This is a genomic window from Hymenobacter sp. M1-2, assembly GCF_057808495.1.
Genome location: NZ_JBTYZO010000011.1, coordinates 115,344 through 197,319, shown reverse-complemented (window position 1 = coordinate 197,319; position 81,976 = coordinate 115,344). Strand labels below are relative to the sequence as shown.

Annotated in this window: 66 protein-coding genes (1 of these 66 running past the window's edge); 28 read left to right on the top strand and 38 right to left on the bottom strand. The window is 57.5% G+C overall.

Going from position 1 to position 81,976, the window contains the following annotated elements:
* Positions 1 to 77: 77 nt before the first annotated feature.
* From mraY to ACYSMN_RS12680, 7 genes are all read right to left on the bottom strand, one after another.
* Entirely contained in the window at positions 78 to 1,298 is a 1,221-nt protein-coding gene (gene mraY / locus ACYSMN_RS12710) for a phospho-N-acetylmuramoyl-pentapeptide-transferase (RefSeq protein ID WP_488924259.1), read from the bottom strand.
* 299 nt (positions 1,299 to 1,597) lie between these two features.
* Positions 1,598 to 3,085, bottom strand: a complete 1,488-nt coding sequence (locus ACYSMN_RS12705) for a UDP-N-acetylmuramoyl-L-alanyl-D-glutamate--2,6-diaminopimelate ligase (protein WP_488924258.1) — start codon at positions 3,083 to 3,085, stop codon at positions 1,598 to 1,600.
* A gap of 128 nt (positions 3,086 to 3,213) precedes the next feature.
* Positions 3,214 to 5,604, bottom strand: a complete 2,391-nt coding sequence (locus ACYSMN_RS12700; protein WP_488924257.1) for a penicillin-binding protein — start codon at positions 5,602 to 5,604, stop codon at positions 3,214 to 3,216.
* Positions 5,588 to 6,331: an FtsL-like putative cell division protein gene (locus ACYSMN_RS12695; protein ID WP_488924256.1), complete on the bottom strand. Its 744-nt coding sequence runs from the start codon at positions 6,329 to 6,331 to the stop codon at positions 5,588 to 5,590. Before ACYSMN_RS12695 ends, ACYSMN_RS12700 begins: the two co-directional genes overlap by 17 nt.
* A 161-nt stretch (positions 6,332 to 6,492) precedes the next feature.
* The gene (gene rsmH, locus ACYSMN_RS12690; protein ID WP_488924255.1) at positions 6,493 to 7,428 is read right to left on the bottom strand and encodes a 16S rRNA (cytosine(1402)-N(4))-methyltransferase RsmH; all 936 of its coding nucleotides are present in this window, start codon (positions 7,426 to 7,428) and stop codon (positions 6,493 to 6,495) included.
* On the bottom strand, positions 7,425 to 7,898 hold the full coding sequence (gene mraZ / locus ACYSMN_RS12685; RefSeq protein ID WP_488924254.1) for a division/cell wall cluster transcriptional repressor MraZ: 474 nt from the start codon (positions 7,896 to 7,898) through the stop codon (positions 7,425 to 7,427). Before mraZ ends, rsmH begins: the two co-directional genes overlap by 4 nt.
* 421 nt (positions 7,899 to 8,319) lie before the next feature.
* Positions 8,320 to 8,718, bottom strand: a complete 399-nt coding sequence (locus tag ACYSMN_RS12680) for a winged helix-turn-helix transcriptional regulator (protein ID WP_488924253.1) — start codon at positions 8,716 to 8,718, stop codon at positions 8,320 to 8,322.
* Positions 8,719 to 8,962: 244 nt separating this feature from the next.
* Here ACYSMN_RS12680 and ACYSMN_RS12675 point away from each other — a divergent pair, with 244 nt between their 5' ends.
* The 6 genes from ACYSMN_RS12675 to ACYSMN_RS12650 all read left to right on the top strand — a co-directional run bounded on the left by ACYSMN_RS12675 (position 8,963) and on the right by ACYSMN_RS12650 (position 15,516).
* The gene (locus ACYSMN_RS12675) at positions 8,963 to 9,538 is read left to right on the top strand and encodes a hypothetical protein (protein ID WP_488924252.1); all 576 of its coding nucleotides are present in this window, start codon (positions 8,963 to 8,965) and stop codon (positions 9,536 to 9,538) included.
* A 70-nt stretch (positions 9,539 to 9,608) separates the two neighbouring features.
* Positions 9,609 to 10,481: a substrate-binding periplasmic protein gene (locus ACYSMN_RS12670; protein ID WP_488924251.1), complete on the top strand. Its 873-nt coding sequence runs from the start codon at positions 9,609 to 9,611 to the stop codon at positions 10,479 to 10,481.
* 512 nt (positions 10,482 to 10,993) lie between these two features.
* Positions 10,994 to 11,443, top strand: coding sequence for an HYC_CC_PP family protein (locus ACYSMN_RS12665; protein ID WP_488924250.1), 450 nt, complete (start codon positions 10,994 to 10,996; stop codon positions 11,441 to 11,443).
* A gap of 98 nt (positions 11,444 to 11,541) precedes the next feature.
* Positions 11,542 to 13,893 (top strand): TonB-dependent receptor, encoded by a 2,352-nt coding sequence (locus ACYSMN_RS12660; protein ID WP_488924249.1) that lies wholly within the window; start codon positions 11,542 to 11,544, stop codon positions 13,891 to 13,893.
* Positions 13,894 to 14,007: 114 nt separating this feature from the next.
* The gene (locus ACYSMN_RS12655) at positions 14,008 to 14,382 is read left to right on the top strand and encodes a heavy-metal-associated domain-containing protein (RefSeq protein ID WP_488924248.1); all 375 of its coding nucleotides are present in this window, start codon (positions 14,008 to 14,010) and stop codon (positions 14,380 to 14,382) included.
* Positions 14,383 to 14,775: 393 nt separating this feature from the next.
* Positions 14,776 to 15,516 (top strand): LytR/AlgR family response regulator transcription factor, encoded by a 741-nt coding sequence (locus tag ACYSMN_RS12650; RefSeq protein ID WP_488924247.1) that lies wholly within the window; start codon positions 14,776 to 14,778, stop codon positions 15,514 to 15,516.
* Here the strand turns inward: ACYSMN_RS12650 and ACYSMN_RS12645 are convergent.
* The 11 genes from ACYSMN_RS12645 to ACYSMN_RS12595 all read right to left on the bottom strand — a co-directional run bounded on the left by ACYSMN_RS12645 (position 15,494) and on the right by ACYSMN_RS12595 (position 27,483).
* Positions 15,494 to 17,590, bottom strand: a complete 2,097-nt coding sequence (locus tag ACYSMN_RS12645) for a sensor histidine kinase (protein ID WP_488924246.1) — start codon at positions 17,588 to 17,590, stop codon at positions 15,494 to 15,496. The genes ACYSMN_RS12650 and ACYSMN_RS12645 overlap by 23 nt on opposite strands.
* A gap of 285 nt (positions 17,591 to 17,875) precedes the next feature.
* Complete coding sequence (locus ACYSMN_RS12640; RefSeq protein WP_488924263.1) at positions 17,876 to 18,568, bottom strand: fatty acid desaturase; 693 nt, start codon at positions 18,566 to 18,568, stop codon at positions 17,876 to 17,878.
* 187 nt (positions 18,569 to 18,755) lie between these two features.
* Complete coding sequence (locus ACYSMN_RS12635) at positions 18,756 to 19,604, bottom strand: 4-hydroxy-3-methylbut-2-enyl diphosphate reductase (protein ID WP_488924245.1); 849 nt, start codon at positions 19,602 to 19,604, stop codon at positions 18,756 to 18,758.
* A 133-nt stretch (positions 19,605 to 19,737) separates the two neighbouring features.
* Complete coding sequence (locus ACYSMN_RS12630; protein ID WP_488924244.1) at positions 19,738 to 20,937, bottom strand: carboxypeptidase-like regulatory domain-containing protein; 1,200 nt, start codon at positions 20,935 to 20,937, stop codon at positions 19,738 to 19,740.
* Positions 20,938 to 21,037: 100 nt separating this feature from the next.
* Positions 21,038 to 21,514 carry a hypothetical protein gene (locus tag ACYSMN_RS12625; protein ID WP_488924243.1) on the bottom strand — a complete coding sequence of 159 codons (477 nt, stop codon included), beginning with the start codon at positions 21,512 to 21,514 and terminating at the stop codon, positions 21,038 to 21,040.
* 69 nt (positions 21,515 to 21,583) lie between these two features.
* The gene (locus tag ACYSMN_RS12620) at positions 21,584 to 22,426 is read right to left on the bottom strand and encodes a phytoene/squalene synthase family protein (protein WP_488924242.1); all 843 of its coding nucleotides are present in this window, start codon (positions 22,424 to 22,426) and stop codon (positions 21,584 to 21,586) included.
* A 103-nt stretch (positions 22,427 to 22,529) separates the two neighbouring features.
* On the bottom strand, positions 22,530 to 24,011 hold the full coding sequence (locus ACYSMN_RS12615) for a phytoene desaturase family protein (protein ID WP_488924241.1): 1,482 nt from the start codon (positions 24,009 to 24,011) through the stop codon (positions 22,530 to 22,532).
* 251 nt (positions 24,012 to 24,262) lie between these two features.
* Positions 24,263 to 24,778, bottom strand: coding sequence for a sigma-70 family RNA polymerase sigma factor (locus tag ACYSMN_RS12610; protein WP_185887152.1), 516 nt, complete (start codon positions 24,776 to 24,778; stop codon positions 24,263 to 24,265).
* Positions 24,779 to 25,080: 302 nt separating this feature from the next.
* A complete protein-coding gene (locus ACYSMN_RS12605; protein ID WP_488924240.1) occupies positions 25,081 to 25,998 on the bottom strand; it encodes a MerR family transcriptional regulator in 918 nt (305 codons plus the stop codon).
* Between the two features lie 2 nt (positions 25,999 to 26,000).
* Positions 26,001 to 26,489 carry a sterol desaturase family protein gene (locus tag ACYSMN_RS12600; protein WP_488924239.1) on the bottom strand — a complete coding sequence of 163 codons (489 nt, stop codon included), beginning with the start codon at positions 26,487 to 26,489 and terminating at the stop codon, positions 26,001 to 26,003.
* A 181-nt stretch (positions 26,490 to 26,670) separates the two neighbouring features.
* Positions 26,671 to 27,483 (bottom strand): enoyl-CoA hydratase/isomerase family protein, encoded by an 813-nt coding sequence (locus ACYSMN_RS12595; RefSeq protein ID WP_488924238.1) that lies wholly within the window; start codon positions 27,481 to 27,483, stop codon positions 26,671 to 26,673.
* A gap of 589 nt (positions 27,484 to 28,072) precedes the next feature.
* Between ACYSMN_RS12595 and ACYSMN_RS12590 the strand changes: the two genes are divergently transcribed.
* Positions 28,073 to 28,669 carry a DNA-3-methyladenine glycosylase I gene (locus ACYSMN_RS12590; RefSeq protein WP_488924237.1) on the top strand — a complete coding sequence of 199 codons (597 nt, stop codon included), beginning with the start codon at positions 28,073 to 28,075 and terminating at the stop codon, positions 28,667 to 28,669.
* A 143-nt stretch (positions 28,670 to 28,812) separates the two neighbouring features.
* Here the strand turns inward: ACYSMN_RS12590 and aspA are convergent, their stop codons facing one another.
* The 5 genes from aspA to ACYSMN_RS12565 all read right to left on the bottom strand — a co-directional run bounded on the left by aspA (position 28,813) and on the right by ACYSMN_RS12565 (position 34,822).
* The gene (gene aspA / locus ACYSMN_RS12585; protein WP_488924236.1) at positions 28,813 to 30,219 is read right to left on the bottom strand and encodes an aspartate ammonia-lyase; all 1,407 of its coding nucleotides are present in this window, start codon (positions 30,217 to 30,219) and stop codon (positions 28,813 to 28,815) included.
* A gap of 136 nt (positions 30,220 to 30,355) precedes the next feature.
* A complete protein-coding gene (locus ACYSMN_RS12580; protein WP_488924235.1) occupies positions 30,356 to 31,270 on the bottom strand; it encodes a DUF6929 family protein in 915 nt (304 codons plus the stop codon).
* A 107-nt stretch (positions 31,271 to 31,377) separates the two neighbouring features.
* Complete coding sequence (locus ACYSMN_RS12575; RefSeq protein WP_488924234.1) at positions 31,378 to 33,393, bottom strand: RICIN domain-containing protein; 2,016 nt, start codon at positions 33,391 to 33,393, stop codon at positions 31,378 to 31,380.
* Between the two features lie 166 nt (positions 33,394 to 33,559).
* A complete protein-coding gene (locus ACYSMN_RS12570) occupies positions 33,560 to 33,706 on the bottom strand; it encodes a hypothetical protein (RefSeq protein ID WP_488924233.1) in 147 nt (48 codons plus the stop codon).
* Between the two features lie 429 nt (positions 33,707 to 34,135).
* A complete protein-coding gene (locus ACYSMN_RS12565; RefSeq protein WP_488924232.1) occupies positions 34,136 to 34,822 on the bottom strand; it encodes a response regulator in 687 nt (228 codons plus the stop codon).
* A gap of 394 nt (positions 34,823 to 35,216) precedes the next feature.
* Between ACYSMN_RS12565 and ACYSMN_RS12560 the strand changes: the two genes are divergently transcribed.
* Positions 35,217 to 35,423, top strand: a complete 207-nt coding sequence (locus ACYSMN_RS12560) for a hypervirulence associated TUDOR domain-containing protein (RefSeq protein ID WP_488924231.1) — start codon at positions 35,217 to 35,219, stop codon at positions 35,421 to 35,423.
* Between the two features lie 113 nt (positions 35,424 to 35,536).
* Here the strand turns inward: ACYSMN_RS12560 and ACYSMN_RS12555 are convergent, their stop codons facing one another.
* Positions 35,537 to 37,090, bottom strand: a complete 1,554-nt coding sequence (locus ACYSMN_RS12555; protein WP_488924230.1) for an amino acid permease — start codon at positions 37,088 to 37,090, stop codon at positions 35,537 to 35,539.
* Between the two features lie 210 nt (positions 37,091 to 37,300).
* Between ACYSMN_RS12555 and ACYSMN_RS12550 the strand changes: the two genes are divergently transcribed.
* The 8 genes from ACYSMN_RS12550 to ACYSMN_RS12515 all read left to right on the top strand — a co-directional run bounded on the left by ACYSMN_RS12550 (position 37,301) and on the right by ACYSMN_RS12515 (position 49,358).
* On the top strand, positions 37,301 to 37,747 hold the full coding sequence (locus tag ACYSMN_RS12550; RefSeq protein WP_488924229.1) for a DUF4890 domain-containing protein: 447 nt from the start codon (positions 37,301 to 37,303) through the stop codon (positions 37,745 to 37,747).
* 457 nt (positions 37,748 to 38,204) lie between these two features.
* Positions 38,205 to 39,584 carry an MBL fold metallo-hydrolase gene (locus ACYSMN_RS12545; RefSeq protein ID WP_488924228.1) on the top strand — a complete coding sequence of 460 codons (1,380 nt, stop codon included), beginning with the start codon at positions 38,205 to 38,207 and terminating at the stop codon, positions 39,582 to 39,584.
* Between the two features lie 119 nt (positions 39,585 to 39,703).
* Entirely contained in the window at positions 39,704 to 40,933 is a 1,230-nt protein-coding gene (sbcD, locus tag ACYSMN_RS12540; RefSeq protein WP_488924227.1) for an exonuclease subunit SbcD, read from the top strand.
* A 66-nt stretch (positions 40,934 to 40,999) separates the two neighbouring features.
* On the top strand, positions 41,000 to 41,986 hold the full coding sequence (locus ACYSMN_RS12535; RefSeq protein ID WP_488924262.1) for a virulence RhuM family protein/type II toxin-antitoxin system death-on-curing family toxin: 987 nt from the start codon (positions 41,000 to 41,002) through the stop codon (positions 41,984 to 41,986).
* 129 nt (positions 41,987 to 42,115) lie between these two features.
* Positions 42,116 to 45,508 (top strand): DEAD/DEAH box helicase, encoded by a 3,393-nt coding sequence (locus tag ACYSMN_RS12530; protein WP_488924226.1) that lies wholly within the window; start codon positions 42,116 to 42,118, stop codon positions 45,506 to 45,508.
* Between the two features lie 183 nt (positions 45,509 to 45,691).
* The gene (locus ACYSMN_RS12525) at positions 45,692 to 46,420 is read left to right on the top strand and encodes a response regulator transcription factor (RefSeq protein ID WP_488924225.1); all 729 of its coding nucleotides are present in this window, start codon (positions 45,692 to 45,694) and stop codon (positions 46,418 to 46,420) included.
* Entirely contained in the window at positions 46,417 to 47,919 is a 1,503-nt protein-coding gene (locus ACYSMN_RS12520; RefSeq protein ID WP_488924224.1) for a sensor histidine kinase, read from the top strand. The genes ACYSMN_RS12525 and ACYSMN_RS12520 overlap by 4 nt, the downstream gene beginning before the upstream one ends.
* A gap of 152 nt (positions 47,920 to 48,071) precedes the next feature.
* Positions 48,072 to 49,358 carry a CBM35 domain-containing protein gene (locus ACYSMN_RS12515; protein ID WP_488924223.1) on the top strand — a complete coding sequence of 429 codons (1,287 nt, stop codon included), beginning with the start codon at positions 48,072 to 48,074 and terminating at the stop codon, positions 49,356 to 49,358.
* A gap of 168 nt (positions 49,359 to 49,526) precedes the next feature.
* Here the strand turns inward: ACYSMN_RS12515 and ACYSMN_RS12510 are convergent, their stop codons facing one another.
* Together ACYSMN_RS12510 and ACYSMN_RS12505 are read right to left on the bottom strand one after the other, a co-directional pair.
* The gene (locus tag ACYSMN_RS12510) at positions 49,527 to 50,306 is read right to left on the bottom strand and encodes an oxygenase MpaB family protein (protein ID WP_488924222.1); all 780 of its coding nucleotides are present in this window, start codon (positions 50,304 to 50,306) and stop codon (positions 49,527 to 49,529) included.
* Between the two features lie 179 nt (positions 50,307 to 50,485).
* A complete protein-coding gene (locus ACYSMN_RS12505; RefSeq protein ID WP_488924221.1) occupies positions 50,486 to 51,826 on the bottom strand; it encodes a hypothetical protein in 1,341 nt (446 codons plus the stop codon).
* A gap of 734 nt (positions 51,827 to 52,560) precedes the next feature.
* Between ACYSMN_RS12505 and ACYSMN_RS12500 the strand changes: the two genes are divergently transcribed.
* Entirely contained in the window at positions 52,561 to 55,020 is a 2,460-nt protein-coding gene (locus tag ACYSMN_RS12500; RefSeq protein WP_488924220.1) for a TonB-dependent receptor domain-containing protein, read from the top strand.
* Positions 55,021 to 55,078: 58 nt separating this feature from the next.
* Here the strand turns inward: ACYSMN_RS12500 and ACYSMN_RS12495 are convergent, their stop codons facing one another.
* The 4 genes from ACYSMN_RS12495 to ACYSMN_RS12480 all read right to left on the bottom strand — a co-directional run bounded on the left by ACYSMN_RS12495 (position 55,079) and on the right by ACYSMN_RS12480 (position 58,972).
* On the bottom strand, positions 55,079 to 55,519 hold the full coding sequence (locus ACYSMN_RS12495) for a DUF6678 family protein (RefSeq protein WP_488924219.1): 441 nt from the start codon (positions 55,517 to 55,519) through the stop codon (positions 55,079 to 55,081).
* A gap of 22 nt (positions 55,520 to 55,541) precedes the next feature.
* The gene (locus ACYSMN_RS12490) at positions 55,542 to 55,883 is read right to left on the bottom strand and encodes a hypothetical protein (protein ID WP_488924218.1); all 342 of its coding nucleotides are present in this window, start codon (positions 55,881 to 55,883) and stop codon (positions 55,542 to 55,544) included.
* A 41-nt stretch (positions 55,884 to 55,924) separates the two neighbouring features.
* A complete protein-coding gene (locus tag ACYSMN_RS12485) occupies positions 55,925 to 58,291 on the bottom strand; it encodes a GH92 family glycosyl hydrolase (RefSeq protein WP_488924217.1) in 2,367 nt (788 codons plus the stop codon).
* 75 nt (positions 58,292 to 58,366) lie between these two features.
* On the bottom strand, positions 58,367 to 58,972 hold the full coding sequence (locus ACYSMN_RS12480) for an ankyrin repeat domain-containing protein (RefSeq protein WP_488924216.1): 606 nt from the start codon (positions 58,970 to 58,972) through the stop codon (positions 58,367 to 58,369).
* A gap of 373 nt (positions 58,973 to 59,345) precedes the next feature.
* On the opposite strand from ACYSMN_RS12480, the gene ACYSMN_RS12475 reads away from it, so the two are divergent.
* Together ACYSMN_RS12475 and ACYSMN_RS12470 are read left to right on the top strand one after the other, a co-directional pair.
* A complete protein-coding gene (locus ACYSMN_RS12475; RefSeq protein ID WP_488924215.1) occupies positions 59,346 to 60,191 on the top strand; it encodes a phytanoyl-CoA dioxygenase family protein in 846 nt (281 codons plus the stop codon).
* Between the two features lie 484 nt (positions 60,192 to 60,675).
* Positions 60,676 to 61,677 carry a glycoside hydrolase family 43 protein gene (locus tag ACYSMN_RS12470; RefSeq protein ID WP_488924214.1) on the top strand — a complete coding sequence of 334 codons (1,002 nt, stop codon included), beginning with the start codon at positions 60,676 to 60,678 and terminating at the stop codon, positions 61,675 to 61,677.
* A gap of 19 nt (positions 61,678 to 61,696) precedes the next feature.
* On the opposite strand, the gene ACYSMN_RS12465 is transcribed toward ACYSMN_RS12470, so the two are convergent.
* Positions 61,697 to 62,419, bottom strand: coding sequence for an SMI1/KNR4 family protein (locus ACYSMN_RS12465; protein ID WP_488924213.1), 723 nt, complete (start codon positions 62,417 to 62,419; stop codon positions 61,697 to 61,699).
* A 915-nt stretch (positions 62,420 to 63,334) separates the two neighbouring features.
* On the opposite strand from ACYSMN_RS12465, the gene ACYSMN_RS12460 reads away from it, so the two are divergent.
* Positions 63,335 to 66,766 (top strand): AAA family ATPase, encoded by a 3,432-nt coding sequence (locus ACYSMN_RS12460; RefSeq protein ID WP_488924212.1) that lies wholly within the window; start codon positions 63,335 to 63,337, stop codon positions 66,764 to 66,766.
* A 103-nt stretch (positions 66,767 to 66,869) separates the two neighbouring features.
* Here the strand turns inward: ACYSMN_RS12460 and ACYSMN_RS12455 are convergent, their stop codons facing one another.
* The gene (locus ACYSMN_RS12455) at positions 66,870 to 67,925 is read right to left on the bottom strand and encodes a DUF6687 family protein (protein WP_488924211.1); all 1,056 of its coding nucleotides are present in this window, start codon (positions 67,923 to 67,925) and stop codon (positions 66,870 to 66,872) included.
* 191 nt (positions 67,926 to 68,116) lie between these two features.
* On the bottom strand, positions 68,117 to 68,443 hold the full coding sequence (locus ACYSMN_RS12450; RefSeq protein ID WP_488924210.1) for an HNH endonuclease: 327 nt from the start codon (positions 68,441 to 68,443) through the stop codon (positions 68,117 to 68,119).
* A 533-nt stretch (positions 68,444 to 68,976) separates the two neighbouring features.
* On the opposite strand from ACYSMN_RS12450, the gene ACYSMN_RS12445 reads away from it, so the two are divergent.
* From ACYSMN_RS12445 to ACYSMN_RS12430, 4 genes are all read left to right on the top strand, one after another.
* Positions 68,977 to 69,423, top strand: a complete 447-nt coding sequence (locus ACYSMN_RS12445; protein WP_488924209.1) for a hypothetical protein — start codon at positions 68,977 to 68,979, stop codon at positions 69,421 to 69,423.
* 156 nt (positions 69,424 to 69,579) lie between these two features.
* Complete coding sequence (gene trxA, locus ACYSMN_RS12440) at positions 69,580 to 69,888, top strand: thioredoxin (protein ID WP_488924208.1); 309 nt, start codon at positions 69,580 to 69,582, stop codon at positions 69,886 to 69,888.
* 113 nt (positions 69,889 to 70,001) lie between these two features.
* The gene (locus ACYSMN_RS12435; RefSeq protein WP_488924207.1) at positions 70,002 to 72,344 is read left to right on the top strand and encodes a TonB-dependent receptor; all 2,343 of its coding nucleotides are present in this window, start codon (positions 70,002 to 70,004) and stop codon (positions 72,342 to 72,344) included.
* A gap of 148 nt (positions 72,345 to 72,492) precedes the next feature.
* Positions 72,493 to 73,254, top strand: coding sequence for a DUF4249 domain-containing protein (locus ACYSMN_RS12430; RefSeq protein ID WP_488924206.1), 762 nt, complete (start codon positions 72,493 to 72,495; stop codon positions 73,252 to 73,254).
* Positions 73,255 to 73,356: 102 nt separating this feature from the next.
* Here ACYSMN_RS12430 and ACYSMN_RS12425 read toward each other — a convergent pair whose 3' ends face one another.
* From ACYSMN_RS12425 to ACYSMN_RS12410, 4 genes are all read right to left on the bottom strand, one after another.
* Complete coding sequence (locus tag ACYSMN_RS12425) at positions 73,357 to 74,175, bottom strand: purine-nucleoside phosphorylase (RefSeq protein ID WP_488924205.1); 819 nt, start codon at positions 74,173 to 74,175, stop codon at positions 73,357 to 73,359.
* Positions 74,176 to 74,259: 84 nt separating this feature from the next.
* Entirely contained in the window at positions 74,260 to 76,014 is a 1,755-nt protein-coding gene (sppA, locus tag ACYSMN_RS12420; protein ID WP_488924204.1) for a signal peptide peptidase SppA, read from the bottom strand.
* A 282-nt stretch (positions 76,015 to 76,296) separates the two neighbouring features.
* Positions 76,297 to 77,544, bottom strand: a complete 1,248-nt coding sequence (locus ACYSMN_RS12415) for a replication-associated recombination protein A (protein WP_488924261.1) — start codon at positions 77,542 to 77,544, stop codon at positions 76,297 to 76,299.
* 192 nt (positions 77,545 to 77,736) lie between these two features.
* Positions 77,737 to 78,105 carry a hypothetical protein gene (locus ACYSMN_RS12410; protein ID WP_488924203.1) on the bottom strand — a complete coding sequence of 123 codons (369 nt, stop codon included), beginning with the start codon at positions 78,103 to 78,105 and terminating at the stop codon, positions 77,737 to 77,739.
* Between the two features lie 286 nt (positions 78,106 to 78,391).
* Between ACYSMN_RS12410 and ACYSMN_RS12405 the strand changes: the two genes are divergently transcribed.
* The 4 genes from ACYSMN_RS12405 to dinB all read left to right on the top strand — a co-directional run bounded on the left by ACYSMN_RS12405 (position 78,392) and on the right by dinB (position 81,225).
* Entirely contained in the window at positions 78,392 to 79,324 is a 933-nt protein-coding gene (locus ACYSMN_RS12405) for a DMT family transporter (RefSeq protein WP_488924202.1), read from the top strand.
* Positions 79,325 to 79,396: 72 nt separating this feature from the next.
* Positions 79,397 to 79,603: a hypothetical protein gene (locus ACYSMN_RS12400; protein ID WP_488924201.1), complete on the top strand. Its 207-nt coding sequence runs from the start codon at positions 79,397 to 79,399 to the stop codon at positions 79,601 to 79,603.
* Positions 79,584 to 80,000: a PIN domain-containing protein gene (locus ACYSMN_RS12395; RefSeq protein ID WP_488924200.1), complete on the top strand. Its 417-nt coding sequence runs from the start codon at positions 79,584 to 79,586 to the stop codon at positions 79,998 to 80,000. Before ACYSMN_RS12400 ends, ACYSMN_RS12395 begins: the two co-directional genes overlap by 20 nt.
* 145 nt (positions 80,001 to 80,145) lie before the next feature.
* A complete protein-coding gene (gene dinB / locus ACYSMN_RS12390) occupies positions 80,146 to 81,225 on the top strand; it encodes a DNA polymerase IV (RefSeq protein ID WP_488924199.1) in 1,080 nt (359 codons plus the stop codon).
* Positions 81,226 to 81,351: 126 nt separating this feature from the next.
* Here the strand turns inward: dinB and ACYSMN_RS12385 are convergent, their stop codons facing one another.
* Positions 81,352 to 81,976, bottom strand: the 3' portion of a protein-coding gene (locus ACYSMN_RS12385; protein ID WP_488924198.1) for a sce7726 family protein. It continues 14 nt past the right edge of the window; only the last 625 of its 639 coding nucleotides appear in the window; its start codon lies beyond the right edge, outside the window — the gene reads right to left on this strand; its stop codon occupies positions 81,352 to 81,354.

Genomic DNA, 81,976 nt, shown 5'->3' with positions numbered 1-81,976 from the left:
CAGAAGTCGCAGAACGTTCTGCGACTTCTGCGTACTCCTCTGCGCCCTCTGCGGGAACCAACGCTTGTGCCACTCATCTATCTCAATTTCAGCGTTACCAAAGTCAATACTGCCAACATGATGCCCACAATCCAGAAGCGCGACACGATTTTGGATTCGTGGTAGCCAAGCTTTTGGTAGTGGTGGTGCAGCGGCGACATGCGGAGCAGGCGGCGGCCCTCACCGTACTTGCGGCGGGTGTATTTGAAGTAGCTTACCTGCACCATCACCGACAGGTTCTCAATCAGAAAAACCCCGCAGAGCACCGGAATCAGCAGCTCTTTGCGCACGATGAGGGCCAGCACCGCAATGATGCCGCCAATAGCCAACGAGCCGGTGTCGCCCATGAACACCTGCGCCGGGTAGCTATTGTACCACAGAAAACCCACGCAGGCCCCCACGAAAGCAGCACAAAAAATGACCAGTTCACCCGAGTTTGGGATAAACATGATGTCCAGGTAGTCGGCCAGCAGCGCGTTGCCGCTCACGAAAGCGAAGATGGCCAGCGTGGTGCCGATGATGGCCGAAGTCCCCGCCGCCAGCCCGTCGAGACCATCCGTAATGTTGGCGCCGTTGCTAACGGCCGTGATGATGAGGATGACGATGGGAATGTAGAAGAAGGCGTAGTACTCGTTGAAAAAGTCGCCGGCCGTGGCGAACAGGTCGCCGTAGTTCAGCTCGTTGTTTTTCAGGAACGGCACCGTCGTAATCATCAGCTTCACATCCTGGTACACAGTGCTGGCATCCACGGCCGAAGTGAGGCCGTTGTTCAGCAAGTATTGGCGCACCGTCACGTCGTTGGAAAAGAACAGGACCCAGCCCACCGTCAACCCCAGGCCTACCTGGCCCATAATCTTGAAGCGCCCGGCCAGCCCTTCCTTGTCCTTTTTCACCACTTTGATATAGTCGTCGATGAAGCCGATGAGGCCCAGCCACACGGTGCTCAGCAGCATGAGCACGATGTAGATATTATCGAGCTTGGCGAAGAGCAGCACCGGCAGCAGAATGGCCAGCAGAATGATGAGGCCGCCCATCGTAGGAGTACCCTTTTTCTCCATTTGCCCCTGCAAGCCCAGGTCACGGATGGTTTCGCCGATCTGTTGGCGCTGCAACAGCCGGATAAGCGGGGCGCCAAAAAACTGCGCAATGATGAGCGAAGTAACGATGGCCAAAGCCGCCCGAAACGAGCTGTATTGCATCACGCCCGTGCCCGGCACATGGTGTACTTTGTAGAGGTAGTTGAAGAGGTAATACAGCATGGGCGCGAGGTCAGCAGGTTGCGGTCAGGGTTTCAGCAAGCTGCAAAGGTTCGGGTTTTTCGGGGTTCGGCAAGCGTTGTGTTTGTGCGGAATTCTGGTAAAGGCAGGTTCTGGCAAGGAAATTTTAACTGTCATTGCGAGCAGCGCGAAGCAATCCTTCCTCTCTCTGCGCGAAGCCTACTGAAGCGACAAGTCTTTATCATTGGTTACCATACTAATGCCAGAGGTTTGGCTTACAAGTGAGGTTTTCTGCCTAGAGAGGAAGGATTGCCACGGCTGCGCCTCGCAATGACAGAGAATTATTTACCCAATAGCTCAAACATCTCCTGCAATACCTTTTTATCGTCGAAATCGGTGCGGACGCCTTTCACTTCCTGGTAGGTTTCGTGGCCCTTGCCCGCCACCAGCACGATGTCGCCGGGGCCGGCAAGCGTGACGGCGGTTTTGATGGCCTCGCGCCGGTCCGGGATGGTGAGGACTTTGGCCAGGTCCTGCGCTTTCACGCCGGCCTGCATCTGGGCCAGAATATCGTTGGGGTCCTCGAAGCGGGGATTGTCGGAAGTCAGCACTACTCTACTCGAACCTTGGCAGGCCAAGTTTGCCATGATGGGGCGCTTGGCGCCGTCGCGGTTACCGCCGCAGCCCACCACCGTAATCACCTGCTGCGTGGGCTGGCGAATGTCGGCAATGGTTTGGAGCACGTTTTCCAGCGCGTCGGGCGTGTGCGCGTAGTCCACGATGCCCGTTACGCGGGTCTTACCGGACACGATAGGCTCGAAGCGACCCGGCGCCGAGAGCAGGCCCGAGAGCACCGTCAGCACTTCCAGCGGCTCCTCCCCTAGCAGCACCGCCGCCCCGTACACGGCCAGCAGATTGTAGGCATTGAACACCCCGATGAGGCGAAACTGCGCGTCGTGGCCATCTACTTCCAGGTGCAGGCCGTGCACGGCGTTTTCGAGCAGCTTGGCCCGGAACGTGGCGGCTCCGCGCAGGGAATAAGTTTCGCGACGAGCAGCGGTGTTTTGTAGCATCACCAGGCCGCGCTTGTCGTCGGCGTTGGTGAGAGCGAAGGCCGTTTTGGGCAGTTGGTCGAAGAAGCCTTTTTTGGCCTTCAGATAGTTCTCGAAAGTGCCGTGGTAGTCGAGGTGGTCGTGGGTGAGATTGGTGAAAATGCCGCCCGCGAAGCGTAGCCCCGTCACGCGGTGCTGCACGACGGCGTGGCTGCTTACTTCCATGCAGGCGTGCGTGCAGCCGGCGGCCACCATGCGCGCCAGCAACTCGTTCAGCCGGATGGCGTCCGGGGTGGTATGCGTGGCCGGAATTACCTCTTCGTCTATCTGATTCTGCACGGTGCTGAGCAGGCCGGTGTGGTAGCCCAGTTCCCGGAGCATCTTGTGCAGCAGCGTGGCGCAGGTGGTTTTGCCGTTGGTGCCCGTTACGCCTAGCAGTTGCAAGCTCCGCGATGGATGCCCGTAGAAAGCCGCCGCCATGTGCGCCATGGCCTCCGCCGAATCCTTCACCTGCACGTACGCCGTGGCTGAATTAAGCTCCGCGGGCAGCTCCTCGCAAACAATAACGGCCGCCCCCTGCTCCACGGCTTTCGCAATGAACTGATGCCCATCGGTAGCCACGCCGCGCAAGGCGAAAAACACGAAGCCGGGCGCCGCTTGCCGCGAGTCGAGCGTGAGACCCTGCACGGGTACATCAGTAGGGCCGTGCTGCGCCGTCACGTTCACGTCGGCGAGCAAGGAGAAGAGCGGGGGCGTTATTTCTTTCGGGTTCGACAAGGGCTTTGAGCTGGTTTGATTGCCAAATTTGATTGCCAAATTTGATTGCCAAATTTGATTGCCAAATTTGGCTGGCTTCGTTCTGATTGAGGCCCTACTAGAAGGCGCAGAGAGTTTTGCTGAGTTGCCTAGGCTTTCTTGGCTTTGGCCGGCGCGGACTGCTGAGTTACCTGCTTGGCCGGCTTGGCCGCAGGTTTCGACTCTGGTTTCTTCTTGGGTTGATCTGGGACCGAAGCTGCGTTGGTGGCCGTAAGGCGCGCTTTGGCTTTAGCGGCCAGTTCGCGGGCTTTGGCCGTGAGGTCGGTATCGATGGGCGTGAGCAGCTTGTTCTCGGCTAGCTGACTTGGGGCGGGAGCTACCACCGGTGCTGGGCCGGGCCCAGCCGAGCGTTGCCCAATCGGCGCCAGCACTAACGCCACGACGGTGCCGCGCTTCACGGCCGTGCCCGCCACCACCGACTGTGCCTTCACGCGGCCGGTACCCTGGGTGCGCACGCGCAGGCCACGATTTTCGAGCAGAAACAGCGCGTCGCGCAGGGTTAGACCAGTTACGCTGGGCACGCGGCCGGGGCGTACGGGTAGCGGCTGCAACGCCAAAGCATCGGCGTCGCTGTCGGTTTTAGGCTGGATGCGCACCCAGTCCTCTTCGGGCGCAGCGCCTTCGCTCTTCACCCCGATTTGCTCGCACACCAGCCGCAGCTCGTCCTGCATTCCGGCCTGCACGTAGGGCACTTTGGCTTTCTGCATGGCACCGCGCGCCAGCAAGGGGCGCTGGCTGGCGTCGTCGCGGGCCATTACTTTGTCGGCTACTTCGCGGAACACCGGCGCGGCCACATCGGCCCCGTAGATGCGGCCTTTCTTGGGTGAATCGACTACTACGATGCAGCTGTACTTGGGCTTATCGGCGGGGAAATAGCCGCAGAAGCTGGTGGAATACACCTTGGTATACGCGCCGTTCTTGAACTTCCAGGCCGTGCCGGTTTTGCCCGCAATACCAAAATCCTCGGACCGAATACTGCGGGCGGTGCCTTCCGTCACGACGCCTTCCATCATGGCTTTCACCTTCGCCAGCGTCTCGTCGGAGCAGATTTTGGGGTTGAGCACCGTGGGCTCGAAACGCTCCAGCACCTTGTCGGCCTGCTTGATTTCGCGCACTATTATCGGCTGCACCTTCACGCCGTTGTTGGCCACGGCATTATAAAAGGCCAGCGTCTGGAGCGGGGCCAGCTTCAATTCGTAGCCAATGCTCATGGTGGTGAGCGAAGTGCGGCTCCAGGACCGGTCCTGCGGGTCTTTCACGTAGGGTCGTGCCTCGCCCGCCATCTGGAAGCCGAGCGGCTTGTGCAGGCCAAAACGCTTCAGGTGGTCGGCGTACTTCTGCGGGTTCTTGCTGAACTGCCGGTCCACAAGCACCGCCACGCCAATGTTGCTCGACTTCTCGAAAACCTGCTTCACCGTAATTTTGCCGTAGCCGTGCGAGTCGGTTTTCACGGCCCCGCCAATGTACATGCGGCCGTTGCCGGTGTCTACCATATCATCAAGGCTGATGTCGGGGTTTTCCTCGAACAGCGCCATCATGGAAGCCAGCTTGAACGTGGAACCGGGCTCGGTACGGCCCTGGTCGGCAATGGCGTAGTTGTAGTCTTCGCGGTACACACCCTCGGCCACCTTGCCCAGGTTAGCCACGGCTTTGATAGCGCCGGTCTGCACTTCCATCAATATCACGCAGCCGTATTGGGCATTATTATCAACTAGCGACTTGTAAAGCGCATTTTCGGCCACGTCTTGCAGGTTGATGTCGAGCGTGGTTTGCACGTCGTAGCCCGGAATGGGCTTTACTTCAGTGCCGTCGTAGATGGGTTTGTTGCCGCCGGGCAGGCGCTCAAACAGCGCCTCGCCGTCTTTGCCGGCCAGGTGGCGGTTGAAAGTAAATTCCAGTCCCGCTCCGTTTTTGTCTTCATTCACGAAGCCAATGGTGCGCTGCGCCAGCCCGCCAAAAGGCCGAAACCGTTTATCGACCTTCTCGAAGATTACGCCGCCTTTGTTTTTGCCTTCCCGGAAGATAGGCCACTGCGCCAGCTCTTTCTTCTCCTGATAGTTGATCTGCCGCGAGTTCAGCCGGATGTAGCGTACGGAAGGCTTGGCCAGCTTGGCGTTCTTGAGCTTACGCTTATATTCCGATACGCTTCGGTCGCCGAAAAAATGCGCTAGCTGAATGGCGAGCGAATCCACGTCCTTATCAAACACTTCTGTATCGACCACGCTCGGGTCCCAGGCCACCCGGAAGAAGGGCAGCGAGGTAGCCATAATGCTTCGGCCGTCGTCGGCGAGGATGGTGCCGCGGGTGGCAAACACCGGCTGGTACACCACCCGACGCTCTTGTTCCAAAGCCCGCCACTTCTCCCCTTCCTTGAACTGAATACTGGAAATCTTCCAGACCACGGCGCACGAAAACAGGCAGACGCCCAAAAACGCCAGCCGTACGCGCGTAACGATGGATTTTTTAACGCTTCCTTTCATGCTTCACAGGCTTTTTCGCGCGGGGAGCAGCGGGTTCTTGGGTGGCTTCAGCCGGCTCGCCTGTTGCATCCGTCCCGATAGGCACGGGCGGCGCGCCAACTTCAATGTTCATCGAATCGAGCGGACCCACCGGGCCGGCGCGGCGTAGCGAGTCCCGCAGAGCCCGAGCGGCTAGTGAGTCGGCCGTAAGCACGGGCACCAGGTCCAGCGCGGCCTCATCAAGGCGGCCAGCCGGCACCTCGATGCGGAACGGCGGCGAGGAGCTTTCCACCAAGCCGTAGGCAGCTACTTTGCGCGCCACTTCGCTTTGCTTGCTGGCCTCCATGTAGTCCGATTTGAGCGTGGTGTAGTCGGCGCGCAGGTCTTCCGTCTCCAGCTTGAGCCGCTGAATGCTGCGGTTCATGCGGGTGGCGTAGTGCGTGTTGCCGATGTAGACCAGAATCAGAAACATCACGAACAGCACGTGCGGCAGGTAGCGCACCGGCAGCCCTTCTCGAAACAGCCCATCCATGCGCGTGAGCCGCTCCAACAGCGAAAACACGCTCCACGAGCTGCGCGGAGTCGTGCGTTCGGGCCGCGGCGCTTTTGGTGCTTTGGGGGGCTTCGGCGCGGGCTCTGGTTCCGGCTCCACGAGCACCGGCGCAGGTACATACTCCGGCTCCGCCACCGGACGGGGCACGTTGGCGCGGGGCTGGCTAGCGACGGGTTTTATGGTATTAAGAGCCACTTTGTTGAGAATTAATAATTAGCAATTAGTAATTAATAATAAGCAATGAGTGGCCCACCGTACTTGGCCCCAAAGAGCACATGAGCACAGCTTCCATTAAGCATGGTAGCAGCAATTGTGCGCTCAACGACGGAGAATTTTTCATTACTAATTATCAATTACTAATTCTTAACTCCTACCCGCAGCTTCGCGCTCCGAGCCCGACTGTTTAGGGCTACTTCGTCGGCGGAAGCTTCGATTGGCTTGCGGGTCAGGACTTCGAAAGGGGTGTGCGTATGGCCGAAGAGGTCTTTCTCGGCTTCGCCGAAGAATTTTCCTTTGGCCATGAAGTTCTTGACTAGCCGGTCTTCCAGCGAATGGTAGCTCATCACCACCAGCCGCCCACCGAGACGCAGCACCTGCGCCGTTTGCTCCAGCATTTCCTGTAGCGCCTTCATTTCGTCGTTGGCCTCGATGCGCAACGCCTGGAATACCTGCGCCAGGTACTTGTTTTCCTTGCCGCGCGGCGTGCAAGAAGCAATAGCCTTCTTCAGCCCAGCTATGGTATCGATAGAATGCCCCCGCCGTGCCATAGCTACCGTTTGCGCCAGCGTGCGAGCATTGGTCACTTCGCCGTACATCCCAAAAATGCGGTGCAAGTCGGCTTCCGGGTACTCATTGATAATGTCAGCGGCTGTAGGTCCGTCTTCGGCGTTCATACGCATGTCGAGCGGCCCATCGAAGCGAGTAGAGAAGCCCCGCTCCGGCGTATCAAACTGATGCGACGATACGCCCAGATCGGCCAGCAGCCCATCCACCGGCAGCGCGTCGTGGCGCAACAACTCGGCGTGCAAGTCGCGGAAGTTGCTGCGGATGAAGGTGAATTGCGGCCGGGCCAGCTTGGCGGCTTCCTGCTCGGCATCGGCATCCTGGTCGAAGCTGTAGAGGTGGCCCGTCGTGAGGTGCTCCAATATGCGCGCCGAGTGGCCCCCACCCCCAAACGTAACGTCCACGTAGCGGCCATCAGGTCGCAGGTCTAGCGCCTCTAGGCACTCACGCAGCATCACGGGCCGGTGGTAGGCGGTGTCGTTTAGGTAATTGTTGGGTGTGTTGCTCATGCGGCCAGAGAGCCGCTGGGCCCGGTTTCGGTGGTCAGGAATTTCTGGGCCAGCTTGGAGAAGCTTTGCTGGTCTTTGATGAGGAACTCGTCGTAGCGCGCGGTATCCCAGATCTCGCAACGATTGCCAAGACCTACAATGATGGCCTCTTTCTCCAGGCCTGCGTAGCGTCGCATGGAGCCCGGCAGCATGAAGCGCCCAATAGTATCGAGTTCCACCTCGGTCATGCCCCGGAAAAAGTTGCGCTGAAACTGCCGGTATTCCTCATTGAACTCATCCAGCGCCATCACCTTATCGTGAATCACGCGCCACGACTCGCGCGGGTACAGCACGAGGCACGGCTCGAACCCGCGTACCAACACCAGTTGGTTGCCGGAAGCTTCCGGCAGGTTGCCCTTCACCTTGGCCGGCAGCACGAGCCGCCCTTTCGGGTCGAGCTTGCATTCGTATTCGCCGGAGAGCAGGTTCATGGAGTGGACACAGGAGAGGGTTGATAGCAAAAGTACACAATGCCTCAGAAAAGGCAACCACCATTTACCATTTTCTACCACTTCCTGAAACTGCCTTCCTAAGGCTATAGAGGCCATTTTTTGAGATTAGCCACGCTCGCAGGGATTTCTGCAGCAAGTCAGCAGACTTATATTGACAGAATGGCAGTCTCAATAACACGCCGCTGGCGACGGTCTAAGCGGCGCAGCTGCCCAGACCGTCAGCCACCTAACCGAGCCGGTTTCTTAACCGGCGGACGCGCAGCGGCCATGCGGCCCCGTGCCGCCCGGACGAGGTAGCCAACATAGCTCATGGATTTTCCAGCACGCCAGTTTGGGGACTGGCTCGGCTTGGGAGTCTTTTAATCTTCAGTCGAACCGGCGGCGTAATGATGGCGCCTTTTCAGGCAACCGTGGTGCTTGCAGCAGCTTCCTTCAATACTTCCTGCAACTCACAGCCGGCTATGTTCGCAATGCCCTGCTCCGCCATTTGTCGTAGGCCCCAGCTTTCGAGCAGGGCAATGAAGGGCAGCAGCTCCCGGCCGGTGGCGGTGAGCTGGTACTCCACCCGAGGGGGCACTTCCAAGTATACGGTGCGGGTGAGCAGGCCATCGTCTTCCAGCTCACGCAGGGCCTGGGTCAGCATTTTGGGCGTGACGCCGGTAATGACGCGGCGCAACTGTCCGTAGCGCAGCACGTCGGCCTGCAAGTGATACAGGATGCGCCCCTTGTGCTTGCCGCCAATGCGTTGAAAGGCATAGTCAATGGCGCAAACGGCTTCGGGGTGCTTTTTCTGACTCATGACTAAAATTAAATCGTCTGATGATCAGCATTGGTACCTAATCAGTACCTAGTGCACTTAAAAGTGCATACTTGACCGCGGGATACCGGCAAAGGTATCTTTGGTTTACCAAGCAGCCAAACGCGAGGGGCCGGTATGAGAACGGTTGAAATTCTAGCTTTTAGCCTGGAGGAACTTCAATCTAAAAAGCTTTGGTAGTCAGACAATTGACTTTTACACCCTGTTCATTTCACTTAAACTCGTCATGATTAATCGTGCTGATTTTTTCGTCCTGGCTCTCATGGTCGTGCTGTTGCCGGCCGCCGCGCTGGCCCAGCAAGTGCCCCTCACCTTCACGCGCCAGCAGGGCATAGGGCCCGAAAACAGTCTGCTGGCGCAGCGCGTGGGTATCTGGGACGTGGTGGAGACAGTGGGCAGCGACTTGGCGGCAACTCCCACTGTGCTCAAGCTAGTGGCGGAGCGCAAAATGGTAGGCGCGTTTCTACAAGAAACCATCCGGCCTTCTCTCACCTCGACGCAGGTGCTGCGCATCGACTACCTGAGCTTTCACCAAGGCGAGGGGCGCTGGAAATACGTGTCGATGGACATGCGCGCGCCCGTGGGCATTATGTCGGCCGCGAGCTTCGGCACGGGCAAGCCGGGTCGGATTGACCTCACCTTCGAGCCCCTGACTGACCCTAATTCGGGCCAGTTGCTGCAAATGAGCCAGGCGGTGCTGCTGCAAGATGCCAACCACGACCGCAAAGAACAATCCTTCGTGGTTGCTGACGGCAAAGGCACCATTTCCTCGCACACATACGTCTACACGCGCCGCCCCTAGCGGCCCGGCGGTGCCTGGGCCAGACCCGGGTGCTGCGTGAAAACAGTTCCTCTCTGTTGTCAGCTTTCCTATGGCTAACTGTCGTTTTTTCCTGGCCTGGGCCGTCGCGGTGGCCTTGCTGCCGGCCGTAGTGATGAGCCAGCAAGACCCGGCCACGGCCACGCTTCTACAAAAGCCAGGGCCCGATACGGCCGTGCCGGCGCCGGGAGTTAGCCGCCGGATCGATGAAATCAAGCAGCGTGGGGCGCTGCGGGTCGCGGTGCTTGATGAGTATCCTTGGCTGGTGCAGAACCCGGCCGGCGCGGCACGGCCATTTAAGGGGCCAGCGTGGCGGCTGGCCGAGGAATACGCCCGCCGTCTCGGGGTGCGGCTTGAGACGGTGCCGGTCAGCTTCGATAACAAGATGTCTATCCTGGCGAGCGGGCGGGCCGACATCACTATCGCGCCGCTGTTGATGACGCCGGCACGCGCGAAAATTGTGGACCTCATCCCTTACTCCATGTCGGCCCAGGCACTGTTTGGCCGGGCCGACAATCCGAAACTGGCGCGGGCCCAAGACATTAGCGACCTAAACCGGCCCGACATCACCATCGCCTATATCGCCGGCTCGCCGCAGGGCGCTTGGCTGCAAAAGCGGCTGCCCCTGGCCGCCCGCCGTCCCATTGCTGGCACTCTGGCCGAAGTGCCGGTAGCCGAAATCCTGGCCCGACGTGCCGACGTGACGACCATTGATAAATTTTTCTTCGCCGGCCTGGCCAAAAAAAACCCGGGGCTCGTGGCCTTGCCCAAAGACTATCTTAATAGCCAAGAGCTGCCGATTCCCATCGGCTTGGCCATTGATAAGAATCAGCCGGCGTTTCTGGCTTGGCTACGGGCAGTAGCCCGAAGGATAAAGCCGCAGGTCGCGGCCGAAGAAACGCAAGTGAAGAAGGCGGGCAGTTGAGACCATTGCGGTGCGGGCTTGGCAGTATCACTCCAGCAGCCGGGTAAGTTGGGGGGCGAGATGCCATGTAGACCGCCTTGCCCCCATCGAGCGCGACTCGCAGGGTGCACCAACACTATCTGGCGAAGATACCAGCACTTTCCTGAAGCAATTTTGGAGTCGCTGTCTGGTAGGGTGGACTTTCAGTCCGCGAGTTGCCGGGCCTACGCCGCTGGCGACGGTCTAAGCGGCACAGCCGCCCAGACCGTCAGCCACCCAACCGAGCCGGTTTTTTAACCGGCGGACGCGCAGCGGCCATGCGGCCCCGCGCCATCTGAGCGAGGTAGCCAACATAGCTCATAGCTTTTCCAGCACGCCTGAAGACTGGCTCGGCTTGGGAGGCGAACAGTCACGGCGCGGTGCGCCTTAAAACTGCCGCCAGGTACTGCCGCTCGCGGCCAACCGAAATAGTACACCACTCCATCAGTATTCTGCACCTGTATTTCAGCGGCTCGCGTTGTATCTTTGTGGCTGTGAAGCGTCCTCTCTACCACCGGCTATTCAGCGCGCTACTAGCTCTGCTCGTCCTCTCCGCCTCGGTGGGGCTGACGGTGCAGCGGCATACTTGCCGGGAGAGCGGCCGAACGACGGCGGCCATCGTGTTCAGCACGCCCAAGCACCGCTGCCCGGCTCCCAAGCCCACAAAGCCAGTGGAGCATCAGCCCTTCACGCAGAATAAGCTGAAAAGTGCGTGCTGCGACTTTCAAGCCCATTTTCACAAGCTAGATGTGCCCGCGCCGGAGTTGGCCTGGGCCAAGCTGCTGACGCCTCCTTTCGTAGCCGACTGGCTCTCCACTTGGCAGTGGCCTACGTTGCCGCCGGCTCCGGTAGTAGCCCGCGCCGCCACTTGGTACGCCTCCGACAGTTCGCCGCCGCGAGCGGGCCGCGAGTTACTTACTTTCATCAGAGTGCTAGTCGTCTAGCATTCTTTCCGCCTGGCCCTATGGGGCTGGCATCGAGAAGCCATGCGCAACTGCGCAGGTTATTGTTTCTCCGGAATGAATGCTAACTTACTGACTATATGCACCCTGTCTTCGGGCCTCGTATGGCAGCTGCTTTCAGCCTCGCGCTAAGCACCGCCGTCACGGCTATGGCCCAATCCGCTACCGATGTCATTGCGCCCGTGCGCGGCCAGATTACTGATGCCGCCGCTGCTACTCCACTGCCAGGAGCCGTGGTGCGCTGGCTCGGCGCTCCCATCGAAGCCGCTACCACCGACAATACGGGTAGCTTCTCGTTGGCTCGCCCGGCCCGAGCCGAGGCCGGCCGTCTCATTATAAACGCCCTTGGCTACCGCGCCGATACCGTAGCCGTGGCCGCTACTGGTTCGCCCTACGTGCGGGTGGCATTGCGGGCAGGCGCGGAGCTTGGCGAGGTGAAAGTGGAAGGCCGCGCGCCCTCTTACTCTTCGCTCACGCCCACCAACACGCAAGTGATTACCAGCCGCGACCTTACCAAATCGGCGTGCTGCAACCTGGCCGAGAGCTTCGAAACCAACGCGGCCGTGGAAGTTTCGACCACCGATGCCGTGTCGGGAGCCAAGCAAATTCAGTTACTTGGGCTTGATGGTGCCTACTCCCTGCTGACCGTCGACAACCTGCCCGCTCTGCGCGGCTTGGCCACGCCTTATCGGCTAGGCTATCTTTCCGGTACTTGGATCGAAAGCATCGACATCATCAAAGGCATGGGCTCGGTGGTGAATGGCTACGAAAGCATTGCGGGCCAGGTGAACGTGCGCCTCAAGGAACCTGAGAAAGCCGAGCGGCTGCTGTTCAACGCCTACGGCAACGACCTCGGCAAATTCGACCTCAACCTGAACCTGGCCGCACCCGTCAACAAAAAGCTCAGCACCGCCTTCCTGCTCCACTCCGACCATCTCGGCCGCCGCGTCGACCGGAACAAGGACGGGTTTATGGACCTGCCACTAGCCACGCAGTACAACGTGTTCAGTAAGTGGAAATACAAGTCCGGCAACGGTATTGTGAGTGAGGTGGGCTTGGGTGCTCTGCGCGAAACGCGGGAAGGCGGCCAACTGGGTTTTCGGGCTGGGGAAGGTGATGCGTATGAGCGCAACTACGGTTTCACGAGCCGTACGAACCGCTACACGGGCTTCGCCAAAACTTCTTACACTTGGCCGGGCCGCCCCTACCAAAGTCTGGGCCTGCTGCTAAGCGGCACCCACCACGACTTCGCGTCCACCTATTCCTACGGGCTGCCCATAACGCCCGACAGCAGCCGGCGCACCATGCGCTTTTACGATGGGACACAACGTACAGGCTTAGCCACGTTGCTATTCCAAAGCGTGCTGGGCACCACGGCGCACACCTACCGTCTGGGCCTGAGTTATCTCTACGATGACTACCAGGAGTTTTTCGGTACGGGCATCAACTACTCCACCGAGACCCCGGAGCAGCGGTACGCCCGGGAGCACCGCAACCGCCGCGAAAACGTGCCGGGCGCTTTTGCGGAGTACACCTACCAGAACTCGCGCAATCTGACGCTGGTAGGCGGGTTGCGACTAGACCGCCACAACCTCTACGGCTGGCAGCTTACGCCCCGCTTCAACGTGAAGTACGATGCAGCCAAGAATACCGTGTTGCGCTTCGCGGCGGGCACGGGGTTCCGGGTAGCCAATCCCATTGCCGAAAACAGCGGCGTGTTACTCAGTTCGCGGGAGTTCATCATCCTGCCTAATCTGCGGCCCGAAAAGGCGTGGAATGTGGGGGGCAGTTTCACGCAGTATTTCACCTTCGCTGGCCACCCGGCCACATTCATCGCCGATTACTACCACACCAAGTTCCAAAACCAAGTAGTAGCCGATATGTACACGTCTCCCACCTTGCTGGTAATTGGTAATTTGGAACGCGGTGGACGGTCCTTCTCGCGTAGTTTTCAAACCGAGGTGCAGGTAGAGCCCGTGAAAGGACTTACCGCGAAAGCGGCTTACAAGTACCTTGATGTGCGCACCACTTACACCGGGGAGTTGCTGCCCAAACCGCTCACGGCACCGCACCGGCTGTTTTTCAACGTGGGCTACGCCACAGCTTTCGACAAGTGGCGGGCCGACCTGACCGTGCAGGGTTTCGGACGGCGCCCCCTGGCGCACAATCCGGGTTCCGAAGGCCACCAGCACGGAGCTGGCGAGATGGAGTTGCCGTATGCCCCGCGGTTTGCGCTACTTAATATGCAGGTTACGCGGGCTTTCAAACGGTTCGAGGTGTATGCTGGCGTAGAAAATCTAACCAACTATCGCCAATCCGACCCCATTTACAGTGCCAGCCAGCCTTTCAACCAAAGCTTTGATGCGGCGATGGTATGGGGGCCCACCTACGGCCGGCTCACCTACGCCGGCCTGCGTTTCCGCCTCGATTAGGTGTGTGGTCAAACCTGCTTTTAGCCAACAAGTGGCACAGTTTTCGTCATCGTACAACTTCTTTCGTCTTCTTTTTTCGTGCTTGAGCACGTTATTTTCTGCCTCATGAACCGTATGAAAGTTCTTCTGCTTCCGGTGTTTGCCCTACTACTCGCACACACCACTTCCGCCCAGACTGCTGCTAAAGCCAAAGGTCCAGCCACGGAACAAGTGCAGCTCAAAACGTCTGCCGTGTGCGACATGTGCAAGAGCCGCCTCGAAAAGGCTATGGCCTACGAAAAAGGTGTGCAGGCGGCGGTACTCGATGTGCCAACCCAGGTGCTCACGGTTACCTACCGGCCTGATAAGACCACCCCGGCCAACTTACGCGGCGCCGTCCAGCGCACTGGCTACGATGCCGATGCCCAGCCAGCGGAAGCCCGCGCCTACGAACGGCTGCCGGACTGCTGCAAAAAAACCAACGCCGTCCACTCCGGCGACGGCCGCTAGATCAGGAAAGCGTTAGGCCCTCCCACGCAAATCTTGCATGAGAGGGCCTAATCTTTTGGGCGGCTACACTACTTTTGTAGCCGCCTTCTTTGGGTATTCAATATTGGGGCCCGTCAAAAGTCCGGGGTGTAGTACAAGAAAGCTAAGTAGTGCCGAAGATTTCAGTGCTGTCAGTTGAATTACGCTTCTTCTGCGGAATTTGCAGACAACAAATGAAAGTAAACAGAAGCTACTCAATTACGTCGGTTGAGTTTGATAAAGTAGAGCAAAGCGGTTTACAGGTAGATGTACATGGCAATATTTTCGGTTAAGATTGATTTATGCTTTTAGATTGAAGGCAAATTATTTACGATTCTCTTTATATTCACCCGGCTACCCGCAACTTTGCTTTTCATGAAGATAACTTGCTTGCTGCTTGATGATGACCCGCTGGTGTTGGACCTCTTGCAGGCCTACGTGGCAATGACGGATATTTTGGACGTGAAGGCAACTTTCACCGACCCGCTGGAAGCCCACAAATATCTGACTACGAACGATGTGCAGGTGCTGTTTTCTGACGTCACCATGCCGCACCTCAGCGGCCTAGATTTGGTTCGCTCTCTGCGTCAGCCCCCCTTAGTGGTGCTCATGACTGCTCACCCGCAATACGCTATGGAGGGCTTCAATCTAGATGTCATCGACTTTCTGCTCAAGCCTATTTCGCTCGACCGGTTTTTGAAGGCGGTAAACAAAGTAGCTAGTATTCTTCGCACCAACTCGCCCGAAACGGACCCAAAGCAGGATTTGCTGTCGGGCTGGGGTTCTTTTTTCATTCGCACCGATGCGCAGTTTGTGCGCCTACACTACCGGGACGTGCTTTACATAGAAGCCCTCAAGGATTTCACGAAGATTAATACGGCTGATGGGCGCACGCACCTTACGCTCGTGAATCTGAAAAATTTAGAGGAGCAGCTACCAGCGGGCTTGTTTGTACGCACTCATCGGTCCTACCTCGTCAATGCCTCACAGATAGATTCGGTGAGTAACCTAGAGGTGCGTGTGGGGGGCCACGCCTTGCCCCTAGGCCAAACGTACCGGGACCGAGTTACGGAACGGGTGGTTAACCGGACGCTTATCCGGCGGCAGCAACAGTAGCAGTTATCTGGACCGGAGTGTCGGGTAGCAGGGGCAGCGTATCGGGCTCAGCAACGGGCAGCGTGAAGCGAAATGTAGTACCTTGTCCGGGCACGCTGTCGAAGGAGATTTGGCCTCCGTTGCGCTCCACAAACTCTTTGCATAACCGCAAGCCTAGTCCGGTTCCTCTTTCGCGCGCTGTGCCAAGAGTGGTGTACAGCGTCGCGTTGCCGAATATTTTTGCGTAATCCTCTGGCACAATGCCAACACCCGTGTCCACCACGGAAACCTCCCACAACTCGTTGAGTTGCCGCGCCGCTACCGTAATGGTGCCCTCCTGGGGAGTAAACTTGATGGCGTTGCCGATGAGGTTGCGCAGCACTAGCCGCACCATATTAGGGTCGGCGCGCACCAAACAGGGGTCGGGCAGTTCCGTGAGCAACAGTATGCTCTTGCGCTCAGCATCGGCTAGCAGCAACGCCAAGGCTTCCTCAATCATAACGGCCAACTGAATCTTTTCGGGCCGCACCTTGTCGCCCTGCATTTGAGAGGCCGACCAGTTTAGCAGATTATCGAGCAAACGTAGGGTGACGTCGAGTGTGTGGCTGAGGCGTTCCGAATGCGCGGCCATTCGCTCGGGTGGCAGCACGCCCATATTCAGCAACGAGAACATGGAATACAACGAGCTGAGTGGACTGCGCAGATCGTGTGAGATAATGGAGAAGAGTGTGTCCTTCGTGCGGTTGAGGCGCCCGAGTTCTTCCTTTTGCTGATTGATAGCGCGGTTTTTCTGCTGCAGCAACCGATTGACACGTGTTTGCTCCCGCCGCCCCCTGTACAGCGCCGCTACGGCCAACATCAACAGCGTGGCCCCGACTCCGAGCATGTTGCGCATCATCTTCTGCCGGCGCAGGTTGGCATCCTGAATTTGGCGGTCTTTGGTAAGCAACTGGATTTCCCGTTCCTTTTTCTCGGTTTCGTAACGGGTCTGTAGCTCCGCAATCTGCGCAGCGCGGCGTTCCACAAATACGCTGTCCTGCAGAGCCGAATAGCGCCGTTGGGCTTCTAAAGCGGCTGGATAGTTGTTTGTCCGCTGATACAAGTCCGCCAACTTCTGGTACAAGTCGCTCACCTGAATTTCGGAACCGCCGCGCCGGGCTAGCGGCAACGCCTGCCGTAGCGTCTTTATGGCTCCTGCTTGGTCCAGGAGCGAATCTTGCACCACAGCTAAAGACTGAAATGCGGCGGCCCGACGCGCGGGCGGCGTTGTCAGATAAGGCAACTGGCCCAAGGCTCGGGTGTAGAAAACCATTGCCAGTTCGTAATTACCGACATCCTCGTACACCCGACCCGTGCTGGCCAAGGCTTCACCAGTCCGGATGCTGTCGCCTGTCTGCCGGGCATCTTCTAGAGAGCGACGCAGATAGTACAAGGCACGGCTGTAGTTGCGCAATTGATGGTGCGCTAGCCCGATGGCGTTGAGAGCAGCCGTTTTGCCAGAAGGGCTTTCGGCCTGCTGCCATTCCGTGTATGCTCGTTCGTGGCTGGTGAGGGCTCGTTGCCATTTTCCTTGTGCGCCGTACAGCTCGCCCAATTGCTCATACAACTGCGCCATAGCCGTTGGGTTGCGCAAAGATTGAGTGAGCCGCATCGCCTGCATGTAGGTATTATAGGCTTGGCCCGTATCCCCTTCTATGTACTGGGCCCGCCCCAACAGGCGGAGAGCCTGGGCCCGGCCATGCTCGTTGTAGGCTTGTTGGTACAACCGCAGAGCTCGCTTGAAATAGCGCAAAGCTTGGTCGTACTGCTGCTGCGCCTGATACGCCTGCCCGATGGCCAGGTACGCTGCTCCTATATCGGCAGCATACCCGCTCACACTAGCTAGATGCAATGCTTGCTCGCCTTGCAGCAAGGCGGCAGCTGGGTTAAGCGGCAATAATTGCTCGCTACGCCGCAGATACTGCGCCACGGTTGTGAGTTCTGCTTGCGTATTTTTAGCCTGCCCCAGTGCCTGCCCTGCTACCAGCCACAACAGTCCGCCAAGCAGCCATTGCCGGCACCAGTAACGCGGTTTGTATGAGAAGACGAATAGCATTTTTGCAAGAAGAACTAAAAAGCTTCCATTCGTTGGTAGCAGTGTTGCACTACCGCCTTAAGAAAGTTAAGAATATGCTGCATAATCCGTGCCCCATCGCACAACTGATTCCTTAGAAAAGCTATAAGCGAAGAGTATTATTAGCTACGTAAAGCCCCCGCAACAAATCATTATCTTACTATAAATGATTGACTTATAAAAGGAGATGCCGAGTTCGAATAAAAGCAAAATAATGCCAGAATATTTTTTACTCCGGCTGCTTACACCCTACTCTGGAACCGCAAATCATCTGCCTTCCTTGGCTTGCCATAGTCGCCACCACGGCAAGTAAGGTTGGTCGTGGTGTTCGTAATGGTAACCGAAAAAGTAGCAGCTTACGAAGGCCCACAGATGATGTTGAAATTGGCTGCGCGACTTGTGGGCGTTATCGGGAGCGTGGTTACCACGGTGCGGTAAATAGGTGCCGAAAAAGAACAGTTGTAGCGTTGCTAGCACAGCCGGTAGCATCCAAAAGGCAATAACGTTGGCTTGTGGGAAGAAAAGCTTCAGCACATTGTAGGTAGCTGCCATCAGCAGCACTTGCCACCAAGTCACATAATTCCAGGCAAAGCGAGCAAACCAGGCTAAAAAGCTCGCGTGGTATCCATCGTGGAAATCAGGGTCCTGTTCGGTGGCAACGTGGCGGTGGTGAGCGTGGTGTTTGGGCAGCATCCGCGGAAACCAATTGAAGGCGAACAAGCCTGCCGCCAAGGTTCCTAAAGCATTGTTCAAGCGCTTATTAGGACTCACCACTCCGTGCATGGCATCATGAGCCGTGATAAACAGGCCAGTATAAAGGTGAGTTTGCAGCAGCCCCAGCAGGTAGGGCCAAGGCGTCGTCCAGTCGGGGTGATAAAACGCCAGTAAGTACGTCAACAGCGCCACCCAGGTAATTATTACGGCTACAGCAACTAGCACGCCCTTGGCGCCTAACGGCATAGGCTTTACCCTCGGAGGAGCCGCTGAATTACTGAGTTGCTGGGTAGTGAAAGCCATAGGCTACAGACGAAAATGGCCGTGAGAAGGTGCGACAACACGCTGAATTAGTCGGCAACTTGCAAATCTACATCGGCTTGCTTCTACATGGCGCAGACGCCACTTTATCCTACTTACTTGGCGCGCTACTCTACAGTGCCAGCAGTGCGTCGCGTACTTGCTCCATAAGCCACATGGGCGTGCTGGTGGCACCGCAAATACCTACCGATTGGCCTGGCTGGAACCATTCAGAGCATAATTCCTCCACTTTGGAAATGAAGTGGGTACGCGGGTTGGTGTCTTTGCAGACTTGGTAGAGCACTTTGCCGTTGGAGCTTTTCGTGCCCGATACGAACACGATTTGATCGAACTGAGCGGCAAATTTCCGCAAGTCTTTGTCGCGGTTGCTTACCTGCCGGCAGATGGTGTCGTTGGCATTCACCTGGTAGCCGCGCTGCTCTAACTCGCCTTTGATACGGTAGAAGGAATCGGTGCTCTTCGTGGTTTGGCTGTAGAGCGTGATGTTGCTTGGTAGCTCATGGCTGAGCAATTCGTCCAGGCTCTCAAATACGACGGCGTTGCCACTAGTCTGGCCTAGCAGGCCGCGCACTTCAGCGTGGCCGTGCTTGCCGTAGATGAAGATTTGGTCCTGCTTGTCGTAGGAAGTTTTGATACGGTTTTGCAGTTTGAGCACCACCGGGCAGGAGGCATCGACGAGCGTGAGGTTGTTTTGCAGCGCCATTTGGTAGGTGCTCGGCGGTTCACCGTGCGCCCGAATCAGGACGGCTTCGTTGCGAAGTTGCTCTAGTTGCTCGTAGTCGATGATGCGCAGGCCCCGTTGCTCCAGCCGCTGCACTTCTTCATCGTTGTGCACGATATCGCCAAGGCAATACAGATAACCCTGCTCCTTAAGCAGGTCTTCCGCCATTTGAATGGCATAGATGACGCCAAAGCAAAAGCCGGAGTTGGGGTCGATACGGACGCTCAGATGGTACGGCATAGCTGACGAATTAACCACCAAAACGGGAAGAAGGTTATTGTTCCGGGACCTGGGGCTGCAAAAGTTACGTAATTCAACACAACAGTAGATTACCGTTTAGGATGATACTACCACATTTGGATGATTCGGGTTTTTAGAATCTCCCAAATACTTTCCGGCCCTCAAAATCCCGAATTACCTCCTGCTCGATTGGGCTAGCCTTTAGCACCTCATTTTCCTGCCAAAATTGCGCGTTATATGGCTTCTTCATCACCTGCTCCAAATCGCGCGAGTGACGGCCAACATCTTCGTAGGTGTGGCCAGGCTGACGGCCAGTATACTGGTAAAAAAACAAGTAGGCTGACACCTGCGTGCTATCGGAGCGGCCATTAGCGGCTCGGATTACGATGGTGCCCTCCGCCCGCGTGCTGGCCAGCCGCGTCAGGGAATCAGTGAGCGGCGCAAAATCCGATACCAGCCGAAAACTGTCCGTCACGCGCTGATATTCCGGCCCCATCTTGAAGGTGAGCATGTTGCTGAGCGGTAAGAACTGTTCCTGGCGGCGCAGCACGGCGGTTTGCACATCGATGTAAAGCATGCCGGCCGTAGCTGGCTGGCGCACTTCTGGGCGCGGCTCGAATTTTATAACGGCGGTTTCGCGGCCTTGCTCCGTGAGAATGTGGCGTAGCGTGAAATGAAACTTCTTGGCAGCATCCCGCCCGAGCGGCACCAAGAGTTTCTCACGCAAAGCATGCTGGCGGAACACCGGTATGCGGCGAATGAGCGACGAAAAGTTGGTGAAGGTGAAGCCGCCCGGCGTAAAAGCATAACGTGACTCGCCCAAGTCCCAGCCTTCGATGAGGCGGTTGGAAAACTTGACATCGTAGAAAGCATCGAAAAACTCTCGGTACTGCCCGCCCTGACGGGTTTTCTGGCGGTAGAAAGCTTTACCGTATTGCTGGTCCCGGGCATGACGCAACAGTTTGGCACTAGCTCGTTGCACCAGTTCTTCCGCCACTTTCTCAGGGTTGCGCACTGTCACTTCGGGCAAAGCCACTGCACTAGCTTTCAGCGTGATTATCAGCGGAACATCTTTCTCCCGCGCTTCCACTTCGGTTCGGCTGTAGCCCATGCTGAGTACCACCAGCCGCTGTGGCAAGGCCCCGGCGCGTAGGCTGAACTCCCCTATCTCATTGGTTGCTGTGCCATTGGAGCCATCGACGAGCCCCACGCTGGCGTACGGTATGGGCCGCTGCTGCTCGTCCACCACTCGCCCCGTAAGCAGTATGTTTTGCGCCGAAGCCGACAGACTGGCTAAGTTCAGCATTATTAGCACCAGGATTGTAGCGCGCATAATGAAGTTAAATAAAGAAAAACTGCCTTCCTCACAGACACAAAAAAGCGGAGCGCCGTTGGCAGGCGCTCCGCTTTTCATGCTTGGAACATACAAAATGCTACGATGAAATGCGGCCCAGCTTTTGGGCATCTTCTGCCGAAACATGGCCTCGCCCTACCAGAAACTCCCGCACCAAGCCGAACGACTCCGCATCGAGGCCGGAGCGTGGGTGCTGCAACAGCGTTTCGACAAGGAACTGCCGGTCTTCTTCCACGTGCGTGCTAAGTCCTAGGAAACTGGGCAAGTTGCTTTCCACACTCAGGCGCAGAAAACGAATTTCGGCGTTGTTGGTATCCAGCTTCACGGCCTCGTCAAATTGCTTGGCGGCGCTTTGTACGTAAGTTAGTTTGTTGAACATGGACGCGTCGCGGGCCCGGATGGCCTCAGCAGCGGCTTTGTAGGCCAGCACTACCGCGTTGCGCTGGTCGTAGGCAGCCATTAGCTTATGGAACTGCTCGCCGGCTTCTTTGCTGGTGGCGGCTTGCTGGTATTGGCGGCGTAAGTTGGGAAGCGAGTAGGAAGTGGCGTCGGACACGAACGGGAAAAGAGTCAGGAGGAAGGTGAGAACAAACAAAAGCAGCTTCACTGGGCAGCAGATTCGTGGCTAAATGGCCCGCAGGCGGTAGCGAAAGTACGAACCCATCAGCAAAAGCAGCTTGGTATTATCTGGTACGCGCACCCGCTCGCCCAGGATGCGAGCCGCCGGCAACTGGCGAATTTTATGGAACAGCTTGAGGTAGTATACGTAGGCCAAGTACACGCCTAACTTGGCGGAAGTAGGCAGCTGCATAATCCCGATGTAAGCGGCATCGAAATCGGCCCGGATATCAGCCTCGATTTCCTGCTTCACCTGGTCGTTGAACCGCTCGTACTGCACGCCAGGGAAGTAAACGCGCCCGCGCTCTTCGTAATCGGAACGAATATCACGCAGGAAATTCACCTTCTGAAACGCCGAACCGAGCCGCCGAGCGGGCTCGCGCAGACGCGTAAACAAGGCGTCGTCGCCCTCGCAGAAAATGCGCAGACACATCAGCCCTACCACTTCCGCCGAGCCGTAGATGTAGCGCTCATAGAGCGACTGATTGTAGCTGCGGTCGTCGAGGTCCATTTCCATGCTGTACAAAAAGGCGTCGATGAACTCGCGGTCGATGCCATACTCCCGGACTACGTCCTGGAAAGCGTGCAGTACCGGGTTTAAGCTCAGGCCTAGCTCCAAAGCCTCGTGAGTCTGGCGCTTGAAATCTTCGAACAGCGCGGCCTTATCGTGATCATGAAACGTGTCCACTATTTCGTCGGCCCAGCGCACGAAGCCATACACAGCATATACCGGTAAGTGAAACCGTGCGTCGAGCGTGCGAATGCCGAGCGTAAACGAGGTGCTATAGCGCTGAGTAATAAGCTTGCTACAGGCCCGGCTGGTTTCGGTGAAAAGGGCAACGTGGTCCATGTGTTTGAATTAATAATTAGGAATTAGTAATTAAGAATTTGCTTACTGCGGCTTGAATTGCCGAAAGTCGCCTTCCTCTTTACTAATTCTTAATTCTCAATTATTACTTACTAATTCTCTGCTCCTTTTCCACTTCCTGCGCCACTACTTGGCCCGAGATGAGCGAAGGCGGCACGCCGGGACCGGGCACGGTAAGTTGACCCGTAAAATACAGATTACTGACTTTTTTGCTTTTCAGGGCTGGCTTGAGCACGGCTGTCTGGCGCAAGGTGTTGGCCAGGCCGTAGGCATTGCCTTTGAAGCTATGATAGTCCTGCATGAAATCCTGGTGGGCGTAGCTGCGCTTGTACACTACCGCGTCGCGGATGCTGTGGCCGCAGTGGCTCTCCAGCCTATCCATGATGAGGTTATAGTAGTGCTCCCGCGTCTCTTCCGGGTCGGGTAGATCAGGCGCCACCGGAACGAGCAGAAACAGGTTTTCGCAACCCGCTGGCGCTACGCTCGGGTCCGTTTGGCTGGGCGCCGACACGTAGAACAACGGGCGGCTGGGCCATTTCGGTTGCTCATAGATTTCCTCGGCGTGCAACGCGAAGTCCTCATCGAAAAACAGATTGTGGTGGCGCAGTTTGTCTACGCGTCGGTTCACGCCCAAGTAGAACAGCAACGACGACGGCGCCATAGTCCGGGAATCCCAGTACGCCTTGTCGTATTGCCGCCACTGCGGGGCCAGCAGATGCTGCTCGACGTGGTGGTAGTCGGCGCCGGCTATCACTACATCGGCGGGCCGGAAGCCGGTGGCGGTTTGGACGCCGGTGGCGCGGCCCTTTTCCACTACTATTTCGCGCACTTCCTGGTTGTATTCTAAGGTCACGCCGCGCTCCTGGGCCAGCGCCACCATGCCTTCCACAATCTTGTGCATGCCGCCCATTGGGTACCAAGTGCCCAGCGCCAGGTCGGCGTAGTTCATGAGTGAGTAGAGCGCGGGCGTGTTTTCGGAGGTAGCTCCAAGAAACAGAATCGGAAACTCCACTAACTCCAGCAGGCGGGGGTCGCGGAAAAACTTGCGCACGTGCTTGTGCATGCTTTGCAGCAAATCGAGGCGCAGGGCATCCACGAGCAGGCGCGGGTCGGCAAATTCGAGTAGGGAGCGGCCGGGCATGTGCACGAACTTGCCAATGCCCACCTGGTATTTATAGGCTGCCTGCCGCAGAAACTCATCGAGCCGGGCGGCGCTGCCGGGCTCATATCGTTCGAACAACGCGCGCAGCTCGTCCATTGCCGCCGGAATATCCACCGCTTCCGACCCCTTGAAAATCACCTGGTACGAAGGGTCGAGCCGCGTCAGCTCGTAGTAGTCTGCTACTTTTTTGCCGAAGCGGGCGAAGTACTGCTCGAAGATATCGGGCATCCAGTACCAGCTCGGCCCCATATCGAAGGTGAAGCCCTGGGCCTGAAACACGCGCGCCCGGCCGCCGGGGCCTTCATTTTTCTCTAGAATCGTGACGCGGTAACCGCGCTGGGCAAGCGAAGTGGCCGCCGACAAGCCCGCGAAGCCGGCCCCAATGACAATGACGTGTTTACTCACAGAAACTCGCTGATTACACAACTACGGACCAGCTCCTGCCGCCCTGCACTTACAAAGGTGCTCATAATACCGCCCGAAGCAACCGACGTTCAACGCTCGTTTCGGGCGGATACTAAGCTCAACTGCCGTTTAGCCGCAATTGTTGGCTTGTTGCTCAAATGCCCCAACACAAACGGGCCGCGAACAGCGCCAATTGGCGTCGTTCGCGGCCCGTGATACGCCCGGGGCGGGGTATACTCTCTCCCTATTCCCTACACGCCGGGGGCGTATACCTTCAGCGCATCCTTCAGCTCCTTACGAGCAATGTGAATGCGGTTTTTGACGGTTCCAATGGGGATTTGCAGCTTCTCCGCAATTTCCAGGTACTTATAGCCGATGTAGTACATCATGAACGGTGTCCGGTAGTCGGCCGACAGGCTGGCAATAGCCTGGTTGATATCAGTTACTACGAAGTCGGAGGTGGCACCGTTGTGCGTAATGTAGTTTTCGTCGGTGTTGAAGTACTGGAAGTACTCGGTACTGTCAATGTTACTGTTGCGCTTCGTTATCTTGTTGTAATTGTTGATAAACGTGTTGCGCATGATGGTGTACAACCATGCCTTCAGGTTGGTGCCGGCTTTGAACTTGTCCTTGTTGAGCAGCGCTTTGAGCAGGGTTTCCTGCACCAAATCCTTGGCATCGTCAGCGTCGCGGGTCAGGTTCATCGCCACGGGCTTCAGCGAGTAGGAAATCTTCTGTACTTGATTGGTGAATTCCAAAGAGGTCATGCTGTTTAGCTTTTCGTGGCAAAAAGTTAAACAAATATACGAGGCAAATCGAAAGTAGGGCACTGACTAGCCAACTATTTTCCAAGGCATTTACCGCGCTTGTTTAACGCCTGCCGGCAAAGTACGAACCAGCTGATTGTCAGGGCTTCCTTATTCGTGCAAGATTCGGGGAAGTCTTTTGCAAGCCCCACTGAAGGGACTCCTCAACGACCTGATAAGGAGGCTTTAGACCAAGTAGAGCTCTGTTTGAGTGTATCAACACTAACTGGCGCAGCCGCTACCCAAGCCAAGTTATTTTTTTGTTAAGCGGGCTCTGCCGCCGACTCAACCGTAGCTAGGCGTAGCTCGTCAGCTAGCATTAGGAAGTCGGTCATCAGACGCGGACGCACAGTGTTGGGAGGAAGCACCAGTGTTTCGGTATGCGCGAGTGGTCCGTACAACAACAGTTTGGCACCTTCGCAAAGCTGCCGCAAGTCGTCTACGAATTCTTGCAGCCGGTCTCGTTCCGGGGAAGCTGTCAGGACGGTGCCTACTACGTGCGGCTGGTAGATCTTGCAGATCGACTTCAGTTCCGTTACCGGCAGGTTCTGGCCGAGGTAAAGTACGTGGTGGCCTCGGGCCCGCAGCGCATAATTCATAAACAGCAGTGCCAGCTCGTGCAACTCCCCCGAAGGCAGGAACAACACCCAACGGCGGGCGGCGGTAGTAGTTACGGCGGGCAGAGCGTCGGTGGCAGTCATCATCTTCTGCCGCAGCAGATGCGTGAAAAGATGCTCCTGCGCCGGGGTTACACTACCAGTTTGCCACATTACTCCAATTCGCTGCAAGAAGGGATACACCACGTGCATCATGGCTTGCTCAAAGCCAACCCTACGGATGGCACGGTCGAGCAATCTGTTCATTTGCGGCTCGTCGAGTACTAGCATCGCCGACATCAACGCGTGCACTTGCTGGCAGTAATCGTTGGAGTCGTCGTGGCAGGAAACTACGGCATTGGAAATTTCCTGCTCGCTGAGTTGCGCGATTTTGGAAATACGATACCCCCGGCCGCAAAGAGTGGCCACATTCAGCAAACGCCGCAGGTCATCGTCGCAGTAAGTGCGGATGTTGGTGGCGGTGCGAATGGGGCGCAAGATACCGTAGCGCTGCTCCCAAATGCGAATGGTGTGTGCCTTGATGCCCGAGAGCTGCTCCAGGTCACTGATTGAGTAATGTCCCACAATTATTGGCCTCCTTCACTTTTTTCCAGAGATACGGCTCTAGGCCGCAAGATCCGGGTTGGGGCGGGCCGCCGCAGGGCCAACGCGAAATATTTCGGCGACACCCACAGCAAGCCAAATTCCTCGGACCCGTGGCGGGTAGTAACCTTATGATGCATCTTGTGCGCCATGTTCAAGGCTCGCAAGTAAGTGTTGCGCGACTTGCGCCAGAACCGGAGCCGACCATGAATCAGCACGTCGTGGACGAAGAAGTAGAGCGTGCCGTAGGCGGCAATTCCCACTCCCACCCAGAAGCGCCAGTCTTTCTGCGGCGACCCATACACGATGAGCAAGGCCGATAAAGAACCGTAGAACAGGAAAAAAAAGTCGTTGCGCTCGAAGTGGTGGGGGTGCCGCACGTGGTGCGAGCGGTGCAAAAACCACAGGGGCCCATGCAGCACAAACCGATGCATGAACCACGCTACGAATTCCATTCCCAGAAAAGTAGCCATAGAAATTCCCAGGGCTGCCGAAATCGTCATGTGGAGCTAACCGCGAAAGAAGGACAGAAGTTTGAAACGCCCGAGCTGGAAAGTTACACGATTCCGCCTGGGTATGAAAAAGCGAAGGCCTTCTTTCGCCACCACCGGGGAGCGAGAGAAGGCCAAAAGCTGAGGAAACGAAAGAAACAAGTCAGTTTTCCCAGGTGATTTTCTCCTTGGCCAGAAAGGCCTCTATGCCCCGGCGGCAATCGTGCGAGCCGCGGGCTTCAGCATTCATTTGAGCCGCGTAGCGTAAGCTTTCTTCCAAGGGCATTTCAGGAATACGGGCCAGCATCTCCTTGGTGACCTCCATGCTCTGGCTGGAGTTCTCGGTGCACAGACGTCGCGCAAACTTGTAGACGTGAGCGGCTAAGTCATCGGCGGGCACTACGCCGTTGATGAGGCCTAGTTCCAGGGCGCGCTGGGCCGGCAGTACGTCGCCAGTCAGCAGCAGCTCTTTGGTACGGGCCTCCCCTATTTTGCGCAGCAAAAACACGCTCACAATGGCGGGCAGGAAGCCGATTTTCACTTCGGTATAGCCGAACTTCGCCTCCGGCACAGCAAAGGCAAAGTCGCAGATGGTGGCCAGCCCGCAGCCGCCGGCCAGCGCGTGGCCCTGCACTTGGCCAATGACGACTTTCTTGAGCGTGTAGATCTGGTGAAAGAGCTGCATGAGGTGCGTAGAATCGGCCAGGTTATCGGTGTAGCCGAAGCTTTGCAACTCCTGAATGTAGGCTAAGTCGGCACCGGCGCAGAAGGCCGGACCTTCGGCGCGCAGCACAATTACCTTGCACGCTTCGTCGTCTTCCGCAAATTCAAAGGCCATTTTCAGCTCCGTCACCATTTCGGCGCTGAGGGCATTGCGTTTGTCGGGACGATTGAGCGTGATATAGCCAATGGCGTCGGTGGCCTCGTAGCGGATAAAGCGCAGGGCCTCCAACTCTTGCGTGGGCATGTTGTCCATAAAAAAACTCGGATTGCAACGGTGGGTGGCAGCGCAGGACCGGCTCCGCGTAGCAGAGCAGCCGGGCGCCACCAAATCAGCAGGACTTAGGTCGGCAGTAGCCAAACCTAGCAAAAACGATGTGCTAAGTAAAGCATATAGCGTACTAACCAAAACGTTGGTTTCGACTAACCTAGGATTTCACCCCGTTACCACCCCAACTAACCAGACGAAGCTCGCCAGCACCGTAACGTCAGGAGCCTGCCTACCAGCACCTTGCCGCCTGGCTCGCGGCTGGAAAACGGCTCATAATTTACACGACGAGTTGAACAGCATTAGAAAAGATTTGCTCAGAGTATAGCAACGCATCAAGCTTAACCATTCAATAGCATTTGCATTCCTATTTAGCTCTTCTAATACCGCATTATAGCCTGGGGAAAAGCTCATTACTGGATCAGCAGAAGGCTTGATATCTTCTGAATACATTCTAATCCGCGCCCAAGTAAGAACCTTATTACAAAGACTTTGCTCCCTCTGGCATCAGTATCCTGAACAGTCTGGTAGGCAATACCGTTCTTCGCAGACCCTACTACACTTGGCTATTCGTCTGATGAGCACCATTTCTTCTTGCCCCTGGGCGGCCCAGGGTGAGCAATTGCGGGAGTTTCACGACCATGAGTGGGGCGAGTCGGTGGCAGAACCCGACATTCTGTTTGAATACCTAGTACTGCACACGTTCCAGATTGGCTTCGATTTCCCGATGGTACTGCGGCGCCGGGAGGCTTTTCGGGAATATTTGGCCGGTTTCGATGCTGGCCGCTTGGCCCGGTTCGGAGAAGAAGAAATAGCGGAACTGCTGCTCAACCCGCGCATCTTGCGCAACCGTCGCAAGCTGGAAGCCACCGTGCAAAACGCCCGCGCTTGGCAACAGCTGCGCCAAGACGTGGGTGGCGAGGAGCAATTGCTGCCGTTTTTCTACGCTTTCGTGGGCGGCCAGCCGCTTGATAATCGACGCAGTACTGAAAACCCGGTTCCCCTCTCAACACCAGCCAGTGAGGCCATGAGCAAAGAGCTGAAACGCCGAGGCTTCGTGATGACGGGGCCCGTCACGTGCTACAACATCATGCAGACGGCCGGACTCGTAAATGACCACCTCACCACCTGCCCCCGCCACGCCGAATGTCAGCAGCTGGCAGCCGAGATGTGAGGCTCTGAGACATAAGAAGCGAGACATCCTGCCTAGTGGAATGTGAATAGTCGGCAGTAAGCCGGTCGAGTTATGCTTCGCTCCGCATAACTCGACTGGCTTACTGCACGCAACCACTTCGACTTTCCATCCTTTCTGGCTTCTTACTGAATGAAGTCGGGCCGGATCAGGTTTTCGAAAGTGAAGATTTCGTCCCACTTGGCCTGGGTGAGCAGCTGGCGTTTCGTTACGGCGATGTCGTGCACGGACGCCCCGCTTTTCAGCGCCTCTTTCGCAATTTCCGCCGAGGTTTCGTAGCCTAGCACTGGGTTCAGTTGCGTTACGATGCCGATGCTATTGTGCACTAGATTTTCGGCGTGCTCCACGTTGGCCGTAATACCTAGCACGCACTTTTCGCGCAAAGTGTGGCAGGCGTTGGTCATGTAAGAAATGGACGTGAATAAGGCAAAGGAAATTACTGGCTCCATCACGTTGAGTTGCAACTGCCCTGCCTCGGCCGCCATCGTCACCGTTAGGTCAGCCCCGATGACGTAGAAGGCGGTTTGATTGACGACCTCCGGCACCACCGGATTCACCTTGCCTGGCATGATGCTAGAGCCGGGCTGCAAGGGCGGCAGGTTGATTTCGTTGAAACCACAGCGCGGCCCCGATGACAACAAGCGCAGGTCGTTACAGATCTTGGAGAGCTTCACGGCCGTGCGCTTCAGTACACCCGAAAGCTGCACGTAAGCGCCGGTATCGTAAGTGGCTTCAATGAGGTCGCCGGCCAAACTCAAGTCGAGGCCGGTGATGGTGCGCAGATAGTCGGTAACCAGCTCGGCGTAGCCGTGGGGCGCGTTTACGCCCGTACCGATGGCCGTGGCACCCATGTTGATTTCGCTGATGAGGCGGCGACTGTCCTCGATGCGCAACAGTTCCTCGCGCAGGTTGGTAGCAAAGGCCCGAAACTCGTCGCCCATGCTCATGGGCACGGCATCTTGGAGCTGAGTGCGGCCCATTTTCAGTACGTTTCGAAACTCCTGGCCTTTGGCGGCAAACGCATCGGCTAGTTCTCCCAGCGCTTGGCTGTAACCCACCAGCTTGTTGCTTAGCGCGATGCGAAAGGCCGTTGGGTAGGCATCGTTGGTGGATTGCGAGCAATTGACGTGGTTGTTGGGATGGCAAAACTCGTACTGGCCTTTCGCCTTACCCATCAGCTCCAGCGCCACGTTGGCAATCACCTCATTGGCATTCATGTTCACCGATGTGCCCGCTCCACCCTGAATCATATCGGTCAGAAACTGGTCGTTGAACTCCCCAGCTGCCACCCGGTCGCAGGCCCGCACGATGCAGTCGGCAATAGCCGGATCGAGCACGCCTAGGTCGCGGTTGGCTAGTGCGGCGGCCTTTTTCACGTAGGCTAGGGCCTGCACGAACAGCGGCTCCACCCGCAACGGAATGCCCGTAATCTGGAAGTTCTCAATGGCCCGCAGCGTCTGGATACCATAGTAAACGTTTTCAGGAATGGCCCGCTCGCCAAGGAAATCGTGTTCAATCCGGGTGGTTTGCATGTCCTATAGTTCAGTTGGTGGGAAGATTGTGTACGGAACACAACAGAAATCAGGGCACGAAGGTCAACTTCTAGGTGAATACTTTAGGTTGCTGGCGTGGAAATACCAGCCGCCAGAATGTAAGTGAAGCCTAATTTTATCCGAGCTGCACTTCTACTACCACTGCCGTCGAGCCGCCTTGGTCATCGTCGGTTACTAGTAGCAATTCGTAACGCCCGTTCCCCAAGGTCCGCCGCACGGCTACGCTTTCCACTTTGCCTTGGTAAGGCTGCTGGCCAGGCGATTCTAGCCGCGCAAAGATTCCATAAGCATCAGGCTGTTTGGCATTTAGAATCCCTACGAAACTGCCGAGCACTTCCCCGTCCGCTATGGCGTCCAGAGTGTCTTCCACGGATGCCGTAACGAACAAGTGTCCATCAAAGAAGCAAGCCCCCGAAAACCCGGCCGGCTTGCCGTTGATGGTCGGTAGCTCGTAATGCTGCGTGCGTACTTCGGGTAGTTGCGGGGTACGATGGTGCAGGAAATTCAAAAAAGCAGGCAACTGGAGCCGAAACAGCAAGTTGCCCGCCGTAGAGCCCACCGTCCGCTGAAAAAGTACCAGTTCGGTGTCCGTAGTGGCAGCGGCCTCCAAATTAAGCGTAACGCCCGCCGGCAAAGATTCCCGCAGCCGAGCGTAAAGCGGCCCTAGCCCCACCGGATACACCGTCGCGGCTGGTTGCTCGCCCTTGCCGATGGGCACCCAAAAGCCAGTTTCCCGTGCCGGAGTAGCCCCCGAACCGCACACCAACAATCCGGTTTCTCCCGTGGCAGCATCCGTCAGCGCAGTCAGACATTCCAAGTCCGGCTTGAGTGACTTCGGGATGCGGCCCGAACTGAAATGCGCCGTATCGAAGAGCGTAATGGCCTGCCCCGGCTGTAGCTCCGCGGCTCCAAACCGGTATAGGTAGGGCGAGTCGTCGCCGATGATGTAGACGGTGTCGCCCAGTATTTCCACTCCCGAAGCGGAAGGTAGGTTGGGCAGGTCCAGCTGACGAAGGATAGTGGCGCGCATGGGTTGAATGGCTTAATTGTTACATGGTTAAATGGTTGATTGTTCAACGATTTATCAGAACAGCCAACCATTTAACCATGTAACAATTAAGCCATTCAACCACAGTTTTACTTCACAATTGTAAATTCCACGCGCCGGTTGAGGCGGCGAGTTTCTTCTTTGTCGTTGTTGGCTCGCGGGCGGGAGCCACCGTACCCAATGGCCGTAATGCGTTTCTCGTCCACGCCGCGCGTAACAAGGTAGCGGCGCACTTCTGCCACTCGGTCCTCCGACAGTTTTTGGTTAAGGTCGGCGTTGCCTTGGTTGTCGGTGTGGCCTTCCAGACGAATATTTACCGTTGGGTTATCCGAGAGAGTCCGGGCCAGGCGGTTCAGTTCGGCGTACGAAGCGGGCAGCAGCGTAAACTTGCCTTGCGCAAAAATCAGGGTGGGCAATTCCAGGCTGGAACCTACCGCTGCCGGCACCAGTAGCAGTTCCACAGTGCGGGAGCCAGTCATGTTCACTGTATCGGTAGCCGTGAGGAAACCGGGGCTGGTGGCGGCCAACCGGTAGCGGCCCGCTGGTATGGTCACCTGGAAAGCTCCGCTGCCGGGCACGCTCCGAGCCGTAGCATTGAAAACGATATCGTTATTGAGGCGGGTCACTTTTACTTCGGCGGCTAGCACCTCGCGGGTTTTGGCATTCAGGACGCGGCCCGTGAGCAAGGTACGCGGCACTACCGCCGGCGCCGCCGTTACTGGCGCAGCTGGAGCAGTCGAGTCGGGCGGCACTACCGCCGTCAGGACGCCCGTTGCCGTGCGGAATAAATCGGCCAGGCCGTTGGGGGTGCGCGAGGAGGCGTAATAGGCTTGTTTGCCGTTGGGGGCCAACGTGAAATACGCGTCGAAGCCCGGCCCATTGATGGAGGTGCCCAGGTTACGCGGCTCGGTCCACCGAATCCAGGTGTCGTCGAGGCGAGTGGTCACGAAAATGTCGGCGCTGCCGTAGCCCGCATGGCCGTAGGAACTAAAGTAGAGCGTTTTGCCATCCGGGTCCAGCCAGGGCGCGAAGTCGAACCCCGGCGAGTTGATGAGGCTGCCTAAACTAAGCGGCTCGCCCCAGGTACCCGTGGGTGTGGGCAGGCTTACGTACAAGTCGTTGGCGCCTTGCGAGTCGCTACGCTCCAGCGAGAGAAGCAATACCTTCTGGTTGGGCGTCATGAAGAAGTTGGTGGCTGGCCCAGTCGAATAGTAGTTGGCTATATCCAGCGGGACGGGGCGCTCACTCTTTTGTGGGCTGCGCGCTATCGTCGAAGCGTTTTCGTCGCGGAAGCTGCCGTCGCGCTCGTAGATGCCGCGCACTAGCAACGTGTTGCCTTGCGGCCCAATTATGGACATCACGCCGTTGTTTCGCCGCGTGTTAAGAGCGTCGAGGCGCCGGGGTGGTTCCCAGCTATGCCCCTGGTTGGGAGAAGTACTCACCCAAATATCCCCCGACTCAGTATTGCCTTCCGTGTTGCCCGCAAACCGGGTGCGGGAGAAGTAAAGCATGTTGCCGTCGGGCGTCAGTACGGGTTGCAGCTCGTTGCCATTGCTGTTGAGGGCTGTCAAGGGTTCGGGCTGGCCAAAACCTGGCTGCGTAGCATCCACGTTCAGCCGCAGCCGAAACAGTCGCCACTGCTGAGTGCCGCGATTTTGGGGCCGCTGCACTACCACCGGCGTACCATTAAACTTGTCGGCACTCACCACGGACGCGCACTTTTCGTTGCCGCGTACTACCAGCAGCACGCTCCCAATGGGGCCGCTAGGCACCAGCTTCCACTGCTGATACAGGCTGCCCGACCACGGCCGCTGTACCAGTGGCGCGTCCTCGTCGGGCTTATCTACGGTGAGACACTTGTTGCTATGGCGAGCCTCGATCCGATAATATTCGCTGCCTGGTGCTACGCGCACAAAGCGCCATTGCTGGTTGGCCGGGTGTGCAAACTCCCATTGCACCACGGCGGCCCCAGCTTCTTGTGAGGCTTTGCTGATGTCGAGGGCGCGGCCACTACTGCGAGCAACGATGCCGTACCAAGCGTTTTCTTCGGGAGCGGCTTCTGCGTACTGCGCCTGGAGTGAGCCTGGAGCCAGCAAGGAAAGCAAAAGAACAAATAGAAGAAGGCGAAACGGCGGCTGAATCATGGGCAACAGAACGGAAAGTAAGGGCCGCAAGTTAATCCAAAACCAACCGGTAACAGAAAGCAACGCGCCGGGCTCCCAACGAAGGAACCCGGCGCGCCATTACTTTCCAAGGTGCTTACTGCTGCTACTACGCGTTACTGATGTACTTGAAGCGCACGAAACGGTCGTTTTCGTAGATAGCAGTGAAATGCCCACCATTTTGAGTTTTACGCTGGGCTTTGCGTTCAGACTTTGCAGTGCCGCTCATCGGTACCGCTGGGTAAGAACCGGGCATGATGCCGGGGACATGACAAATGAAGGAAAGGATTTTCGAGGCCATAGGGTGTGGTCTGTTTTTAAGCAGTTAACAAAGAATGTGCGTTGACTTAGGTGTGGAAATGGAAGGCGAGCGGCGAGGTACTGTATAATGATATTATCATTTCATTGAACGATGCCAAGGTATAATTTTTCTTAAATTAATGTAAATACGTGCTAATGCGTAATTCCTTATCCGTACTAGCACTTACTATACTGTACGTGTTAGCACGTGCACTTTTGGCGGGCACAAGCGTCTAACGCTTCCCGTGGCTTGATTTAACTTGTGCCAGCTCTCGTTTTCGGACGTCGGATTCTCGCCCTTCTATGAGCTATTAAAAGGCAAGAACTAGGCAGCCACGCCCTAAAACGCTGCCGCTAGGTCATGAATAGTCGTCCTCTTTATACTCTAGCTGATAAGCTTGTGGCGCAAGGCATACTGAATAAGCCCTACCACCGACTTGGAATTCGTTTTAGCTAGAATGTTTTTGCGGTGCGTTTCCACCGTCCGCTCGCTAATAAACAGTTGCTCAGCAATGTGGAAGTTGGAGTATTCGCGGGCAATGAGTTGAAGGATCTCCTTCTCCCGCGCCGTCAGTTCAACGGGGTGTTCTTCTCCTGTATTTCGGCGTTTGGGAGTTGCTACCTGCATATTCTGCAGGAGGGTTGCGCCCACTTCAGGGCTGAAAAACGTGTGGCCGATGGCTACTTGCCGGATAGCCTCACTTAGCTCGTTTTTCGTGGCATTCTTCAGCAAATAACCAGAGCCGCCCGCTTCCAATACTTCTCGCACTGAATTATGATCGTGCAGCATGCTCAGAGCCACGAGACGCACATCGGGCCGGGTGGCATGGATGGTGTGTACCAATTCAATGCCTGTCATTCGCAGCATATCAAGATCTACGATGGCTACGCTGATTTCGGGATGGTCGTGGAGGCGGCTTAAGGCTTCCGGGCCGGAACCTGCCTGCGTCACAATACGAATATCCGTTTCCTGCCGAAGCAAGGTTTTAATTCCCTCGATAACCACTTGGTGGTCATCAACCAGCAGCACGTAAATGCGTTTGACAGTAGGCAACGATTCTTCTATACTCATCACAATCAGGCAGGTCGGCACATTGGTAAGGCGTTCCGCAGGTAACTGCGCCCTCACATCTTCTTCGTTCAGAGGAGAAAGTTAGTAGAATACCATGTACATCTCAGCATATAGCGTTGAGCGTATTCAGCAGAGGCCCTCTTGGTTTGTTGGTAGTAAGCTCCAGATAATTCTCTAACGCTGCTGATTTTCCTGCTATTGCACGCTGCTTGCTGGCTGGTGTGGAAGCTTATATCTCACTATGACAGGGCACAAGAGACTACCGAATGGTTTGTTGGCTGCCGTGTTTGGAAAAGCTTGTTACATCTCGGCAACACCCCGCGAGTGGAAGTAGTAAAAAGACGAGCATCTAAGCTCTGAACACTCATTTTTTCTCGTTTCAATTTTTCCCACCATGCGCAAAGGCACCACAGTCACCTGGAAATACGGCACCGGTACGGCCACCGGCAAAATCGAAGAAACGCACAAAGAAACCGTTTCTCGCAAGCTGCAAGGCGCCGACATCACCCGCCACGGTACCCCCGAAAACCCTGCTTTCTTGATTGTGCAGGCCAATGGCGACCGGGTACTTAAGTTGAAAAGCGAGATAAAGAGTGCCTAAGCCTGAAAACGCAGCTTTCTTAAGGCACTCACAACTGATGATTCTATGGAGGGACAAAGAAAAAAGCCCCGCTGGAATTTCCAGTAGGGCTTTTTAAAGCTTGTTAGCACAAGCTATTTCTTATCGACGGGTTCGATGAAGGCTTGCTCTTCCATCTCAGTGGGCACTACCACAATGCCTTGTTGGAGCTTGGAATTGTTCTTACCGTAGAGGAAGTACACCACAAAGCCCAGTAGCATCCATACCAGAGCCAGTTTAAGCGTATTCGCGTCCAGGGCCACAATCATCAGCAAGCAAATAGCAGCTCCTAGGAAAGGTACCAGTGGGAAGCTCGCCGTGGAAAGCGGCGAGCGGAACGGCCGCGGCTGCTCCGGATCGGACCGGCGCATCAACCACACGCCTACGCTCACCAGCACGAAAGCCAGCAGTGTACCAAAGGAGGTAAGGTCGCCAGCTAAGGAGCCAGGCACGAAGGCCGCAAAAGCGCCCACAAACACCAACAGCACCAAATTTGACTTGTAAGGAGTACGGAATTTGGGGTGCAATTCGGAAAAAGCCTTGGGCATCAGGCCGTCGTTGGCCATTGAAAAAAACACGCGGCTTTGGCCCATGAGCATCACGAGAATAACCGACGAGAAGCCGGCTAGAATGGCCACAGTCACGGCCGTGGAAAGCCACTCGAAGCCGGGCATGTGTTCCCGGATGGCGTAGGCTACGGAAGCTTCGCCGCCCTTAGCCGGGTCAGCGAATTCGCGCCAGTTGGCTACGCCCGTCAGCACGTGGCCGAACAGGATGTAGAGGAAGGTGCAAACCGCCAATGAGCCTAGAATACCAATGGGCATGTCACGCTTGGGGTTTTTAGCTTCCTGCGCGGCCGTACTCACGGCGTCGAACCCAATGAAGGCAAAAAATACGATGGCCGCCCCACCCAGAATGCCGCCCCAGCCATGTTTGTTCCAAGCTGTATACTCGCGCACTATCTCACCGGCGGCATTTTTTACCGGCTCGGCGTTTTCGGGAATGAGATAAGGCGTATGGTTGGCGGGGTTGATGAACTGCCAACCCACGGCGATGAAAATCAATACAATGGCCACTTTCACCACCACAATAATCGCGTTGAACGTAGCCGATTCCTGCGTGCCTTTGATGAGCAGCAAACTAAGTGCAACAATGATAACAAGTGCTGGTAAGTTGATGATACCGCCTTCGAAGGGAGAGTGACTCAGATTGAAGGGTATCTGCGTCCCAAAGACCTGTAAGAGCTTATTGAGGTATTCGCTCCAGGCAATGGCCACGGTGGCGGCCCCCAACGCGTATTCCATAATCAGAGCCCAACCGATTACCCAGGCTACAAACTCGCCCATGGTGGTGTAGGCGTAGGTGTAGGCCGAGCCGGCAATCGGAATCATGGCGGCGAATTCGGCGTAGCAGAGCCCGGCGAAAGCGCAGCCAATGGCGGCCACGATGAAGGCGAGCGTTACGCCTGGCCCGGAAGCTTGAGCCGCAGCCGCAGCCGTACGCACAAACAAACCGGCCCCAATGATGGCCCCGACGCCAAGCGCCACAAGATTGGCCGCGCCCAACGTGCGCTTCAGCGAGCCTTCCCCCGAGGAGTTGGCCTCACCCAGCAGCTGGGACAGCGGTTTTTTGGCGAAAATACTTGCCATACAGATGTAGTGAGAGAAGAAAAAGGAAAGGTGAAGGTGGAAAGACAAACTAGCACGACAGCCTGCAAGCCCGTGTGCGGCCCCCAATATAGGCGTTTCTGCGTTGCGTAGGGCGCCACCGGCTCCCTGAAAAACTCCTAGGAGCAGATTAAACCCAGCCGTGACTAGCTGCTCTAACCGGTCATAACTCCTTACATAGACTGTCTTCCCATGAAAAAGATGCTTGTATTGCTCGCCGCCTTTACCCTGACAGTTGGGGCTGCCGCTGCTCAAACTACCACCGCCCAAACCGCTCCCGCTACCCGCATGGACAAGGGCCACATGAAAGGCGACGCCCGTACGCCCGAACAACGCGCTGACATGCAGACCAAGCGCCTCACCCAGCAACTCGGCCTCTCCGCCGACCAGACCGCCAAAGTCCGGGAAATCGTGCTGGCCCACCACCAGGAAATGCAGACGCTACGCGACAAATATGCTGCCGCCGACACTCGTAAAGGCGCGGGCCCAGAAGTGAAGGCCGTGCAAGAAAAGTATGATACGCAGCTCAAAGGCGTGCTCAGCGCCGAGCAGTACGCCAAGTACGACCAACTCCGCGACGACAAGATGGAGAAGCGCCGGGAGAAGATGAAGGACAATAGAATGAAAGCGAAGAGCTAAGTTTCTTCAAATTCGAAAAGCCCCAACCAGTTTTGGTTGGGGCTTTATTTATGCATGTTGGTTTCCTTTAGCGTCTAACAATGCGAGACTTAAACCCAATGAGGAATGGAATGGAGACGGCCGAATTCTAGGGAATGAAGCGTACGCATAAGTAATAGCTTAGAGTTGACCGAGTAGCACTATCAAGAAAAATTATGAGAGTGTACTACAAGATTGTAGTACACTCTCATAATTTTTCTTGATAGTGCTACTCGGCTTGCTATAGTGCGGGGATGGTGCCCGAGCACAACCGTGCTCCGCTGCTCCCACGAGCCGCCACGTGGCCTAGAGCGAAACCTTACGAGCCAATGTTAGCTTTTGCACTACCGGCAATCTTCTGCTTGTTACAATTAGCTTCAGGTAATACATTTGATAAGACCGCCCCACCCGGCGGTGCCTCCACCACATCCAACACCCCATGAGTCCTCTGCCCAGTAGTACCGCGTCGGTACAAATTCAGCAGTTTTACGACAAAGGCCTAGCCCACGCGAGCTACGCCATCCGCAGCGGCCGCCAAGTGGCTATCATCGACCCGGCCCGCGACCCCCAACCCTACTACGATTTCGCCGACGAGCACGACGCCCGCATTATTGCCGTCATCGAAACCCACCCCCACGCCGACTTTGTGAGCAGCCACCTCGAAATAGCGGAGGAAACCGGCGCCACTATCTATTGCAGCAAGCTGGTGCAGGCCAGCTACCCCCACGAGCCCTTCGACGACGGCGACCGAATCACCATCGGGACTGTAGAGCTGCACGCCCTTAATACCCCCGGCCACTCCCCGGACTCCATTAGCGTGCTGCTCATCGACGAATTTGCTCACCACCGCGCCGTATTCACCGGCGACACGCTGTTTGTGGGCGACGTGGGCCGGCCCGACTTGCGCGAAGATGACAATGTAGGCGGCCACAGCCGCGAAGACCTGGCGGCTCAGCTCTACCAAAGCATCCGCCAGAAGCTCATGACGCTGCCTGCTACTACCAAAGTGTATCCGGCTCACGGTCCCGGCTCACTCTGCGGCAAAACCACCAGCACCGACCTCGACAGCACCATTGGCAAGGAAATAAAGACCAACTACGCCCTGCAACCAATGTCGCGGGAAGAGTTTGTCAAGGTATTGCTCGAAGACCAGCCCTTCATGCCCAAATACTTCGGGCACGATGTGATGCTGAACAAGCAGGGCGCGCTGCCCTTCGAGGATAGCGTGCGGGCCGTGCCGCGTTTGTCGCCCGATGCGACGTTGGAATCCGGCGTGCTCATTATTGATACGCGGCCGGCGGCGCAGTTCCGGGCGGGTCACTTGCCGGGCGCCATCAACCTGATGGATGGCGGCAAGTTCGAAACCTGGCTGGGTTCAGTAGTGGGGCCGCAAGAACCGTTCTACCTCATTGCTGACACCCAGATTGCGCTGGACGTAGTAATTCGCAAAACAGCGAAGATTGGCTACGAGGGCAACATTAAAGGAGCCCTTCTCACACCCCGCGAATTGCCGGCCACTAACCCCGAAACGGACGTGGAGCACGTGCGCCACCAGCCGCAGGATTTCACCATCGTGGACATTCGCAACCGCACCGAGGCCCAGCAGCCCATCTTCGACAACGCCCTGCTGATTCCGTTGCCGGAGTTGCGCGAACGGGCGTTGGAAGTTCCAACCGACAAACCGATACTAGTACACTGCGCCGGCGGCTACCGCTCGGCGGCCGGGGCTAGCATTCTGAACGCCGCTCTGCCCAGCGAGGTGTCGGTGTATGATTTGGGCGAAGCAATTTCAACGTTCCAGTCGCAGCCGGTGCATTAGAATAGATTCTGACAAAGCAAAACGCGGAAGTTCGTGGGGGCTGTGCTCCGCGGGCTTCCGCGTTTTGCTTGGACGACTAGCTGCGGGAACTGGAAGCTGGTGCTTTATCTTTGAAGATTATGCGCGTACTACACACCGCCGACTGGCACCTGGGCCAGCGCTTCATCAGCGGCCACGAACGAACCGATGAGCACCGCCACTTTCTCGACTGGCTGGTGAGCACGGTCAAAGAACAACAGGTGGAAGTGCTGGTGGTAGCCGGCGACATTTTTGATACCGGCTCGCCTTCCAACCAGGCGCTGGAGCTCTACTACTCTTTCCTGCTGAACATGCGTGGCACTTGCTGCCGCGACGTGGTAGTGGTGGGCGGCAACCACGACTCGCCCGCCACGCTCAACGCCCCCGCCCGCCTGCTGCGCCATTTGCGCGTGCACGTAGTTGGCTGCGTGCCCGACTGTTTTGAGGACCAGGTTCTGGTGCTGGACGATGCCGCCGGTAAGCCCGGCCTGGTGGTGTGCGCTGTGCCTTTCCTGCGCGACCGGGACGTGCGGCTCTCCGTACCAGGCGAAACGGCCGAGGAGCGCGAAACCCGCATCAAGCAAGGCATTGCCGACCATTATACCCGCCTGGCAGAAGTGGAGCGCGTGTGGCAGCTGAAAGATCTGGGCCTGCCTGTGCTGGCCACCGGCCACTTGTACGCCGCCGGCGCCGCACCTTCCGACTCGGAGCGGACCATTCACGTCGGCAACCTGGGGCAGATTACGGCCGACCATTTTCCGACGGTGTTCGATTATGTAGCGCTGGGGCACTTGCACCGGCCGCAGCGTGTGGGCGGCCGGGAGCATATTCGCTACTGCGGCTCTCCTATTCCCCTATCGTTTTCGGAGATTGACCACCCCAAAGAAGTGCTGCTGCTGGATTTCCGGGCGGGCCGGCTGGCGGAGCTGCAAAGTCTACCGGTGCCGGGTGCGCGGCGGCTAGTGCGCTTCCACGGTACGCTGGACGAAGTAAGCCAGGGCCTCACCGCCTACGACAACACCGGCTACCCCCTACCCGCCTGGGCCGACGTGCAGATTCACTCCGAGCTGACGCAGCTGGAAGTAGCCGACGCCCTGCTGAAAGTAATTCAGGAACTAGACCGCCAACAGCTGGAAGTGCTGGCTCGCCGCCACTTCCGCCTCGTGAAGCTACGGGCCCTCGGCGAAGCGGAAGAAGCCGAAGCCATCCTTACGCGCAGCCTCCACGACTACACAGAGCGCGAAGTATTCGAGCAGCGCCTCGAAGGCGAGCCGGAAGAAAGCCGCGCCGAGTTGCTGCGCACGTTTGATGAGCTGCTCGAAAGAATGTGAAGTATGCTGCTAGCTCAGAAAGCCTCAGCAACTATCCTAATGATTCCACTTTGAAGTGAATTCTTGATGACTATCAACAACGACATCCTGATTTACCAGTCGCCCGACGGACAGACCCAGCTCCAGGTTCAGCTGCAAGACGAAACTGTGTGGCTGACGCAGGCACAGATGGCGGAGCTGTTTGCGACTACCAAGCAAAACATCAGCTTACATACCCGCAACGCGTTTAAAGAGAAAGAACTGGATGAGCAATCAGTTGTCAAGGAATCCTTGACAACTGCCGTCGACGGGAAAAGCTACCGCGTTAAGCACTATAATCTGGACGTGATTATTTCGATTGGGTACCGTGTAAAGTCTTTGCGGGGTACCCACTTCCGACAGTGGGCGACGCAGATACTGCGGCAGTACTTGGTAGAAGGTTATGCACTGAATGAGCATCGTTTGCGGGAAAGCACCCGGCAGTTGGCCGACCTTAAACGCCTGGTACAATTGCAAGGGGAAGTAGCGGCCAGCCAAGAATTAACCACCGACCAGTCGGATGCGCTGCTGCGAGTGCTAGGCGACTATGCCCGCGCCCTCGATGTGCTCGACCAATACGACCACCAACGGTTACGAGTGCGTGGCACGGCAGCGGACGAGCCTTTCTTGCTGACCTATGAAGCAGGCCTGCGAGCGGTGGAAGGGCTGCGTCAGCAGTTTGGGGGCAGTGTCTTGTTTGGCCGGGAGAAAGACGCCTCTTTTCAAAGCTCTGTGCGCAGCATCTACCAGAGCTTTGGTGGTGAGGATTTGTATCCGAGCGTGGAAGAGAAGGCCGCCAACCTGCTCTACTTCGTGGTTAAAAACCATTCCTTTTCCGACGGAAATAAGCGTATCGCGGCCTTTCTGTTCGTGTGGTTTCTCGACCAAAACCGCTGCCTCTACAAGCCTGATGGGTCTCGCCGGCTTGCTGACAACGCCTTGGTTGCTCTCACGCTGCTCATCGCCGAGAGCAAGCCAGAAGACAAGGATACTATGGTGACGCTGGTAGTAAACCTGATCAACCAGGACAACTAGAGCGGTTCTCAGCCCAGTGCATACCATAGGAATAGACCATCTTCTCGCACTTCTACCTGCGCGCTGCTATTCCCTGCAAAGCTGCTGACCTACCTTTGGCCAGAAGGCGCGCATTGTGATGCTTACTGCATGTTAGAAACCCCGGAACAACATTTGCACCCCGCCGACGAGCCATATTCGCATAAGTATGTGCTGGCGGGGCAGACGGTAAGTGTGCTAACCACGGCTCTTGTTGAGCAGCACTGCTTGGGGAAGCCGCTAGCTGATATTCGAACGCTGGCGGCTATTCAGCCGGAGGCGCTGATGTTGAATCATGGCACGTTTGGCAGCACGCAAGCCGCGGCGAATGAAGGGCAGTTTCCGACGGTGGTGGTGCAGCAGCGCGGGCCGGACTTGGTACTGTCTTGTGCCTGCACCACTCCGAAAAACAATCTGTGCGAGCACCAGGCGCAGGTGCTGCTTGCCATTTTGCAACGCAAGGAGCTGCGTCTGTATTTCGACAAACCAGCCCGCCACGCCTTCCTGCGCACCATAGCCCGCGACTATGGCCTAGAGCAATCCGAAGACCTTGACGCTCACTTCAACCTAACCTACACCCGCCCGGCTGCCGTAGCCGCGACGCCCATACGAGCCGACTTGTTCCCCGTTACGGCCGCCACCAAACAGGAGCTGAAGACACAATTGCTGGCCCCAAAACAAGAGCCCGCCGCTCTTGAGAATACGACCCAGCTGTTGGTGCTGAGTCGGCACCGCTACTATGGGCACCTGACTCTGTACTTGGCGGAAGCGGCTACGACGGCCACGGGCAAGGTGAAGAACCCCGTGAATGTGCTCAACCCGCTGGATGGCATTTGGCAGCTCCAGCAACCGGACGAAGTCAAGTTTTACACGGGTATTTCCCGCTTCCAGCGTAATTACGAAGATACCCGCTCCGGCGCGGCCATTGAAGCCCTGCGGGCGGTGGTGCAGAATCCTACGGGCTTGCCGGTGTACGCGCACAAGGCGTCAGTATCTGAGAACCTCACGGCGCAGTCGCTGGTGCCGGTGCGGCTGCGGCGGGCGCCGCTGGATCTGCGGCTGCTCGTGACCGAACAGGGCGAATACTACGAGGTGAGCGGCAAGCTGCTCATCCACGATCAGCCGCTGGATTCGAAGGGTCTCACGATTCGGTACGAGTACTTCGTGGCGGCGCACGACGCGCTGTATTTGCTCGATGACTTGGACGTATGGCGGGTGGTCGATTTTTTCCAGAAGCGTAACAATACCCTACTCATTCACCAAAGCAAGTTTGCGGAGTTCAAGCGTGATGTGCTGGCTAACCTGGAAGACCGACTGCACATCACCTACGGCTACCTGCGGCCCGCCACGCCCGAGCAGCGCCGGGAAAGCGGCTTCGATGAGGCCCCAAAGCCGCTGCTTTACCTCTCCGATGCCGGCGCACACGTAGAGTTGCTGCCGGTGATGCGCTACGGGCCGGTGGAAATTTCCGTGCTGTCGAGGCGGCGGCTGTATGGGACGGATGCGCTGGGGCGGGAATTTTTAGTGGAGCGCGACGCGGCTGCGGAAACCTTGTTTACGGCGGCTTTGCTCCGGCACTTTCCCGATTTCTGGGAGCAGTTCAGCCAAGAGGCGCTGTACGTGTCGAAGAAGCAGTTTTTGCGGGAGGAGTGGTTTTTAGAAGCTTTTGAGGATTGGCGCGGCGCGGGCATCACCATTCTGGGCTTCAACCAACTCAAGAACAACCTCCTCAACCCCCACAAAGCCCGCGTGACGGTGCGCGTGACCGGCGAAAACAATTGGTTTGACACCAAGCTGCACGTGCGCTTCGGCCAGCAGGAAGCCTCGCTGTGGAACCTGCACAAAGCCATCCGCAACAAAACCCGCTACGTGCAGCTCGACGACGGCAGCCGCGGCATCTTGCCCCAGGAATGGATGGACAAGTTTGCGGCCTACTTCGCGGCGGGCGAGGTAGTAGTAGACACCATCCGCACGCCCAGCAGCAACTTCACGACCCTGGCGGAACTCTACGACCCGGAGGCGCTGACGCCCGAAACCCACGCCCAGCTGGCCCGCTACCAAGCCGCCGTGGCGGACTTTGCGGGCATTGAGGCCGTGGAGTTGCCCGCTGGCCTCCAGGCAACTCTGCGCGAGTACCAACGGCAGGGCCTGAGCTGGCTGAACTTCCTCGACACGTTCAACTTTGGCGGTTGCCTGGCCGATGATATGGGCTTGGGCAAAACCTTGCAGGTGCTGGCTTTCATTCTGCGTCAGCGTGAGCAAAACCGTCCGGGCGCCAATCTGGTGGTAGTGCCTACTTCACTGGTCTTCAACTGGCAGGCCGAAGTGGAGAAGTTCGCGCCTTCCTTGCGAGTACACGTGCTGCACGGCGCCGGCCGCCGCCTCCACACCCAGACCTTCGACGCCGCGGACATCGTGCTGACAACCTATAACACAATGGTATCGGACATCCGGTGGCTGAAGGAGTACGGCTTCAACTACGTGTTTTTGGATGAAGCGCAGGCCATCAAAAACCCGGACTCGCAACGCTACCGCGCGGCCCGGCTGCTGCAAGCCCGCAACCGCGTGGTGCTGACCGGCACGCCGGTCGAAAACAACACCTACGACCTGTACGGGCAGCTTTCCTTTGTCTGCCCCGGTCTGCTAGGCAGCCGGCAACACTTCCAGGACCAGTACGCCGCTCCCATCGACAAATTCAAGAATACGGAACGAGCCCGGGCGCTTCAGCGTAAAATTAGTCCGTTCGTGCTGCGCCGCACCAAGTCGCAGGTGGCGGCCGAGCTGCCCGACAAGACCGAGATGGTGCTGTACTGCGAAATGGGCGCCGAGCAGCGCCGGGTGTACGAAGCCTGCAAGCAGGAATACCGGGCCAAGCTGCTAGGCCAGCACGAGGGTTTGCTGCGCAAAAACAGCTCGCACATCTTACGCGGCCTCACCGAGCTGCGTCAGATCTGCGACGCCCCCGCCCTGCTGCGCGAGCAGGAATATTACGGCTCTTCTTCGGCCAAGATGGACGTGCTGCTGGAGGAAATCACGACCAAAGCCTCTCAACACAAAATTCTGGTTTTCTCGCAGTTCGTGGCCATGCTCGACCTCATTAAGCGGGAGCTAGACCAACGGGGCATCCCGTACGAATACCTCACCGGCCAGACCCGCAACCGCGCCGGTGCCGTCACGAATTTCCAGCAGAATGACGACGTGCGCGTGTTCCTCATCAGCCTCAAAGCCGGCGGCACGGGCCTCAACCTCACCGCCGCCGACTACGTGTACCTCGTGGACCCGTGGTGGAACCCGGCCGTGGAAAACCAGGCCATCGACCGGAGTCACCGCCTCGGCCAAACCAAAAAGGTGGTAGCCGTGCGTCTCATCTGCCCCGATACCATCGAGGAAAAAATCATGAAGCTGCAAGACGCCAAACGGGAGCTGGCCCACGAACTCATCAAAACCGACGTGGCGGTGGTGAAAAACCTGACGCAACAGGAGCTGCTGGATCTGTTTAGCTAAGGGCTTGGGTGGCGCCCAACATAAAGAGCTTCCTAAAATTCAGAACATATGGCTCAGAAGTAGGGTAAGGATACATGTAGAAGGCGTGCAAATAATCAAGCCTGCTAGACAGCCGCCCCCTAACGCAGCTGGTTCCAAGGCGTTTAGTGGCGGCCTGATGAACAGTATAATCGGCTAACTACTATGACAACGCTAAAGCGCGCACTCATTATAGAAGATGACCCCGACATCGCGCATTTGGTACAAGTAAACCTGCGCGATATTAACTGTGAGGCCGATATTGCCCACAACGGACTAGAAGGGATGCACCAAGCCCTTACCGACCCGTACGATGTCATCTTGCTCGACATTATGCTGCCTGGTCTTAATGGCATCGAAGTATGCCGCCGCCTGCGCGAGCAGCGCCTTACCACGCCTATTCTCATGCTGACTAGCAGGCAGGAGGAAATTGACAAAGTGCTGGCCCTCGATTTAGGTGCCGACGACTACCTCACCAAACCCTTCAGCGTGCGCGAAATGCTGGCCCGCGTGAAAGCCCGCCTGCGGCGCTCAGTACCGGAAAAGGAACCAGGCTTTGCGGGTGGGGCAACGCAAACGCTGTTTGCCGTGCGCGACCTAACTCTCGACACCCAGCAACGCCGCGTAACGGTAGCCGGCCGAGTGGTGGAGCTTACGGTAAAGGAATTCGATTTGCTGGCGCTGCTGCTGCGCCACCCTGGCCGGGCGTATTCGCGCACCGAGCTCCTGGACTTGGTGTGGGGCTATTCCTACGCGGGCTACGAACACACTGTCAATTCCCATATCAATCGCCTGCGCCTGAAAATTGAGCGCGACGCCGCCCACCCCGAATACGTGCTCACGGTGTGGGGCGTGGGCTACAAGCTCGGGGCCGAAACTACTGCTGGCGAATGAGATGGCAGAGCCTCCAAGTCCGGCTGTCGGTGCTGTTTGTGGCGCTGCTGCTGGGCGTAAGCGGCCTGTACGTTTGGCTGCTGTATCGCTCAGCCGACGAGTTTGTGGCCGAGCAACTGCAACGCCGTAATCGTACGCTGGCCGCCTCTATCGCCCAGGCCCTGCACATCGACGAGCACACCAACGAAATTCCGGCCGCCGCCCTGCGCCAGACCTTCGACGCGGCCATGATTATCAATCCGCGCATCAATCTATTCTTGGTGGGGCTCGACGGCAAAATTCTTACTGCCTCAGCTAGACCTGACAAAGTGCAGCTCACGCACGTGCCCACCAAACCCATCCGGGCTTTTCTGGGTGGGCGTGCACCGTTGCCTATCTGGGGCACCGACCCCTGCCGGCCAGACGAGCCGAGTCCGTTTTCGGCGGTGCTGCTGCCCAACAGCACGGGCGCTCCACATTGCTACCTCTACATTACCCTCGATGGCCATACCACTTCCGACGAGCCTTCGGTGCTGCAACACGGCCACCTGTTGCGCATGCTGCTGCGTACGCTGGTGGTAGCGGGCGTGGGCGTGGCCATTCTGGGCTTGCTGCTGATTTCAGTGCTGACCCGCAACCTGCATCAGCTGTCGGTGGCCGTGCGCAGTCTACAACGCGGCGACTACTCGGTGCGAGTGGTGGGCATCAGCCCCGGCGATGAAGTGGGAAAACTGGCCGCAGCCTTCAACGAGATGGCGGCCCGGACGCAAGAAGCCATAACGTCGTTGGAAAGCAACGACCGGCTCCGACGCGAACTTATTGCCAATGTATCGCACGACTTGCGCACTCCACTGGCCAGTGTGGAAGGCTACACCGAAACTATTCTGCTCAAAGATGCCTCCCTTACCGATGCCGAGCGGCAAGGCTACCTGCACACCATTCTCAACAACACCCGCAGCCTGAAACGGCTGGTGTCGGAGCTGTTTGAATTATCGAAACTCGAAGCCCGGCAGACCCTACCCCAGCCCGAACCTTTCGCCGTAGCCGAGTTAGTGCAGGATGTGCTGCTCAAGCTGAAGCCGGAAGCAGAGGCGCGGGCCATACGGCTAGAAACGCAGCACCCGCCCGCCTTGCCGCTCGCCTACGCCGATGTTGGCATGATTGAGCGAGTGCTCCAAAATCTACTGGACAATGCCGTGCGTTATACCTCCGCGGGAGGTGGCGTGCAGGTGACAATAGCCGTGTTGCCCAACACCCAGCGCCTCCGCTTAGAAGTCTGCGATACAGGCCGCGGCATTGCCCCCGGCGACTTACCACACGTCTTCGACCGTTTCTACCGCTCCCCTCAGATGCGCTCCAAACACCACGGCCTAGGTTTGGGCCTGGCCATTGCCCACCGTATAGTGGAGTTGCACGGCAGCCAGCTCAGCGTCACGAGTACCGAGGGCGAGGGTACCTGCTTTGCCTTTACGCTGCCTCTGCACGAGGAAAAGCCCGTAAAACCCCACGAATCGGTGTAACAGAAGACTCAAGCGTGAGGCAGAGGCAGAACTGACTCTACGAAGCCGGACAGAAAAGAGAGGAAAATGTAACCAATTCGTGATAACTCCGCGCTAGCCGGCCCGTGTAACTAGCTCACCATCACGTCTACTTCTCCTCTTTTTCTCAGGTTATGAAAACACGCATTTCAGGAATGATCGGGCTGACACTCGTCGGGTTGCTCGGCGCTTGCACCAAAACCGAAGACGTGGCTCCGTCCACAACGGCTATCAACGCGGCGTCCAGCACGGAGTTGGTCAGGGTAAGCCCGCCCGCTACGTTTGGAGTTGATGTCGCGGCCTTGCCCGTCGGCACCAGTCGGGTGGAATATAGTATCGTGTCAAACGCTTACAGCGGGAGCGTTGCTTATTACGCAGGCGCCGCTGAGGCCGCTCCTTTCAGCTTTACGTGGAATGGGCCGGCCAGCGCGGTACTCTACGGGGGCTACGGCAGTTTCCGATTAGTGGCCCGAGCCATCACCGCTAACGGCACCGTTCAGGAAGTGCCCGCGCTGGTGTTGCGCAACGAGGGACCCGTGCAAGCCAACAGCCTCGATATTCCGGGCACGTTTACGGGGCCCAGCGGCTTGGCTCCCTCTATTACGCGTTACGTGGCGGTGGGCCAGACGCCCAGCTACTACGATCCTAGCTTCACCCGTTTCGTGGGCGGCACAGCTGCCGACCAATTCAGCAAGCCCGGCGACGCGGTGGAGTTCAACGTGCAAGTGCCGCGTTCCGGCCCCAACCGCATCTATGAGTTGAATTTCGCTCACGACGTGCTGAACAAACCCAATCCCGCCCTCCGCATTTTCGTCAACGATTCCTTAATCACTCCCAGCCTCGACTTCCAGAGCGCCGCCTCGCCGGACCGTGGCGGGCGCTACGCTGCCAGCAGCGTGCGCGCCCTTCTAGGGCCCGGCCTCAACGTGGTACGGGCCGAAGCCCTGACCAACGATGGTCCGCAGCTCAGCGCCCTGCTCGTGGCTGCCCTGCCCGCCACCGCTACGCCTGTGCCCACCGGCACCCAGCGCCTCGAAGCCGAAGACGCCACTCTTATCAACAGCCGAGTAGTTACGTCGCCACCTGACTTCACCGGCTCTGGCACGGTCGAATTTCTGCGCGGCTCCGGGGCCAGCGTAGAATTCACGGCCTCCGTATCCCAGGCGGGCACCTACACCCTAGTGCCGCGCTACGCCCTGGTCGGCGATGCCGATACGCCCAACGCGGCCCGCACGCTACAACTAAGCATCAACGGCGGCACTGCCACTTCCTTGGTTTTCGACCGCACCTCGTTGGTGTACCGCGAACGGGCCGGCACCACAGTGCGCTTGCAAGCCGGAGCTAACACCATCCGCTTTACCACCGTTCGGCAGGGCGGCCCCTTCCTCGACAACCTCTCCCTGACCCGTACCGGCAACTAGAAAAGCTTCAATAAGGCTCAATCCTCTGGTTGATTGGCCATATCATAAGCAACGTACAACGGTCCTGCTAAGCTTGGTCTCGCCCTTCGGCGGCTCAGTTCGGCAGGACCGTTCTTTTGCTACTGCACTGAAGCAGCTGTACTGCCCGAAGCAACCTGCAAGGGCAATTCAGGTGGTTTGCAGCTGGGCGGGCGCGTGGTCCAGGGCTTGAATGCGGGCTTTGTACTCGGATGGCAGCAGGGCTTCCCTGGCCCAGCGGCTCAGGGACAGCTGCTGCGTGTGCCGGTAGACGGGCAGCACCGGCCCTATCCACGACCGGGTTCCTAGCTGTAGTAAGTCGCACACTGGGGCCGGTACCACGAGGCGCTGGGCTTGGCGCAGCAGCCAGTACCGCAGCGGCCCCAGGTGCTTGCGGTACTGCTGGTAAAGGTCGGCGGTGAAGCGGCTGTACTCCAGATCGGCGGCCAGGTGTTCTTGCCGCACTCGGCACCAATCGGCGTAGGTGGTGGGTAGGTCGGGGATGCCCATGCGCCGGCCGACGCGGGCAAACACGTCGAATACTTCCTCTTTTTCCGGCGTGGTTAGGGGGCGCTCCAGCACCTCGAAGGAGCGGATGGAATAGTCGATGAGCAGAAACAGTACGTCGCGGTAGGCCCAGGCCGGGATACTCGTGCCGCGCTTGCTTTCCACGACGGCGTGAATGGCAGCGATACTGGCTATGGCCCGCTCGGCACCGGCCCGCTCGGCAAACACGATTTGCCGGGCATAATCGACGGTGGAAAACAACCGGGCCAGCGGGTCGGCGGGGAGACGGCCGGTGAAGTAAAGCCAATCCACGGCCTTGTTCAACGCGAATTCGGCCGCGGCACCGGCGAAGATGAAGAGCACGGTGTCAGCCTTGCCCCAGATGGCACGCACCACCGAGTGCTGCGCTACAAAGTAGTCCATGGCGCAAGAACCAGAAAAGCCGGCAAAAGGCTCCGCCGCGTGTCGGTTACGTCGTTCTTGCGAAAATCACCGCAGCACATTGAGAGAATGAAAGATCCTTCGTGGCTGAAGCAGCTCAGGAAGCTTTGTTTCTTGGCTATGGAAGAGACATTCAAGAAGACGACTCAGGCCAAGAAAGCCTATTTCCGAGTTCGAAACTTCACTAAGTAGGGCTTCAACGGGTAGCGTCCATCCTCCGAGCGGAAATCATCTTGCGTAAGAAGTACCTCGTAGTAGTGGCCCGGCACGAGGGCTACTTTGAGGGTATAGGATTTTTTATCGGCAGACAGCCCATTCTGTCCCACTACGGGCCAGGTTGCTTTGCCGCCGGGGCCATATTCCACGGCGGCAAACGGCCCCATCGGCTGGGAGAAAGTTATCGTCAGCTCCTGCACAGATGCATCCACCGCTTGGTCTCCGGCCGCAAACGGTCCTATGCTAGCTACCACGGGACGGCGGCGGTCAAACTCGGTTTTCAACGCCTCCAGCGGCTCGGCGGCGGAATAGTACTGAGACTTGCGCAGAAATGTTTCCACCGCTAGGTTACTGGTGTAGTCTAGCTCTATCATCTCCCGGATAGCTTGCTGTTTATCGCTCGCACGCTCGTAATAAGCTTTGCAAATGGCGTAGCCCATATAGTAGCCGAGGTCTGCCACGTGTTGCGGGTCCTTCGAGATTTGATTGTAAAACCAGTTGTAAAAGACCGGACTGAACATCTCCTCTTTGAAACGGACTTTCAATTCCGCTTCATGTTTTGGGCCATAGGTCACGTAAGGCAGCGGCAGCGGCTTGTTCATGACAAGCTCCGTCACAAAATCACAAGTACCTTCAAAAATGGCCTGACCTAATATGTTATTGCCGTAGCTGTTTAGCTGCGTGTGCACATACTCGTGCACATTGAGCGGAATGATATTATTGAAGGGCTCGCTCTTGTAGTAGCGGGCCAGAAACGTTTGCTGCGCCGCTGGCATCTCGGAAATATCGACCGCCGAGTTGCCCGTCACCATCTCGGCCCCGATGAGCACGTGGCCGTTCCGGGTGGTGCCGGAGGAGCGTAATACGCCAACGGCGAAGTACATGCTGGCCGGCCGTAGGGGTGGATACAGTTCCTTGAGCTTGCGCAAATACGGCTCAATACCTCGCGCTCCGGTTTTGGCCAGTTGCGTACGTGGCCGGATGGAATTCCAGAACTTGGGGAAGCGGCGAATAGAACTCACCCACTGCTCAGCGGTATAGCCTTTTGCGGCCATAAACGCGTGTAGGCCCGGTGTACCTTTATCGATGTAAAGCCGCCTAATGTATCCGAGCTGCCGCAAACTATCCGTTGTAGTGCGGATGCTGTCGTAGGCCACCCAGAAGTGGTCGATGTCGGTGGAAAACACCCGCTGCTCTTGCTGCTGCCCGAATGCGCTAAGCTTGATGAGCTGAAGCAGCAGAAGGAGAAGGAGGTTTTTCTTGTGCACACTAAGTGTCTGAATCATAATTCGCGGAATGAATAGGAGTTAGCCAAAGCCGTAATATGGACTCAAGGTAAGGTGCTCAATGAAATCTACCAGCCACCCTCAAGAGAAGGCCTTTGGATTCATTTGGCGGAAAGGAGCAGCCCCGTACCGGTCAAGGAAATATCACCCGGAAAACTCCGGGGTGCTTTCCACACGTGTGGAAAGCACCCCGGAGTTTTCCGGGTGACCATCCACACGTGTGCAAGGCACTACCGGGTTTTTGGAATGACATTTCACCGGTGTGCGAGAGGGGCCGGAGTTTTCGGGACGGCCATCCACACGTGTGAACGGTGTCCCGAAGTTTTCGGAATGACCATCCACACGTGTGGAAGGCACCTCGGAGTTTTCCGCATGGCTCCGCACAGATGTGGATGCGCATTGATGCTCTTTGCTGATTGTGTGACGGGTATTCCGGGGGTGCGGTTTGCTATGGTAGGTGTGCGCCACGAGCAACGGCGTGGGTGGAGTTAGCAAAAAAATAATTAAGAGGGCCTGTAACGTTTTCGGATTTGCACGGTGTTCACGCGCGAATTCTCTTCCTACTCTACTTCGTGTACTTTCTGGTCGGCTACGTGCAACCAGCTACATCACTAAGCACTCAGTGGATGCTACGTGGGGAGAAAATTCAGCGACGATTGCCAAACCAGTGTTGGTCCGTCTTCCAAGCAGCTCTTTTTCCGACCCCAACCACTTCCATCACCTTCAGCGGTATTATGCGTCCACGCTCTACTTTCTTCGTAGCCGGAATCTTATTGACCTTGCTCTGGCTTTTTGCGCCCTCTGCGGTGGCTCAGACGCCGGGCGCCGTCACGGGTACGGTGCGTGCCGCAACGGGTACGCCGGTGGAATTCGCTACCATCACCTTGCACCGCGCTGCCGATTCGTCGGTGGTGAAAACCGAGTTTAGCGACGGTGCCGGGGCTTTTCGGTTTGAGCGGCTGAGCGAAGGACGCTACCGGGTATCGGCGGCCCAAATAGGCTTTGTGCGGTATTGGAGTGAGCCGTTTGCGCTGCCGGCCGGTGGGCTGGCATTGCCCGGTATCACGTTGCAAAGCAGCGGCGCTACCCAGCTGAAGGAAGTGCAGGTAGTGGGCCAGAAACCCGTATTCGAGCGCCTCGCCGACCGCACCGTAGTAAACGTAGAAGGCTCGACGCTGGCGGCCGGCAACACCACGCTCGACGTGCTGGCCCGCGCCCCCGGCGTTACGGTAGATGGCAACGACAACCTGGCCCTGCGCGGCCGTCAGGGGTTATTGGTACTCATCGACGGCAAGCGCCAACCCATGACGGGCACCGAGCTAGCCGACTACCTGCGCAGCCTGCCCGCCGACCAGCTCAAAAGCATCGAGCTCATCACCAACCCACCCGCTAAGTACGATGCCCAGGGCGGGGCGGGCATCATCGCCATCAACCTCAAGAAAGACCAGCGCCAGGGTACCAACGGTAGCGGCAGCATCAGCTACGGACGTGGTGAGTACGGCAAGTTCACGACCAGCCTCTCCGGCAACCACCGCCAGCAAAACCTCAACGTATTCAGCTCGCTCACCTACACCCGGCGCCGGGGGTTCGGGATTCGGAACACCTACCGCTATTTCTACGAGACGGTAGGAGACACGGCCACGGTGCTGAAGGGCACGAGCGACCAGCGCAACCGGGGCGTGTTCGAGGACCATTTCCTTATTTATAAGGCCGGGGCCGACGTCAACGTGTCGAAGAATACAGTGGTGGGAGCCGTGCTGGCGGGGTTCGGCGTGCCGAATCCCAAGCCCGGCGGAACGGGCGTCAACACCAGTACTTTCTATGATGGGCAGGGCCAGGTGGAGGAATATTATACTGCCCGGAGCACCAGCCTAGGCAACAATCCCAACATCACGGGCAACGTCAATTTCAAGCACACATTTGGGGAAGGCACCGGCCGGCCGGAACTAACCGCCGACGTAGACTATGCCCGCTACAACACCCACCGCACGCAGAGCCTGACCACGTTTTTCGAGCTTTCGGGCCAGCCCGAAGCCACCCTGGCCAGCGACCAAATCAGCGAGCTAACCATCAAGGCGGTGAAGGCCGACTACACCCAATCGTTGGGCCCGGAGACGCGGCTGGAGGCCGGCGCCAAAGCCAGCCAAGTGTATGCCGATAATGACGTTCGTTTCGAAAACACTCGGGAAGGCATAACCACCCCTGATGAAAACCTGAGCAACCGTTTCCGCTACGACGAGGTCATTACGGCCGCTTACCTGAACCTGAACCACACCTTCAGCAAGCAACTCAATCTGCAAGCGGGTCTGCGCGGCGAGAACACTAGCGCCACGGGCCGGCAGATAGTTACCAGCGAAAATTTCAAGCGCAACTACTACCAGCTCTTTCCAAGCGCGGCCCTCAAATACACGCTCAGCGAGCAAAACGAAGTGGCACTTTCCCTAAGCCGGCGGATCAATCGGCCTTCTTACGGGCAGCTCAACCCCTTCCGCTTCATCATCGACCCGGCTACTTCCGGCAAAGGCAACCCCGATCTGCGCCCCGAAACCAGCTACAACATGGAGCTGAATTACACCTTCAAGCAGAAGTTTACGGCCGGTTTCAGCTACAGCGTCACCCAGGACCCCATCACCGACGTGGCCTTCCCCGAAACCGATACCACCACGGTTTCCACCAACGTGAACCTGGATCGGCAGCAGTACGCGGCCCTCACGCTCACGGCGCCCGTTACGGTGGGCAAGTGGCTGAATATTTACAACAACGCCGTCTTCTTCTACATCCACTTCGATGGCGAGCTGGCCAACACTCCATTGCTGGCTGGCCAGGCGGCTTTCAATCTGAGCAGCAACAGCACCTTCACGTTGGGTAAAGGATGGGGTGCGGAGCTGAATGGCCGCTACAACTCGGGGCAACGAGTCGGGTACTTCGAGTTTAAGCCCTTCGGCCAAGTGGGAGTTGGGGTGAAGAAAGACGTGCGAGACGGCAAAGGCACCATCAAGCTAGCGGCCACCGACATTTTCTACACCACGCCGCTGCGGGCCATTTCCATCTACAACAACTACCAGCAGGACCTTTACCTACGCCGCGATACGCGTGTAGTTACGCTCTCCTTCGCCTGGAAATTCGGCAACGACAAGCTCACGTCCACCAACCGCCGCACCGGCGCCGAAGAAGAGAAACGCCGGGCCCAGTAGCATGGTGGTATTGAGGTGAGGAGCAAACCGGCAGCACTCCCAGTAATTCACACGTTTGCTATGCGCTCAAATAAGCGTACAGCCGAAGCCCGGCATCTGACAATTCCAGGTGAAACTGCCCTACTTTCTCCAGTTCCTGCCGAATGGTTTCCACGTCCTGCTTCTGTGGCCTGAGAGCCGGATTATGGGCATTTGCTGTTCTTGGAAAGTCGAGCCACTCTACTTCTCGGTAGGAGTACCAGCCTCTCGGCGAGCCTGAAATCATGGCTTCCATTGCCGTGGCGTAATAGTCGAAATTGTAGCTGGTGTACTCGTCCAGCAACAGCCACCGCTCTGTTGCGCCGTCTTCCCAGATAAGCTTAACCCTGCATTCCTTTATCAATTCCGAACATTCTACAAGCTTGGTAAGAAGCTTGATCCACTTAGCATTGCTCATAAGCGGCGTCAAACCTCGGGCCTCGATAATTTTATCCAGGAACGCAGCATCTCTATCAGCCATATCTACACGATTTATCAACGGCCTATTTCCTGCTCCCAATTAAATCAAAGCACTTTATTACCAGGGGCGCGCCTTCGTGCTTCTTTATTGCTTCCTCATTTACCTTATCAATTTCGCTCTCATCAATCAAGTAGAAGTCGGTGAAATACGCTTCGCTCCCGCCTTCTTCCACTACTTTAAAATTCATTCGCTTATCTATTTCGTATTGCTCACACAAGCGCAAAGATTCTATTGCTTTGTGTAGTTGATCTTTCAACTTGATAGCGTTTTGATCCGCCCCTCTTTCTATTTTAACCTGATTCGCAAGTCTCTCTTTTTCCTTCTCCAGAAAATCAATTACGAGGCTGAAGTCAACGCTTTTCATGTTTGCGGTGGGTCTTGTGCTTGCTCTACTAATACGCATTGCTATTGCGGTGTTTTCGCCGGTTTACTCTGCATCACAAACACCAATTCTCCACCATTCACAACATCCTGATGCGCCAGGAATGGCCGCGTTAGTAGCTTCCCATTTAGCCGCGCTTCCTTCACGTAGACGTTTTTATCGCTCTGGTTTCTGACGGTAATGCGGAAAGTCTTGCCGTTTTCGAGGTGCAGGGTGGCGCCGTGCACGGCGGGGCTGCCTAGGGCGTACTCCGCGGAGCCGGGTGCCACCGGATAGAAGCCCAGGGCCGAGAAGATGTACCAGGCCGACATCTGCCCGCAGTCGTCGTTGCCGCCGAGGCCGTCGGGCGTAGGGCGGTACATCTTGGGCAGAATCATGCGCACGCGGGCCTGGGTTTTGTAGGGTTGGTCGGTCCAGTTGTAGAGGTAGGCGGCGTGGTGCGCGGGCTCGTTGCCGTGCACGTAGTTGCCGATGATGCCTTCCCGGGTAATGTCCTCGGTTTCGGCGAAGAACTTATCGGGCAGTTCCATCGTGAAAAGCGAATCGAGATGCTCCGTAAAACGGCGGTTGCCGCCCATCTTGGCGATAAGCGCAGCGGGGTCCTGGGGCACGTAAAGGCTGTAGTTCCAAGCGTTGCCCTCAATGAAGCCCTGGTTGTGGGTGCTCAGCACGTCGAACTCCTGGCGGAAGCCCCCATCTGAGTAGCGGGGGCGCATGAAGCCAATACGTGGGTCGTACACGTTCTGCCAGTTCCGGGCCCGCTCACTGAACTCCGCCTCGATGTCCTTCCGCCCCAGCTTCTTCGCTACCTGAGCAATGCACCAATCGTCGTAAGCGTATTCCAGGGTTTTTGAAACGGAGGAGCTACTCAGGTTCTCGGGCACAAAACCCCGCCGCATATACTCCCCGAGGCCATCGTAGCGCCCCTGGCGGGCCGTCGTCACGCAGGCGTCAAGGGCACGGTTGGCATCGAAGGGGGCATTGCCTTTCAGCACGGCATCGGCCACCACCGACACCGAATGGTACCCGATCATGCACCAGTTTTCGTTGGCGTGGTGGCTCCAGATGGGCAGCATGTGTTCCACGCTCTGGTCGAAGTGGGCCAGCATGGACTGCACCATATCGGCATTGCGGCGGGGCTGCACCAGGTTCAGCAGCGGGTGCAAGGCGCGGTAGGTGTCCCAGAGCGAAAAAGTGGTGTAGTTAGTGAAGCCCTCGGCCTTGTGCGTGTTCTGGTCGAGGCCGCGGTACTGGCCATCCACATCCATGTAAGTGGTTGGGCTCAGGAAGGCGTGGTACAGCGCCGTGTAGAAGTTTTCCTTGTCCTGCTTCTTCGGCGACTCCATCACCACCTTGCTCAGCTCCTGCTGCCAAAGCTGCTGGGCCTGGCTGCGCACCTTATCGAAGTCCCAGCCGGGTGCTTCGGCGCGCAGGTTCAGTAGGGCCCCGGCGGTGCTCACGGGCGAGAGAGCAAACTTGACCTTGAGCTTCTCCCCCGCCTTGGCCGTCCGAAAGTTGAAGTACATCCGCAGCTGCTCGCCGGCCAGGTCAGGAAAACTCTTGGTTTGATCGAACTTGCCCCAGAAGCCCCGGTACACCTGCTTCTTGGCGAAGTTGCGGCTGCCGTAGTCGGTGAACGGCTTGGAGAATGTCATGGCGAAATACACCGTGCGGGTGCGGGCCCAGCCGTTCGTTTGGCGGTAGCCGGTCACCAGCGTATCATTTTCCACCCGCACAAAAGTCCAGACGTTCTTATCGGGATAATTGTAAATGCCGTGCATCAGGTCCAGAATGAGGTGGGCCTGGTCGGTGGCTTGCGGAAAGGTGTACTGGTGCATCCCAACGCGCGTGGTGGCGGTCAGCTCGGCCAGGATGTCGTGGTCCTGCAGGTGCACGCGGTAGTAGCCGGGTTCCGCCACTTCGGTATCATGGCTGTAGCGGGAGCGGTAGCCACGCTCGGGTTGAGCGGCCGTGCCGGGGTTGAGTTGCACCGGGCCGGTAGTGGGCATGAGCAGAAAGTCGCCGAGGTCGGAGTGGCCGGTGCCGCTGAAGTGGGTGTGGCTGAAGCCGACGATGGTAGGGTCCGGGTACTGGTAGCCGGCGCAATACTTGTACACGTCGGGGTTGTATTTGCCGTCCTGCTCGTAGCTCAGCGTATCCGTATCGGGCGAGAGTTGCACCATCCCAAACGGCACCGTAGCCCCCGGAAACGTGTGCCCCATCTTCGCCGTCCCCACAATGGGATGAGCGTACTGCACGAGGTTTTCAGTAGGCTTGGACTTCTGCTGAGCCAAGGCAGGCCGAATAGCGAGGAAGAAAGCAACGAGGTGGAGCAGGCGGGTCATCAGCTTCAAACTGGCGGGTGGCGTTGAGGCTGATAAGGTAGTCAAGACATTGGAAGTAACGCGTGGCTGTATTTCCTGGAGCCCTCAACGATTCAAATAGCAATGAAACCGTGCTTGACTTCACATCAACTGAAATTTATCGAGGCTAAAACTTCTGGCTAGTACTGAAGCACTTGGTCGGTTGTTAGTTGCGGCTTCGGGCTCGGCGCCAGCTTCAATCAAAGCGTTGAACACCCGTTTCAACTGTGCAAGCAGGACGCCCGTTGTATCTGCATTGGGATGATCAATCATTTGTCGGGAATCGAGCAAAGCACGATGCAGACAGTTGTTGCTGTATGAATCGACGGCGTTGGAGTCAGCGTTGCGGCTAAGCATAAGCTCCAGAAGACTTAATCCCTCCTCAAATATTGTTTGATCCTTATTCAACGTATAAGACTTAAAAATCACGGCTTTTATGCAAATGTGCAACACCGGGATATTCCACTCGTTGATTTTAGACTGGTCAATAAAGCTGACATCAGCACCTTGCTCGATGAGGAACCGCGCGATCTGGAAGCTGCCCGTCTTAAAGGCAACTTGCAAGGTCGACTGACCATCATCTTTCTTAGGCGGCGCGAAATTACAGACGTGAACCAGCGCAGGATTTACACCAATCAGTGCTTTAACCTTATCTAAAGAGCCGCTTCTGATTGCCTGAAATATGGCTTTGATATCCTTTTTGAGCATTCAATTATTATTTTATTCAGCGAAGCCAGCATCTGGCAAAGCACCCTTCCAGCCTTCCAAGATGCTCAAGCAACGAGGGATGACCATATGGCTGCAAGCTATAACTAGATAGGCATTAGCTTGGGCTACTTTCTACAGGAATGTAGCAGCATAATCACACTTCGCTGCAAGAAGAGAGGACATCAAGCCTGTTGAAGAGGCGTCTGAACCAATATAGGCATAGTATAAAAACTCACACCAACCACCACTCAACCCGCCACCAAAGCCCGCCAAAATTCGTTAGGAAGTAGGCACTGGGCGACTTACATTACTGTTTGTAGCGCATCAAGCCGTAATGTGCCCCACCCCCACGACAACCTAACCGCAAAGTAGCATGGAAACGACGCAGCTAACGCCCCCCACCCAACCCGCCTACGACATCGCCCCCATCATGGGCGCCCTCTACGGCGACGGTATCATCGGCTTCAAAGGCGCCTTCAGTCGCGAGTGGGTGCAGCAACTCGGCGAAGACATTGCCCGGCTCTACGCCGAAGCCCTCCAACGCCCCGGCGGCGCCCTCGGCCGTGGCCCCAAACGGCACTACGTCGAGATTCACCCGGAAAGCATCCGCGGCTTCGTGGACCTGGCCACCCACCCCTGGGTAACAACCGTGTGCGAGGCAGTGCTAGGCTCCGACTACAAAATCGTGGAAATCGGGTTCGACGTGCCCAACCCCGGCGCCATGAACCAGCCCTGGCACCGCGACTTCCCCGCCCCCGACGACACCATCATCGGCCGCCGGCTCAACTCCCTGGCCTTCAACCTCACCACCGTCGACGTCACCGAAGACATGGGCCCCTTCGAAATAGCCCCCGGCACGCAGTGGGACTTGCCCATCGACTTCGAGCACGGCATGTTCCCGCCCAAAGCCAACAGTCCCCGCTACGAACAGCGCGCCCAGCGCAAATACCCCCAGATGGGCGACATCTCCGCCCGCTCAGCCCTCACCATCCACCGCGGCACGGCCAACTACTCCACCAAATCCCGCCCCGCCCTGGTCCTCGGCGTCGATGCCCCCACCGCCAACAACGCCGAGCGCCACGACCTGCAAATCACCCGCGCCTTCTACGCCACCCTCCCCGAAACCCTCCAACCCCACCTCACCTGCCGCCTAGTCGACGCACTAGAACCCATCATACAAGGCCACACCATCGAAGGCCTAATGATGGGCGAAGCCTAAAGTAGGAGTTAGAAGACAGGAGCTAGAAGCTAGGAGTCTAGTAGTCAGAAGCTAGCTCCCCTCCTTGGAAAGGAGGGGTGGCCACAGGCCGGGGTGGTTGACTCGTTGCTGATGTTGTTTATCTCGTCATGCAGAGGCGCAGCATCTCGCGTGCTGACGTTGCAACACTAACCTTCCTACCAAGCATTCCACGCATCAAGCGCAGCCGAAGCATGCCACGATAGTAGTCACTAGAGCGGTTCTCAACCCAAATCAAATTCGCTCCTACTGCTCCCGCTACGTAGCCCAGGGCTTCAGCCCTGGGAAACCCGCACACCCGCCCCAACTCCGGCCTGAAGCTCGGGCTACACAGTGTTCAATGACGAAATAATTTCCATAGCACCACCCAAAACGATTCCCAAGTCAGTTTGTCGTCTGGCTCCCCCTCTCCACGGGAGAGGGGGCCGGGGGGTGAGGCCCACGCCAGAACGAATTATCCACCCCTATGCACATCCCCGACGACCATATATACCAGGAAGCGCAGCTAGCGCCAATGACCGTAGCCGAAATCAACGAGCTAATCACACGAGCCCGCGCCCTCCCGCCCAGCGGCGACCAAACCCACGTGCTGGTCGACGACGGCGAAGACCCTTGGGTGATTGCGCACGAAGGCCAGCTCTACTACTGCACCGTAGACCGGCTGAAACAGAAGATCCTGGTAGCTAAGTTTTCCCATCTCGCAGAAATGGCCACGGCCGAACGCGTGCAAGTGTGGCCGGGAAACGAAGGCACCAAGCCGGAATTCGTGGAAATATTGGCGCCCGAATTGCAGCTCATCGACGGCAAATGGTACATCTACTTCGCGCTCTACAACGCTCAAAACGGCGCCGAGCGGCTTTTCGTCCTCGAAGGCACGTCCGGCCACCCCCAAGGCGGCTACGAATTCCAGGGCCAGCTCCAGATTCCCACCGACCGCTGGGCCATCGACGGCTCGGTACTCCAGACCGACGACGGCCAGCTGTACTTCATCTGGTCGGGCTGGGAAGGCTTTACCAACACCAGCCAGAACATCTACCTCGCCCGCATGCGCGACCCGTGCACCATTGCCTCCGACCGCGTGTGCATCTCCCGCCCGGAATACGACTGGGAAAAACACGGCTACCCACACGTAAACGAAGGTCCGCAGGCACTGGTCCGCCACGGCCGCGTCTTCATCATCTACTCCGCCAGCGGCAGCTGGACCGACGACTACTGCCTGGGCCAGCTCACCTACCTCGGCGGCGACCTGCTAGACCCCGCCTCCTGGCGCAAGGAGCCCCAGCCCGTATTCGCCAAAACCGACACCATCTTCGGCCCCAGCCACGCCTCCTTCGTTCAGATCGAAGGCCAGGACTACATCATCTACCACGCCGCCCGCCGCAGCCAAGCCGGCTGGGCCCGTCAAATCCGCGCGAAACCCTTCACCTGGCACGAAGACGGCTCCCCCAATTTCGGCGAGCCTTTGTAGAAGAGAAGCATATAGGCATTTATCTTCCAAATAGCCTCTCCAAGAAGCTTTTCTTTTTCGTGCTAATCACCCATATAAGTTCTTTTTCATGTTTAATAATATTGTTACTCGCCCCGTATTTACCCCAAGCAAATCCTGCTGTATTATTTCCTGCACGTAAGTCTGCTACCACCCATTCCTCCCCTTCGAACTGACTTAAAAACTCTTGATAGGAAGAGTTGTCACTATGAAACTGCGCTTTACTGACGCAGAGCGAATTATATTTCCAAACCTCAACTACTATTTTTTCCTGAAAGTCGTGCATATAAGAGGATTCCGGTTGACGGTACAGTTCGACAAGGTGTGTCAAATACTCATTTATACTTTGTGAATGGATAATGAGAACGGCGGGGTCATGACAAGCGAAAAGAACTTTTCCTGCATTTCCTTCCTCATCTATTTCGAGCAGCCAATAATTACCTAATCCATCGGCTCCAAGAGTAATAGAATGTGGTAAGAGATTCGTATAGCCAAATTCATCTATGGAATCTAAACATACTGGCTCATGCCAGCTACCACTCCATCCTTTTGTTACATTTAAAATTTCAACAATTTCTGGCGCTATTTTTAATCCAGGAAATTTGCTTGCAAGACTTTGTAATTCATGGAATGTTAATCCTGATTGAAATTCTAGTTGATAATATTCATTGTCAATTGCAAAGATTGAAGTTTGAAGAACATGAATTAACTCAAGATTCGTCATTTGCTGTAGAATTAGAGAGGCCTCAATTTAACCAAAACGGCTGAGGTGCTTCTGCTGCCATATGGTATGGCCTACCTCAGTTGGGTACTGTGCTGGTTCTTGCCACTAGGCAGGCCACTTTCTGCACCCCTAGCAGCCGTCAGAACGAGGATGAGATAGCGGCACTTGCTTCCATAGGACGGCAAAAAGCTGCTGGCCTACCCACAAACCGTAAAGCCATCTTAACAAGACCGATTAAGAGCAGTGCAATAATCCCATGATCCATCGCAATAGAGATTATATGAGCAATTTGACCTCATAGAACACCCTCAAATAATCCTAAATGACCCTCTATTTTCAACCCTTAAATTGCCCTGTTTAGGCCTAAACCCACGCTGGCACCCTCAAACCGCCTCCTGCCTCGCTCTAAACGGCTCCTACCTGCTCCAAATCCCCTCCTATCCCTCTAGAAGCGGTTTCTGCGGGCTTCGAAGAGCTTTCTAACTGCTCCGAAAGGTTTCCTAAACGCTCCGGAACGGTCCCTAAACCCCTCGAAACGGTTCCTAGATGCGTCGGATTGCTTCCTAAACCCGTCGGAACGGTTCCTAAACGCTACCCGGTATATACAATTCTGCCCCCGCTCGTGGCGGATTAATGCCCGCCCCGCCCGAACGCGCTTTTCCTCAACCTATCCAGCGCGGCAAGCAAGAAAAGCTCCGGTTGAGGCCATGCGCAGCCGAACGCCGACACAGCCGGGCACTATTCCATGTAACTTCGTAGTTCGGAGCAGCGGCCGGTTTAGGTCCGCGCGTGGTTTTATGTTGATCATCCGTACGACGTAAGCCGCCCCGCCCCATTAATCACAACCGCCGTCACGCCGCGCCGCGTAGTGGCCCTTCTTCCCTTTTCCGGCTTCTCCCCTAGTCGGTTGCCTGCATGAAAATTCTCTGCGTCCGCTTCTACAATATCAATTCCTTACGGGGGGAACACGCCGTGGATTTCAGCCAAACGCCCCTCTCGGATGCGGGGCTGTTTGCCATTACGGGCGCCACCGGCGCGGGCAAAACCACCATTCTCGACGCCATCACGCTGGCGCTGTACGGACAAGTGCCGCGCCACGAAACTACTGGCCCCGAACAGGTGATGAGCCACGGTACGGGCGAGAGCTGGGCCGAAGTGGAGTTTGAAGTGAACGGCCAGCGCTACCGCTCGAAGTGGGGCCAGTACCGCGCCCGTAAGCGCCCCGACGGCAAGCTCCAGGACCCACGCATGGAACTGAGTGAGCAGAAAATAGCCGAGGACGGCGAAACGACCTGGCCGTTTCTGGAAACCTACAAGTCGAAGGTGCCGCTGCGGGTGGCCGAGCTAAGCGGGCTGGAGTACAAGCAGTTTCTGCGCTCCGTGCTGCTAGCCCAGGGCGACTTCACCCGCTTTTTAAAGTCGCCGGCCGGCGAGCGGGCCCAGCTGCTGGAGAAGATTACGGATACCAAAAAGTACTCCGACATCTCCAAGGCCGCTTTCGAGCGGGCCAAGCAGGAAACGCAGCAGGTGGAGCAACTGCGGGCGGGACTGGCGGGCGTGGTGTTGCTGTCGGCGGAAGAGGTGGAGTTTCTGGAAGCCGAGGCTGAGGGCCTGACCAAGCAACTGCGCGCGGCCACCGCGGCCCAGGAACAACTACGGGAGTCACGGCAGTGGCACCTGCGTCTGCGGGAGTTGCGCCAGCGCCTGCACAGCGCCCAGCAGCGCCAGCAGCAGCTCGCGGCCCAAGCTGAAACCCTGGCCCCGTTGCGCCAGCGCCTGGCCCTGCATCAGCAAGCCGCGCCCTTCGCCACCGACTACGCTCTGCTGCGCCAGGCCGAGCAACAACTGGCCCGTTTGCACCGGGAGGTAGAGCAATTGCGCGCCCAGCTGCCGCAATTAGAAGAGCGCCGCACCAACGCCGAAACGGCGCGTAACCTGGCGCAGCAAGCGCACACGCAAGCCACCACAACGCGGGAAACGCAGGAGCCCAAGCTTCGTGAAGCCGAACAGCTAGACCGCCTCATGGCCGAAGCCCAGCAGCGGCTCGACAAAGGCAAGCAGGACTACCAGGAGCGAAACGCGCTGTGGAAAGAGCAGAAACTGGAAGCCACGCAGGCCGCCGAGCAAACCAAACTTCAGGAGCAGCAGGCTGAGGAGTTGCGTCACTGGCTCATGCGCCGAACCGTGCTAAGCAACGTGGCCGAAGCCCTGGCTCCACTCAGCGGCTACTTGCAGGATTGGCAGCATGTTCAGACCGAAATAAACGAGCTGGAGCAAACGAGTAAGGGCCGGCAGCAACAGCTAGCGGCGGCCACTGCCACCGAAGCCAGCAGCACCCAACTCCTCCGCGAAGCCGAAGACCAGCTAGCCACCACCGCCACCCGCTACGCCGCCGCCGCCACCACCCGCGACGACTGGCGCCACCAACTGACGCACCACGTAGCCCGCCTGCACCGCGAAGAAGCCGACTTGGAAACCAGCTTGCAGGATTTGCGGCGGCTTACCCAGGCCCACCAACTCATTCTCACGCACGACGAAGCCCGCCAACACCTCACGGCCGGCGAGCCATGCCCTTTGTGCGGCGCCCTCGAACACCCGTACGCGGCCGGCGTGCTGGGCGTGAGCGAAGACTCAGTGCAGCGCGACCGGGTGCGCGAGCAGGAAATGACGCAGCAGCTCGTGGCCCTAAAAGGCCGCGTCAACCGGCTAGCTAGCATTGGTGGCTTGCTGGAAACCGATGCCGCGCCAACCGTGCCTGAGACTCCGGTATTGCGTTGGCTATCCGAAGCCGAGGAAACCACCGTGCCAGCCACCGTGCGCGGCTTGGTGCAAGAGCTGCGCGCTCTGGAACAGCACCAGCAGCAAGCGCGCCTCACCCAAACCAAAGCGCAGGCCGATCTGAAAAACGCCCAGACGCAGCAGCAGCAGTTGCGCCAGGAATTGGAGCAACTGACCCTGCGGCTACTGGACTCGCGGGAGCAGGCTCCCAAAATCAAGGAAATCATTACGAGCCTGCTTTCGTCGTTTGGGCTGGAATTTTCGGGTGAAAATGGCCCGGAGCTAATGCGCCGGCTGGAAAGCGCCGGCGCCGAGTTCCGCCAAAAGCAGCAGGCGCTGACGGATTTGGAGCGGCAGCTTGGCGTTACGGCCGAGCGGGAAGCTGCCGCCAGCCAGCGCCGCGACGAACTGCAACAGTGGCTGAGCGTCCGGGCCCAAGAGCTGAAGGCCGAGCACGAAGCCATTCAGTTACAGCAACAGCAGCGCCAGCAGCTTCTCCCCGATGCGGATATGGCCCAGGCACGCCAACGGCTGGAGGAAGCCGTGCGCTCAGCCGAGCAGCAGCGCCAGCAAGCTGAACAGCAGCTGCTACAACACGAAACCGCCCGCACTATAGCTCTCAACACCCTGCGCCAGCGCGAACAGGACACCGACCACCAGCACGAAGCCCAGCAACAGCAGCATACGGCGCTAGTAGCTGGCCTCACCGCAGCCAACCTCGCCCCCGACCCGGCCGCCCTAACAGCCCTGCTCCTACCCGAAGCCGAGTTGCATACACTTCAAACGCAGTTGCGGCGCTACGAGCAAGACCTGGCCCTGGCCACGCAAACGAGCGAGGAAACTGCCCAGCTTCTGCAAAATGAAGAAGCCCGCGCCCTCACGCAGGAACCGTTGGAGCAAGTAGAACAGCAGCTCGAAACCAGCAACCAGCAGCTAGCCACGCTCAACCAGCAGCTAGGCCAGCGGCAGGAGCGCCTCGGCAGCCACCGCACCGGACAGGAGCGCCATGCCGCCTTAGCAGCGCAGCTGGAAAAGCAGCAACAAGAAGCCCGCCGCTGGCGCCAGTTGGCCGATCTGATTGGCTCCGCCGATGGCAAGAAGTTCAGCGAATTCGCCCAAGGCCTCACCCTGGCCCGCCTCACAGACCTGGCCAACCGCCACCTGCACCGCTTCACCGACCGGTACCGCATCATGCGCAACCCCGAGCAGCACCTCGATCTGCTGATTCAGGACGAATACCAAGCTGGCAGCGTGCGCTCCATGAATTCGCTGTCGGGCGGCGAAAGTTTTCTGGTAAGCCTGGCCCTGGCCCTGGGCCTCTCGGAGCTAGCCGGCCGCCGCACGCAGATAGACACGCTGTTCATCGACGAAGGATTCGGCACGCTAGACCCCGACACGCTGGACGTGGCCCTCTCGGCGCTGGAAATGCTGCAAGGCACTGGCAAAACCATCGGCATCATCTCGCACGTCGAAGCCCTGAAAGAGCGGGTGAGCACCCAAATCAATGTGCGTAAAGGAGCTGGTGGGGTGAGCACCCTCCAAGTGCTAGGCTTTGGCGAAGAATTGTAGCGCGAAGCTCCAGCTTCGCGCATCGTTGAACGATTGAAACCGCACGGCTTGCGCTAACGCATAGGAATTAGCTTCGCTCGTGCGCTATGCACAGATTTCTGTGCTACTGAACGGCGCGAATTTTGGTCCAGGTCCAGTACCGCCGGGGCTGTATACAGGCGTAGCGTTGCTGGAAAAAACCCACTATCTCCTCCTCTAGTCGTTCTGGCGCAATAGAAGAAGCGTACATGGGCCGTTGGTCTGGGTCGGCGTAGCGTTGCGCTTTAGACAGGCCCTTACCGGCAAGGCGCAGCAGCGGGCCGGTGTCCGTAATACCGTCAAAAGTCCAGCGGCGGGCGGTTTGTTCTTGGGCGTTCAGGCGGGCGGCTAGCAGGTCCAAGGGCAGGCGCGGGAGCGTAGGGCGACTTTCGAGGTCTATCCAGGTGGTGTATTTATACTCAAATTCGTAGCGTTGCCCATCATACAGGCTCAGAACCATATCGGAGCCGGTGGTGGGACCGAACAGCGCATAATAGGGCAGCGGCTCCGGCGTGCGCACCACCATCAAGCCGATTTCCGGGTAGTGACGCAAGCTAGTAGCTGGGCTCTGCATCACGGCCGCTGCCTGTTTCACTCGCTCATACTCCGGTTGCCAGGCCGCCTGGCCCGTGGCGGGATGCTCCAGAACGGCCGCGAAGCGCGGTAGAAACCAGGCAAACTTTTCGGCGGAAGCTTCATCTTCGCGCCGACGGCGGGCAGGGGCGCCGAACGGCTCGTAAAAGCGACTCTTCTCTTCGGCATTCAGCCAGCATACCAATTGCAGCGCATGGTCGGCCAACGGATGTTGCCAATCGATTTCGCGGAAGTCGCCGAGCGTGGCTGCGAGCCGCAGCAGTTGCTCGTGTTGCAGGGCCAGCCGCGGATTCAGCAAAGCCCACACGCCCACAAAACCATCTACATCAAAATGATTAGCCGTAACCGCCAACGCCTCCAACCCTGGCGTTGCGGGCACCCGCAACGCCCGCAACACTGATCCAGCACTAGTATCATCACGCAGCAATTCCGGCGTAGCAGCCCCGCGCCAGTGCGCCAGCGTAAGCGCCGCCCCCAGCCCCACGCTATCCACCACGATAATAGGCTGCTCACGCAACTGCCGAAATGGGACGAAGTGTTTAGTCAAGAGGTGACAGGTGACAGGTGACAGGTGACAAAGGTAGCGGAGGTCTTGGGCGTGTGGCGCCGATGTTCAGATGTTCATCACATAATCACGCAATAAGATTTGCTCTCTATCACTCTATTTCGCTTACCACTTATGTCTTCACCTCTATTCCTGTCACGTGTTACTTGTCACCTCCTCACCTGTCACCTCAATCACCTTTTCCGCCGATTCGATATGCGTTCCACTCGGCTGCGGCGTACCCAATGCAGATACTTTTGGAGTTCGGGAGCGGTGCGTAGGCTCTCTACGCTATGGTAGCGGCGAGCTAAGTCGCGGTTGGTTAGCAGCAGGTGCACGGTGCTGTGGCAGGGCTGGCACAATTCTATTGTAGGGCCGTGGCGGCCGCCTTCTTCGCGCGGTATCAGATGATGGCGGGAAGTGTGCTGTACTATTCGCTCACACAGTTCGCAGCGCGTTTCGGTGGGGGCAGGCGGCGGAAGTAGGTCGGGTTGAAGAAGCTTGGCGCGTCGGCGCGGCATAAGAGTAGCGGGTAGCGGGGAGAAGAGGGTGGTTCGGCCTGGACCTCAAATGTATATCGCGGCGCATAACACATACTTTAAAGTGACAGGACGGGTTTTGACCGAGTCAATTACCAGACTCACCGACTCTTACTGCTTTGTCCTCTTGCTGACAACGACCTTTGAGCACCATTGATGAGCACCTCGATACGGACAGTGCTTTTTTGGTTTTAGTGCCTCCTCATTTTTCCAATCTTGTGGAAGCCTAGACCAGATTCCAATTTGTAGCTCCCACCTGTTGCCTCATGCTTGGCCCAGAGCCTAGACCACACTTGCGCATCCTTACTTATGTACTTACTAGAGCTGAACTATAACTTGTTATGGATAAAGAGTAAGAAGTAGATATTTTTTTAAAAAAAAATTTCACTTATACAACCTCCGCCTAAATACACATATATTTGGTTAGGCTTGCATTATACGAGGCCTACAACTGCTCCTACATTACGCTCTTTAGCTTAGTTCTCTGCTCACACACCGCACTTTTTCAAAAGCCCATGCACATTTCTACTCCCTCTTTTTCCCACTTTCTCACCTTCTGTCGCACGGCGGGTTGTTTGGTGGCGTTTCTGCTTTTGGCGCCAGTGGCGGCAAAGGCTCAAACCTGGATGGTTTCCACCGACCCTTACATCAAAATGGGGGTTATGGATAAGTTTGGCCAGCTCGGAGCCTACTCGGCCAAATTCGTAGTTACCAACTTGACTACCGGCAAAGCTTACTTTCTGGTGAAGGAAGTAGGCGAAGGGAAGAATGGCATTGATGTCGTTTTTCCTTCGGAGCCCTCGGAGCCCGATTATTTTAAATCGGAGACTGGTGAAGCCGCTCGTGCCACGCCGGGCCGCTACGTTTGGGAATGCCAGGTAGCGGGCAAGAAGGTAGTAAGTGGGCGCTTCTCGATGCCCGAAGCCGCCAACGATGTTTCGGTGGTCGAGAAGCCCAAATAGCTTTTTACCCGTTTCCTTGTTTAAGAAGACCCGGCGCCGCAGCACCGGGTCTTTTTTGTGTGGCGGCTGTTGCCTACTCCACGTATGAGGCTACGAAACAGCGTCTACCTTTCGCGGGCTTTTTACTCCTATTCCATCTCTCAGACCCTACTACCCATGGCCAAGAAATCTTTTGCCGAGCTTATTAGCAGCCCCGGTATGCCGGTACTGGTAGACTTTTATGCCGACTGGTGCGGCCCCTGCAAAACGATGGCTCCTGTGCTGGAACAAGTGGCGGCGCAGCACCAAGGCAAGCTCAAAATCATTAAAGTGGATGTGGACCGCAACCCGGCCGCCGCCGCGCAGTTCCGGGTGCAGAGCATCCCAACGCTCATCCTCTTCCACAAAGGTCAGCCCGTGTGGCGGCAAGCTGGCGCCGTACCAGCCGCGCAGCTTACGCAGGCCGTGCAACCCTTCCTCACGTAGTTGCATCAGAAAGGCAGTGGCCTCCTCGTACGCGAAGGATAACATTAGGGCACAGGCCAACGTTGGGCAGTGGGCGGGCCGTACCTTTGCATGCTCTGTTCTTACTTTTTCTGATGCGTTTCGCTACTCTGCTGTTTATTACCTTCTCGATTTGGAGCCTAACCGGGGCTTCGAAAGTTCACGCCCAAGGGTACACGCTTAGTGGCTACGTGCGCGGTGGCCCTAACCGAGAGTCGCTGCCGGGCGCTTCGGTGGCCGTGCCTAGCCTCGCAACCGGCGCCACCGCCGATTCCACGGGCTTTTACTCCCTATCGCTACCAGCCGGCCGGCATCAGCTGGTGATTTCCTTTATTGGCTATCAAACTCTGACGCGCGACGTGAACCTGACGCGCAACCAGCGCTTGTCGTTCGCGCTGCCGGAGTCTACGAACGAGCTGGGCGAGGTGGTAGTGGAAGCTTCTGGCACGCTGGAGCAAAAGCTGCAAACCACCCAGATGAGCGTGGACCGCCTCACCATCAAGGAGGCCCGGCTCTTACCAGCCTTATTTGGGGAGGTTGATATACTGAAGACGCTCCAACTCAAGCCTGGCGTGCAAAACGGCGGCGAAGGCACCAGCGGCCTGTTCGTGCGCGGCGGCTCTTCCGACCAAAACCTGGTGCTCGTGGATGATGCCTTAGTGTACAATCCGAGCCATTTGTTCGGGCTGTTTTCGGTGTTCAACCCCGATGCCGTGCAAAGCGTGGACTTATACAAGGGCGGTTTCCCAGCGCAGTACGGCGGCCGGCTCTCGTCGGTAATTGATGTGAAGCTGCGCGAGGGCGACAAGCAGAAGTTCGGCGGCAGTGGTGGCCTGGGGCTCATTTCCTCACGCCTGACGTTGGAAGGGCCCATTGTCAAGAACAAAGGCTCCTTCATTATATCGGGCCGGCGCACGTATTTCGACGTATTTACGCGCCAGATCAACAAGATGAATGAGAGTGACCCGGAATACGACCCTATTCCTGATTACTACTTCTACGACTTCAACGCCAAAGCCAATTACACGCTTGGCGAGCGGGACCAAGTGTTTCTGAGTGGCTACTACGGGCGCGACATTTTCGGTTTCAACTCGCAGGGCGGCTTCAATTTCGATTTCAGTTGGGGCAATACCGTGGGTGCGGCCCGTTGGAACCACGTCTTCAACAAACGCCTCTACCTGAACACGACGGCCTCCATCACGCGCTACCAGTACGACGTCACCAACCGCCTCGACCAGTTTGCCTTCAACTTAGGCTCCAAAATCCAGGACCTGGCCTTGCGCGCTGACCTCGACTACACGCCCAACGACAAGCACGCCTTCAAGTTTGGGGGCCAGATCATCCAGCACCGTTTCGGCGTGGGCCGCTTGCAGGCCGGCTCTGACGATGGCCGCTTCAACCTTGGCTCCGATGTGCAGTACCGCGGCCAGGAGGGCGGCCTGTACGCTTCCGATAACTTCAAGGCATCCAAAAAACTGCAACTCGAATATGGCCTGCGCCTAACTGGTTTCCGTAGCGGCTCCAACACTTACGGCGGCCTGGAACCGCGTGGCTCGGCGCGCTATTCGCTCACGCCCACCACCTCGCTTAAAGCCAGCTACGCGCTCATGTACCAGTACGTGCACCTCGTCACGAACTCCGGTGCCACGCTGCCCACCGATATTTGGTATCCGTCGCGGCTTTCGGTGAAGCCGCAACGTTCGCAGCAAGTGGCTACGGGCGTGAGCTTCCTGCTGGGTCAGGGCAAGTATCTGCTGACCAACGAGGTGTACTACAAATGGTCGCAGAACCAGGTGGACTTCAAGGATGGTGCGCAGCTGTTCGTAAATCCTGATTTGGATAGCGAATTCCTGTTCGGCAAAGGCTGGGCCTACGGCAATGAGCTATATCTGGAGAAGAAAACGGGCCGCACCACCGGTTGGATCGGCTACACGCTCTCGTGGAGCAAGCGCCGGTTTCTGCCCCAGCGCGGCACCAGCGGCATCAACGGGGGCCGCGAGTTCTACCCCAACTACGACCGACGCCACAACATCACGGCGGTACTACTGCACCAACTCAATGAGCGCCTCAACCTCACGGCCTCCTTCGTGTATACCACCGGCAATGCTACTACGCTACCCGCCGGCCGCTTCAACGTGCAAGACGTGTTTGGCGGCGACCTATCAGTAGCGCCCATCTACCCCGACCGGAACAGCTATCGTCTGGCAGCCTACAACCGCTTAGACCTGGGCTTGGTGTGGCGGCTCAAGCCAAACCGCTGGTTCCCAGAATCGGACCTGACGTTCAGCGCGTACAACGCCTACAACCGTCGCAACCCCTATTTCGTGTACTTCGACCAGATAAAGGACGGCGAAGATGGCCCCGTAACGGGCTACCGCGCTCGGCAGGTGTCGCTGTTTCCCGTCATCCCGGCCGTGACGTACAACTTCAAATTCTGAATCGCGGATTATGCGGATTATAGGATTTCGCGGATTTCGGTTTCTGGCTTTTTACTTTCATTTGATTGATAACCACCTTGTCATGAGAGCTTCGCTTCGTTCTGTGCTAGCTGTAGGGGTACTGTTGCCACTACTCAGTAGCTGCGATTTGCAAAAGAACATCGACGTGGAACTGCCTGCGCTGCCCGCCCAGCTCGTGACGGAGTGTTACCTCGAAAATGACCAGATTCCGCGCCTCACCGTGACGGAAACCACGTCCTACCTCGCCGGCCCGGAGCCAGTGGTACCAACCGACGTAACGGTAGTGCTGACACTGCCCAATGGCCGCCGCGATACGCTAGCCTTCCGGCCCGGCATCGACCCGGTGCTGCGCAAAGCCTATACGCACATTGGCCGTCGTCCGCTGGTAGCTCGCCCCGGCGAGGTGTTCAGCCTGGAAATAGTTGATACCAAAGGCCGCCGCGTGACGGGCACCGCCACCGTGCCGACTCGCGTGCCCATCGACTCGCTCGAATACAAATTCAACGACCGGCCCGTGGAAAGCCGTGAAGCCTACGTGCTGACCAATTTCCGCGACCCCGCCGGAATCGGCGACTATTACCGCCTGCAAGTGCACCGCGACAGCATCGGCCCCTCCCCCGAAGTAGATTATGACGTGGAAGACCGCCTCAACGACGACAAGGCCTTCACGCTCGGCACCAGCTATATATTCGACCCCAACGACACGCTCTTCATCACCCTTTATCATTTCGACCGGCCATACTACCTCTTCCGGCAGTCGGTCAACGATGCGCAGAATGCCAACGGCAATCCGTTTAGCCAGCCTTCCGCCATCAAAAGCACCGTCCAGGGCGGCATCGGCGTTTTTACGGTGCTGAGCTACGACCGAAAGCAGATTATTATCCGGTAGCTAGTAGCCCAGGGTTTAAACCCTGGGCTAGTTAGGGCGTGAGCAAATATAGTCCGTCGCCGGTTTTCCATAGCCCAGGGTTTAAACCCTGGGCTTACGGGGCTACTGCTGCTCTATCACCGCGCGCAGCAGGGCAGTCAGGCGAGGCTCAGCAGCGGCGGCGGTGCGCAGAATATCAGCTATGTCCACGCGCTTGAGCTTGTCGGGGGCGCAGAGGTCGGTGATGACGCTGATGGCTAGCACGGGCAGGCCCATATGCACGGCAGCAATAACTTCGGGCACGGTGCTCATCCCCACCGCATCGGCCCCGATGGTGCGCAGGTAGCGATACTCAGCGGGCGTTTCAAGCATGGGACCCGGCACGCTCACGTACACCCCGCGCCGCACTTTGTCGGCGAAACCGAGGGCGCGAGCCGACTCCTGTGCCTGCCGGAGCAGCGTGGCGTCGTAGGGCTCCAGCATGTCGGGAAAGCGCGGCCCTAGCTCGTCGAGATTCTTGCCGATGAGCGGGTTGGTTGGTTGCAGGTTGATATGGTCCTCGATAAGCATGAGGTCGGAGTACTCCATATCCGGGTGCAGGCCGCCAGCCGCGTTGCTCACGAACAGCTTCCGAATCCCGAGCAGCTTCATCACGCGCACCGGCATCACCACTTGCGGCATGGTATAGCCCTCGTAGTAGTGAAATCGCCCCTGCATTACCAGCACTTTCCGCCCGCCTAGCTCCGCCGCCAGCAAATTGCCAGAGTGGCTTTCCACCGTCGAAACCGGAAAGTTGGGAATGTCGGCGTAGGCAATGGTGTGCTGAATGCTCAGGTCCTTAACCAATGCTCCCAGGCCCGTGCCGAGGATGATGCCAAATTCAGGCTCGAAACCCTGCAAAAGCGGACGGATATACTCGACGGCGGCTTGGAGTTGGTGCATTACTTGGTTTTTGGTTGTCGGTTTTTTGTTGTTGGCTTATTGACTGCCGTTTATAGCTGAGTACACAAACCAAAAACCAATCGGCTATTGAATGTTCAACTCGAAGGGCATGCGCATTTGCGCGCCTTGCATGGTGGAAAGCTTCCTGTACTGCTCGTAAATCGGGTAAAGCTGGCCCATTTCTTCGCGCACCATGCGCAGACGTACTTCCTCGCTGATGCCGCTGAATAGATTTTCGGCGAAGGTTTTCTGGCGGGGCAAGGCTTGCAGCTTATAATCGCCTTCCTTGAGCTTGGCGCGGCGGGCCGCGATGCGCAACGCATCATCAAACGAGCCGAGCACGTCTACGAGGCCGCGGGCTTTGGCTTCCGAGCCCGACCATACCCGGCCCGAGGCAAAACCGCGCAGGCGCTCCACCGGCATCCGGCGGCCTTGGGCGGCTTTAGTGGTGAAGTCGGCGTAGATGCGGTTGATTTCGTTTTGGAACTGCGTCTGTTCAAACTGGCTCAGCGGCCGCGTGATGGTCGGAAAATCCGAGAATTTGCCCGTCGTGACGCGGTCTGTGGTGATGCCGAGTTTGTCGCGCAGCAGAGGCTGGATGTTAGGCAGCACGCCAAACACCCCTATGCTGCCCGTAATGGTGTTCGGGTGGGCCACAATGGTGTCGCAACCCATAGCGATGAAGTAGCCCCCCGATGCCGCCACGTCCGACATGGAGCACACAATGGGCTTTACCTTCTTGGTGAGCAGCACTTCGCGGTAGATGATGTCGGAGGCGAGCGAGGAGCCGCCGGGCGAGTTCACGCGCAGCACGACGGCCTTCACGTTGTCGTCGAGGCGGGCTTTGCGGATGGCTTCGGCGAAGCGCGTGCTGCCGATGTTGTCGTTGCCGCCTTTGCCCGTCACGATGTCGCCCTCGGCGTAGATGACGGCAATGCGGTTGTTGCCGGTGCTTTCCTCGTCCTCGGCCTTGCCATAGTCGCTCAGGTCCACGAGGCTCAGCTTTTGGTCTTTTTCTACCCCTAGCTTGCCTTTCATGTAGTCGAGGGCTTGGTCATAGTACCCGAGGTTGGTCACGAGGCCGAGGCGCTTGGCGTCGTCGGCGTTGTGGACCAGCATGGAGTCCGAAATCACCTTGAGGCGGGCGGGCGTGATTTTGCGAGCGGCGGCCACGTGGCCCAGCATGAAGTCGTTGAGCGAGTTGAGAAACGACGACGTTTGCAACCGGGCCGAATCGGACATGTTTTCCCGGAAGAATGGCTCCACGGCGCTCTTGAACGAGCCTACCCGGAAAATTTGGGGCTGAATGCCGACCTTCTCGAACAGATTCTTGTAGTACATCGTCTCGGAGCTGAGGCCGTTGAACTCCAGCGTACCCTGCGGATTGAGGTAGATCCGGTCGGCGATGGACGTGAGGTAGTAGCTCTTCTCGGAAGCCGCGTCGGCGTAAGCCACCAAGAACTTGCCCGATTTCTTGAAGTCCAGCAGCGCGTCGCGTATTTCTTCCAACGACGCCATGCCGGCCTGCACCAACTCCACGTTCAAGAAAATGCCCTTAATATCGTCGTCGTTTTTGGCGCGGCGGATGGTGGCTTTCAACTGGTCGAGTCCGATGTTATCGGCCTGAGAAGAGAAGACCGAGCTCACCGACTCCCGGCTTTCGCGCTCATCAATGGGCTTATCGAGCTTGAGTTCCAGCACGGAATCTGAAGCGACGGTTGCTTCATTATCGGTAGAGGCCAGCGCCGCCACAAAGACGATGAGCAGCACGAAGCTCAGCAACAGGAAGAGCGTGAGGCCGGTAAAGGTGGCCAGCACGTATTTAAAGAATTGTCTCATGGGAATTTGATTTGCGCCGAGTGCAGGGAAGCAGACGGCACGAAGTGGGTTTTGCTTTTTTACTATCCTACTAGACGGCAAGTTATTGATTTGAGCTGCGGCCCGGCAACGTAACAAGTGTTTTTCTGCCTGGTTTCGTTTCCAGCGGACAGCCAACGCAAGCCGGCGGCATATGCCTCTACCGCGCGGCTGCCGAAGCCCGTCCGTTGTGGCGGTTTCTTGGGTGCCTTCAATATTCGCCCCATAACTTCTCATGTCTCACTTCTCATGGCTAAGCTCCAATTAATAGCCGTACTTCTCGCCCCACCACTGGCGCAGACGCTCCTGAATTTTCACTTCCTGAGCATTGTGGCCGGGATGGTAGAAAGTAGTGCCGCTGAGCTGCTCGGGCATGAACTCCTGCGCCGCGAAGTTGCCGGGGTAGTCGTGCGAATACTGATATTCGCCACCGTAGCCAAGGTCTTTCATGAGCTTGGTGGGCGCGTTGCGCAGCGGAATGGGCACCGGCTGCACGCCTTGCTGCCGCACCAGCGCCCGCGCTTCTCGAATGGCCTTGTAGGAAGCATTGCTCTTGGGCGAAGTGGCGAGGTACACCACAGTTTGGCCCAGAATAATGTCGCCCTCAGGCATACCGATAACCGTGACGGCCTGGAAGCAGCTTTGCGCCAGAATGAGGGCGTTGGGGTTGGCCATGCCCACGTCTTCGGAAGCCAGAATGAGCAGGCGACGCGCAATGAACTTAGGATCTTCGCCGCCTTCGAGCATCACGGCCAGGTAGTAGAGCGCCGCGTTGGGGTCGGAGCCACGGATGCTTTTGATGAAGGCCGAAATGACGTCGTAGTGCATTTCGCCGCCTTTGTCGTAGCGGGCAAGGTGCTGCTGGGCCAGTTGCTGCACGCCTTCGTCGGTGACAACCACTTCGCCGGTGGCCGGGTCGGGGCGGCTGGCTTCCACCACTATTTCCAGCAGGTTGAGCAGCTTGCGCGCATCGCCGCCCGAAATGGTGAGTAGAGCGCCGTAGTCCTGCACGCGCACCGTTTTTTGCTTCAGCACCTCATCTTCGGCTAAGGCTTTATCGACGAGGCTGGTCAGGACTTCCTTGCTGAGCGGCTCTAGCACGTAGACCTGCGCCCGGCTCAGCACGGCCGGAATTACTTCGAAGGAGGGATTTTCAGTGGTGGCGCCAATCAACGTGACGATGCCCTGTTCCACGGCCCCGAGCAGCGCGTCTTGCTGGCTTTTGCTGAAGCGGTGGATTTCATCGATAAACAGCACCGTACCCCGCTGTTTGCGCGCCCGTTCAATTACGTCGCGCACGTCTTTTACGCCGGCATTCACGGCACTAAGCGAGGCGAAAGGCTTGCCCAGCGCGGCCGCCAGCAAGTTGGCCAAGGTCGTTTTGCCAACGCCCGGCGGGCCCCACAGAATGAGCGAGGGCAGGCGGCCCGCATTGAGGTAGCGCCGCAGCACGCCTTCGGGCCCGATGAGGTGCTGCTGGCCCGCGTACTCATCCAGAGTGCGGGGCCGCATGCGCTCCGCCAGCGGGGCGCCAGGCCGCGGGGCGTAAGGTTGGGGCTGATAGTCAGTATCGAAGAGAGAGCCAGTAGACATGGAAGAATAGCGCAAGCCTGTGCTTACGCCGGGAGTAAGTGAAGTATGGCGGGTGTCCTGCTCACGTGAATACGCACGGGCGGCGGCGCAAGCTAAGAGCGAGTTTAGAATTTACTGAAAACTCATTCGTCCTGCTTCGGCAAGCGGAGGCCAGAGGAAGCCAAATAATACCCATACACGCTCCACAAGACCCGCCGACCCCGCCTCCACACGCGCTGCCGGATGAATTTCATGCGGCAGCGCATCTTTTTCATTCGAGGCCGCATGAAATTCATGCGGCTTCCCATCATTTTCATGCGGGGTTGCATGAAATTCACGCGGCTTCCCATCATTTTCATTCGAGGCCGCATGAATTTCATGTGACTTCCCATCATTTTTATTCGAGGCCGCATGAAATTCACGCGGCTTCCCACCATTTTCATTCGAGGCCGCATAAACTTCATGCGGCCTCGAATGAATCTCATGCGCGGCTGTCTTCATTTCATGCGCGCCTGCCTAAAATGGATGCTCGCTCCCACTGTGCGGAGTCGCGCCCGGATGTAGCGGGCTTCGCCTACCAAGGTGCAGGGTGTAGCGCGCCGGCGCCGGCGCGCATTGTTGCCCGCCAGGTCGTAGTTGCGGCGCGGATGATGCGCGAGCGAAGAGCGTGTCTGACGTTTTGGGGCTAGCCCGGCCCCGACAAGCGGACGCCAGCGGAAGCAGGATGTTCCAGAGGTACTTTCGGCAAAATCCCAACAGGCTCTAAAGCTTACCCTACATTCGTCTAATGAAAAATTCGGTGAAGGTCCACGCGGCCTTGTTTCTGGTCTCGCTTATCTACGCCGCCAACTATAGCATTTCCAAGGACGTGATGCCGCGCTACATGGGTCCGTTTGGACTCGTGCTGCTACGCATCGTGGGGGCCACGCTTTTCTTCGGCATCCTTAGCCGCCTCGTGGCCCCGCAAGACCGGATTCGGGGCCGCGCCGACCAATGGCGGGCCGTAGCCTGTGGGGTGCTGGGCATTGGGCTGAATCAGCTGCTGTTTTTCTCGGGCCTCAACCTCACCTCGCCCATCAATGCCTCGCTCATCCAAACCATTGCCCCAGTCGTGACGGTACTGGCTTCGGCGGTGCTGCTGGGCGAGAAACTAACGCTGCCGCGGCTTCTGGGCTTGGGTTTGGCCGGCACGGGCGCGGCGCTTATCATTCTGGGGCGCGGTCCGGCCACGGCAAATGGGCAAGATGGGTTGCTGGGCAACGTGTTTATTCTGCTCAACGCCACGGCTTTCGGGGTGTATTTGGTGCTCGTAATGCCGCTCATGCGCAAGTACCACCCATTCACGGTACTGGCGCGCATCTTTCTGGTGGGGGCGGTGTTGGCGGTGCCGGCCGGCTGGCAGCAGGTGCAGCAGCCGGCCTATGCCAGCTTTCCGGTCAGCATCTGGGCGGCCATTGCCTACATGGTGGTGTGCGTCACCATTATGGCGTATCTGCTGAATAACTGGGCGTTGAAATATGCCTCCCCTGCCCTGCTGGGCGCTTATATTTACTTGCAACCGGCGCTGGCGGTGGGTATCGCCGTGAGCCTGGGCAAAGACACGCTCACCGTTGCCAAAGCCTTACAGGCGCTGCTCATATTTGGGGGCGTGTTTCTAGTGAGCCGCAAGCCTCGGCAGGCTACACCAGTAGCGGCACCGCTGGAACCTGCACAGGAGTAAGCTCGGGCCGAAACCATTTCGTGCGGGCTGGTGCTTTATTCGGTAACTTTCTTCCTCAATAGCCCGAGCGTCATGACTTACACCGTCGAACTCAAAAACGAACACGCCCTGCGCCTGCTGGAGGAGTTGGAACAGCTTGGTGTGCTGACTATTCAAGCGCAGAACAGCCAGCCCTCGGAATCATCTGGTTCAAGACTTCCTTCGGAGAGAACTTTTACTGCCGTTCAGCTTGATACCCGAGGATTCAAATTCAATCGGGATGAAGCCAATGAGCGGTAAAGTCTTCTTGGACACCAACGTACTACTCTACGGATATTCCACGACGGAGCCTGCCAAACAAGCTGTGGCTCTTCGCGCCATGCAAGCTCCAATGGCTTACATATCCACTCAGGTGTTGATTGAGTTTACCAATATATGTCGGCGTAAGTATGGCTATGACTGGTCAGCTATTGAAAATCTGCTGGCGGAAATTCTGGTCAACTTCTCCGTGCACACCAACACGCCAGGTACGCTACTGCGAGCCACGCAAGTGGCGCAACGCTATGGATTCTCCTGGTTTGATTCGTTGATTGTAGCTGCCGCGCTGGAGTGCGGTTGCCAGACACTTTATTCGGAGGATTTACAGCATAATCAAGTGCTTGATGGCGGGCTGCGGGTGCTGAATCCGTTTCATTGACGCCGGCTATTGGCTGGCTTATCATCTCCGGTTGGTGTTGCGTGGCACGGACTTTAGTCCGTAGCCCTACCATTAGGCCAAATGAAAGGCTACGGACTAAAGTCCGGGCCACGTGCTTGATTGCTACTCTTCGTGTTGCTCTGCCTTGGACGCCTTGCCTACCCGTAAAATCATTCACCTCGACATGGATGCCTTCTATGCCTCGGTGGAACAGCGCGACAACCCGGCGCTGCGGGGGCGGCCCGTGGCGGTAGGCGGCTCACGGCAGCGCGGCGTGGTAGCGGCGGCTTCGTACGAGGCGCGGGAATTTGGCGTACGCTCGGCCATGCCTTCGACTACAGCCTTACGCAAATGCCCAAAGCTGGTGTTCGTGAAACCGCGCTTCGAGGTGTACAAGGAAGTTTCGCGGCAAATACGCGCCATTTTCGCGGAGTACACGCCGCTCATTGAGCCGCTTTCTTTGGATGAAGCCTACCTCGACGTAACCGACAACCTGCGGCAGCTGACCTCGGCCACGCAGATTGCGGCGGAGATTAGGGCGGCTATTTTTCAGAAAACGCAGCTCACGGCTTCCGCGGGCATTTCCTACAACAAATTTCTGGCGAAGCTGGCTTCCGACTACCGCAAGCCTAATGGGCAGTTCGTCATCAAGCCGGAGCAAGGCCTGGCGTTTGTGGAACAGCTGCGGGTGGGACAGTTTCACGGTATCGGGCCGGCTACGGCGGCGCGGCTGAACCAGCTGGGCATTTTCACGGGGTTGGAATTGCGGCAGCAGTCGGAGGCGTTTCTGCGGCAGCATTTCGGCAAGGCGGGCTCGTACTACTTTCATATTGCCCGCGCCATCGACCACCGCCCCGTGGTGCCCGACCGGGTGCGTAAATCAGTAGGCTCCGAAACCACCTTCGCACAAGACCTCACCGCACATGAGGAGCTACTGACTGGCTTACAGCCTTGCCTGGAATCGGTGTGGGAATACTGCCAGCGCACGGGACTATTGGGACGCACTCTCACACTTAAAGTGAAGTACGCCGACTTTCAGCAAATTACGCGCAGCCGCACTACGCTGGCGCCGCTGGCAAGCAAAACGGCAATGGAGCAAATCAGCCAGGAGTTAGTAGCCGGCTGCCTGCCGCTGAGCAAAGGGGTGCGCCTATTGGGCGTTTCGCTCTCCAATCTCGAAACCCTCGACGACTCAGTAGGCAAGCAGCTGACGCTTGGGCTATAGGCTGCTACATGCATCTTCCTCTGACACTCCAATAAAACAACGTGCAAACCGGAGCAAGCAGCCGTTTCTATTATCCTTGATTTGGAATCTGTTAGCGAAAGACAATGGGAAATAGTCACCGAATTTTCAGACGCTCTTCGACTTGCGAGGTTTTTGCCCCGCTGCTTGTCTGGCTTTGCGGCGCCGTCGAAGACCACCGAGACGCTCACGCTCTACTTTACGCTCGGCGCGGGCTTGCAGACGCTCGGGTAGGCGTGCCATAAGTCGCTCCCGTACATACTGTGCCAGGCTGGAAAGTGGCACCAGCTGCGTAGTGCGCAAGAAATGCAGCACCTGGGCGCGGCGTAACTGACTCACGCCCGCCAAGCCACGGGCCAACAGAAACTGCTTCACTTCTTCCAGCAACAACAGACTGGCTAGCGGCGCCGACGCCACAGTGGAATTGTAGGAAGCCGACCGGTGCGGCCATAATCCGGTGCGGCTGGCCACCAATACGCCCACCCAATCGGGCAGCAACGGTAACAGCTTGGGCAAGTGCTTCTCCGTTACCACGAACGTCACGAAATCATACACCTCGCCGTAGCAGCGCAGTTGGTTGGGTACGCGTTGTAGCGTATCGGAGTCGCCCTTTATCTCGTAGCCGTGGAGGAAATCAGTGGTAATGTGCACGACATCGGCACGGGTGGTACCGGTGGGTAATTCGTCCACGTACACGCCGCCCGCAAGCAATGGGTAGAGCAGAGCGCGAATT

Excerpts from the sequence above, each read along its gene's own strand:
- mraY (WP_488924259.1), bottom strand. The coding sequence starts at position 1,298 with ATGCTGTATTACCTCTTCAACTACCTCTACAAAGTACACCATGTGCCG.
- ACYSMN_RS12700 (WP_488924257.1), bottom strand. The coding sequence starts at position 5,604 with ATGAAAGGAAGCGTTAAAAAATCCATCGTTACGCGCGTACGGCTGGCG.
- rsmH (WP_488924255.1), bottom strand. The coding sequence starts at position 7,428 with ATGAGCAACACACCCAACAATTACCTAAACGACACCGCCTACCACCGG.
- mraZ (WP_488924254.1), bottom strand. The coding sequence starts at position 7,898 with ATGAACCTGCTCTCCGGCGAATACGAATGCAAGCTCGACCCGAAAGGG.
- ACYSMN_RS12680 (WP_488924253.1), bottom strand. The coding sequence starts at position 8,718 with ATGAGTCAGAAAAAGCACCCCGAAGCCGTTTGCGCCATTGACTATGCC.
- ACYSMN_RS12675 (WP_488924252.1), top strand. The coding sequence starts at position 8,963 with ATGATTAATCGTGCTGATTTTTTCGTCCTGGCTCTCATGGTCGTGCTG.
- ACYSMN_RS12670 (WP_488924251.1), top strand. The coding sequence starts at position 9,609 with ATGGCTAACTGTCGTTTTTTCCTGGCCTGGGCCGTCGCGGTGGCCTTG.
- ACYSMN_RS12660 (WP_488924249.1), top strand. The coding sequence starts at position 11,542 with ATGCACCCTGTCTTCGGGCCTCGTATGGCAGCTGCTTTCAGCCTCGCG.
- ACYSMN_RS12655 (WP_488924248.1), top strand. The coding sequence starts at position 14,008 with ATGAAAGTTCTTCTGCTTCCGGTGTTTGCCCTACTACTCGCACACACC.
- ACYSMN_RS12650 (WP_488924247.1), top strand. The coding sequence starts at position 14,776 with ATGAAGATAACTTGCTTGCTGCTTGATGATGACCCGCTGGTGTTGGAC.
- ACYSMN_RS12645 (WP_488924246.1), bottom strand. The coding sequence starts at position 17,590 with ATGCTATTCGTCTTCTCATACAAACCGCGTTACTGGTGCCGGCAATGG.
- ACYSMN_RS12640 (WP_488924263.1), bottom strand. The coding sequence starts at position 18,568 with ATGCCGTTAGGCGCCAAGGGCGTGCTAGTTGCTGTAGCCGTAATAATT.
- ACYSMN_RS12635 (WP_488924245.1), bottom strand. The coding sequence starts at position 19,604 with ATGCCGTACCATCTGAGCGTCCGTATCGACCCCAACTCCGGCTTTTGC.
- ACYSMN_RS12630 (WP_488924244.1), bottom strand. The coding sequence starts at position 20,937 with ATGCGCGCTACAATCCTGGTGCTAATAATGCTGAACTTAGCCAGTCTG.
- ACYSMN_RS12620 (WP_488924242.1), bottom strand. The coding sequence starts at position 22,426 with ATGGACCACGTTGCCCTTTTCACCGAAACCAGCCGGGCCTGTAGCAAG.
- ACYSMN_RS12610 (WP_185887152.1), bottom strand. The coding sequence starts at position 24,778 with ATGACCTCTTTGGAATTCACCAATCAAGTACAGAAGATTTCCTACTCG.
- ACYSMN_RS12600 (WP_488924239.1), bottom strand. The coding sequence starts at position 26,489 with ATGGCTACTTTTCTGGGAATGGAATTCGTAGCGTGGTTCATGCATCGG.
- ACYSMN_RS12595 (WP_488924238.1), bottom strand. The coding sequence starts at position 27,483 with ATGGACAACATGCCCACGCAAGAGTTGGAGGCCCTGCGCTTTATCCGC.
- ACYSMN_RS12590 (WP_488924237.1), top strand. The coding sequence starts at position 28,073 with ATGAGCACCATTTCTTCTTGCCCCTGGGCGGCCCAGGGTGAGCAATTG.
- aspA (WP_488924236.1), bottom strand. The coding sequence starts at position 30,219 with ATGCAAACCACCCGGATTGAACACGATTTCCTTGGCGAGCGGGCCATT.
- ACYSMN_RS12580 (WP_488924235.1), bottom strand. The coding sequence starts at position 31,270 with ATGCGCGCCACTATCCTTCGTCAGCTGGACCTGCCCAACCTACCTTCC.
- ACYSMN_RS12570 (WP_488924233.1), bottom strand. The coding sequence starts at position 33,706 with ATGCCCGGTTCTTACCCAGCGGTACCGATGAGCGGCACTGCAAAGTCT.
- ACYSMN_RS12565 (WP_488924232.1), bottom strand. The coding sequence starts at position 34,822 with ATGAGTATAGAAGAATCGTTGCCTACTGTCAAACGCATTTACGTGCTG.
- ACYSMN_RS12560 (WP_488924231.1), top strand. The coding sequence starts at position 35,217 with ATGCGCAAAGGCACCACAGTCACCTGGAAATACGGCACCGGTACGGCC.
- ACYSMN_RS12555 (WP_488924230.1), bottom strand. The coding sequence starts at position 37,090 with ATGGCAAGTATTTTCGCCAAAAAACCGCTGTCCCAGCTGCTGGGTGAG.
- ACYSMN_RS12550 (WP_488924229.1), top strand. The coding sequence starts at position 37,301 with ATGAAAAAGATGCTTGTATTGCTCGCCGCCTTTACCCTGACAGTTGGG.
- ACYSMN_RS12545 (WP_488924228.1), top strand. The coding sequence starts at position 38,205 with ATGAGTCCTCTGCCCAGTAGTACCGCGTCGGTACAAATTCAGCAGTTT.
- sbcD (WP_488924227.1), top strand. The coding sequence starts at position 39,704 with ATGCGCGTACTACACACCGCCGACTGGCACCTGGGCCAGCGCTTCATC.
- ACYSMN_RS12535 (WP_488924262.1), top strand. The coding sequence starts at position 41,000 with ATGACTATCAACAACGACATCCTGATTTACCAGTCGCCCGACGGACAG.
- ACYSMN_RS12530 (WP_488924226.1), top strand. The coding sequence starts at position 42,116 with ATGTTAGAAACCCCGGAACAACATTTGCACCCCGCCGACGAGCCATAT.
- ACYSMN_RS12525 (WP_488924225.1), top strand. The coding sequence starts at position 45,692 with ATGACAACGCTAAAGCGCGCACTCATTATAGAAGATGACCCCGACATC.
- ACYSMN_RS12520 (WP_488924224.1), top strand. The coding sequence starts at position 46,417 with ATGAGATGGCAGAGCCTCCAAGTCCGGCTGTCGGTGCTGTTTGTGGCG.
- ACYSMN_RS12515 (WP_488924223.1), top strand. The coding sequence starts at position 48,072 with ATGAAAACACGCATTTCAGGAATGATCGGGCTGACACTCGTCGGGTTG.
- ACYSMN_RS12510 (WP_488924222.1), bottom strand. The coding sequence starts at position 50,306 with ATGGACTACTTTGTAGCGCAGCACTCGGTGGTGCGTGCCATCTGGGGC.
- ACYSMN_RS12505 (WP_488924221.1), bottom strand. The coding sequence starts at position 51,826 with ATGATTCAGACACTTAGTGTGCACAAGAAAAACCTCCTTCTCCTTCTG.
- ACYSMN_RS12500 (WP_488924220.1), top strand. The coding sequence starts at position 52,561 with ATGCGTCCACGCTCTACTTTCTTCGTAGCCGGAATCTTATTGACCTTG.
- ACYSMN_RS12495 (WP_488924219.1), bottom strand. The coding sequence starts at position 55,519 with ATGGCTGATAGAGATGCTGCGTTCCTGGATAAAATTATCGAGGCCCGA.
- ACYSMN_RS12490 (WP_488924218.1), bottom strand. The coding sequence starts at position 55,883 with ATGAAAAGCGTTGACTTCAGCCTCGTAATTGATTTTCTGGAGAAGGAA.
- ACYSMN_RS12480 (WP_488924216.1), bottom strand. The coding sequence starts at position 58,972 with ATGCTCAAAAAGGATATCAAAGCCATATTTCAGGCAATCAGAAGCGGC.
- ACYSMN_RS12475 (WP_488924215.1), top strand. The coding sequence starts at position 59,346 with ATGGAAACGACGCAGCTAACGCCCCCCACCCAACCCGCCTACGACATC.
- ACYSMN_RS12470 (WP_488924214.1), top strand. The coding sequence starts at position 60,676 with ATGCACATCCCCGACGACCATATATACCAGGAAGCGCAGCTAGCGCCA.
- ACYSMN_RS12465 (WP_488924213.1), bottom strand. The coding sequence starts at position 62,419 with ATGACGAATCTTGAGTTAATTCATGTTCTTCAAACTTCAATCTTTGCA.
- ACYSMN_RS12460 (WP_488924212.1), top strand. The coding sequence starts at position 63,335 with ATGAAAATTCTCTGCGTCCGCTTCTACAATATCAATTCCTTACGGGGG.
- ACYSMN_RS12450 (WP_488924210.1), bottom strand. The coding sequence starts at position 68,443 with ATGCCGCGCCGACGCGCCAAGCTTCTTCAACCCGACCTACTTCCGCCG.
- ACYSMN_RS12445 (WP_488924209.1), top strand. The coding sequence starts at position 68,977 with ATGCACATTTCTACTCCCTCTTTTTCCCACTTTCTCACCTTCTGTCGC.
- trxA (WP_488924208.1), top strand. The coding sequence starts at position 69,580 with ATGGCCAAGAAATCTTTTGCCGAGCTTATTAGCAGCCCCGGTATGCCG.
- ACYSMN_RS12435 (WP_488924207.1), top strand. The coding sequence starts at position 70,002 with ATGCGTTTCGCTACTCTGCTGTTTATTACCTTCTCGATTTGGAGCCTA.
- ACYSMN_RS12425 (WP_488924205.1), bottom strand. The coding sequence starts at position 74,175 with ATGCACCAACTCCAAGCCGCCGTCGAGTATATCCGTCCGCTTTTGCAG.
- sppA (WP_488924204.1), bottom strand. The coding sequence starts at position 76,014 with ATGAGACAATTCTTTAAATACGTGCTGGCCACCTTTACCGGCCTCACG.
- ACYSMN_RS12415 (WP_488924261.1), bottom strand. The coding sequence starts at position 77,544 with ATGCGGCCCCGCACTCTGGATGAGTACGCGGGCCAGCAGCACCTCATC.
- ACYSMN_RS12410 (WP_488924203.1), bottom strand. The coding sequence starts at position 78,105 with ATGAAGACAGCCGCGCATGAGATTCATTCGAGGCCGCATGAAGTTTAT.
- ACYSMN_RS12405 (WP_488924202.1), top strand. The coding sequence starts at position 78,392 with ATGAAAAATTCGGTGAAGGTCCACGCGGCCTTGTTTCTGGTCTCGCTT.
- ACYSMN_RS12400 (WP_488924201.1), top strand. The coding sequence starts at position 79,397 with ATGACTTACACCGTCGAACTCAAAAACGAACACGCCCTGCGCCTGCTG.
- ACYSMN_RS12395 (WP_488924200.1), top strand. The coding sequence starts at position 79,584 with ATGAAGCCAATGAGCGGTAAAGTCTTCTTGGACACCAACGTACTACTC.